General features: G+C 72.2%; 108 protein-coding genes, 1 pseudogene and 1 riboswitch. Of the genes and pseudogenes, 47 read left to right on the forward strand and 62 right to left on the reverse strand.

The annotated features are described in order from the left end of the window. Positions 1-105: 105 nt before the first annotated feature. The 5 genes from ABH937_RS03340 to ABH937_RS03360 form a co-directional block, all read right to left on the reverse strand. Entirely contained in the window at positions 106-1,251 is a 1,146-nt protein-coding gene (locus ABH937_RS03340; protein ID WP_370217139.1) for a hypothetical protein, read from the reverse strand. Positions 1,252-1,529: 278 nt separating this feature from the next. Further along, positions 1,530-2,171 (reverse strand): hypothetical protein, encoded by a 642-nt coding sequence (locus ABH937_RS03345; protein WP_280691167.1) that lies wholly within the window; start codon positions 2,169-2,171, stop codon positions 1,530-1,532. Next, entirely contained in the window at positions 2,168-3,367 is a 1,200-nt protein-coding gene (locus ABH937_RS03350; RefSeq protein ID WP_370217141.1) for an MAB_1171c family putative transporter, read from the reverse strand. The genes ABH937_RS03345 and ABH937_RS03350 overlap by 4 nt, the downstream gene beginning before the upstream one ends. Next, entirely contained in the window at positions 3,364-3,945 is a 582-nt protein-coding gene (locus ABH937_RS03355; protein WP_370217143.1) for a hypothetical protein, read from the reverse strand. The genes ABH937_RS03350 and ABH937_RS03355 overlap by 4 nt, the downstream gene beginning before the upstream one ends. A 451-nt stretch (positions 3,946-4,396) precedes the next feature. Further along, positions 4,397-4,957 carry a helix-turn-helix transcriptional regulator gene (locus tag ABH937_RS03360; RefSeq protein WP_280691170.1) on the reverse strand — a complete coding sequence of 187 codons (561 nt, stop codon included), beginning with the start codon at positions 4,955-4,957 and terminating at the stop codon, positions 4,397-4,399. A 327-nt stretch (positions 4,958-5,284) separates the two neighbouring features. Between ABH937_RS03360 and ABH937_RS03365 the strand changes: the two genes are divergently transcribed. After that, the gene (locus ABH937_RS03365; RefSeq protein ID WP_280691171.1) at positions 5,285-6,136 is read left to right on the forward strand and encodes an HAD family hydrolase; all 852 of its coding nucleotides are present in this window, start codon (positions 5,285-5,287) and stop codon (positions 6,134-6,136) included. 25 nt (positions 6,137-6,161) lie between these two features. Here the strand turns inward: ABH937_RS03365 and ABH937_RS03370 are convergent, their stop codons facing one another. The 11 genes from ABH937_RS03370 to ABH937_RS03420 form a co-directional block, all read right to left on the reverse strand. After that, complete coding sequence (locus tag ABH937_RS03370; protein WP_370217145.1) at positions 6,162-6,983, reverse strand: phosphate ABC transporter ATP-binding protein; 822 nt, start codon at positions 6,981-6,983, stop codon at positions 6,162-6,164. 54 nt (positions 6,984-7,037) lie between these two features. Continuing rightward, a complete protein-coding gene (locus tag ABH937_RS03375; RefSeq protein WP_370217147.1) occupies positions 7,038-7,964 on the reverse strand; it encodes a sortase in 927 nt (308 codons plus the stop codon). Next, complete coding sequence (locus ABH937_RS03380; RefSeq protein WP_370217148.1) at positions 7,961-9,802, reverse strand: substrate-binding domain-containing protein; 1,842 nt, start codon at positions 9,800-9,802, stop codon at positions 7,961-7,963. The genes ABH937_RS03375 and ABH937_RS03380 overlap by 4 nt, the downstream gene beginning before the upstream one ends. Before the next feature lie 89 nt (positions 9,803-9,891). Further along, complete coding sequence (gene pstA / locus ABH937_RS03385) at positions 9,892-11,043, reverse strand: phosphate ABC transporter permease PstA (protein WP_370217150.1); 1,152 nt, start codon at positions 11,041-11,043, stop codon at positions 9,892-9,894. A gap of 91 nt (positions 11,044-11,134) precedes the next feature. Further along, positions 11,135-12,148 carry a phosphate ABC transporter permease subunit PstC gene (gene pstC, locus ABH937_RS03390; protein ID WP_370217151.1) on the reverse strand — a complete coding sequence of 338 codons (1,014 nt, stop codon included), beginning with the start codon at positions 12,146-12,148 and terminating at the stop codon, positions 11,135-11,137. A gap of 123 nt (positions 12,149-12,271) precedes the next feature. Continuing rightward, positions 12,272-14,830, reverse strand: coding sequence for a hypothetical protein (locus tag ABH937_RS03395; protein ID WP_370217152.1), 2,559 nt, complete (start codon positions 14,828-14,830; stop codon positions 12,272-12,274). Positions 14,831-15,181: 351 nt separating this feature from the next. Next, positions 15,182-15,778, reverse strand: coding sequence for a hypothetical protein (locus tag ABH937_RS03400; RefSeq protein WP_280691178.1), 597 nt, complete (start codon positions 15,776-15,778; stop codon positions 15,182-15,184). A gap of 134 nt (positions 15,779-15,912) precedes the next feature. Then, positions 15,913-16,974: a PstS family phosphate ABC transporter substrate-binding protein gene (locus tag ABH937_RS03405; protein ID WP_280691179.1), complete on the reverse strand. Its 1,062-nt coding sequence runs from the start codon at positions 16,972-16,974 to the stop codon at positions 15,913-15,915. A gap of 306 nt (positions 16,975-17,280) precedes the next feature. After that, positions 17,281-17,691 (reverse strand): hypothetical protein, encoded by a 411-nt coding sequence (locus ABH937_RS03410; protein WP_370217154.1) that lies wholly within the window; start codon positions 17,689-17,691, stop codon positions 17,281-17,283. Then, on the reverse strand, positions 17,684-18,331 hold the full coding sequence (locus ABH937_RS03415; RefSeq protein ID WP_370217155.1) for a YegP family protein: 648 nt from the start codon (positions 18,329-18,331) through the stop codon (positions 17,684-17,686). Before ABH937_RS03415 ends, ABH937_RS03410 begins: the two co-directional genes overlap by 8 nt. 148 nt (positions 18,332-18,479) lie before the next feature. After that, on the reverse strand, positions 18,480-18,947 hold the full coding sequence (locus ABH937_RS03420) for a DUF3224 domain-containing protein (protein WP_370217157.1): 468 nt from the start codon (positions 18,945-18,947) through the stop codon (positions 18,480-18,482). A 91-nt stretch (positions 18,948-19,038) separates the two neighbouring features. Between ABH937_RS03420 and ABH937_RS03425 the strand changes: the two genes are divergently transcribed. After that, positions 19,039-20,028, forward strand: coding sequence for a helix-turn-helix transcriptional regulator (locus ABH937_RS03425; protein WP_370217159.1), 990 nt, complete (start codon positions 19,039-19,041; stop codon positions 20,026-20,028). On the opposite strand, the gene ABH937_RS03430 is transcribed toward ABH937_RS03425, so the two are convergent. From ABH937_RS03430 to ABH937_RS03440, 3 genes are all read right to left on the reverse strand, one after another. Next, the gene (locus ABH937_RS03430; protein ID WP_280691184.1) at positions 20,013-20,456 is read right to left on the reverse strand and encodes a DUF6542 domain-containing protein; all 444 of its coding nucleotides are present in this window, start codon (positions 20,454-20,456) and stop codon (positions 20,013-20,015) included. The two genes, ABH937_RS03425 and ABH937_RS03430, sit on opposite strands and share 16 nt — an antisense overlap. Then, a complete protein-coding gene (locus ABH937_RS03435; RefSeq protein ID WP_370217160.1) occupies positions 20,446-21,747 on the reverse strand; it encodes an LCP family protein in 1,302 nt (433 codons plus the stop codon). The genes ABH937_RS03430 and ABH937_RS03435 overlap by 11 nt, the downstream gene beginning before the upstream one ends. A 62-nt stretch (positions 21,748-21,809) precedes the next feature. Next, positions 21,810-22,355, reverse strand: coding sequence for a SigE family RNA polymerase sigma factor (locus ABH937_RS03440; protein WP_370217162.1), 546 nt, complete (start codon positions 22,353-22,355; stop codon positions 21,810-21,812). A 116-nt stretch (positions 22,356-22,471) separates the two neighbouring features. Between ABH937_RS03440 and ABH937_RS03445 the strand changes: the two genes are divergently transcribed. Further along, on the forward strand, positions 22,472-23,806 hold the full coding sequence (locus ABH937_RS03445; RefSeq protein WP_370217164.1) for a cytochrome P450: 1,335 nt from the start codon (positions 22,472-22,474) through the stop codon (positions 23,804-23,806). Here the strand turns inward: ABH937_RS03445 and ABH937_RS03450 are convergent. Then, positions 23,778-24,659, reverse strand: coding sequence for an MBL fold metallo-hydrolase (locus tag ABH937_RS03450; RefSeq protein ID WP_370217166.1), 882 nt, complete (start codon positions 24,657-24,659; stop codon positions 23,778-23,780). The two genes, ABH937_RS03445 and ABH937_RS03450, sit on opposite strands and share 29 nt — an antisense overlap. 125 nt (positions 24,660-24,784) lie before the next feature. Here ABH937_RS03450 and ABH937_RS03455 point away from each other — a divergent pair, with 125 nt between their 5' ends. The 3 genes from ABH937_RS03455 (at position 24,785) to ABH937_RS03465 (ending at position 27,304) form a co-directional block, all read left to right on the forward strand. After that, positions 24,785-25,705: an AraC family transcriptional regulator gene (locus tag ABH937_RS03455; protein WP_370217167.1), complete on the forward strand. Its 921-nt coding sequence runs from the start codon at positions 24,785-24,787 to the stop codon at positions 25,703-25,705. A 67-nt stretch (positions 25,706-25,772) separates the two neighbouring features. After that, positions 25,773-26,195, forward strand: a complete 423-nt coding sequence (locus ABH937_RS03460; protein WP_280691190.1) for a GntR family transcriptional regulator — start codon at positions 25,773-25,775, stop codon at positions 26,193-26,195. Then, positions 26,192-27,304 (forward strand): DUF1648 domain-containing protein, encoded by a 1,113-nt coding sequence (locus ABH937_RS03465; RefSeq protein WP_370217168.1) that lies wholly within the window; start codon positions 26,192-26,194, stop codon positions 27,302-27,304. The genes ABH937_RS03460 and ABH937_RS03465 overlap by 4 nt, the downstream gene beginning before the upstream one ends. 35 nt (positions 27,305-27,339) lie before the next feature. Here the strand turns inward: ABH937_RS03465 and ABH937_RS03470 are convergent, their stop codons facing one another. Next, the gene (locus ABH937_RS03470; protein WP_370217170.1) at positions 27,340-27,822 is read right to left on the reverse strand and encodes a MarR family winged helix-turn-helix transcriptional regulator; all 483 of its coding nucleotides are present in this window, start codon (positions 27,820-27,822) and stop codon (positions 27,340-27,342) included. Positions 27,823-27,925: 103 nt separating this feature from the next. On the opposite strand from ABH937_RS03470, the gene ABH937_RS03475 reads away from it, so the two are divergent. Then, positions 27,926-28,489, forward strand: a complete 564-nt coding sequence (locus ABH937_RS03475; protein ID WP_280691193.1) for a carboxymuconolactone decarboxylase family protein — start codon at positions 27,926-27,928, stop codon at positions 28,487-28,489. Positions 28,490-28,504: 15 nt separating this feature from the next. Here the strand turns inward: ABH937_RS03475 and ABH937_RS03480 are convergent, their stop codons facing one another. After that, entirely contained in the window at positions 28,505-30,280 is a 1,776-nt protein-coding gene (locus ABH937_RS03480; RefSeq protein WP_370217172.1) for a GAF domain-containing sensor histidine kinase, read from the reverse strand. 159 nt (positions 30,281-30,439) lie between these two features. On the opposite strand from ABH937_RS03480, the gene ABH937_RS03485 reads away from it, so the two are divergent. After that, positions 30,440-31,324: an SPFH domain-containing protein gene (locus ABH937_RS03485; RefSeq protein WP_370217174.1), complete on the forward strand. Its 885-nt coding sequence runs from the start codon at positions 30,440-30,442 to the stop codon at positions 31,322-31,324. A 32-nt stretch (positions 31,325-31,356) separates the two neighbouring features. Then, the gene (locus tag ABH937_RS03490) at positions 31,357-31,590 is read left to right on the forward strand and encodes a hypothetical protein (RefSeq protein ID WP_280691196.1); all 234 of its coding nucleotides are present in this window, start codon (positions 31,357-31,359) and stop codon (positions 31,588-31,590) included. Between the two features lie 102 nt (positions 31,591-31,692). Here ABH937_RS03490 and ABH937_RS03495 read toward each other — a convergent pair whose 3' ends face one another. The 12 genes from ABH937_RS03495 to ABH937_RS03550 all read right to left on the reverse strand — a co-directional run bounded on the left by ABH937_RS03495 (position 31,693) and on the right by ABH937_RS03550 (position 47,684). Beyond that, on the reverse strand, positions 31,693-32,256 hold the full coding sequence (locus ABH937_RS03495) for a dihydrofolate reductase family protein (RefSeq protein WP_370217176.1): 564 nt from the start codon (positions 32,254-32,256) through the stop codon (positions 31,693-31,695). A 168-nt stretch (positions 32,257-32,424) separates the two neighbouring features. Continuing rightward, on the reverse strand, positions 32,425-35,991 hold the full coding sequence (cydD, locus tag ABH937_RS03500; protein ID WP_370217178.1) for a thiol reductant ABC exporter subunit CydD: 3,567 nt from the start codon (positions 35,989-35,991) through the stop codon (positions 32,425-32,427). A 9-nt stretch (positions 35,992-36,000) separates the two neighbouring features. Continuing rightward, positions 36,001-37,053, reverse strand: a complete 1,053-nt coding sequence (gene cydB / locus ABH937_RS03505) for a cytochrome d ubiquinol oxidase subunit II (RefSeq protein WP_370217180.1) — start codon at positions 37,051-37,053, stop codon at positions 36,001-36,003. A 17-nt stretch (positions 37,054-37,070) separates the two neighbouring features. Beyond that, complete coding sequence (locus ABH937_RS03510; RefSeq protein ID WP_370217181.1) at positions 37,071-38,615, reverse strand: cytochrome ubiquinol oxidase subunit I; 1,545 nt, start codon at positions 38,613-38,615, stop codon at positions 37,071-37,073. A gap of 240 nt (positions 38,616-38,855) precedes the next feature. Continuing rightward, a complete protein-coding gene (locus ABH937_RS03515; protein ID WP_370217183.1) occupies positions 38,856-39,485 on the reverse strand; it encodes a Uma2 family endonuclease in 630 nt (209 codons plus the stop codon). Positions 39,486-39,586: 101 nt separating this feature from the next. Then, complete coding sequence (locus ABH937_RS03520; protein WP_280691202.1) at positions 39,587-41,164, reverse strand: HAMP domain-containing sensor histidine kinase; 1,578 nt, start codon at positions 41,162-41,164, stop codon at positions 39,587-39,589. Between the two features lie 48 nt (positions 41,165-41,212). Further along, on the reverse strand, positions 41,213-42,079 hold the full coding sequence (locus ABH937_RS03525) for a response regulator transcription factor (RefSeq protein ID WP_280691203.1): 867 nt from the start codon (positions 42,077-42,079) through the stop codon (positions 41,213-41,215). Positions 42,080-42,350: 271 nt separating this feature from the next. Further along, positions 42,351-43,139, reverse strand: coding sequence for a hypothetical protein (locus ABH937_RS03530; RefSeq protein WP_370217185.1), 789 nt, complete (start codon positions 43,137-43,139; stop codon positions 42,351-42,353). Positions 43,140-43,215: 76 nt separating this feature from the next. Beyond that, entirely contained in the window at positions 43,216-44,409 is a 1,194-nt protein-coding gene (locus ABH937_RS03535) for an ABC transporter permease (RefSeq protein WP_370217186.1), read from the reverse strand. 11 nt (positions 44,410-44,420) lie between these two features. Then, positions 44,421-45,314 (reverse strand): ABC transporter ATP-binding protein, encoded by an 894-nt coding sequence (locus tag ABH937_RS03540; RefSeq protein WP_370217188.1) that lies wholly within the window; start codon positions 45,312-45,314, stop codon positions 44,421-44,423. Beyond that, positions 45,314-46,894, reverse strand: coding sequence for an efflux RND transporter periplasmic adaptor subunit (locus ABH937_RS03545; RefSeq protein WP_370217189.1), 1,581 nt, complete (start codon positions 46,892-46,894; stop codon positions 45,314-45,316). Before ABH937_RS03545 ends, ABH937_RS03540 begins: the two co-directional genes overlap by 1 nt. Before the next feature lie 190 nt (positions 46,895-47,084). Then, the gene (locus ABH937_RS03550) at positions 47,085-47,684 is read right to left on the reverse strand and encodes a PadR family transcriptional regulator (RefSeq protein ID WP_370217190.1); all 600 of its coding nucleotides are present in this window, start codon (positions 47,682-47,684) and stop codon (positions 47,085-47,087) included. A 132-nt stretch (positions 47,685-47,816) separates the two neighbouring features. Between ABH937_RS03550 and ABH937_RS03555 the strand changes: the two genes are divergently transcribed. Continuing rightward, a complete protein-coding gene (locus ABH937_RS03555; RefSeq protein WP_370217191.1) occupies positions 47,817-49,058 on the forward strand; it encodes an FAD-dependent oxidoreductase in 1,242 nt (413 codons plus the stop codon). A gap of 212 nt (positions 49,059-49,270) precedes the next feature. Continuing rightward, entirely contained in the window at positions 49,271-49,627 is a 357-nt protein-coding gene (locus ABH937_RS03560) for a hypothetical protein (RefSeq protein ID WP_370217192.1), read from the forward strand. Between the two features lie 297 nt (positions 49,628-49,924). Here ABH937_RS03560 and ABH937_RS03565 read toward each other — a convergent pair whose 3' ends face one another. Genes ABH937_RS03565 through ABH937_RS03575 form a run of 3 tightly spaced genes read right to left on the reverse strand, consistent with a single transcriptional unit; the run spans position 49,925 to position 53,414 of the window. Continuing rightward, on the reverse strand, positions 49,925-52,198 hold the full coding sequence (locus ABH937_RS03565) for an FtsX-like permease family protein (RefSeq protein WP_370217194.1): 2,274 nt from the start codon (positions 52,196-52,198) through the stop codon (positions 49,925-49,927). Then, a complete protein-coding gene (locus tag ABH937_RS03570) occupies positions 52,195-52,893 on the reverse strand; it encodes an ABC transporter ATP-binding protein (protein ID WP_280691212.1) in 699 nt (232 codons plus the stop codon). The genes ABH937_RS03565 and ABH937_RS03570 overlap by 4 nt, the downstream gene beginning before the upstream one ends. Beyond that, positions 52,890-53,414, reverse strand: a complete 525-nt coding sequence (locus ABH937_RS03575) for a PadR family transcriptional regulator (protein WP_280691213.1) — start codon at positions 53,412-53,414, stop codon at positions 52,890-52,892. Before ABH937_RS03575 ends, ABH937_RS03570 begins: the two co-directional genes overlap by 4 nt. A 26-nt stretch (positions 53,415-53,440) precedes the next feature. Here ABH937_RS03575 and ABH937_RS03580 point away from each other — a divergent pair, with 26 nt between their 5' ends. Continuing rightward, complete coding sequence (locus ABH937_RS03580; protein ID WP_370217195.1) at positions 53,441-53,950, forward strand: VOC family protein; 510 nt, start codon at positions 53,441-53,443, stop codon at positions 53,948-53,950. Between the two features lie 81 nt (positions 53,951-54,031). On the opposite strand, the gene hisC is transcribed toward ABH937_RS03580, so the two are convergent. After that, positions 54,032-55,111, reverse strand: a complete 1,080-nt coding sequence (gene hisC, locus ABH937_RS03585; protein WP_280691215.1) for a histidinol-phosphate transaminase — start codon at positions 55,109-55,111, stop codon at positions 54,032-54,034. 363 nt (positions 55,112-55,474) lie between these two features. Here hisC and ABH937_RS03590 point away from each other — a divergent pair, with 363 nt between their 5' ends. Together ABH937_RS03590 and ABH937_RS03595 are read left to right on the forward strand one after the other, a co-directional pair. Then, positions 55,475-56,650, forward strand: a complete 1,176-nt coding sequence (locus tag ABH937_RS03590) for a LacI family DNA-binding transcriptional regulator (protein ID WP_280691216.1) — start codon at positions 55,475-55,477, stop codon at positions 56,648-56,650. A gap of 90 nt (positions 56,651-56,740) precedes the next feature. After that, positions 56,741-57,928: a metallophosphoesterase gene (locus tag ABH937_RS03595; RefSeq protein ID WP_280691217.1), complete on the forward strand. Its 1,188-nt coding sequence runs from the start codon at positions 56,741-56,743 to the stop codon at positions 57,926-57,928. A gap of 12 nt (positions 57,929-57,940) precedes the next feature. Here the strand turns inward: ABH937_RS03595 and ABH937_RS03600 are convergent, their stop codons facing one another. Next, positions 57,941-58,291 (reverse strand): YrdB family protein, encoded by a 351-nt coding sequence (locus ABH937_RS03600; protein WP_370217197.1) that lies wholly within the window; start codon positions 58,289-58,291, stop codon positions 57,941-57,943. A gap of 81 nt (positions 58,292-58,372) precedes the next feature. Here ABH937_RS03600 and ABH937_RS03605 point away from each other — a divergent pair, with 81 nt between their 5' ends. After that, the gene (locus ABH937_RS03605; RefSeq protein WP_370217198.1) at positions 58,373-59,098 is read left to right on the forward strand and encodes a GNAT family N-acetyltransferase; all 726 of its coding nucleotides are present in this window, start codon (positions 58,373-58,375) and stop codon (positions 59,096-59,098) included. Positions 59,099-59,122: 24 nt separating this feature from the next. Here ABH937_RS03605 and ABH937_RS03610 read toward each other — a convergent pair whose 3' ends face one another. After that, entirely contained in the window at positions 59,123-59,554 is a 432-nt protein-coding gene (locus ABH937_RS03610) for a GNAT family N-acetyltransferase (protein WP_280691220.1), read from the reverse strand. Between the two features lie 47 nt (positions 59,555-59,601). Beyond that, positions 59,602-61,284 (reverse strand): phenylacetic acid degradation protein PaaN, encoded by a 1,683-nt coding sequence (gene paaN / locus ABH937_RS03615; RefSeq protein WP_280691221.1) that lies wholly within the window; start codon positions 61,282-61,284, stop codon positions 59,602-59,604. A gap of 123 nt (positions 61,285-61,407) precedes the next feature. On the opposite strand from paaN, the gene ABH937_RS03620 reads away from it, so the two are divergent. Then, positions 61,408-61,998, forward strand: a complete 591-nt coding sequence (locus tag ABH937_RS03620; RefSeq protein ID WP_280691222.1) for a TetR/AcrR family transcriptional regulator — start codon at positions 61,408-61,410, stop codon at positions 61,996-61,998. 27 nt (positions 61,999-62,025) lie between these two features. Here ABH937_RS03620 and ABH937_RS03625 read toward each other — a convergent pair whose 3' ends face one another. Further along, positions 62,026-62,550, reverse strand: a complete 525-nt coding sequence (locus tag ABH937_RS03625) for an Lrp/AsnC family transcriptional regulator (RefSeq protein ID WP_280691223.1) — start codon at positions 62,548-62,550, stop codon at positions 62,026-62,028. A gap of 193 nt (positions 62,551-62,743) precedes the next feature. On the opposite strand from ABH937_RS03625, the gene pdhA reads away from it, so the two are divergent. The 8 genes from pdhA (at position 62,744) to ABH937_RS03665 (ending at position 69,051) form a co-directional block, all read left to right on the forward strand. Continuing rightward, positions 62,744-63,877 carry a pyruvate dehydrogenase (acetyl-transferring) E1 component subunit alpha gene (gene pdhA / locus ABH937_RS03630; RefSeq protein WP_280691224.1) on the forward strand — a complete coding sequence of 378 codons (1,134 nt, stop codon included), beginning with the start codon at positions 62,744-62,746 and terminating at the stop codon, positions 63,875-63,877. A gap of 38 nt (positions 63,878-63,915) precedes the next feature. After that, positions 63,916-64,878, forward strand: a complete 963-nt coding sequence (locus ABH937_RS03635) for an alpha-ketoacid dehydrogenase subunit beta (RefSeq protein WP_280691333.1) — start codon at positions 63,916-63,918, stop codon at positions 64,876-64,878. A gap of 5 nt (positions 64,879-64,883) precedes the next feature. Further along, on the forward strand, positions 64,884-66,155 hold the full coding sequence (locus ABH937_RS03640) for a dihydrolipoamide acetyltransferase family protein (protein WP_280691225.1): 1,272 nt from the start codon (positions 64,884-64,886) through the stop codon (positions 66,153-66,155). A gap of 201 nt (positions 66,156-66,356) precedes the next feature. Further along, on the forward strand, positions 66,357-66,584 hold the full coding sequence (locus ABH937_RS03645; protein ID WP_280691226.1) for a hypothetical protein: 228 nt from the start codon (positions 66,357-66,359) through the stop codon (positions 66,582-66,584). A gap of 43 nt (positions 66,585-66,627) precedes the next feature. Continuing rightward, positions 66,628-67,074, forward strand: a complete 447-nt coding sequence (locus ABH937_RS03650; protein WP_280691227.1) for a DUF6879 family protein — start codon at positions 66,628-66,630, stop codon at positions 67,072-67,074. A 6-nt stretch (positions 67,075-67,080) separates the two neighbouring features. Continuing rightward, entirely contained in the window at positions 67,081-67,941 is an 861-nt protein-coding gene (locus ABH937_RS03655; RefSeq protein ID WP_280691228.1) for a helix-turn-helix transcriptional regulator, read from the forward strand. 106 nt (positions 67,942-68,047) lie between these two features. After that, positions 68,048-68,230 (forward strand): hypothetical protein, encoded by a 183-nt coding sequence (locus ABH937_RS03660; RefSeq protein ID WP_280691229.1) that lies wholly within the window; start codon positions 68,048-68,050, stop codon positions 68,228-68,230. Positions 68,231-68,484: 254 nt separating this feature from the next. After that, positions 68,485-69,051, forward strand: a complete 567-nt coding sequence (locus ABH937_RS03665) for a hypothetical protein (RefSeq protein WP_280691230.1) — start codon at positions 68,485-68,487, stop codon at positions 69,049-69,051. Here ABH937_RS03665 and ABH937_RS03670 read toward each other — a convergent pair. Genes ABH937_RS03670 through ABH937_RS03685 form a run of 4 tightly spaced genes read right to left on the reverse strand, consistent with a single transcriptional unit; the run spans position 69,048 to position 69,959 of the window. Continuing rightward, on the reverse strand, positions 69,048-69,209 hold the full coding sequence (locus ABH937_RS03670) for a hypothetical protein (RefSeq protein ID WP_280691231.1): 162 nt from the start codon (positions 69,207-69,209) through the stop codon (positions 69,048-69,050). The two genes, ABH937_RS03665 and ABH937_RS03670, sit on opposite strands and share 4 nt — an antisense overlap. Then, the gene (locus tag ABH937_RS03675; RefSeq protein WP_280691232.1) at positions 69,206-69,445 is read right to left on the reverse strand and encodes a hypothetical protein; all 240 of its coding nucleotides are present in this window, start codon (positions 69,443-69,445) and stop codon (positions 69,206-69,208) included. The genes ABH937_RS03670 and ABH937_RS03675 overlap by 4 nt, the downstream gene beginning before the upstream one ends. Further along, positions 69,433-69,561, reverse strand: coding sequence for a hypothetical protein (locus tag ABH937_RS03680; RefSeq protein WP_280691233.1), 129 nt, complete (start codon positions 69,559-69,561; stop codon positions 69,433-69,435). Before ABH937_RS03680 ends, ABH937_RS03675 begins: the two co-directional genes overlap by 13 nt. Then, the gene (locus ABH937_RS03685; RefSeq protein WP_370217201.1) at positions 69,558-69,959 is read right to left on the reverse strand and encodes an ATP-binding protein; all 402 of its coding nucleotides are present in this window, start codon (positions 69,957-69,959) and stop codon (positions 69,558-69,560) included. Before ABH937_RS03685 ends, ABH937_RS03680 begins: the two co-directional genes overlap by 4 nt. Positions 69,960-70,251: 292 nt before the next feature. Between ABH937_RS03685 and ABH937_RS03690 the strand changes: the two genes are divergently transcribed. From ABH937_RS03690 to ABH937_RS03700, 3 genes are all read left to right on the forward strand, one after another. Then, positions 70,252-71,118 (forward strand): helix-turn-helix transcriptional regulator, encoded by an 867-nt coding sequence (locus ABH937_RS03690; protein ID WP_280691235.1) that lies wholly within the window; start codon positions 70,252-70,254, stop codon positions 71,116-71,118. Then, positions 71,111-71,314, forward strand: coding sequence for a DUF397 domain-containing protein (locus tag ABH937_RS03695; protein WP_280691236.1), 204 nt, complete (start codon positions 71,111-71,113; stop codon positions 71,312-71,314). Before ABH937_RS03690 ends, ABH937_RS03695 begins: the two co-directional genes overlap by 8 nt. 261 nt (positions 71,315-71,575) lie before the next feature. Next, the gene (locus tag ABH937_RS03700) at positions 71,576-73,105 is read left to right on the forward strand and encodes a globin domain-containing protein (protein WP_370217202.1); all 1,530 of its coding nucleotides are present in this window, start codon (positions 71,576-71,578) and stop codon (positions 73,103-73,105) included. Between the two features lie 28 nt (positions 73,106-73,133). On the opposite strand, the gene ABH937_RS03705 is transcribed toward ABH937_RS03700, so the two are convergent. Both ABH937_RS03705 and ABH937_RS03710 read right to left on the reverse strand, forming a co-directional pair. Then, positions 73,134-73,670 (reverse strand): NUDIX domain-containing protein, encoded by a 537-nt coding sequence (locus ABH937_RS03705; RefSeq protein WP_370217203.1) that lies wholly within the window; start codon positions 73,668-73,670, stop codon positions 73,134-73,136. A 120-nt stretch (positions 73,671-73,790) separates the two neighbouring features. Then, on the reverse strand, positions 73,791-74,168 hold the full coding sequence (locus ABH937_RS03710) for a phage holin family protein (protein ID WP_370217205.1): 378 nt from the start codon (positions 74,166-74,168) through the stop codon (positions 73,791-73,793). A 58-nt stretch (positions 74,169-74,226) separates the two neighbouring features. Between ABH937_RS03710 and ABH937_RS03715 the strand changes: the two genes are divergently transcribed. The 5 genes from ABH937_RS03715 (at position 74,227) to ABH937_RS03735 (ending at position 77,577) form a co-directional block, all read left to right on the forward strand. Then, on the forward strand, positions 74,227-74,544 hold the full coding sequence (locus ABH937_RS03715) for a cupin domain-containing protein (protein WP_280691240.1): 318 nt from the start codon (positions 74,227-74,229) through the stop codon (positions 74,542-74,544). Positions 74,545-74,581: 37 nt separating this feature from the next. Further along, complete coding sequence (gene tenA, locus ABH937_RS03720) at positions 74,582-75,253, forward strand: thiaminase II (RefSeq protein WP_370217206.1); 672 nt, start codon at positions 74,582-74,584, stop codon at positions 75,251-75,253. 187 nt (positions 75,254-75,440) lie between these two features. Beyond that, positions 75,441-75,641, forward strand: a complete 201-nt coding sequence (locus ABH937_RS03725; RefSeq protein WP_280691242.1) for a DUF5326 family protein — start codon at positions 75,441-75,443, stop codon at positions 75,639-75,641. 194 nt (positions 75,642-75,835) lie between these two features. Beyond that, positions 75,836-76,534 (forward strand): VC0807 family protein, encoded by a 699-nt coding sequence (locus ABH937_RS03730; RefSeq protein WP_280691243.1) that lies wholly within the window; start codon positions 75,836-75,838, stop codon positions 76,532-76,534. 32 nt (positions 76,535-76,566) lie between these two features. Further along, positions 76,567-77,577: a hypothetical protein gene (locus ABH937_RS03735; RefSeq protein ID WP_280691244.1), complete on the forward strand. Its 1,011-nt coding sequence runs from the start codon at positions 76,567-76,569 to the stop codon at positions 77,575-77,577. A 69-nt stretch (positions 77,578-77,646) separates the two neighbouring features. Here the strand turns inward: ABH937_RS03735 and ABH937_RS03740 are convergent, their stop codons facing one another. Further along, entirely contained in the window at positions 77,647-79,134 is a 1,488-nt protein-coding gene (locus ABH937_RS03740; protein ID WP_280691245.1) for a flotillin family protein, read from the reverse strand. 221 nt (positions 79,135-79,355) lie between these two features. Then, on the reverse strand, positions 79,356-79,562 hold the full coding sequence (locus ABH937_RS03745) for a hypothetical protein (protein ID WP_280691246.1): 207 nt from the start codon (positions 79,560-79,562) through the stop codon (positions 79,356-79,358). Between the two features lie 161 nt (positions 79,563-79,723). Next, positions 79,724-79,869: riboswitch (TPP riboswitch) on the forward strand. Here ABH937_RS03745 and thiC point away from each other — a divergent pair. The 3 genes from thiC (at position 79,864) to ABH937_RS03760 (ending at position 84,534) form a co-directional block, all read left to right on the forward strand. Beyond that, on the forward strand, positions 79,864-81,687 hold the full coding sequence (gene thiC / locus ABH937_RS03750; RefSeq protein WP_370217209.1) for a phosphomethylpyrimidine synthase ThiC: 1,824 nt from the start codon (positions 79,864-79,866) through the stop codon (positions 81,685-81,687). It overlaps the preceding riboswitch by 6 nt. Before the next feature lie 197 nt (positions 81,688-81,884). Beyond that, positions 81,885-82,286: a hypothetical protein gene (locus tag ABH937_RS03755; protein WP_370217210.1), complete on the forward strand. Its 402-nt coding sequence runs from the start codon at positions 81,885-81,887 to the stop codon at positions 82,284-82,286. A gap of 340 nt (positions 82,287-82,626) precedes the next feature. Next, positions 82,627-84,534, forward strand: a complete 1,908-nt coding sequence (locus ABH937_RS03760) for an ice-binding family protein (RefSeq protein ID WP_370217211.1) — start codon at positions 82,627-82,629, stop codon at positions 84,532-84,534. A gap of 76 nt (positions 84,535-84,610) precedes the next feature. Here ABH937_RS03760 and ABH937_RS03765 read toward each other — a convergent pair. Next, positions 84,611-84,873, reverse strand: a pseudogene (locus ABH937_RS03765) (DNA mismatch repair protein MutT); the annotation flags it as partial. Between the two features lie 66 nt (positions 84,874-84,939). Here ABH937_RS03765 and ABH937_RS03770 point away from each other — a divergent pair. From ABH937_RS03770 to ABH937_RS03780, 3 genes are all read left to right on the forward strand, one after another. Then, complete coding sequence (locus tag ABH937_RS03770) at positions 84,940-85,167, forward strand: AbrB/MazE/SpoVT family DNA-binding domain-containing protein (RefSeq protein WP_280691250.1); 228 nt, start codon at positions 84,940-84,942, stop codon at positions 85,165-85,167. A 37-nt stretch (positions 85,168-85,204) separates the two neighbouring features. Continuing rightward, positions 85,205-85,603 carry a type II toxin-antitoxin system VapC family toxin gene (locus ABH937_RS03775; protein WP_280691251.1) on the forward strand — a complete coding sequence of 133 codons (399 nt, stop codon included), beginning with the start codon at positions 85,205-85,207 and terminating at the stop codon, positions 85,601-85,603. A 255-nt stretch (positions 85,604-85,858) separates the two neighbouring features. Then, on the forward strand, positions 85,859-87,244 hold the full coding sequence (locus tag ABH937_RS03780; protein ID WP_370217213.1) for a glycoside hydrolase family 10 protein: 1,386 nt from the start codon (positions 85,859-85,861) through the stop codon (positions 87,242-87,244). A gap of 30 nt (positions 87,245-87,274) precedes the next feature. On the opposite strand, the gene ABH937_RS03785 is transcribed toward ABH937_RS03780, so the two are convergent. Both ABH937_RS03785 and ABH937_RS03790 read right to left on the reverse strand, forming a co-directional pair. Continuing rightward, positions 87,275-88,885 (reverse strand): glycoside hydrolase family 10 protein, encoded by a 1,611-nt coding sequence (locus ABH937_RS03785; protein ID WP_370217214.1) that lies wholly within the window; start codon positions 88,883-88,885, stop codon positions 87,275-87,277. 257 nt (positions 88,886-89,142) lie between these two features. Continuing rightward, on the reverse strand, positions 89,143-89,451 hold the full coding sequence (locus ABH937_RS03790; RefSeq protein WP_280691253.1) for an antibiotic biosynthesis monooxygenase: 309 nt from the start codon (positions 89,449-89,451) through the stop codon (positions 89,143-89,145). 98 nt (positions 89,452-89,549) lie between these two features. On the opposite strand from ABH937_RS03790, the gene ABH937_RS03795 reads away from it, so the two are divergent. After that, on the forward strand, positions 89,550-90,521 hold the full coding sequence (locus ABH937_RS03795) for a GlxA family transcriptional regulator (protein WP_370217215.1): 972 nt from the start codon (positions 89,550-89,552) through the stop codon (positions 90,519-90,521). A 51-nt stretch (positions 90,522-90,572) separates the two neighbouring features. Then, the gene (locus tag ABH937_RS03800; protein ID WP_370217216.1) at positions 90,573-92,291 is read left to right on the forward strand and encodes a DUF885 domain-containing protein; all 1,719 of its coding nucleotides are present in this window, start codon (positions 90,573-90,575) and stop codon (positions 92,289-92,291) included. Positions 92,292-92,365: 74 nt separating this feature from the next. Here the strand turns inward: ABH937_RS03800 and ABH937_RS03805 are convergent, their stop codons facing one another. Next, positions 92,366-92,950, reverse strand: coding sequence for a MarR family winged helix-turn-helix transcriptional regulator (locus ABH937_RS03805; RefSeq protein ID WP_370217217.1), 585 nt, complete (start codon positions 92,948-92,950; stop codon positions 92,366-92,368). An 85-nt stretch (positions 92,951-93,035) separates the two neighbouring features. Continuing rightward, positions 93,036-93,512, reverse strand: coding sequence for an NUDIX domain-containing protein (locus tag ABH937_RS03810; RefSeq protein ID WP_370217218.1), 477 nt, complete (start codon positions 93,510-93,512; stop codon positions 93,036-93,038). A 211-nt stretch (positions 93,513-93,723) separates the two neighbouring features. On the opposite strand from ABH937_RS03810, the gene ABH937_RS03815 reads away from it, so the two are divergent. Continuing rightward, the gene (locus tag ABH937_RS03815; RefSeq protein ID WP_280691258.1) at positions 93,724-94,383 is read left to right on the forward strand and encodes a helix-turn-helix transcriptional regulator; all 660 of its coding nucleotides are present in this window, start codon (positions 93,724-93,726) and stop codon (positions 94,381-94,383) included. Between the two features lie 36 nt (positions 94,384-94,419). Here the strand turns inward: ABH937_RS03815 and ABH937_RS03820 are convergent, their stop codons facing one another. After that, a complete protein-coding gene (locus ABH937_RS03820; protein WP_370217220.1) occupies positions 94,420-94,797 on the reverse strand; it encodes a GtrA family protein in 378 nt (125 codons plus the stop codon). 202 nt (positions 94,798-94,999) lie between these two features. On the opposite strand from ABH937_RS03820, the gene ABH937_RS03825 reads away from it, so the two are divergent. The 3 genes from ABH937_RS03825 to ABH937_RS03835 all read left to right on the forward strand — a co-directional run bounded on the left by ABH937_RS03825 (position 95,000) and on the right by ABH937_RS03835 (position 100,653). Further along, the gene (locus ABH937_RS03825; RefSeq protein ID WP_370217221.1) at positions 95,000-96,574 is read left to right on the forward strand and encodes an FAD-dependent monooxygenase; all 1,575 of its coding nucleotides are present in this window, start codon (positions 95,000-95,002) and stop codon (positions 96,572-96,574) included. Positions 96,575-96,880: 306 nt separating this feature from the next. Further along, positions 96,881-99,301, forward strand: coding sequence for a protease pro-enzyme activation domain-containing protein (locus ABH937_RS03830; RefSeq protein ID WP_370217222.1), 2,421 nt, complete (start codon positions 96,881-96,883; stop codon positions 99,299-99,301). A 344-nt stretch (positions 99,302-99,645) separates the two neighbouring features. Continuing rightward, entirely contained in the window at positions 99,646-100,653 is a 1,008-nt protein-coding gene (locus ABH937_RS03835; RefSeq protein WP_280691262.1) for a hypothetical protein, read from the forward strand. Positions 100,654-100,904: 251 nt separating this feature from the next. Here the strand turns inward: ABH937_RS03835 and ABH937_RS03840 are convergent, their stop codons facing one another. After that, positions 100,905-101,033, reverse strand: coding sequence for a DUF397 domain-containing protein (locus tag ABH937_RS03840; protein WP_370217224.1), 129 nt, complete (start codon positions 101,031-101,033; stop codon positions 100,905-100,907). A 96-nt stretch (positions 101,034-101,129) separates the two neighbouring features. Between ABH937_RS03840 and ABH937_RS03845 the strand changes: the two genes are divergently transcribed. Both ABH937_RS03845 and ABH937_RS03850 read left to right on the forward strand, forming a co-directional pair. Further along, complete coding sequence (locus tag ABH937_RS03845; protein ID WP_370217225.1) at positions 101,130-101,792, forward strand: DUF5919 domain-containing protein; 663 nt, start codon at positions 101,130-101,132, stop codon at positions 101,790-101,792. Between the two features lie 30 nt (positions 101,793-101,822). Then, on the forward strand, positions 101,823-102,593 hold the full coding sequence (locus ABH937_RS03850; protein WP_370217226.1) for a TrmH family RNA methyltransferase: 771 nt from the start codon (positions 101,823-101,825) through the stop codon (positions 102,591-102,593). On the opposite strand, the gene ABH937_RS03855 is transcribed toward ABH937_RS03850, so the two are convergent. The 4 genes from ABH937_RS03855 to ABH937_RS03870 are packed head-to-tail and all read right to left on the reverse strand — an operon-like array spanning position 102,492 to position 107,944. Further along, entirely contained in the window at positions 102,492-104,681 is a 2,190-nt protein-coding gene (locus tag ABH937_RS03855) for an FUSC family protein (RefSeq protein WP_370217227.1), read from the reverse strand. The two genes, ABH937_RS03850 and ABH937_RS03855, sit on opposite strands and share 102 nt — an antisense overlap. Before the next feature lie 10 nt (positions 104,682-104,691). Further along, the gene (locus tag ABH937_RS03860; RefSeq protein ID WP_370217228.1) at positions 104,692-105,996 is read right to left on the reverse strand and encodes an HTTM domain-containing protein; all 1,305 of its coding nucleotides are present in this window, start codon (positions 105,994-105,996) and stop codon (positions 104,692-104,694) included. Next, complete coding sequence (locus tag ABH937_RS03865) at positions 105,993-106,640, reverse strand: DUF5819 family protein (RefSeq protein WP_280691269.1); 648 nt, start codon at positions 106,638-106,640, stop codon at positions 105,993-105,995. Before ABH937_RS03865 ends, ABH937_RS03860 begins: the two co-directional genes overlap by 4 nt. A 50-nt stretch (positions 106,641-106,690) precedes the next feature. Then, the gene (locus ABH937_RS03870; protein WP_370217229.1) at positions 106,691-107,944 is read right to left on the reverse strand and encodes a rhodanese-like domain-containing protein; all 1,254 of its coding nucleotides are present in this window, start codon (positions 107,942-107,944) and stop codon (positions 106,691-106,693) included. 294 nt (positions 107,945-108,238) lie between these two features. On the opposite strand from ABH937_RS03870, the gene ABH937_RS03875 reads away from it, so the two are divergent. Next, positions 108,239-111,025, forward strand: a complete 2,787-nt coding sequence (locus tag ABH937_RS03875; protein ID WP_370217230.1) for a SpoIIE family protein phosphatase — start codon at positions 108,239-108,241, stop codon at positions 111,023-111,025. 19 nt (positions 111,026-111,044) lie between these two features. On the opposite strand, the gene ABH937_RS03880 is transcribed toward ABH937_RS03875, so the two are convergent. Continuing rightward, the gene (locus ABH937_RS03880; RefSeq protein WP_280691272.1) at positions 111,045-111,803 is read right to left on the reverse strand and encodes a hypothetical protein; all 759 of its coding nucleotides are present in this window, start codon (positions 111,801-111,803) and stop codon (positions 111,045-111,047) included. Positions 111,804-111,854 lie beyond the last annotated feature (51 nt).

Here is a 111,854-nt window from a genome sequence, read left to right on the forward strand (position 1 = left end):
GCAGATCTGTCATACCGCCTGGCGGGCGCTGGTTCCAGGCACCCGGACCGGCCCGTGGCGGCGCACGATCGGGCGCCGCCACGGGCCCCGGCGTGCGGGTGGCCGTCAGTGCAGCTGGGCGAGCATGTTGGTGGCGTCGTCCACGAAGTAGACGCTGTCCTTGTCGCGGTCGACGGCCAGGCCGAAGAGCGCTCCCGCGCCGGGCGGGTTGCCGCTGGAGTCGAGCTGCTTGGTGGCGACCTGATCGCCGCACCAGGTGGTCTCGACGAGCAGGCCGTCGCCGCTGTTGACCGTCAGGATGTCGCCGTTGGGGGCGATGGCCAGGCCCAGCGGGCCGTTCAGGTGGTCGCCGATGGAGACCTGACGGCCGGTGAGGGCGTCGCTGTCGCGGTGCTCGGCGTCGGGGATCTCGGTGATCCGGTTGTGCAGGGTGTCGGCCACGTAGAGCTTGCCCTCCCGGCCCAGGCCCACCCCGGTCGGGCCGATCACCAGGGCGTTCGGGTCGGTCCGCTGACCGAACCCGGAGCCGATCACGGTGGTCGCCTCCCGGACCGGCGGCTGGTCGTCCCGGCCGGTGCGCAGCGTGATCCGCAGCACCGTGCCCTGGTCCACCTCGTTGCCGCCGCCCGCCACGGTGCCGTTGAGCACGTTGGTGACGAAGAGCTCGCTGCGGTCGCTGTGGCTGACCGAGGTCATGTCCCACGGGCCGTTGATGCCGTCGCCGGCGAGCGTCTCGCGGACCGTGCCGTGCTTGTCGAGCACCAGCAGGCAGCCCGCCTGGGCGGTGGCGGCGGTGCCGTCGGTGGTCGGCAGGCTGCCGACCACCACCCAACCGTCGGGCAGCACCGTGAGTGCGGTGGTCAGACCGACCCCGCCGGGGCAGGAGCCGGGCAGGTTGTTCGGGTCGATCCGGGCGAACTGGCGCACCTGGCCGTCGGGGCTGATCTGGACCAGCGTGGTGCCGGTGCCCTGCTGGTTCTGACTGTTGTTGAAGTTGCTGACCAGCACGTTGCCGGCACGCAGCTCGCCGGCGTTCTCGTGGATCACGACGGTGCCGTACGGGTTCATGTCGCCGTTGGCGGGGACCGTCGAGGCGACGTTCGACACGGTGTCGAGCGGGGCGATGAACGGCACGGAGCCGCCGGGCCGGGCGGCCACGGCGTGCGCGGTGCCGGCACCGGTCGCCATGGTGACGGTCAGCGCGGCCAGCGCCGCGAACCGGCGGGTACGGATACGGATACGGACAGTCACGTACTGCCTCCTGGGCAGGCACGGGGCAGCGCCCGGCGAATCCGGGAGCCGCTGAAGGAGTGGGGGCGAGAGCGAGGTCCGAAGTGGCGCCGAGGGACCGGCCGCCGGCCTCGCTCCTGCCGCCACGTTAGGCAGCGGCCCAGGGCCGCGCGCGGGATGCTGCGCCAAATGACTCAGCGAAGACTGAGAACTTCTGTCACTAGGCGGGGACTTGACCCCTCGACACCCCTGACCGACGTCGGCCCGGCCCAGCGCGGCTCAACGCAGCGACGCGCCGCTCAGCGCAGCGCGAGGAAGACCGGCGTGGCGACCGCCGCGCCGAGCACCGTCCCCACCAGGACCTGCGCCAGGGTGTGGTCGCGCAGCACCACCCGGGACCAACCGACCAGCGCGACCAGGGGGTAGAGCGCGAGCAGCCAGGGGCCGTACGAGCAGGCGAGCATCATGATCGCGCCGGACGAGACGGCGGTGTGCACGCTGACCTTCCACACCGTGGTGACCGCGAGGATCACCACGAGGCTGGCCAGCATCGCGGCGACCAGGGCGACCAGCGCCGCCGGGGCGCCGCCGACCAGCAGCAGGGTCATCCCGACCGTCACCGAGGCCATGATCAGCGGTATCACCACCAGCCGGTCCTGCCGCCGCCGCACGTGCCGGTCGCCCCAGTGCCCGCGCCGCTCGCCCGCCTTGATCAGCAGGATCGGGATCACCCCGGAGAAGAGCGCCGCCGTCAGCCCCCAGCCGACCCCGCTCCACCGGCCGGCCTGCCAGCCGATCAGCAGGGTGACCGCGATGATCCAGTTCTTCGGCTCGAGGCCGTCGGTGACCCGCCGGGCGAAGCGCGGCTCGGTGGCGGCGGGCGACGGCGTGGCGGCGGGCGGGGCGGCGGGGTCGACAGGGGAGACGGGGAGCGGGGTCACGGAACGTCCTGGAGTTCGGGATCGATGACGGGGATGGCGGAAGCCGACCGGTGCGCGGCGGCGAGGCTGAGCAGGCGGCGGGTCTCGGCCTCGAAGTCGAGCTCGGCGAAGCTCTCGGTGGGCTGCGGCGCGGCCTGGTGGCCGGGGAACCGGCCGGCCAGCTTCTGGGCGCCGCAGGCCCGCAGCAGCAGCGCCTCGGCCAGCTCCGGGCGGTCGGTGCCGGCCTGCCGGGCGACGCGCTCGCGCAGCTCCTCGTCGGCGTAGCCGGCCAGCACCAGCGAAGCGTCGCGGATCTCGATCACCCTGCGGTGCAGCAGCACCCGGGGGCTGCGGCCGAGCGGGGCGGTCAGCACCACCTCGGGCACCGCCGTCGTGAGCGCCGCCCACAGCGGTCGCAGCCGGCGGGCGGTGCGCCAGGCCCGCAGCGCGGTCCAGGCGCTGCCGACCGCCGGGATCGAGCTGCCCAGCAGGATCAGCGCGATCGCCGTCCACTCGATGTCGTACAGCAGCGAGGCCCGCAGGAACATCGGCCGGTCGTCGAGCTGGAGCACCACCTGGCAGACCCGCAGCGCCGCGTAGCAGAAGCCGGCCGTGGTGCCCGCGCCCAGCACCCGCAGGCCGGTGCGCAGCCAGCCGGCCGCGGCCCGGCGGGCGGAGGTGCCGAACAGCCAGGAGGCGAAGCCCATCGCGGACCCCAGGTAGCCCGCGAAGGTCAGCTCGTACACCGCCACGGGGACCGAGCCCGGGTAGTCCTGGAAGAAGTCGGCGACCTCGACCGTGTGCCGCAGCAGGCAGAAGCTGACCACCAGCCCGGCCTGCGCGGCGAACAGGACGGCCAGCTGCAGACGGCGCAGCCGGGGCGCCGACTCGGGGCGGGTGGTGGCGGTCACGAAGGCGAGCACCCCGTCGCAGGCGACCAGGCCGATCAGGTGCTTGATCACCATCACCACGTTGTGGACGCCGCTGGCCGTGTCCACCCAGTCGGTGATCGCCGGCAGGCCCAGGGTGATCGAGACCGCCAGAGCGGCGAAGGCGGTCCAGAGGGTGCGCTGGCGCGGGTTGCGGACGGCGGCGGGCAGCCGCCAGGCGGTCACCAGCCAGAGCATCGCCAGCACCAGGAGGTGGCCGAGCGACACCGGGTCGGCGGGCTGCGGAGCCGCCGCCAGCCCGGCGGCGAGCTGGCACGCGGCCGTCATGCGCGCCGCGCCGGGTGGCCGAGGGCGTCGTTGAGCCGGCTCAGCACCGCGTCGGAGCTTCGGGCGCCGACCTCCGCACCGGCCCTGGTGGCGCGCTCCAGGATCAGCGTGGCGAGCGACTCCGCGTCGGCCTCCTGGCGGCTGCTGTAGCCGTTGCGGGCGAGCAGCGCGAGCAGCCGGTCGGTGGCCAGCCCGAGCTCGGCGTCCTGCGTCGCGTGGTCCACGGCGGCGGCCTCTGCGACCCGCGCCGCCGGTTCGGCCTCGGCCCGCTCGGCGAGTCGAACCTGTTCGACGCGTTCGGCGAACTCGGCGAACTCGGCGAACTCAGCGAGCGAGGTCCCCTCGGGGGAGACGTGGCCGAGCAGCATGTGTGACACCTCGTGCAGCACGATCTGGGCCTTCAGGATCGGTGCCGCCCCCGCCTCGTAGAAGATCAGGTCGGCGGTGTCCAGGCCGACCCAGAGGCCGCACGGCAGGTCGGCACCGGCGGCGTTCTCCAGCGGCAGCAGGCGCAGCGGGCGGCCCCGCTCACGGCCGATCGCCGCGCAGAACTCCTCCAGCTGGAACGGCTGCGTCATGACCAGCCGGTCCGCCAGCTCGGCCAACCGGGACCGCGGCTGCCTGCGCCACCTCATGGCCCGCCTGCCCTCTCCGCCATCGCTCCGCCGCCGTTCTGCCACCGTTCGATCACCGGGGCGACCCGGGCCGATCCGCCGACCGTGCTCGGACGATCGAGCCAGTAGCTTAAACGCCCGGTCCCGCAGCGGTCACGTGCGGTGGCGTGCAGGTGCGGTGTCCTTGGCGTACGGCGCCGTTCACCGCGCGGACCGCCAGCACGGGGTGGGCGCAGCGGGCCGGACAGGGCCTAGGGCCTGTACGGCGGATCTTTTCGGATGAGCCCACGGCGTTGGGCGCCCGGCTGGGCGTGCGCCCGAGTCGTCCTCGTACTGGACGTACTTGGGCGATTCGGGCGTGCGTCCAGCCGGGATGCCCGGCGTCGCGGGCCCGGAAAGATCCGCCGTACAGGACCTAGGCGATCCGGTCGCGCCCGCGCCTGGCGCGGCCGACCTCGGGCAGTCCCTCGACCTCCCGGACCTGGTCGACGATCGCCCGCAGCCCCTTGAGCGCGCGCGGCGACAGGCCGGCCAGCCGGAAGGCGACCGCGCGGATGTTGCTGTCGGCCAGCACGTCGGCCAGCTCGTCGGCGGGGGTGGCCGCCTTGGCCGCGGACTTCGCGGAGCCGGCGGCGGACGGCGGCGCCACGCCCGCCTTCAGCTCGCGCACCCGGGCGTCCACCCGGTCCGCGACCGTGTCGTCCAGGAAGTACGCGGTGGGCACCCCGAAGAAGGTCGCGATGGCCTCCAGGGTCTTCACCGTCGGGTTGGTCTTGGCGCCGGTGCGGATCTGCTGCAGGGTGCCGTGCGAGACGGTCGGCCCGTCCGGTCCGGCCTGTTCGCGGATCGCCTGGGCGACCTCGTGGTAGCTGAACGGGCCGCGCCCCGCCGGGTGGATCTCCTGGAAGAGGTGGTCGAGTCTCTGCGCGAGGGTGCGTCGGCGGTCCTGGGCCTGCTCGGGCATCGACATCGCCATCGCCACTCCCTGCTCCCCCGGTCCGCGGGCGCGGCGACTGCGTCATGGCGCGCGCGGATGCTGTTTCCGTGCTGTAGGCCCCAGTATCCACTGAAATGGACGCTCGGTACGAGCGGAACGGAAAGTTCCTTCCCTTTTGGTCACTTGCCGACCCACATGTCATTACGGTTGACAGCCCAGGGAGGGTTCAGCGTATCTTTCGAGCGCGAGCCGTCCAACAAAATAGACGGCTCCCCTGGCGGCGCGCGGTCACACGGGGGTTGACCGCGCGCCGTCAATTTTTTGGACGCCCAACTCGCGGCTTGGAGCAGCTGCGAGGATGGACGGGTGACCGAGCCCGCCGCACGCCCCCGCCTGATCGCCACCGACCTCGACGGCACCCTGCTCTGCCACGGCGGCACCGTCTCCGAGCGGACCGCCGCGGCGCTGGCCGCCGCCGAGGACGCGGGCCTCCAGGTGGTCTTCGTCACCGGACGACCGCCGCGCTGGATGCGGCTGCTGAGCGGACACATCGGCGGCCACGGCGTGGCGATCTGCTCCAACGGCGGCGCGGTCTACGACGTGCGGCGCGAGCGGCTGCTGGAGAGCTTCCCGCTGAGCGGACAGGACGCCCGCGCGGTGGTGGCCAGGCTGCGCGAGCGGCTGCCCGAGATCGCCTTCGCCTTCGAGTACGAGCAGGGCTTCGCCCGCGAGCCGCACTACGAGACCCCGATGTGGGGCGACGACGAGGCGCACGCCATCGCCCCCGCCGAGCTGCTGCTGGCCGACGGCGGCACCGGCGAGTACGCGGGCGCGGCGCTCGGCAGCTACAAGATCCTCGCCAAGCACCCCGACCGCGACCCCGACGCCTTCCTCGCCGAGGCCCGGGAGGCCGTCGGCCCGCTCGCCGAGATCACCCGCTCCAGCCCGATCCCACTGCTGGAGATCAGCGCGCGCGGCGTCACCAAGGCGAGCACGCTGGCCCGCTGGTGCGCCGAACTGGACATCGACCGCAGCGAGGTGGTCGCCTTCGGGGACATGCCGAACGACCTGGAGATGCTGGCCTGGGCCGGCACCTCCTACGCGGTCGCCAACGCCCACCCCGAGGTGCTCGCCGCCGTCGCCCAGCACACGCTGAGCAACCAGGACGACGGCGTGGCCCGGGTGATCGAGGAACTGATCACCCGAGCCCTGGTCTGACTGGTCTGATGCACCGTCAGCCTGGCTATCCGAAGCGCCCGTTGACGTAGTCGGCGGTGCGCTGGTCGGCCGGCCTGCCGAAGATCTGCTCGGTCGGCCCGGCCTCCACGATCCGACCCGGGGTGTCGTGGCTGGCCAGGAAGAACGCGCAGGACTGCGAAACCCGCTGCGCCTGCTGCATGTTGTGGGTGACGATGACGATGGTCAGCCGCCCGCGCAGCTCGGCGATGGTCTCCTCGACCCGCCGGGTGGAGGTCGGATCCAGCGCCGAGCAGGGCTCGTCCATCAGCAGGATCTCCGGCTCCACCGCCAACGAGCGGGCGATGCACAGGCGTTGCTGCTGGCCACCGGAGAGCGCGCCGCCCGGGGTGCCGAGCCGGCTGCTGACCTCGTTCCACAGTCCGGCCCGGCGCAGGCTCTCCTCGATCAGGTGCGCGCGGTGCTCCCTGCTGACCTTGATCCCGGCCAGCTTGAGCCCACTGGCCACGTTGTCGGCGATCGACATCGCCGGGAACGGGTTGGGCCGCTGGAACACCATGCCGATCCGGCGCCGCACCTCGGCCGGACGGCGCCCGTGCGCGTAGACGTCCTCGCCCTCCAGCAGCACCTCGCCGGCCAGTTGGGCGCCGCGGACCATCTCGTGCATCCGGTTGAGGATCCGCAGGTAGGTGGACTTGCCGCAGCCGGAGGGCCCGATCAGCGCGGTGACCTCGCCGGCCGCCATGCTCAGCGAGACCCGCTCCAGCACCTTGTGGGAGCCGAACCAGGCCGAGATGTCCCGGGTCTCCAGGCCGGAGAGCCGGTCCGACTGGGCCGCCGGCGACTGCCCAGGGACGGTGGTGGTCATCGGACGGGGTCCTTTCGCGGGGCTGACCTCACGTCAGCTCTGGTGCACATCAGGTCAGTAGAGGTTGGGCAGCAGCGCGGCGGCGTTCTCGTAGCAGGCCCAGAGCAGCGCGGCCAGCACCGGTGCGAAGGTCAGGTAGGCGGCCCTGCGGTGCCAGTAGCGCACCGCCAGGGTGGCGGCCAGCACGGCGACCAGCAGCGCCGCCGACCAGAGCTGGAAGGCGGCCAGCGCCCCGGTGTCCTGCGCCAGCGCGTGGTCGGCCGCCACCTGTCCGGGGCGCCCGTGCGGATCGGGCTGCGGGTCGCCGTCCAGGCGGGCCCCGACCAGGACGGTGTTGGTCGGGATCCAGCCGGAGTCGCTGGTGGTCAGCACCAGCCGGTCGGGGTCGGGGTCGCGCACCGGGTGGTTGCCGTCGCCGTAGACGTTGACGGTGTAGCTGAACTGCCCCTGCCCGGTGGAGACGAAGATCTGGTCGCCGACCCGCAGTTCGGACAGCCGCCCGAACGGCGCGTTGAACGAGGCGCCGCGCCCGAACAGCACCGAGACTCCGGCCTGGCCCGGCAGCGCGGTGTCCCGCCGGTGGCCGGGGCCGCGCATCAGGTCGCGCCCGGTGGTCCCCTCGACCACCACCGCGTGGTGCAGGCCGATCTTCGGGATGTCCACGATCGCCACCGGCTGGCCGTCCGCCGCCGAGCCGACCGGCGCGGTCGCCTGGGAGAGCTGGTAGCGGAAGGTCTGGTAGGCGGCGGCCTGGTAGTGCATCTCCTGCAGCGGCGAGAGCGCGGTCAGGTAGACCGCGAAGCCGAGCAGCAGCACCGAGAGCAGCGTCGCCGCCCAGCCCACCTGCAGCACCCGACGGCGCCCGACCGGGACCTGGGCCGCCGCCGCGTCGGATCCGGGCTCCGGCAAGGTCGGCAGCACCACGGTGTCATCGGTGGCCGAGGCGTCGGTGCCCACCGGGGCCTCGGTCGCGGCGGTCATCGCGGGCCTCCCGAGGAGCCGGCCGCCCGGCGGCGGCGCAGCCAGCCGCCGAGGAACGGCGGGACGGCCACCACGGCGAGCAGTTCCAGCGCGGTGATCGTGGTCAGCGTCCAGTTCTGCGGCCGGTCGCCGACGTTGACCACACTGGCGGCCACGTCGCTCGCACCGCCGCCCCCGCCGGCCGGGACCACCTCGCCGGTCTGCGGATCGACGGTGGTGCCACCGGAATCCGCGCCGGCGGACGCCGAGCCGTCGCCGCCCGCACCGGTCCCGGTCGCGGCGCCGCCCGAGCCACCGCCGGAGCCGGAGCCGCCGGCGGTCCCACCGGTGCCCCCGCCGGAGCCGGAGCCCTTGGTCGAACCACCCTTGCCGGTACCGCCCTTGCCGCCCGCCCCGGCGCCGGCCGAACCGCTGCCGCCACCGGAGCCCGAGCCGCCCGCCGAGGGGCCGCCCGTGGTGCAGGTGAGCGGCTGGCTCTGCTGGTCACAGGGGTTCGGCTGCGGGGCGTTCTTCAGGATGATCAGGTTGCCGCTGCTGTCGAAGGTCGGGTTGGGGCAGTTGTTCAGCGAGTTGGGGTCGACGTTCCCGGCATAACCGGGGATCTGCGCGACCTGGAGCAGGCCGCCCTTGACCAGGCCCCGGGGGATCGGCGAGTACCCGATCGAGTCGATCCCGCTGGTGCCGGTCGCCTGTCCCCCGCAGAGCACGTAGTCGAGGTACTGGCTGAGCGCCGCGCCCTTGGGGTCGGTGAACTTCGGCGGCGGGTTCAGCGTGGCGCCCTTGCGCGGCACGATCACGTAGCTGTAGCTGGAGATGGGGTACGAGCGCGGGTCGGCGTTGGTGTAGACGCCGTCGAGGTTCTGCTGCAGGTAGTTCGGGTCGGTCGGCGGGGTGTTGTCGTCCACCCCGCGGATCTTCGCCGCGGTGAGCGCCACCGCCACGTTGGAGGCGGTGGGCAGGCTGTAGTACCCGGCCGGGTTCAGCACCTTGACCACCGGCCAGCCGCTGGTCAGCGCGAACGCGTACTCGTCGTAGCCGATCGCGCCGAGGCCGGAGGGCTGCTCGATGTAGTGGGCCACCTGGTCGGACCCGTTCTGCGCGAGCATCCGGCCCGACGGCGGGAAGAACTCCGTGTAGTCACCGCAGGTGACGCCGTTGACGCCGGAGCAGTACTGGTCCCACTGCCCCTGGTGCGTGTGCTCCATCCAGCGGGTGAACTGCGCCGTCGCACCGGAGCCGTCGGAGCGGACCACGGGCGTGATCGGGATGTGCGGCAGCGCCTTGCCGTACGCCGCGGTGATCTTCGGGTCGTCCCACCAGGTCAGCTTCCCGGTGAAGATGTCGACCAGGTCGTCCGGCGTCAGGCGCAGGTTGGTGATCTGCTTCCCGCCGATCGCCAGGTTGTACATGAACGCGGTGCCACCCGCGGTGATCGGCACGTAGGAGAAGCCGTAGGTCGGGTTCTCCGCGCTCGCGATACCCGAGCCCTGCTCCTGCTGGTTGGCCCCGGTGTCGATCGCGGTGCGGAACGGGACGTCGGAGGCGGTGAAGTCGTCCTGCCCGTTCTCCCACTGCTGGCGGCCGGCCGCGGAGCCGTTCGGGTTGAAGTTGATGTTGATGCCCTGCGAGGCGACGTCGGTGCGCCACTTCTCGATGGCCGGGCCCGCCCAGCTCGACCCGTCGGAGTTCAGGGTCGTGGCGGCGAAGGCCGGGCCGGCCGGCCCGAGCAGCACGGCGAACGTGGTGAGCAGGAAGGAGAGCAGCAGGGCCAGCACCCGGCCGACCCCTCGGCTGGCGCCCGGCGAGCGGGCGGGGCGGTGAGCGGTGGCCCACGGCATGGCACGTCCTCCTATGGAACTGTCTGCGAGGTGGCGGTCTTCGAGATGCCGGTCTCCGCTGCGGGAGCCCGGCCTGACGGGGAACCGGTTCATCGGGCGGCCGCCTGACGGGCGAGCCTGCGGCGCTGACGGGCACTCAGGTCGCCCGGTCGCCGGCCGCCGATCAGCCGGGCGACCACGAAGAGCACCAGCACCATGGCCATCAGGGTCAGCCCGGCGGCGAAGCCTCGCGCGATCATGCTGGGGTACGGCTGGCGGACGTAGGTCCAGATGTAGAGCGGCAGGCTCATCTGGTGGCCGGCGAAGGGGTTGGAGTTCATCCCCGACGTGACACCGGCGGTGAGCAGCACGGGCGAGGTCTCGCCGATGCCGCGCGCCATGCCGAGGATCACGGCGGTGGCCAGACCGGGGCGGGCGGTCGGCAGCACCACGTTCAGCACCGTCCGCCACTGGCTGCCGCCGAGCGCGTAGGAGGCCTCCCGCAGGGTGCCGGGGACCAGCCGGATCACCACCTCGGCGGCCCGGGTGACGATCGGCATCATCATCACGGTGAGCGCGATCGAGGCCGCGAAGCCGCTCGCCTCGAACCCGAAACCGAGGATCACCACGCCCAGCACGAACAGGCCCGCGACGATCGACGGCAGCGCGGTCATCGCCTCGACCAGGGTGCGCACCGGACGGGCCGTGCGGCCGCCGACCTCCGACATGAAGACCGCCGCGGCGATGCCCAGCGGCACCGCGAAGAGCGTGGCCAGGCCGATCTGTTCGAGCGAACCGATCACCGCGTGCAGCGCGCCGCCCGAGGTGATCGGCGAGACGGCGGAGGTCCGGGCCATGGTCTGGGTGAAGAAGTTGCCGTGCTCGGCGGCGTGCAGGCCGCGCATGGTGAGGAAGACGAGTTGCTCGACGATCAGGCAGGCCAGCAGCAGCCCGGAGCTCCAGGCGATCAGCGTGACGATCCGCTCCCGGACCATCAGCCGGGGCCACTGCACGATCCCGAGCGCGTAGCTGAAGCCGAGGAAGAGCAGGTACCAGAGGCCCAGGAAGCCCTGGGCACCGCTGAACGGCAGCAGCCGCTCGTAGAGCAGCCAGTCGAGGGCGAGCGATCCCGCCAGGGCGGCGAGGAGCGTGCCGGCCTCGGCTCGGGTGACCCCGCCGAGCCGGCGGCGGCGCTCGACGGCCTGCGGCACGGGGGCCGGAGCGGCCGGCGCCGAACTCCCGGTCAGCTGGACGGTGGTCACGGTGGTGTCCCCTTCGGGTCCGATGGACTGGGTCGTCAAGTGGGCTGGTCAGCAGATGAGTTGGGACATCGAGTGGAGTGGGTCGGCGCGGTCAGTCCGCCGTCGCGGCACCGGACCGGGAGCGGTTGACCACGATGCCCGCCAGCACGTTGACCACCAGGGTGACCGCGAAGAGCACCAGGCCGGCCGCCATCAGCGCGGAGAGCGCGAGGCCGTCGGACTCGCTGAACTGCAGCGCGATCAGGGCGGAGATCGAGTTGGCGCCGGCCTCCAGGATGTGACCGGTGAACTTGAACGACGGCGAGATGATCAGCGCGACCGCGATGGTCTCGCCCATCGCCCGGCCGAAGCCCAGCATCACCGCGCCGATCACCCCGCCGCGGCCGAACGGCAGCACCACCGTGCGGACCATGCCCCAGCGGGTGCTGCCGAGCGCGTAGGCGCCCTCGCGCTCGCCCTGCGGTGCCTGCGAGAAGACCTCGCGGCTGAGCGAGGTGATGATCGGCGTGATCATCAGCGCCACCACCAGGCCCGCGATGAAGGTCGAGGAGGTGTAGGAGGTGCCGATGTCACCGGTGCGCACCTTGAGGAACGGCAGGATGCCGCCCAGGTGCAGCGCCGTCCAGCGGACCACGCCGAGGATCCGCTGCTGGAGGAAGAAGAAGCCCCACAGGCCGTAGATGATGCTGGGCACCGCCGCCATCAGGTCGACCATGGTGACCAGCGCGCGGCGCAGCCGCACCGGCGCGTACTCCGAGATGAACAGCGCGGCCGCCAGCGAGACCGGGACGGCGAAGACGAGCGCGACCAGCGCGATCAGGATGCCGTCGGGCAGCACCGCCGCGATGCCGAAGACGTGGGCGGAGGGGTGCCAGGCCTGGGTGGTCAGGAAGGACCAGCCGGTCGCCCGGAAGGCGTCGGTGCCGCGCACCAGCAGGAAGAAGGCGATCATTCCCATGATCGCGAAGACCGAGTAGCCGGCCAGCCGCAGCACGCCGCGGAAGACCAGGTCACCCCGGGTCGCGGGGGCCGTGATCGTCCGTGGACGGTCCAGCTCCGGCGGGGGCGCGGACGGCGGGGGCGCGAACGGTGGTGCAGAGGTCATGGCGGATCAGCTCTCCGGCTCCGAAAGGATGGGGCACCCCCGGCCGCACGGGCAGGGGGCGGGTCGGTCCTCGGGACGGCCGGCCGGGCCCCGGGGGGCGCCGGCCGGCCGATCGACGCGGGCTCAGCCCGTGCGGCCGCCTGCGCCTGCGCCCCGACGCAGACGGGTGAGCAGCCGTGCACCGGCCGCCGTACCGCTGACCAGCAGCGCGGCCGGGCCACCGACCAGCAGCACCGCGCCGACGATCAGCACCACCGGGAGCAGCAGCCGGGCCACCCCGGCCCGGTCGGGCGACGGGGTGCCGGCGGCCACCGGAGCAAGTCCCGAGCCGGGCGCGGCGGCGGAGGCCGAGGCGGACGGAGCCGGCGAGCCTGCGGACGCGGCACCGGGCGCGGGCGGGTTGCCGGCGCCGGAGTTGTCCCCCGCGCCCGTGATCCCGCTGCCGGAGTTCCCGCTCACTCCCGAGTTGCTGTCGGTACCGCTGTTGTCCTGCGCCACCGGCTGGGCGGCGGTCTGCGCCGCGGGCTGGGTGGCCGGCGGCGTACCGGGCGTGGTGGTCGGCGGCGGCGTGGCCGGCGCGACCTGGTTACCGGGCAGCGTGCCGTCCTGGGCGGCGACGTGTGCGATCGCGTCCTGCGCGAACCCTGCCTGGGCCGGCGTCAGATCCGCGTAGCCGGGGCCGAGCTTGCCGGGCTCCCGCCCGTACAGCTGGCCGCCGCCGAAGTCCGTCACCTGCTGGAGGAACTGGGAGACGGCGGTCGTCTTCGCATCGCCCAGGTTGGCGGTCGGCGCCATGGCGTACTGCACCATGGTCAGCGGGTAGGCGTTGGGGTCGTTCGCGTAGGACGTGCCCGAGGCGCCGTACGGCAGTTGCTGGGTGTAGGTCTTCGGATCCACCGGCATGTCGGAGACGGCGGCCTGCATCGAAGCCAGCGTGGGCGCGACGAAGGAGCCCTGCTGGTTGAGCAGTTGGGCCTCGGGCAGGCTCATCGCCTGGGCGTCGGCGCTGTCCACGATGCCGATCAGCTGGCGCTGGCCCACGTTCTGCGCCGGGCACCGGGGGTAGAGACCGGTGTGGTCCACCAGCTCGCAGGTGGGTGTGGCGGCCAGGACGTGCCGCACCGTGTCGGTGAGCCCGCTGATCACCGGCGCCCACTCGTACTGCTTCTCGTGGTAGTCCGTGCCGTCGATGGCGACGAAGCCGCTGGAGTCCTGCGGAACCAGGATGTCGGTCGGGTAGCCGGAGAACGAGGGCCGCAGGTAGTCGGGGTCGACGTGCATGCCCCAGTTGTCGGGCGCGCCCTGGAGGAACGCGGCGGCCTGCGGGTCGGCGATGATCCAGGAGGTGAGCCGGCGCACCATGTCGCTGGAGTTCCCGACCACGATGGGCAGGCTCTGCGGAACGGTGTCGCAGGCGGGCCACTGCGCCGGGGCGATCAGGCTGGCCGGATTGAGCGCCAGGAACTCCGGGTCCTGGAACAGGCATTCCGGGTTGCCCTTGACCGTGGCCGCCGCGAACGCGTCCGGACCCTGCGAGTACGACTGCGTCAGTTCCTTGGCCAGCAGTCGCGCGTTCAGCCGCAGCTGCCGGATCTGCCGGCCGGTGACCGGATCGTCGACCTCGAAGACCACCGAGATGGCGGAGTTCACCAGCGGCACGTAGACGTAGGGCCGGGGAGCCGCTCCCGTGTCGGGGACGGAGGTCAGGGCCACTTCCGCGCCGCTGCCGCCCAGGAAGGACTGGCGGGCCTGCGGCTCGCCCTGGGAGGTGTAGGCGGCGTAGAGCGGGCTGGTGGCCAGGCAGGCGCCCGCACGCCACTGCTGGAGCGCCCGCTCGGCCATCGGCAGACCGGCCATGCTGAAGGCGGAGTTCCCGGCCGCGCAGCTGGCGGCGGTCGGCGCGAAGGTCAGCGGCACCACGGTCTTGTTCGCCCAGGCGCAGGCCTCGCCCGAGGCGTACGACGGCGACCCGAAGCTCTGCTGGACCGTGACCTGGTCCTCCGCCGTGAAGCGGACCCCTCGGTCGTAGGTGTGCACCTCGCAGTGCGTCGTACCGGGCGGCTGGTGCTTCAGGAAGGCGGTCAGCCCCAGGCTGTCGCCACCGTAGTTCGGTTCCACGACGATCGAGCACGCGTGGGTGGCGTCACAGCCCAGCGACGGGCTCTGATCCGCCGTCCAGGTCTCGATGTCCGCCGAGCCCGAACCGTCCGGCCCGGTCACCGCGAGCGCCGCGTTGGACGGGAGGTCGGGCGTGGTGGTCCCGGGCGCCGGCTCCTTCTGCAGGAAGCCCTTGGAGCCGTCGGCACCGTAGAGGCTGGAGCCGTAGCAGTCGGTGATCCGCGGATCCGTCCCCCGGCACTCGTAGACGCGAACCGCGTAGTCGACCTTGGTGTTCTTCGGCACCGCGTACGTCGCCGGCCCGCCCCCGCTCTGGTTCACGCTCGGCGTGAAGCCCGTCCAGGACACGTGCACGACCTGGTCGGTCAGACCGGTGGTGGGCGTGACCGTGACGCTGCCGTTCGGCCCGGTGGTCCCGGCCCCGGTGGTCCCGCTCGGAATCCAGACCGGCGGCCCCTGCACGGTCTTCGACCCCGAGTCCGCGTGCGCCTGCTGGACGGTGCCGGCACCGAGCGGCAGCACCGCGAGCAGGGCGACGACCGCCCAGGCCACGGTGGCGGACAACCATGCTCGAGCCCACCATCCGAGCCCTCTCGGGCTCCGGTCACGGACTTTCATCAGGGATACCTCCGGCAGTGCACGGTGCGGGCGTGCGATGGCTACGGGCATGCGAATGGACCCACGGATTCCCGTAAGTCCATTCGCCCATGGCCACATGACACTTGATGGCTGGTCAGATGTACGAGACCCCAACCGGGCCCCGATGGCAGGGGGGAGCGGGCCCGCCCCGTGGCCCGCGCCATTGCCCGCGCCCGTTGCCCGCTCTGTTGCCCGCTCTGTTGCCCGCCGCAAGCGCCGACGGGCCCACGCGCGGTGCGTGAGCCCGTCGGACCAGCCATGCCGGAGCAGGAGAGGTCAGCTGCCGGCGGTGAACGTCAGCGTGCCGGTACCGGCGTGCTGGCGGCCCGCGAAGAAGGTGGTGCCCAGCGCGTTGTCCACGAACGCCGCACCCGACGCGTCGATCTCCAGGTCGCTGGAGTTGAGGGTCTGGGTGGTGCCGCTGGTGCTGATCACCGGGCGGGCCGGGTCGAGCAGCTTGACCGCGGTGGTCTGCCCCATCGGAACGCCGGTGAGCGCCCACTTGGAGGCGTCGAAGGCCAGGTTGTTGAAGATCACGGTCTTGCCGTTGGTCACGTTGACCAGCAGCAGCCCGCCGCCGAGCTGCGCGGCACCGTAGAAGCCGGACAGGTGCACCGCACCGCCGGTCACCGGGAAGGTGGCGGAGAGACCGGTGGTGGTGTTGAAGCCCGGGGTCGCGTTCGGCAGCGCGATCGCGATGATGCCGCTCTGCAGCGAGTTCTGCAGGAAGGTGCTGTCCTCCTGGACCACCAGGCTGCCGGACGGGGCAGTGGTGGTCGCGGTGTCGGCCAGCGCGCTGTCGCTCAGGCCGGTGACCGCGAGGGCGGCGGCGATGGCGACGGTGGCGGCGATTCTGGGGCTGATCCGGCGCATGATGATCTCCTTCGTGCACGGCATTGGGCTGGGAGCGGCCCGACGGCCAGGGAGAGTCCCTGGCCGTCGGGTGTGGTGCTGGTCCTGCTGGGTGCTACCGGTTGCTGCCGGGTGGTGCGGTCAGGCGAGTTGGCTCAGGAGTGGACGACGGCGCCGCAGGCGAAGGCCGGCAGGGCGGCGAAGCCGTAGCTGGCGATGTCGGCGGCGGCGGTCGAGTCGTTGCAGATCCAGCCGCTGGCGCCGAAGATGTTCTGCAGCGCGGTGGCCTGGGTGCCGGTGCCGTTGAACTCCGAGTCACGGACCACGTTGTAGACCGTGCGGCCGTAGTTGCTGCCGGTGAAGGTCGGGTTCAGGGCGTTGCTGGCGATCGGGTTGACGCCGTCCACGCTGCGCAGGGTCAGCGAGCCGGGGGCGTCGCTCGTGGTGGTGTGGCCGCCCACGGTCTGGCCGATGTAGTGCGCGGCGGAGTACGGGAAGATCACGTTGGCGTCGGTGAAGACCGAGTCCGTGCCCTCGTTCTCCTCCGGGGTGTAGCTCTGCACGCAGGAGCCGGGGGTGAGCGCGGTGGTGCCACCGTTGATCGCCGTCAGGAAGAAGGCCCGGGTGCCGGAGTTCAGCTGCGGGATGTAGGCCTTGATGGTGGCGTTCGGGCCGGTGTAGCCGGAGACGTCGGTGATCTGGTTCCAGTTGGTGATGGTGCAGCTGTAGATGCCCTTGAGGTCGGCCGTGGTCAGGTTGGCCGGCGCGTTGCCCGTGCTGTTGCCCGCCCAGGCGACACCGTCCTGCGCGAAGGCCACGAAGTCGTCGGTGGACGGGTCGGTGCTCTGCGGGCCACGCGAGGAGCGGGCGAAGTCCACCGTGGTGTGGGTGTTGTTGTTCAGCGCGGAGATGCCGCCGCCGGAGCCGTTCGGGCGGGCGATGGTGCTCGCACCGGTCTTCGGCGTGATGTTGCCGGCCGGGGTGGCGTCCCAGCTGTAGAGGCGCGGCGAGGTGGTGTCGTGCGCCGCGGTCAGCGAGGCGTTGTAGTCGGTCGAGAACTGGTTCAGCACGGCCTGGATGGTGTCCGAGCCGGTGCCCACGATGTCCTGGGCGGCCGGGGTGACGGTCGGGTCGGCGGTGGCCTGGCCGGCGGCGACGGTGGCCAGGGAGGCGGCGATCGCGACGGTCGCGAACAGCTTGGCGGCGGTGTGACGCATGGTGCTTTCCTCCGGTGGGAGAGGCAGGCATGACGTTTCCGGGTCCGGGTCGAACCCGGTTGCCTGGGGCCGGTGTTGCTCCGGCCCGTCCGGCGGGACCGATCCTGTCCAGTCGGCGGCGGCGCCGGAAGCTCCCTTCTCATCTGCGGGAGTGCCGGTGAACTTTCGGGATTTGTCGACATGGAGGTTTACTCGCAGGCCTGGAGCATCGGTTCGTGGACTGTCGCATCGCCCTCCGGGGCCCTGCCACTGCCTGACGTTCTTCTCGCGGTGGCGATTCGGGTCGCAACCGGCAACCTCCAGGCCTCACCACGGCCACCGGCCCTCGCCGCCGGTGCTGCGCAACTCCCGTTCCAGCGCGTTGAGTCCACTGCGAAAGCCCTCGACACCCTGCCGGCACTGGTCGCGCCGCAGATAACCGCGCGCGCTGCGGGCGACGGGCTCCTCGCCGGCCGGATCCGGGCGGGTGCTGCGCGGCGGCAGATAGGCCGACCAGCACCAGGCGCGCAGCTGGTCCTGCGTGAAGGCGTAGCGCAGCGAGGCCCGTTCGATGAGCAACTCGCGCAGCGCGGCGACGAGTTCCGGCTCGGATCGGTAGAGCCTTGCGGATACCGCGAGTTGGCGCCCGTTGCCGGCCGCCAGCGACCAGCCGACCGACCGGCCCGCACCCTGCACGGCGAGCAGGCGCGGGCCGCGCACAGCGGGGCGTTCAGGCATCGCCGCCGGATCTCAGCGGCGGCGTGGGCGCTTCAGGTGCTGCGGGTGCTGCGGGTACCGGGGGTGCTGCCGGTACTGCCGCTTCTTCTGTCACCACGGGTTCGGGGGAGCGCTCCCGCGACTCGCCCGCCTGCCGTTCCAGCAGCGCCACGAAGCGCCGGAACGAGTTCTGACAGGTGGCGTACCGCTCGTACGCCCGGTTCGAGCGCGCATCCGGCACCCCCCGCGAGCCGGGCACCACCCAGATCCAGCCGATCCCGTCCCTCACATGAGTGATGCGCGCCGTTAACTCGGCCGCGTCCGCGCGCAGGGCCGCGAACACCCGGTCCGCCTCCTGCGGCGAGTCGTACACCGGGGACGAGACCGCGACGATCCGTCCGTTCGGTGCCTTCAGCTGCCACTGGTAACGCCCGTTCGCCGTACGCTCGACCTGAAATCCGCCCCGGACCGGGTCCGTGCCGACCCGACCCCCGCCTTCTCGGCCCACCAGGCCCCACCCGCCCCTGTCCCCGGCGCCACGCGACCCCGAGGGTTGCCGGGACACGTGGGCGTCGCGTAGAGATCCCGTGCTCGGCACCCAACCGGCCCAACCGTATGTGTGCAGAGCTGGACCCAGATAGGGCCGATCACCGTTCGGCACGTCTATTGGCCGGGAAGTTCTCTCTCGTTAATGTTCAACTAAATGCACAACTGACCTTCCAGGCAAGACGAATGAGTGGACTACACCAGAACGGCACGAAGCCGCCCGACCGGCGGCCGGGCGGCCCACTGCTGACGGTCCGTCAGGTTCAGGCCGGTCCGCCGCGGCCGATCTCCTGCCCGAGGTCGTAGCTGAAGACGTACGGGACGACCGACTCACCAGGACGCGCGCGGAAGCTGCCACTGCCGCGCAGCTCTGCCAGCGCTCCGGTGCCCGAGCCGGGGACCACCTCGAACTCGCAGTGAATCGTGCCGTCCTCGGTGAAGCTGCCGCGATGGTCCAGCACGAAGCTGCCGGGGCGGCCGTCGAGGGTGCCGGTGAGCAGTTCCAGGCCGTTGAAGCCGCCGGTCTTCTCGGTGGCGTAGACCAGGGTGTACTCGCAGCTGCCGGCGGCGGTGATGCCGCCGGCGAAGTCGTTGGTGACGGCCGCGCGGGCCAGGCGCGGGACGGTCGTCGGCTCGGCGGGAGCGATCACGGTCTCCACCCAGTTGGCGGAGGTGAACTGGCCGGTGGTGCCAGTGGTGGTGGCAGTGCTGGTGGTGCTGGCGTTGGTCATGCGTGCGGTCCTCTCCAGGAATTGGGGTGCGGGACCAGCTTCTTCGGCATACCTGACACCTTCTGTCAGGTATCCGAGCAGAATGTCGGCCATGCGCGCCGATCGGCTCCTCTCCCTGTTGTTGCTGCTGCAGAACCGCGGCCCGCTGACCGCGCCGGTGCTCGCCGCCGAGCTGGAGGTCTCGGTCCGCACCGTCTACCGGGACATCGAGGCCATCGGCGCGGCCGGCGTCCCGGTGCTGGCCGAGCGGGGCCCGGCCGGCGGCTACCGGCTGGTGGAGGGCTACCGCACCCGACTCACCGGGCTCACCGAGGCCGAGGCCGGCTCGCTCTTCCTGGCCGGTGCGCCCGGCCCGGCCCGCGATCTCGGGCTGGGCGCCGCCCTGGCCACCGCCCAGCTCAAGCTGCAGGCCGCGCTGCCGAGCGGCTCGATGGAACGGGCCCAGCGGGTGCGGGACCGCTTCCACCTGGACGCGCCCGCCTGGTTCCGGGAGGCCGACCCGGTGCCGTGGCTCGGCGACCTCGCGCAGGCGGTGTGGGAGCAGCGGGTGCTGCGCTGCGAGTACCGGCGCTGGAACGGCCCGGTACGACGCGAGCTGCGGGCGCTGGGGCTCGTCCTCAAGGGCGGCATCTGGTACCTGGTGGCAGCCGCACCGGACCTCCCCAGGACCTACCGGGTCTCCCGCTTCCTGTCCGTGGCACTGACCGAGCAGACCTTCGAGCGCCCGGCGGACTTCGATCTCGCCGCGCACTGGGCCGAATCCAGCGAGCGGCTGAACGGGATGCTCTACCAGCAGGACGCCGACCTGCGGCTCTCGCCGCGCGCCCTACGGCTGCTGCCCGCCCAGTTCGGCGCGGCGGGCGCCCGGGCCCTGGAGAGCGCCGGACCGCCGGACGAGGACGGGTGGGTCCGGGTGACGCTGCCGGTGGAAGCGCTGCCGGTGGCGGTGGGCGACCTGCTCCGGCTGGGCCCGGAGGCCGAGGTCCTGGGCCCGCCGGACCTGCGGGCGGCGGTCGCCAGGGCGGTGACCGCCCTGGCGGCGCGCTACGCGGTGGGGGTGGTCGACTACTCCCCCGGCTGAAGCCGCCTGCGGCGCTCGGCCGCCGAGCGGATCGCGATCACCAGCAGCGCGGCCCCGATCGACCAGGCGGTCACCGGGAACGCGTGGACGGCCCAGCGCACCGCGCCGGTGGTCAGCGCCTTGCCCCGGTACTTGTCGCCGTGGCAGAGCAGTTCGGCGCCCGCCGTGAGCCCGAGCACCAGGACCGGCGGCGCGGTGACCACCCACCAGCGGCCCGCCGGGCCGCAGACCCAGGCCGCCAGCAGCGTGCCGAGCACGGCACCGACGGCGAACGCCCGGCCGATCCCGCCGCTGGTCGCCTCGTCCAGCACGGCGCCCAGCAACGGCAGCCCGACGGCGAACGGCGCGGCGGCGGCTGCCGCGCGGGGCCGCTGCTGCGGTCTGGGCCGGTGGCGGGCAACTGTCCGCGGTGTGGAGTCAGTTGACACAAGGGATCCCTTCGCCGTGGACCGCTGACCCCTGCGCGGGCAGTGCGGCGTTCGGGTCAGGCGCCGCGGTGCCCGGCGCCACGGTGCCCGAGGTGGCCGGGTTGTCCCCGAACCGCTGCTGCACAATTCGCCGGATCAGCGCCGGGTCGACCGTGTCGACGTCCTCGCTGCGTCCTTCGCCGGTGACGGTCGCGAACCCGCTGACAGGCAGGGTGTTGTACTCGACGTTGCCGCCGACCAGGTCCGGCACCTGCTGCATGAAGTCCAGCAGGTTCCACTGGTCGTCGATCACCAGATCCTTGCGCACCAGGTTCAGCAACTGCTGCGTCTTGCCGAGGACGCCGAGGACGCCGTCCGTCTTGAGCTTCTGCACCACCGAGGCCACGAAGGCCTGCTGGCGGTGCGTTCGGTCCAGGTCGCCGTTGGGCAGACCGTGCCGCTGCCGGACGAAGGCCAGCGCCTGGGCCGGGTCCAGGGTGTTGAGGCCGGCCCGCAGGTCGGCTCCGGAGTCCCGGTCCGAGGTTGCGTGGTTCACGCAGACCTGGACGGGGCCGACCGCCTGGGCGATGTCGTAGAAGCCGAGCAGGTTGAACTCGGCGAAGTGGTCGATCGGCACGCCGAGGAACTGCTGGACGGTCTCGATGGTGGCGGTGCGGCCGGCCTCGCGGGTCTGCTGCTCCAGTTGGGCGGGCGACAGGCCGGTGCCCTGGAGCTTCGCCTCGGCGGTGGCCTTGGCGATGCCGTAGACCTCCTCGATCTTGTGCATCTTCCCGTCGGCACCGGCCGACTGCACGTAGTCGTCGCGGGGGATGGAGACCGCCTGGACCTTGCCGTCACCGCCCGCCGGGACGTGCAGCACCAGCAGGGTGTCGGTGTTGTAGCCGCCGATGTCGCTGCTGGAACCGGCGTGCAACTGGTCCTGGACGAACGGGCCCGGCAGGTCGCTGCCGTCCATCGCCTTTCGGCTGTCCAGCCCGATCAGCAGGATGTTGACGCCCGTGTCCAGCCGCGGCGGCGCGCTCGTGGCCGCCGCGGTCAACGCGTGCGAGGTGGGCACCGGGTGGCCGACGCCCAGCGCGGCGGTGAACAGGCCGCCGGCGCCGATCACCGCCAGCGCCGTGACGCTGCCGGCGATCGCGGCGATCCGGCGGCGCCGACGGCGGACCCGGCCACGGGCCAGGCCACCGGTCACCAGGGGCTCGGCCACGCTCCGGACGTCCTCGGCCGCTCGGTCGAAGGCGCGGACGAGCCCGTCCTCGAAGTCCGGGTCGGGCTGCGGATCGGCTGGCATAGGGGGTCACCGTCTCTCGGTCTGAGGCTGCAGCTGAAGCTGCTGGAGGCTGGATGGGTCGGTCAGCGGACGGCGAGTTCGGCCAGCGAGTCGCCGAGCAGCACCCGCAGCCTGGCCAGCGCCCGCACGCTGCGGGTGCGCACGGCTCCGGCGTTGGCGCGCAGCACCGTCGCGGTCTCCTCGACGCTGCGGTCCTCCCAGTACCGCAGCACCAGCACCGCGCGGTCCTTGGCCGGCAACTGGGCCAGCGCCTCGGTCAGCGTGATCCGCAGGCTGGCGTCCACCTCGTGCCCCGTGCGGTCCGGCAGCACGGCCGCGGGCCGCTCCCGGTTGCTGCGCCGCCGCTGGTGCGAGAGGAACTGGCGGACCAGCACGGTCTGCGCGTAGGCCGCCGGGTCCGCTATCTGCCCCGACCGCTCGGGCCTGGTGGTCCGGTGCCAGTGCGTGTACATCCGCCCGAGCGTCTCCTGCACCAGGTCCTCGGCCAGATGCCCGTCGCCCCCGGTCAGGAAGTACGCGGAGCGGTACAGCTGTCCCGAGCGTCCGGCCGCGAAGGCGAGGAACTCGTCCTCCATCGCTTCGCGCGCGCTACTGCTGCTCTTGGTCATCACCACTCCCGATCTGGACCATCCGCCCTATGACGGTGTGGGGAGCAGTTGGCGTTACATCAGGTGGGCAGAATTTTTTTCGAGTCACGCCACAGGTTCGATTCGATCGGAGTCCGATGAGCGGCAACCTCACCAGCGCCACCGTCCCCGGCGCCCTCCCCCTGCTCGGGCACCTGCCCCGGCTGGCCAGGGATCCGGCCGGCTTCCTCGCCGGCCTCCCCGCCTTCGGCGACCTGGTGGAATTCCGGCTCGGCACCCATCGCGTCCAGGTGCCCTGCCACCCCGAGCTGCTCCGGCAGGTCTACGCGGACGACCGGACCTTCGACAAGGGCGGGCCGTTCTACCAGCGCTTCCGCGACATCCTGGGCAACGGCCTGGCCACCTGCCCGCACCGTGATCATCGGCGCCAACGGCGCTTGCTGCAGCCCGAGTTCCGGGCCGATCGGCTGCCCGGATACGCCGAGGTGATGACCCGTGAGGCCGAGCAGCTGACCCGGGGGTGGACCGACGGCGCGACGATCGACGCCTTCCCCGCCTTCTACCGCTACACCCTGCGGGTGGTCGCCCGCAGCCTGCTCGCCACCGAGGTCCCCGACGCCCTGGTCGACCGGCTGCAGGAGTCGTTCGAGCACGCGTTCGCCGGCGCGCTGCGGCGGGTGTTGCTGCCGCCGCTGCCCGCAGGCCGCCGCTACCACGCCGCGGTCGCCGCGCTCGGGGCCACGGTCTGCGAGCTGGTGCGCGACTACCGCGAGCGCGGCGTGGACCGCGGCGACCTGCTCTCCGGGCTGCTCGCCGCCCGGGACGAGGACGGGTCGGCGCTGACCGACGCCGAGGTCCACGACCAGGTGCTGACGCTGCTGCTGGCCGGCACCGAGACGAGCGCCGCCCAGCTGGCCTGGACCTGCCGGCTGCTGCTGGAGCATCCCGAGGTGGCCGCGCGGCTCCAGGCGGAGATCGACGGCGTCCTCGGCGGGCGGGCCGCCACCTACCAGGACGTCGAGCACCTCCCCTACACCGCCAACGTGCTGACCGAGTCGCTGCGCCGCTACCCGCCCGGCTGGATCCTGCTGCGCACCACGACCCGCACCACCGAGCTGGCCGACCGCACCCTGCCGCCCGGCAGCTACGTCGTGCTCAGCCCGTACGTCGCCCACCACAACCCGCGGATCTTCGCCGACCCCACCCGCTTCGACCCCGACCGCTGGCAGCCCGAGCGGGCGGCCGCGCTGCCCCGGTGGGCCTTCGGCGGGTTCTCGAACGGCCCCCGCCAGTGCATCGGCGAAGGCTACGCGCGGGCCGAGACGGTGATCGCACTGGCCACCGTGCTGGCCCGCTGGGAGCTGGCCCCGGCCCCCGGCACCCGCCCGGCGCCGGTGCGGCTGACCACCATCCTGCGGCCGCGCCGCCTCCCGCTGCGCACCGTCAGGCGGCCGCTCCCGCCCACCCGGTGATCGCGAACGTGTCGCCCGCCCGGCGCACTTCGGCGATCCCGGTGCCCCCGAAGTGCGCCGGTACGACCAACTCACCCTGGTCCGCCGCCCGTTCGAGCACCCGGCGGCGGCTCGCGGCGGCCTGGGCCGGATCCTCGCAGAAGCAGCTGTTGCGGGCCGGCTCCAGGATCTGCAGCGGGCTGTGCAGCAGGTCGCCGACGAAGACCGCGCGGTCGCCCCCGGAGGCCAGCCGCAGCACCGCGGACCCGGGTGTGTGCCCCGGCGCCGCCTCGAGGGCCAGGTTGCCGTCGATCCGGTAGCCGTCCGACCAGAGTTCCACCTGTCCGGCCCGGTGCACCGGGGCGATGCTGTCGGCGTAGAGGTGCCCCTTGCCCGAGTCGGGGTCGGCGTTCCCGGCGGCGGCGAAGTCGGACGCCGGCACCAGGTAGCGGGCGTTGGGGAAGGTGGGCTGCCAACTCCCGTCTCGCCATTCGGTGTTCCAGCCCACGTGGTCGGCGTGCAGGTGGGTGTTGACCACCACGTCGACGTCCGCCGGCTGCACCCCGGCGGCCGCCAGCTGGTCCAGGAATTCGGTGTCCCAGTCGGCGAACTGCGGGGTGTGCGGGCGGTGCCGACCGTTCCCGACCCCGGTGTCGACCAGGATCGTCCGCCCCTCGCTGCGCAGGACCCAGGTCTGCACGGCGCCCTGCACCAGGCCGCTCTCCGGCTCCCAGAAGTTCGGGGCCAGCCACTCCCGGTTGTCCCGCCAGGCCTCCGGCCGGAGTTGCGGAAACATCGTCGCCGCCGGGAGGAACGCCCCCTGACGTTCCACCACCTTGCCGACCTCGACCTCGCCCAACATGAGGTGTTCCATCGCTCCCCGCTCCTTCTCTCGTCCCGTCCGTTGTTCACGAGCCTAGGGAGCCATCGATGAGCGTCTCAATGCGTAATCAGCTCAACCGGATACGCGAGCGACTCACCGTGGCTACGCTGAGCCGCATGGATGTACTCAGCGACGCGATCTCGGCCGTCCGGGTCGGCCGGCCCTCCTCCACCCGGCTGCGGGTGGCCGGGACCTGGTGCGCCCGGTTGGCGGCCTACGAGGGCGCCGGCTTCCACGTCGTACTGCGGGGCGGCTGCTGGCTCCTGCCGGACGGCGGCGGCGCGCCGGTCACGCTGAACACCGGTGACGTGGTGCTGCTGCCGCACGGCACCGGGCACGTGCTGGCCAGCGGCCCGATGGAGCGTCAGGCCATCGCTCGGGCAACCGTCTTCGAGGAGTGGGCGGCCCGCGGCGCCACCCCGCCCCCACCCGAGACCCCCGGGGCGGCCGAGCTGCTCTGCGGGAAGTACCGGCTGGACCGCAGCCACCCGCACCCGCTGATGGCCGAGCTGCCGGCCGTGGTCCACCTGCCGAACCGGGTCGGCGGTCACCCCGAACTGCGGTCCGCGATCGACCTGCTGGGCCGCGAGGTGACACAAGGCGCGCCGGGGGCGGGGGTGGTGCTGCCCGGGCTGCTCGACCTCCTCCTGGTCTACCTGGTGCGGGCCTGGATGGCGGAGTCGGACGGCACCGGCTGGTCGGCGGCGCTGGCCGACCCGGTGGTGGCCGACGCGCTGCGCGCGCTGCACGAGGCGCCCGAACACGCCTGGAGCAACGAGCTGCTGGCCGCCCGGGTCGGGGTCTCCCGGGCCACCCTGGCCCGGCGGTTCACCGCGCTGGTGGGACGGGCGCCGATGGCCTACCTGGCCTGGTGGCGGATGACCACCGCGGCCACCATGCTGCGCGACACCCAGGCGCCGATCGACACCATCGCCCGCCGGGTCGGCTACGGCTCGCCGTACGCGCTCTCGCACGCCTTCAACCGGGCGTTCGGCACCACCCCCGGGCGCTACCGGGACGCGCGGAAGGCCAGTTGACGCCTTGCCATCATCCGGGCAGCTGTTCTATAAGTAATAGAGCAGACCGACAGGACAGGGAGCCACCGTGATCCTCACCCTCGACCTGGGCAGCGAGGTCCCGATCTACCAGCAGATCCGGGACAGCGTCGTGGCGGCCATCGCCCTCGGCGAGGTCGCCGAGGGCAGCCCGCTGCCCTCGACCCGGCAGCTCGCGGCCGACCTGGGGATCAACTTCCACACCGTGAACAAGGCCTACGACCTGCTGCGGCAGGAGGGCCTGCTGATCCTCAACCGCAAGAGCGGTGCGGTGGTCCAGCGCGATCCGACCTCCGGGCCGCCGCCGGCCGCCTTCGCCGAGCAGTGGCAGGCGCGGCTGCGCACGCTGCTCGCGGAGGCGGTGGCGCAGGGCCTGGACGGCCCCGCCGTGCTGACCGCCTGCGCCGCCACGCTCACCGGCTTCGGCCTGCCGACCGTCATCACCGCACCGGAGTTGGGAGAACTGACGTGAGCACCACCGCCGTACTGGTCCAGGCCCTCGTGCCGCTGCTGCTCCTGCTCGCGCTCTGGCTGACGCCTTCGCTCACCATGGCCACCGTGCCGTTCGGCGTGCGGGTGCCGACCGGGCGGACCCAGGCGCCGGTGATCGCCGAGCAGCGCCGGGCCTACCGCTACTGGGTCACGCTCGTCGGGGGCACGGCGTTCGTGGCGGGGACGGTCTGGGCGCTGAGCATGCGCACCATGGTTCCCTGGGCACTGACGCTGGTCGCGATCCTGGCGGTCGGCATCGTCGGCTACCTGCGCGCGCACCAGGCGATCGCCGCGGTCAAGCAGCGCGAGCAGTGGTTCCACGGCCTGCGCCAGGGGGTCGCCGTGGACACCTCGCTGCGCACCGACCCCGCACGCTTCCCGTGGCTCTGGGTGCTGCCCTCGGCGCTGCTGACCGCCGGGACGCTGGTGGCGGGCATCGTGCGCTACCCGTCGATGCCCGACCGGCTGCCGACGCACTACAACGGCCCCGGCCACGCGGACCACTTGGCGGCCAAGTCGGTGGGCAGCGCCTTCGCACCGGTCTTCGCCGAGGTCGGCATCACCCTGCTGCTGGTGCTGGTCACCTGGCTGACCTTCCGCGCCCGGCCCGATCTGGACCCGGCCCGCGCCAAAGTGACGGCCGGTCAGCACCGCCGGTTCCTGGGCCGGATGGCGCGCTGCCTGATGCTGCTGACGGCCTGCGCCGACCTGTCGATCACCCTGGCGGCCTGGCAGATCTGGAACGGCGCCCGCACCCTGTCGGTGTTGCCGGTGCTGCTCCCGCCGGCGATCGGACTGGCCGTGCTGCTCGTGGTGGCGATCCGCAGCGGCCAGAACGGCAGCCGGATCCCGGCCGAGCAGGACGACCCCGCGGCATCAGCAGCACCGGCCGCGCCGGTGGAGCACCAGGACGACGACCGGTACTGGCGCCTGGGCGGCCTGGTCTACGTCAACCCGGCGGACTCCTCGTTCTTCGTGCCCAAGCGGTTCGGCATCGGCTGGACGTTCAACCTGGCCAGCCCGTACGCGGCGGTCTTCTTCGCCCTGCTGCTCGGCCTCGCGGTCGGCCTGCCGCTGCTGACCCGCTGACCCGCGCCGCTTGCCCACTGCCTACTGCCTACTGCCTACTGCCCGAACCACCCCGCCACGTCCAGCCGGAAGAACCCCGCCGGCACCATGGTCCGCAGGTCCCGCTCCAGCTCGCGCACCCGCTGCTCGCCCAACCGGGCCACCCAGTCGGCCCGCAGCCGCTCGAAGACGGCTGCGGAGCGGGCCAGCAGGTCCACGCCGCGCGGGGTGAGCCGGACCAGCTTGCGCCGGGCGTCGAGCGGATCGTCGACCCGCAGCACGTAACCGAGCGCCTCCAGCCGGTCGATCGTCTTGCCGGCCGCCTGCTTGGAGACGCCCAGCCGCCGCCCCACCTCGCTCGCGCTCGCGCCCTGCGGGCCCACAGCCTGCAGGGCGAAGCCGTGGGCGGGGCGGGCATCCGGGTGGCCCTGCTCGGCCAGTTCGGCGTGCAACTGGTCGATGATCGAGCGGAAGCCCGCGAAGAGCAGCAGTGGCAGCTCGAACCCGTGACTCTCCCGCTCCGGCACGGCCTCGCTCATCGCGGACACCCCTTGCTCTCTCTTGCCTATATCGACAACCTGGTTTACGTTTTTAGTCAACCACGTTGTCCATTGCACGGCTTAACGAGGAGACCGATCCGTCATGTCCCGACAGTACTTCCCGACCCACACCGTCGAATCCGCCCCGGCCGCGGCCCGCGCCGCCATGGAGTCCACCCACCGCCACCTCGGCTACCTGCCCGGCGCGGTCGGCCTGATGGCCGAGTCCCCCGAACTGCTCACCGGCTTCCTCGACCTGAGCGCCCGCTTCGAGCGCAGTTCGCTGGACCCGCTCGCCCGCGAGGTGGTCGTGATGACCATCGCCACCCGCAACATCTGCCACCTCTGCGTGGCCATGCACACCGCCAAGCTCAGCAAGCTCGGCGCCGACCCCGCCGTGATCGAGGCACTGCGCGCCGGCACCCCGCTGCCCGACCCGCGGCTGGCCGCCGTCCGCGCGTTCACCCTGCACCTGCTCACCACCTCGGGCGCCGCCACCCCCGAAGCCCTGGACGGCTTCCTGGCCCACGGCTTCACCCCGCGCAACGCCCTGGACGTGGTGCTCGGCATCGGCACCTACACCCTCTCCACCTTCGCCAACCGCCTCACCGACGCCCAACCGGACGCCAACCTGGCCGAGTTCGCCTGGGAGCCTGCGACGGCGTAGTCCCCTGGCGCGAGTTCACAACCGCGCCGACCAGCGCACCCGGGCCCCCCGGCGGTCCGGCCCCGGCTCGTGCCAGGCGTCGCCCCCCAGCGCCTCGGCGCGGCGACGCAGGTTGGCCAGGCCGCTGCGGCGGCCGCCCTCGGGGATGCCGACGCCGTCGTCGGTGACCGTGAGCAGCACGCCGGGGCGGCCCGGGCGGTCCAGGGCCTCGGGGTCGCCGGAGACCGGGCGGCCGCCGTCGTCCAGGTGGACGATGGCGTCGACCTCGACCACGACCCGCGAGGCGCGGGCGTGGCGGGCCGTGTTGGAGAGCATCTCGCGTAGCGCAGCCAGGAGTTGACGGGCCGTCGCATCACCGACCAGGTGCTCCACCGGCCCGGCGAAGGTCATCGAGGGCTTGAAGCCGAGCGCGGCGGCGGCCTGGCTGCCCTCGCGCAGCACTCGGGTGCGCAGGGTGTCCGGCTGCTCGCCGTGGTCGTCGTGCTGGAGGGCGTAGATGGTGGTGCGGACCTCCTGGATGGTGGCGTCGAGTTCGTCCACCGCGTGGCCGATCCGCTCGCTCACCTCGGGGACGGCGGCCCGGCGGGCGGCGCTCTCCAGCATCATCCCGGTGGCGAAGAGCCGCTGGATGACCAGGTCGTGCAGGTCCCGGGCGATCCGGTCGCGGTCCTGGAAGACGGCCAGCCGCTGCTGGTCGCGCTGCCCCTCGGCCAGCCGCAGGGCGAGCGCGGCCTGCGAGGCGAAGGTGGCCGCCAGCTCCTTGGTGACGTCGCTGAACGGCCGGGCACCCAACGCCCGCCAGACCACCAGCCCGCCGAGCACCTGCCCGCCGGCCACCATCGGCAGCGCCATCGACGGCCCGTAGCGCCGGGCCAGGCGCATCACCAGCGCCGGGTCCTTCGACATGTCGTCGATGAAGACGCTCTCGCCGTCCCGCAGCCTGGCCGCGTACCCGGCCCCCGGGACCAGCTCGCCGATGACGTACTCGGCGTCCCGGCCCGAGGCGTGCGAGACCCGCAGACCGCCGTCACCGGTGGGCAGCATGATCATCCCAAGTTCGGCGTCGGCCAGTTCGCGCACCCGCTCGGCCGCCACCGCCAGCGCGTCGTGCGCCTTGTCGGTGGAGAGCAGCGCGGTGGTGACCGCGGCGGCGCCGGCGATCCACCGCTCGCGGCGCCGGCCCTCCTCGTACAGCCGGGCGTTCTCGATCGCCACCCCGGCGGCGGCCGCGAGCGCGTGCACCACCTGGGCGTCCTCGGGCGTGAACCCGCCGCCGCCGCGCTTCTCGGTCAGGTAGAGGTTGCCGAACACCTCCTCGCGCACCCGGATCGGCTCCCCGAGGAAGGAGCGCATCGGCGGGTGGTGGGCCGGGAACCCGGACGCGCGCGGGTCCCGGGACAGCTCGTCCAGCACCAGCGGCTCGGGATGGTCGATCAGCACCCCCAGGATCCCCCGCCCCGAGGGCAGGTCACCGATCTCGGCGGCGGTCGCGTCGTCGATCCCGACATGGATGAAGTCGCTGAGCCCGTGCCCGTTCGGCGAGATCACCCCGAGCGCCGCGTACCGGGCGTCCACCAGCTCGGCCGCCCCGGAGGCGATCCGTTCGAGCGTCGCGTGCAGGTCGAGCCCCGCCCCGACCGAGACCACCGCCTCCAGCAGCCGCTGCATCCGGTCGGTGACGGCCGCCGCGGACTGCAGGCGCTCGGACACCTCGGTCACCAGCGTGTCGAGGCCCAGCGAGGAGATCTCGGGCACCCGGTGGGGGGCGGGCTCGTCGGGGGTGGTCGCCATGCCTCGACCCTACTGACCTGAGTCGGAGTTTCGTCGGCAGTAGGCGCTGAGCCGCCGGTTCACCCGGAGGCGATGGGATGGCGATAGCCTCCGTAAAGTGATATCACTAAGCTAGAGCTTTAAAGATAGGTCACAGACCTCGACGAGGGCGGCGCTCCCATGACGACAGACCCGGCTCCGGCCACACCCCCGCTCACCCCGATCAGCGAACGTTCCGCGCGCGACATCCCGGGGTGGGCGCCCCTCGCGATCGGACTGGCCGCGATCGCTTCGGGCGTGGCATCGCACGGTGCGGACAGCTGGCTGCGCGTGGTCCTGTGGGTGGTCGGCGCACTCGCGCTGCTCGGCCTCACCCCGGTCTCGCCCGGCGAGGCCCGCGTGACCTCCCTCTTCGGCCGCTACACCGGGACGGTGCACACCACCGGCCTGCGCTGGGTGAACCCGTTCACGCTGCGGCGCAAGATCTCCACCCGGGTGCGCAACCACGAGACGGCCACGCTCAAGGTCAACGACGCCGACGGCAACCCGGTCGAGATCGCTGCCGTGGTGGTCTGGCAGGTCGAGGACACCGCGAAGGCCGTCTACGCGGTCGACAACGTCGTGCAGTTCGTCGGCATCCAGGCCGAGACCGCGGTCCGGCACATCGCCACCAGCTACCCCTACGACGCGCGCACCGAAGACGTGCTCTCACTGCGCGTCCATGCCGACGAGATCACCACGCGCCTGTCGGCGGAGATCGGCGACCGCGTCGCGCTGGCCGGGATCGGCGTCGTCGAGTCCCGGATCACCCGCCTCTCCTACGCACCCGAGATCGCCCAGGCCATGCTGCGCCGCCAGCAGGCCGACGCGGTGGTCGCCGCCCGCGAGCGACTGGTCCAGGGCGCGGTCGGCATGGTGCGCCAGGCCCTCGACTCGCTGAGCCAGGAGGGCATCGTCGAACTCGACGAGGAGCGCAAGGCCGTGATGGTCAGCAACCTGCTGGTGGTGCTCTGCAGCGAACAGGCGACCCAACCGGTCGTCAACACCGGTACGCTCTACCAGTAGATCAAGACAAACAGGACGAGCCCGAGCTGCCCATGAGCGACCGCAAGCAGATCCTGCTCCGCCTCGACCCCGCCGTCCACGACGCCCTGGTCCGCTGGGCCGGCGACGAACTGCGCAGCACCACCGCCCAGATCGAGTACCTGCTGCGCCAGTCCCTCTCCCAGGCCGGCCGGCTGCCCACCAACGTCGGCGGGCTGCCCCGCCGGGGCCGGCCGCCGAAGAGCACGGCGGGCCCGGAGGGCGAGTCCTCGGCGGACCCGGGCTGACCAACTACCGGTTGGGGCGAGGTGGTTGTGGATGCGCAAGATTGCAACAGAGAAAACGTCAGTGGCCGGCCCGTTCTTCCTGGGGCTCGGCGGACGAACCGCCTAGCGCGCCACGCGGTAGCGGAGGTAGACGACTCCCGAGCTGAAGGTGCGGGTCTCGACGAGTTCGAGATCCACCCGGCGCTCGCGCTGGGGAAAGAACGGAATGCCGCCGCCGACGAGTACCGGGTAGACCCTGACCCGGTACTCGTCGATCAGACCCGACGCGGCCGCCTCGGCGGCGAGAATCGCGCCGCCGATCGCGATCTCGCCCTCCCCCGGCTCGGCTCGCAGCCGCTCGATCTCCTCCGCCAGGCCGCCGGAGGCCAGGCGGGCATTGCCCTGCACCGCCGACAGCGTGGTGGAGAACACCACCTTCGGGAGCGAGTTCCAGAGCGCGGCCCACTCGAGCATCGAGTCGTCGAGCGATGGGTCCTGGTCGGCGGTCTCCCAGTACAGCATCGTCTCGTACAGCCGTCGCCCCAACAGGTGGACGCCGACCTTGCGTTCCTCGTCGGTGACGAAGCGGAAGACCTCCTCGTCGGGCTCCGTCCAGCTGAACTCGCCGTCCGGCCCGACGATGTAGCCGTCGAGTGAGACGCCCATCGAATAGGTCACGCTGCGCATCGGAGGTCCTCCTCGGTGACGGGTTCTACCGTACGACCGCCGGACTCGCCGGACCCATCGCGGCTCGCGGGATTCCCTGGGCGGAGTCACCTCGCGAGATCATTTCGCTGAGAAACCCGAGGCTGGGGATCAACCACCTTGGCAACCACCGCGATTCCCTCTCGCGCTCTACACCCCCACCCCCACCAGCCGGTCCGCCGCCGTCTCCCGCTCCCACAGCGCCCGCAGCCGCCCGTCCTGACGTTCCGTCAACTCGGCCCAGCTGCCGCGCTCCACCACCCGCCCCCCGTCCAGCACCACGACCTCGTCCACGCCCGCCGTCGCCAACCCCGCCAGGCGGTGGGTGATCAGCAGCGTCGCCCGGCCCTCGGTGGCCGCGAGCAGGTCGGCGGTGAGGGCATCAGCCGTGGGCAGGTCCAGGTGCTCCGCAGGCTCGTCCAGGATCAGCAGTGGGAAGTCGGCCAGCAACGCCCGGGCCAGCGCGAGCCGTTGGCGCTGGCCGCCCGAGAGGCGCGCGCCGTGTTCGCCGACCATGGTGTCCAGGCCGTCGGGCAAGGTGTCCACCCAGTCGAGCAGGCGGGCCGCGACAAGGACGGTGCGCAGCTCGGCGTCCGAGGCGGCAGGGCGCGCCAGGCGCAGGTTCTCGCGCAGCGAGCTGTCGAAGACGTGCGCGTCCTGGGCGCAGAGGCCGATCAGACCGCGCACCGCGTCGCCGTCCAGTGCGCGGCTGTCCACAGCCTGTGGACGGTCGGCGGCCAGCGTCACCTCGCCGGAACGCTGGTCGAGCAGCCGGAGCAGCACATGCGCCAGCGTGGTCTTGCCGGAGCCCGACGGCCCGACCACCGCGACACGCCGGCCGGCGGCGAGGTCCAGGTCGACGCCGTCCAGGGCGAGCGCCTGCTGCCCCGGCCACGAGGCGCGCAGCCCGCGCACGGCCAGCGGGAACGGGTCGGCGGGCGCCTGAGCCGGGGCAGCCGGCTCGGCCACCGGGTCCGGGGTGTCCACCATCTCGGTCAGCCGCGCCGCCGCCGCCCGGCTGCGCTCGCGGATCTGCACCGCGCCGGGCAGCCCGGTCACCGCCTCGAACGCGGCCAGCGGAGTGAGGATCACCAGCGCCAGGCTGAGGCCGTTCAGCGAGCCGGACCGCACGCCGGCCACGCCCAGCACGGCGCAGGCGACCACCGTCCACCCGGTGAGCAGGGCCATCAGGCCCGCGCCGAGCGCCGTGGTGGTGGCCGAGCGGGCGGCGAGGGAGGTCAGGCGGGCGTCGGCGGCCCGGACGACGCCGAGGCGGGCAGGCAGCGCGCCCGCCACGGTCAGCTCGGCGGTGCCGGTGCAGGTGTCGACCACGGCGGTGGCGAGCGCACCACGCGCGGGAGCCTGCTGACGCTCCGTCCGGCGGGAGAGGCGGGCGGCCAGCACGGGGACCACGGCCCCCGCGAGCAGCAGGCCGACCGCCAGCGCGATCCCGGCGCCCGGCAGCAGCAGGGCCAGGCCAGCCGAGGCGGCCAGCGAGACGACCAGGCCGACGGCGGCCGGCAGCCGCCAGCGCAGGTACCAGTCCTGGACCACGTCGACGTCCGCGACCAGCCGCGACAGCAGGTCACCGCGCCGGAAGGCGGGCAGCGCGGTGGGCGCCAGCCGCTCCAGGCGGCGGTAGACGGTCACCCGCAGGCTGCCCAGGGTGCGCAGCACGGCGTCGTGCGAGACCAGGCGCTCGCAGTAGCGGAAGAAGCTGCGGCCGACCCCGAAGGCGCGCACCGAGGTGACCGCCATCATCAGGTAGAGCACGGGCGGCTGTTGGGAGGCCTTGGAGATCAGCCACCCCGAGGTGGCCAGCAGCGCCACCGCGCACCCGAGCGCCAGACTGCCGAGCAGCACGGCGAGCGCGAACCGGCGCCGGGCCCGGCCGGCTTCGGCGGCGGCGAAGAGCGCGGCGACGCGGCGCAGCGGGGCGCCGGAGGCGGCCAAGGTAAGGGCCGGGACCGGGATCGGGGCCGGAGAGGCGGCGCTCTGCTGCGGCTCAGCGGCCACCTGCGGCACCAGCAACGTTTCACGTGAAACATCCGCCACCTGAGGCACCGTCAGCTCCACCCGCCGCTCCGCCACCGCCAGCAGCGCCGGCCGGTGCGCCACCAGCAGCACGGTGCGCGCCGGGTCGGCCGCGAGGGCGCGCACCGCCTCGACGATCGCCGCCTCGCTCTGCGCGTCCAGGTTGGCGGTCGGCTCGTCGAGCAGCACCAGCGGACGGTCCGTCAGCAGCGCCCGGGCCAGCGCGAGCCGCTGGCGCTGGCCTGCCGACAGCCCGGCCCCGTCCTCGCCGAGCACGGTCTCCAGCCCCAGCGGCAGCCGCCGCACGAAGTCCAGCGCGTGGGCGGCGGCGAGCGCGGCGCTCACCTCGGCGTCGGAGGCCTCGGGGCGGGCCAGCCGGACGTTCGAGGCCACCGTGCCCGCGAACAGCTGCGGGTGCTGCGGCACCCAGGCGAGCTGCGAGTGCCAGGACTCGGGTGCCAGCTCCGCCAGGTCGTACGAGCGCCCGTCGGCGGCGGTGACCGTGACGCTCCCGGCCTCCGGGCGGACGAAGCCAAGCAGGACGGCGAGCAGCGTGCTCTTGCCCGCGCCGCTGGGTCCGGTGACCGCAGTCGTACTGCCCGGCGGCAGCACCAGGGCCGCACCGCGGAGCGCGGGTGCGGTGCGCCCGGGGTGGGTGACCGTCAGCGGGCCGACCGTCACGCTGGCGCCCGCGAGCACCGGGGCGGGGACGGTGCCGATGGCCGGCAGCGGGGTCTCCAGGACGGCGAAGACCTCCTCGGCCGCCGCCAGCCCCTCGGCGCTGGCGTGGTAGAGCGCGCCGACCTGGCGCAGCGGGAAGTAGACCTCGGGTGCCAGGATCAGCACCAGCAGCCCGGTCTCAAGACCGAGGCTGCCGTCGACCAGCCGGAATCCGATCGAGACGGCGACCAGGGCGACCGAGATGGTGCTCAGCAGCTCCAGGGCGAACGAGGAGACGAAGGCGATCCGCAACGTGCGCAGGGTGGCCCTGCGGTACTCGTCGGTGATCCGCTTGACCGCCTCGGCCTGGGCCTTGGCCCGGTTGAAGACCTTGAGCGTGGGCAGCCCGGCGACCACGTCCAGGAAGTGGTGCGAGAGCCGGGCCAGCGAGCGCCACTGGCGGTCCATCCGGTCCTTGGTGGCCCAGCCGATCAGCACCATGAAGAGCGGGATCAGCGGCAGCGTCCCCGCGATGATCGCCGCACTCTCCCAGTCGGCCCCGATGATCCGGGCCAGCAGCACCGCGGGCACCACCACCGCGAGCGCGAGCTGCGGCAGGTAGCGGGCGAAGTAGTCGTCCAGCGCGTCGACACCCCGGGTGGCCAGCGTGGTCAGCTCGCCGGTGCGCCGGCCCGCCAGGTAACCGGGGCCCAGCGCGGTGGCGTGCTCCAGCAGCCGGCGGCGCAACTGCGACTTGACCCGGGCCACCGACCGATGGGCCGTCAGCTCGGTGAGCCAGGCGACCAGCGCCCGGCCCACCGCGGTGGCCGCGAGCAGCACCAGCGGGGTGCCGAGCGCTGCCAGGCCCTGGCCGCGCTGGAAGCAGCGGACCACGATCTCGGCGATCAGCGTGGCCTGGGCGAGCACCAGCACCGCGCCGAGAGCGCCGAGCAGCACCGAGCCGGCCAGGAAGGCCCGGGTGGTGCGGGCCTGGGCGAGCAGCCTGGGGTCGACGGGCCTCATGACGGCGGCTCAGCTCTCGGCGGCAGGAGCGGCGGGAGCTGCGGGACCGGCCGGACCGGCCGGCTGGCCCGACGGGATGTGCTGGACGCCGATCCGCTTGCGGAACACCCAGTACGTCCAGCCCTGGTAGAGCAGCACGAGCGGGGTGAAGACGGCCGCCACCACGGTCATCACCTTCAGCGTGTAGGGCGCCGAGGAGGCGTTGGAGACCGTCAGGCTCCACGCCGGGTTGAGCGTGGAGGGCATCACGTCCGGGAAGAGCGACAGGAAGAGCATCGCGACGGCGGCCACGATGGTCAGCCCGGAGAGGATGAACGCCCATCCCTCGCGGGCCAGTTGGTTGGCCGCCAGCGCGCCGAGCAGGGCGAGCACGGCCACCACCAGCGCCGCCAGGCTCCAGCCGTCACCCCGGTGGACCTGGGTCCAGGTCAGGAAGGCCAGCGCCAGCACCGCCGTCACCAGGCCGAGCCGAAGTGCCATCGCGCGGGCCCGGGTCCGGATGTCGCCGACCGTCTTGAGCGCGGCGAAGACCGCGCCGTGGAAGGTGAAGAGGAGCAGCGTGGTCAGGCCGCCGAGCAGCGCGTACGGGTTGAGCAGATCACCGAAGCCGCCGATGTAGTTCTTCTGCTGGTCGATCGCCACGCCGTGCACGATGTTGCCGAAGGCCACCCCCCAGAGGAAGGCGGGCAGCAGCGAGGTCCAGAAGATCGCCTGCTCCCAGCCGTTCTGCCAGCGCTCCTCGGTGCGCTTGTGCCGGTACTCGAAGGCCACGCCACGGATGATCAGGCAGACCAGGATGATCAGCAGCGGCAGGTAGAACCCGCTGAACAGGGTGGCGTACCAGTCCGGGAAGGCGGCGAAGGTGGCGCCGCCGGCGGTCAGCAGCCAGACCTCGTTGCCGTCCCAGACCGGGCCGATGGTGTTGATCAGCACCCGGCGCTCCGCCCGGTCCCTGGCGAGCAGCCTGGTGAGCACACCGATGCCGAAGTCGAAGCCCTCCAGGAAGAAGTAGCCGGTCCAGAGGACCGCGATCAGGACGAACCAGACGTCATGCAGCTGCATCTCTACTCTCCCCGGGCTCAGTAGGCGAAGGCCAGCGGGCGGTCGGCGTCCTCGTCGGAGCCGGGGCCACGCAGCCTGGGGTCCTTGGCGGGCGGGCGTTCGTCGACGTCCGGGCCGGCCTTGGCGTACTTCGCGAGCAGCCGGACCTCGATCACCGCGAGCACCGCGTAGAGCGCCGTGAACGTGCTGAAGGCGATGACCTGGGTGCCCACACCGACGTTCGGGGAGACCGAGTCGGCGGTGGTCAGCAGGCCGAAGACGGACCAGGGCTGACGGCCCATCTCGGTGAAGATCCAGCCGAAGCTGTTGGCGACCAGCGGAAAGCCCATGGTCAGGATGCCGATCCGCCAGCTCCACTTGGTCAGCGTCGGGCCCAGTTCGCGGGTGCGGGTGAGCATCAGGCGCGGCGGCTCGTCCTCACCGGTGCGGAACTCCGGTGCCAGGAACCACTTCTTGCGGGTGGTCCAGAGCCCGATCGCACCGGCCACGAAGGAGGTCATCCCGAAGCCGATCATCAGCCGGAAGCCCCAGTAGGTCACGAAGATGTCGGGGATGTAGTCGCTCGGCTTGCCGCCGTACTTGGCGGCCTCGGCGGCGGCGGTGTCGTTGATGCCGGGCACCGGCGAGTGGAAGTCGCTCTTGGCGAGGAAGGAGAGTATCCCGGGGATCTCCAACTCCACCGAGTTGTGGCCCTTCTGCACGTTGCCGACCGCGAAGATCGAGAACGGCGCGGGTGCCTGGGTGTCCCAGAGGGCTTCGGCGGAGGCCATCTTCATCGGCTGCTGCTCGAACATCACCTTGGCCAGCGTGTCCCCGCTGAGCGCGGTGCCCAGGCCCGCGACCACGGCCAGCACCAGGCCGAGCCGCAGCGAGGTACGCATCGAGGCGGTGCGGCGCTCATCCGCACTCGCGGGCTTCCGCTTGGCCTTCCACAGGTGCCAGGAGGCGATGCCCACCACAAAAGCGGCGCCGGTCAGGAAGGCGGCGGTCAGCGTGTGGAAGACCACCACCAGCGTGGTGTCCTGGAACAGCACCTTTCCGATGTCGGTGAGCTGCGCCCGCTTGGTCACCGGGTCGATGGTGTAGCCGGTCGGGTGCTGCATCCAGGAGTTGGCGGCCAGGATGAAGTACGCGGAGAGCATCGTGCCGATCGCCACCAGCCAGATGCAGGCGCAGTGGATCTTCTTCGGCAGCTTGTCCCAGCCGAAGATCCACAACCCGATGAAGGTGGACTCGAAGAAGAAGGCGATCAGCGCCTCCATCGCCAGCGGCGCCCCGAAGACGTCCCCGACGAAGCGCGAGTAGTCCGACCAGTTCATCCCGAACTGGAACTCCTGCACGATCCCGGTCACCACGCCCATGGCGATGTTGATCAGGAAGAGCTTTCCCCAGAACTTGGTGGCGTGGAAGTACTTCTCCTTGCCCGTCCGCACCCAGGCCGTCTCCAGCCCGGCGACCAGCGCCGCCAGACTGATCGTCAGCGGCACGAAGAGGAAGTGATAGACGGTGGTGACCCCGAACTGCCATCGCGCGATGGTGTCGTGAGCGATCGCTAGCTGCACTTCGCCCTCTTCCCTTCGATCCGACGCCCGATCTGGTCTGGTTTGATCCAGATCCTGCCTCACCAACCGGACAAAAGCGCCGTTTGTCGCAAGCGGCACCAATACCGGTCAAGCTTGCGAGCTTGTGAACGTGAACACTTTCACAAGCTCGCCGTTGGAGACAGTATGCCGCACACCTGTGCGGCCGCCGGAGGCGGGGTGGGGTGAAGGGAAAGCGGAACGCTCGTGAATATGTGAAGGTCAGGCCTGCGGCTGGTCGGCCGGGGTCGGGGTGCCGGTGATGTCCGGGCCGATCACGAAGCCCTTGGCCGGGCCCTCGGGGATGACGGCTTCCTCGCCGTAGGGGGTGCGGACGGACCGGGCGTAGGCGCCGCGCTCGGGGTCGGGGCCACTGAGGACGGTGACGGCGCCGGCGCCGTCATGGTCGTCGATGATCACGTAGACCGGGATGTCGGCCTGGGCGTACGCGCGGTGCTTGCGGACACGATCGCGCTGGCGGGCTTCCGCGCCGGGGGAGACGGTCTCCACGACGAGTCCGACACCGGAGGCCAGGGCCCCCAGTCCCTCGGGGTGCTCGATCTCCTCGACGTCCTCCGGTGCGACGAAGACGTCGGGAATGAGGACCTTGAGGTTGTGGATGACGTTGATGTCCTGAGCCGGTGCATACCCGCTCCCCCGCAGGAAATCGTGCAACGCCAAGGCGAGCCGCTGATTGACCTTGCCGTGGCGAAGCCGTCCGGTCGGTGACACCTCGATGGCTCCCTCGATGATCTCCGCGCGGAAGCCCTCGGGAACATCCATGGACTTCCACAGCTGCCACAGGGCCTGGTCCAGGTCCATGGTGATCACCTCGGTCGCGAGCGCCGTCATGAGGACACCTCTCCTCCCGTCCAGTGTCAGCGGCGAGGCCACCGTGACACAAGCCGCAGCCGTACGATCACACACCGATGGCCGCGCGCAAGAGGCTTCGCCTACTCACCACTCGAACGAGGCAGCGTCAGCCGGAAGGTCGCCCCCGCGCCGAGGGCGGTGTCCAGGGTCAGCATGCCGCCGTGAGCCCGCGCGAAGGCGGTGGCGATGGCGAGGCCGAGGCCGGCGCCGCCGCCCTCGTGGCGGCTGCGGGAGGCGTCGACGCGGTAGAAGCGCTCGAACACCCGCTCGGCTTGACTGACCGTCAGACCCGGTCCCGAGTCGGCGACTTCGAGGACGCAGCCGTCGGTGCCGGCGCCCACGCCGATCCGGACGGCGGTGCCGCGCGGGGTGTGTTTGACGGCGTTGCCGACCAGGTTGGTGACCACCTGGCGCAGCCGGGCCTCGTCGCCGAGCACGGCGGCGGCGCCCGGCGAGCCGCTGCCGCCGGGGCCGGTGAGGGAGACCGGACGGGTGGGGTCGAGCGCGGTGAGGTCGTGCAGCGCGTCGGCGGCCAGCGTGCGCAGGTCCATCGGGGCCAGGTCGAGCGGGCGTTCCTCGTCCAGCCGGGCCAGCGTCAGCAGGTCCTCCACCAGGCCGCCCATCCGGACCGCCTCGCTCTCTATCCGGTCCATGGTCCGCTTGACGTCGGCGTCCGAGGCCAGCGCGCCCATCCGGTAGAGCTCGGCGAAGCCGCGGATGCCCGCGAGCGGAGTGCGCAGCTCGTGCGAGGCGTCCGCGACGAAACGCCGCATCCGCGCCTCCGAGGCGGCCTGGGCGGCGAACGCGGACTCGATCTGGTCGAGCATCCCGTTCAGCGCCAGGGAGAGCCGGCCGACCTCGGTACCCGGCGGCAACTCCGGCATCCGGTAGGAGAGTTCACCGGCCGCGATCAGCTCGGTGCCGCTCTCGATCCGGCGCAGCGGCTTCAGCCCGGCCCGCACCGCGAAGGTGCCGAGCCCGGTGATCAGCAGCAGTACCACGCCGCCGATCGCGAGGAAGGCATGGCCCAGCCGCTCGACGGTGGTGTGCACGTCGTCCAGCGAGACCGTGACCAGCACGTAGGACGAGAAGGTGGAGCCGGGCGACGGCGGGGTGGTGCGCGTGATCGGCAGGATCAGCGCCCGCCAGGTGGTGTCCCGGTCGCCGGGCAGGTCGAAACCCTTGCCGAGGTGGGCGGCCACGGTGGCAGCCGTGATCGAGGAGAGGTCCGGCTCGGGGTCGTTGACCTCCATCGGCTGGCGGTACGAGCGGATCACGCTGCCGTCGGCGGCGAGCATCCGGACCTCGTACTGGCTGGGCAGGCCGCCCGGGCTCTGCAACCGCCGGGCGCCGTCGTCGGTGGGCGGGCTGGTCGGCGGTCCCTGCTTCACGGTGCCGCCGGCGCCCGCCGTGTGCTGGCCGCCCCGGTGCGCGAGGGTGGTGCCGAACTGCTTCAGCTGCTGGTCGATCCGGCCGGTCAGCTGCTCGCGCACGGTGCCGAGCACGATCACGTCGCTGACCACCAGACCGGTGGTGACCAGCACCAGGGTCAGCGCCAGCAGCCGGGCCCGCAGCGAGAACCGCCCGGTGCGGCGCAGCACGGCGCTCGGGCGCAGGCCCAGCAGACGACGCGGCACGAAGGAACGCAGGGCCCTCACAATTCGTCCACTCCAACGACGCAGTTGACGCAGGCCCCACACAGCCGATCAGTCCTGCGGCTGCTGCGGCGGGCGGCGCAGCGCGTAGCCGATGCCGCGCACGGTGTGGATCAGCTTCGGGCCGTGGTCGGGGCCGGAGTCCAGCTTGCGGCGCAGGTACGAGATGTAGGACTCGACGATGCTCAGGTCGCCGCCGAAGTCGTAGGCCCAGACGTGGTCCAGGATCTGCGCCTTGGAGACCACCCGGCCGACGTTGGCCATCAGGTAGTGCAGCAGCTTGAACTCGGTCGGCGAGAGCGAGATCGGCCGGCCGTCCCGGGTGACCTCGTGGGCCAGCGGGTCGAGCGTCAGGTCGGCCACGGTGAGCCGGCCGTCCTCGGCCGGACCGCCGGCCCGGCGCAGGATCGCCCGGATCCGGGCGATCAGCTCCTCCAGGCTGAACGGCTTGGTCACGTAGTCGTCGGCGCCGGAGGCCAGGCCGTGCACCTTGTCCTCGGTGCCGTCCTTCGCGGTGAGGAAGAGCACCGGCAGGTGGTCGGCCGGGCGCGGGCGGCCCGGGCGGGCGGCCAGGCCGGCCGGATTGGCGATCTGCTGGCGGCGGGTCTGCTCGCGCAGCCGCTCGACCACGGTGAAACCGTCCAGGTCGGGCAGCATCACGTCGAGCACCACCAGGTCGGGGCGCTCCGTCGCGATCGCGGCCAGCGCCTCCTCGCCGGTGGCCGCCGACTCCACCCGGAACCCGGAGAAGCGCAGCGAGGCGGAGAGCAGCTCGCGGATGTTCGGCTCGTCGTCCACCACCAGCAGGAAGGCCTCGCCCGAGGCGCGCGCGGGCGAGGCCGGGCCGCCGGCGGCGAGTTGCGCGGGGCCGGTCGAACCGGCCTGGGCCGCGCTGCCGGACACCGTCGCTGTCGTCATAGTCCCTGTCGTCACGGGGTCCGCCTCCCGGGCGCTCTGGGCTTGTCAGCCGAGCGGATGTGATGGAGTCGGGAGGTTACGCGCACTAGATGAGAGGCGGATGAAACTCATCGAATCCTTCGAGTACGGAGGATCCAACGCGTTCAATACTCGTCAGTACGCTCATGCCCGCCGGACCGCCGGCGGCGCGGCACGTGAGGGCACGCGCAGGCGGCCCCGGGAGCAGTCTCCCGAGGCCGCCTGACTTTTCCGTCCGTGACCCGGCGCCTGCTCAGCCGCCGGCCGTGCTGGCGCCGCCACCGGCGCCAGCACCACCGGCGCCACCGCCACCGAATCCGCCGCCACCGCCGAACCCGCCGGCGCCGGTCGCACCACCCTCGGTCAGCTGCGAGGCCGAGTAGCCGCCGGAGCCGTCCGGGGTGCCGACCACGGTCACGCTCTGGCCCGGCTGCAGGTCGCCGACCTGGCCGTCCTTGGCCACCGAGACCTTGGTGGAGCTGCCGGTGGTGACCTTGACGATGTTGCCGCTGGCGTCGGTGAGGTAGACGGTGCTGCCGTCCACCAGCTTGACCGTGCCGCGGGTGAAGCCCGCACCACCCGCGCCGGCCGCACCACCACCGCCACCCGCGCCGCCGCCACCGCCGGCGGCGGCACCCCGGCCGCCGCGGGTGCCGCCGCTCTGGCCCGCCTTCTGCAGCGCCGCCGTGATCGCCCGGCTCGCGGTGGTGGTGTTGTCACCGTGGTTCTTCTGGTACCAGGCACCGCCCGCGAAAGCCGAGGCCGCGATCACCCCGCCGGCCAGCAGCAGGGTGACCCAGGGCAGCTTGCGGCGCGGCGGGGCCGCCAGCTCCGCGGTGATGTCCCGCGCGTCCGGCGCGGTGGCCAGCAGTTCGGCGTGCGCCGCCGACTCCGCCGACAGCGCCATCCCGGCGCTGGGGGCGGCCGCGGCGGACGGCGCACCGGGCGAGTGGCCGACGGACGGGTGGCCGACGGACGGGGGCACGGCCGGCAACCGCATGGTGTCGTCGGCCCGGACCAGGTCGCTGTTGTTGGTGGGCATGGGCTCTGACTGCTCCCGCTCTGCTCGCTCGGTGATCATGACTGATCCGTGGTCGTACCGGTGGCCATCGCGCGCCTCACTCGTGCCGCAGGGCGTCGATGGGACGCAGCGAGGCGGCCCGGTTGGCCGGGTAGCTGCCGAAGAAGAGGCCGATCGCCACCGCGATCCCGAAGGCGCCGAACACCGAGGAGGGGATCACCACCGGCTTGATCCCGACCACGCTGAAGTGCGAGCCGATGATGCCCGCCGCGACGCCGAGGCCGGCGCCGAACACCGAGAGCAGGGTCGACTCGGTCAGGAACTGCCCCAGGATCACGGCCTTCGGCGCGCCCAGGGCCTTGCGGATCCCGATCTCCCGGGTCCGCTCGGTCACCGTGACCAGCATGATGTTGGTGATCCCGATCCCGCCGACCAGCAGCGAGATCGCGGCCACCGCGCCGAGCAGCACGGTGAAGGTCTGGCTGGTGCTCTCCCGGGTGCTGAGCAGCGAGGTCTGGTTGCTCACCCGGAAGTCGAGCTTGGTGGGGTCGGTCAGCGAGTGCGTCCCCATCAGGATCTGGGTGATCTCGCTCTGCGCCTGGGTGGTGGTGTCGGCCGAAGTGGCCTGCACCAGGATCTGGTTGACCGAACCGAACCCGGTGAAGGCGTTCTGCACGGTCGGCAGCGGCGCGATCACCACGTCGTCCGGGTCGGTGAACCCGGTGGCGCCCTTGGTCTGCAGCACGCCGACCACGGTCAGCGGGGTGCCGCCGAGGCTGATCGTCTTGCCCACCGGGTTCTCGGTGTCGAAGAGCTGCTGCGCGGTGGTCGAGCCGATCACCGCGACCTTGGCCGAGTTGAGCACGTCGTCGGCGCTGAAGTAGTCGCCGGAGGCGATCTTCTGATTGGCGGTCTCGAAGTACGCCGGGTAGGTGCCGATCACCGAGCCCGGGGTGTACGAGGTGTTGCCGTAGTCCGCGGTGGCGGTGGTGGTGACCACCGGGGCGACCGACTTGATGTCGGGCGCGGCGGCCGGGTTGGCCAGTGCGCGGGCGTCGTCCACGGTCAGCTTCTTGACGGTGCTGCTGGTGCGCGCGCCGCCGCCGCTGCCCGAGGTGACGGTCAGCGAGTTGGTGCCCAGCGCGGTGATCGAGTTCTTCACCGCCGTGGACGAGCCGTTGCCGACGGCCAGCAGCAGGATCACCGAGGCGACACCGATCAGCACGCCGAGCATGGTGAGCGCGGAGCGCACCTTGTTGGCGGCCAGGCCCGCGAAGGCGAAGCGGATCATCTGCCAGAGGATCACGATCGACCCCCGATCAACGCGCCGGTCTGCTGGGCCTGCTGGGCCTGCGCAGCCGCGAGCTGGCGGGCCAGCACCGGCGGCGGACCGCCGGCCGGGCCCTGCCGGACGTCGGAGGTGACCTGACCGTCCACCAGGCGGATGACCCGCTTGGCGTGGGCGGCCACCTCGTCCTCGTGGGTGATCAGCACGACCGTTCGTCCGGTCGCGTTCAGTCCGTCGATGATCGCCAGTACCTCTTCGGTGGAGCGGCTGTCCAGGTTGCCGGTCGGCTCGTCGGCCAGCAGCATCGCCGGCGCGGTGACCAGCGCACGGGCCACCGCCACCCGCTGCTGCTGCCCGCCGGACAGCTCGTTGGGCTTGTGGTCGGCGCGCTCGGACAGGCCCACCAGGGCCAGCGCCGCGAGCGCGCGCTTTCGGCGTTCGGCGGCCCGGACTCCCGCGTAGGCGAGCGGGAGTTCGACCTGGGCCAGCGCGGAGGTGCGCGGGACCAGGTTGAACGACTGGAAGATGAACCCGATCTTGCGGTTGCGGACCAGCGAGAGCTGGCTCTCGTCCAGATGCCCCACGTCGATCCCGTCCAGCAGGTAGCGCCCCGCGGTCGGGACGTCCAGGCAGCCCAGGATGTTCATCAGGGTGGACTTGCCGGAGCCCGAACTCCCCATCACGGCAACGAAGTCGCCCGGCTCGATGTCCAGGCTGACGCCCAGCGGCTCATCGGTCTGCGGGTCCCAGGGACCACACAGGGCGTGCACCGTCGCGTCGCCGTGCCCGTACGACTTGGTGAGCCGGCGGACCTGGATGACGGGCGGTGGCACCTGCTGGACGGCGGGCTCGGCGGCTTCGGCCGCCGCCGAGCCGGCGGAGCGCTTCGCGCGGGCGCGGCGGGCCATCAGGCACCGCCCTTGGCGCCGCCACCGCCGCCGCCACCGAACCCGCCACCGCCGCCGCCCAAGCCGCCGCCACCGCCACGGGTGCCACCGCCGCCGCCGAAGCCGCCGGGGAAGGAACCGCTCGGGAAGCCGTTGCTGCCACCACTGGTGGCCGAGGCCAGCTGGACCTTGTCGCCCTCGTTCAGGCCCGAGACCACCTGCACGGTGGAGTCACCCACCACGCCGACCGTGACCGAGACCCGGGAGGTGGTGCCGTCCGCCTTCACCAGCGTCGCGGTGCGGGTGGTGCCGGTGCCGGAGAGCGCCGCCGACGGCACCGAGAGGGCGTTGTCGGCCTCGCCGGTGACCACCGAGACGGTCGCGCTCAGGCCGGTGCGCAGCTGGCTGGTGTCGCCGTTGATCTGCAGCGTCGCCGCGTACTGCACCGCGCTGCCCGCCGCGCTGCCGCTGCCACCGCTCGACACCGGCAGCGAACTGACGGACAGCACCGAGGCGTTGAGCGTGGTCGAGGACTGCGCGTTGAGCGTGACGGTGGCGCCCTCGCCCTTCTTCAGCTTGAGCGAGTCGAGCTCGGAGAAGTCGGCAGTGACCTCCATCCCGGTCGGGTTGGTGATGACGATGAAGCCCGAGGGGCTGGTGGAGGTCGAGGAGCTGCCGGCCTTGCTGCTGGAGCTCGAGTTGGAGCCGGCGCCGCTGCCGGAGCCGCCCGAGCTCGGGTCGCTGCCGGTGCCGGAGACGGTGTCGCCGACCTTGTTGGAGATCGAGGCGACGGTGCCGCCGATCGAGGCGGTCAGCGTGGTGCCGACCAGCGCCGTCTGCGCGTTGGTGACGTTGGTCTGCGCGGTGGTGACCTGCTGCTGGGCCTGGGTGAGCTGCTGCTGCGCCTGGTTCACCTGCTGCTGCGCCTGGGCGACGGCGGCCGGGTCGACCTTGGTGGTGGTGATGGTGGTCATCTGCGGGGCGGGGGCACTGTTGCCGCCACCACCGGCGCCGCCACCACCGGCGCCGCCCGCCGACGGGCTGGCCGTCGACGAGGCGCCCGTCGGAACAGCGGTGCCGGTCGGGGCGCCGCTCGGGTTCGGGTGGGTGAAGGAGGACTGGACGACGCCTCCGCTGCCGCCGACCGGGACGCTGCTGGTCGTGGTCGTCCCCGCCTGAGCCTTCGTCAAGTTGGCCTGCGCCGTGGTGACTCCGGCCTGCGCCGTGGTCACTGCGGCCTGCGCCAGGGTCAGCGCGCCGTTCGCGGCGTCCAGCGCCTGCTGAGCGGCGGTGGTGTCGACGGTGGCCAGCACCTCGCCCTGGGTCACCGTGTCACCGACCGAGACCTTGACCGCCGTCAGCTTGCCACCGGTGAGGAAGTTGTCCCCGGCATCGGTGGGCGAGCTGAGCGAGCCGGATCCGGACACCGTGGCCAGGACCGTTCCCTTGGTCACGGTCGCGGTGCGGGCCTGCGTCTTGCTGGCGGCGGAGCTGCTGGTGCTGTTCACAGTGGTGTATGCCAGCGCGCCCCCCGCGAGGAGGGCCACGCCGAGCACTGAGTTGAGGATGACGACGCCACGCCGTCGCGGGAGGACCTTCATAGCGCACAAGAGTCGCCCGGTGCTCTTGCGAAGTTCTGGGCGCAATCTGGACGAACGCTGAGGTTCGCGCTCCGGACTATCGCCCCAAATACGGACAAACAGCCAGCGGATCAGCGCCCTTCAAAACGCCGATCACGCAAATCACAGGAAGTTCCCAGGCATCTCGGGCGCCGTCTTCACGGCCGGTCGGCTAATCCGCCGCTCCGAGCGCCATCAGCTGCTCGACCGACCAGGTGAGCCGCCCCGAGCGCAGGTCGTCGATCACCGCGCGCAGCCACTCGACCTCCGCCCGGGTCACGGCGTGCAGGTATTCGGTCTCCAGCAGGACCACCCGGGGCAGCCCGTCCTGTCCGCCGCCGGCCAGCGTCGCCGCCAGGCCGGCCAGCTGCTCCTCGGTCGCGCGCAGCCGCCGCTCCAGCACCTCGGGAATCTCCTGCGGGTCCAGCATCACCAGGTTCGAGAGCGCGGCCGGGAACTGCGGGAACTCCTGCTTCGGCACGGCGAGCATCTCGATCAGCCACTCCCGGGCGACCACCCGCCCGGCGTCGGTGACCTCGTAGACGGTCCGCTCCGGATACGCCTGGTCCCGCTCGGTCTCCCGGACCGCGACCAGGCCGGCCTCCTGCAGCCGGTCGATCGTGCGGTAGAGGCTCGCGCGCTGGCCCACGTTGACCACCTGGTCCTTGCCCCAGGCCTTGACCAACCGCTGCAGACCGTAGGGATGCAGCGGCTTGTAGTGGAGCAGGGCCAGCACGGTCAGCGCGAGGGGGGAGCTGCGGTGGGTGGTCATGCCTCGATCCTAGCTTCGAAAGAACTAGTTGACCTGAAACTAGTTTCAGTGCAACTATCGATTCATCGGGACCCGGCGCGGCGTCGGACCCCAGCCACGGACACAGACGCAGACACGGACACGGAGAAGCCAATGAGTACCCAGACCCGCACCGCCCTGGTGATCGGCGGCGGCATCGCCGGCCCCGTCACCGCGATGGCCCTGCGGCAGGCCGGCATCGAGGCCACCGTCTACGAGGCCTACCCGCACACCGCCGACAACGCCGGCGCCGGCCTGAGCCTGGCCCCCAACGGCCTCGACGCGCTGGACGCGATCGGCCTGGGCGAGCTGGTGCGGCCGCTCGGCCGGCCGATGACCGGCATCGTCCTCCAGGACTGGGCAGGCCGCCGGCTCGGCGAGTTCGGCAATCCGCCCGGGGTGCCCCCCATGCAGTTCTTCTGGCGCGCCGACCTCTACCGGGCGCTGTACCAGGAGGCCGAGCGCCGGGGCATCCGGATCGAGCACGGCAAGCGGCTGGTCGGCGCCGAGGAGAGCGAGCTGGGCGTGACGGCGCACTTCGCCGATGGGACGCGGGCCACCGCCGACGTGCTGATCGGGGCGGACGGCATCCGCTCCACCGTCCGCACGCTGATCGACCGGGCCGCACCCGGTCCCGAGTACGCCGGGCTGATCAGCTTCGGCGCCCGGGTGGACCGCGCCGAACTGCCGGACACCGGCGGCAAGATGAACATGAGCTTCGGCAAGCGGGCCTTCTTCGGCTACCAGGTCTTCGACGACGCCTCGGCCGTCTGGTTCGTCAACCTGCCGAACCGCGAGCCGATGACGGCGGCCGAGGTCCAGCGGACCCCGGCCGAGCAGTGGCTGCCGCGGCTGTGCCAGGCCTTCGCCGAGGACCGCACCCCGGCCGCCCGGATGATCGAGGCGACCACCCCGGACCAGCTGCTGATCGTCGGCCCGGTGGAGAACATGCCGCAGGTACCCACCTGGAGCCGCGGCCGGCTGGTCCTGGTCGGGGACTCGGCGCACGCGCCCTCCTCCAGCTCCGGGCAGGGCGCCTCGCTCGCCATCGAGAGCGCGATCCAGCTGGCCCGCTGCCTGCGCGACCTGCCCCGCGAGGAGGCGTTCGCCGCCTACGAGGCGGAGCGCCGGCCGCGCGTGGAGAAGATCATCAAGGAGACCACCAGGAAGAACAGCGCCAAGGCGGCCGGGCCGGTCGGCCGGGTGCTCAACGCCTGGGCGCTGCGGGTCTTCAGCAGGCTGGTGAAGCCGGAGAAGATGACCTGGATGTTCGACTACCGGATCGACTGGGAGGCGCGGGTCGCCGGCGCTCCCAGCCGGTCCGGCACCGGCTCCCTCAACCTCGCCCTTTCATGAAGCGGGCCCTCCGACGGGTGGTCAGAAGAGTGGAAAGGCCACGGCGGCTCACCTCCCATCGGTCGGGCCGCCCGCTATAACCCACTTGGCCGTATAGGAATATCGTTCCTATACGTCTGTACGGGTGGTTCGGCTCATGCTCAAGGGGCTTTCTGGGTCTGTGCGCGTCACGCTAGAAGGGTTTCATCCCGCAAGTATCAAGGAGTTCCCTCGTGCGTCTTCGGCACTCTCTCGGCGCTGCTCTCGGCGCTCTCGCCCTCACGGCCGCTCTTCCTATGCCGGCCCACGCGGATAACGGCTACCTCGCCTACAAGTACGGCGACCCGCTCTTTCCGAAGCAGGCGAAGAACGGAACGTACCCGGACAACCTCACGATGCCGGAGGCGGTGTGCATCGAAATCCCCGAGGTCGAGAACAAGCCTCTGCAGTTCGCCTGGGCACCCAGCAACCACACCGCGAGCTACCTCTACGTCTTCACCGAGGAAGAGTGCTTGGGCGTGAAGACGAAGGTGGAGGCCGGCCAGAGGCTCGGGAGCAACATCAAGTTCAAGTCGATCTACCAGCCGTAATGGGGCGGTGCGTCGCGGGGTGGTCTCGCAGTCCGGCGCCGTGCTGCTGGTAGAGACCTCCCGCCAGACAGGGCTGGACGCGTCGATATCGGCGGCTCTGGCGCCGTGGCGCAAGGCGCGTGCGGTCCATGACCCCGGCACCTGCTCGCCTGGATGCCCATGCTCGCCCTGACCGGCGACGCCCGCCGGTGGGAGCCCAAGCGCACGCGGCTGCGGTTGTTCTCCGCACAAAGCCCAGCCCGGACAGGCAGAAACGGCCCGCCAGCCGAGCTGACGAGCCGTCATGCAAGATCGAGGTCAATCGTTCCGTGCCGTCTGCGGCCCGGTGATCCGCCGCAGCAGCGGCAGGGTGGAGCCGATCACCCCGAGCGAGGCGGCCAGCCCCAGCAACACCAGCAGGTAGTAGGACGGGTCCGGCGCATGCAGCGAGTAGCCCAACTGGGCCTTCAGGAAGAGCTGCGCGGCCAGGAACCCCATCCCGATCGCCACCACCGCGACCACCAGCAGCGGAAGCGCGCTCTCCAGCAGCACCACCCGGCGCAGCACCCCGAGTTGCACGCCGGTCAGCCGCAGCAGGCTGAACGGGCGCTTGCGGTCGGTCAGCCCGCCGACGATGCTCACCGCGAGGCTGCAGCCTGCGATCGGCAGGCTGACCAGGATCACCACGTCGGCCAGTTGCTGAAAGCCCGACAACTGCTTGGTCATCTCGGCGCGGTCCTCAGCGATGGTGTAGGGAACGGCTTCGCTGGGGTAGGTGAGCGCGAGCAGCGTCCTGGCCTGCTCGACCGCCGCCCGCGATCCGTCCGTCGTCACCACGACGCTCAGCACCGGCAGGCCGTCGATCTGGTCGGCAGGGAACGCGGCGGCCGGCCAGCGGGCCGGCCAGCTCTTGATGAAGTCCAGCCCCAACTCGCTGAAGAACGGTGTCACCGAGGCCGCTTCGGCGCCGGCCGGGCAGGTGCTGAAGGCCGGCGTGCTGGCCAACTGCGCGCACGAGGCCAGCGCGGAGGGCGGCATCGGCCCCGGGGCCCGGGGCCCGTCGATGAGCGGATCGCCCACACCGAGCGGGTTCGTGTGCAGCACCGTCACGCCCTGGACGCCCGGTATCGCGCGCAGCTGCGCCAGCACCGCGGCCGGCAGCGGGGTTTCCGGATCGGTGAAGTGCCCGGACTCGCCCTGCCCGTGGAAGAAGTCGTCGATCACCGTGGCCCGGACGGTCGGGCTGCCCTTCGGGATGCCGCGCTCAGCGGTCATCGCGGTCATGATGCCGACCGCTCCGGTGGTGACGCAGAGCGCCAGCACCAGTCCGCTGACCGCGCGGAAGGCGGCCCTCGGGTCGTCGGCGAGTCGCCGCGCGGCGACCAGGACCGCGGGCCGCTGGGCCCGCCGGGCCATCAGTCGGGCGCCGGCCATGGTCAGCCATGGTCCGGCGACCACCAGCCCGCCCAGGATCAGCAGGATGCCCGGCACGAAGGCCTGGATCTGTCCGTTGGTGGTCGGCGGTCGCCGGCCGACGAAGTAGCCGAGCTCGGCGACACCCGCGGCCAGCGGGATCACCCGGTACACCCGCGGTGGGCGCGGGGTGACCCGCCGGGTGACGCCGAGCGGGGAGATCTGCACCCGGCGCAGCGCGAGCCTGGCCGCAACCGCCGCCGCCACCGGTACGCCGAGCACCACCAGCAGCACGTTCACCGCGGTCAGCGAGAGGTCGCTGGTGAAGAACGGCGTCTTGGTGAAGTTCATCCCCGCGACGACGGGCCGGATGAGGAAGAAGAGCAGGAAGCCGGCGGCGGTGCCGAGCACCGCGGCGACCGTGGACTCGACCGTGGCGATCGCCGAGATCTGCCGTGGCGTGGCACCGACCAGGCGCATCGCGGCGAAGCGCTGCTCCCGGCGGGCCGCCGCCAGCCGGGTCGCGGTGCCGATGAAGATCAGCACCGGGAAGATCAGCGCGACCGCCGACACCGAGAGGATCAGCTTCATGCTGTCGGGGTTCGCGCCGACCAGGCAGGCACCGCAGTCGCTCGGCGACAGGGACGAGATCGCGGTGATCCGGTGAGCCTCGGGATTGTCGGCGAGCTGGTCCGGGGTGTGGCCGATGATGATGATCAGCGAATCCGGGCCCGGCAGCGCCGCGTTGCCGATGGTGCCGACCTGGTGGCCGGGGTAGCGGGCGCCGAGTTCGTCGGCCGGGGTGCCGGCCAGCAGCTTGCCGAGCGCGGGCGAGACGTCGTACTCCCCGGGCCCCGGCAGGTGCGACATGCCTGGCGGGACGGGCGAGTCCGGCCCGGTCACCGCGACGTCGACCCGCCCGATCTGCTTGCCCTGGAAGTACTCGCCCTTGATCATCCACCAGGCCGGGTCCGCCGCCTGCTTCGCCGTGGCGGGCGGCGCGCCCAGTCCGGTGTTCAGCCAGGCGTTGCGGTCGTTCTGGGTGGTGGTCGCGTTGATCGTCGCCAGCACGCTCAGCAGCAGGGCGACACCCACCCCGACCGCGCCCGCGATGACGGCCAACCTGCCGACCGCCTCCCGACCGGCCGCCAGGGTGAGCCGCAGTCCGAGCCGGATCACGAGGCCAGCCTCTCCGTCGTCAGCGAGGTCACCTTGCCGTCACGCACCACGACCTCACGGTCCGCGCAGGCGGCCACCCGGGGCTCGTGGGTGACGATCACCACGGTGGTGCCCTGCTCGCGCGCCGAGGCGACCAGCAGGTCCATCACCTGCTCACCGGTCAGCGAGTCGAGCGAGCCGGTCGGCTCGTCGGCGAAGAGCACGCCGGGCTCGGCGACCAGCGCCCTTGCCAGCGCGACCCGTTGGGCCTGACCGCCCGACAACTCTCCCGACCTGCGGCCCTGAAGGCCGTCCAGGCCGAGCCGCCCGAACCACTGCCCGGCCCGGACCAGCGCCTCGGCCCGCCGGGCGCCGCCGAGCAGCAGCGGCAGCGCGACGTTCTCCGCGGCGGTCAACTCCGGCACCAGCTGGCCGAACTGGAAGACGAACCCGAAGCGGTCCCGGCGCAGCGTGCTGCGTTCGGTCTCGCGCATGGTGTCGACCCGGCGCCCGTCGAACCGGACCTCCCCGGAGTCGGGGGTGAGGATCCCGGCCAGGCAGTGCAGCAGGGTCGACTTGCCCGAGCCGCTCGGGCCCATGATGGCGACGATCTCGCCGGCCGCCACCGCCAGGTTCGCGCCGCGCAGCGCGGGCGTCTCGCCGAAGGAGAGCGCCACGTCGCGGGCCTCGATGATGAAGTCGTCGCGCTCGCTCATGAGTTCACCTCATCGGCGAGCGCGCCGAGCCGGGCGGCGGTCTGCTCGATCCAGCGCAGGTCGGCTTCCAGGTGGAACAGCCCGTGGTCGGCGAGCAGCCGGTCCACCAGCGAACCGCCGCGCCGGATCTCGGTCAGCTCGCGCATCCGCTGCAGGTGCGCCGCGCGCTGGATGTCGAGGTAGCCCGCGGCGTCGCGGCCCAGCATCAGCGCCAGCACGACCTTGGTGAAGAGCACCGTCTGCAGGTGCGGTTCGGCATCGGCCGGTGCGCCGAGCCAGGTCTCCAGCTCGGTGGCGCCGAGGTCGGTGATCACGTACCGCTTGCGGTCCGGCCCGGTCCCGGCCTCGACCTCGCCGACCACCACCTTTCCGTCCCGGGCCAGCCGGCTGAGGGTCGAGTAGACCTGCCCGGGCGGCAGCGGCTTGCCCCGTCCGAAGTAGGTGTCGTAGTCGCGTTTGAGGTCGTAGCCGTGGCTCGGCTCGCGTTCGAGTAACCCGAGGAGGGCGAGAGGAACTGTCATACCTGAGTATCTACACTCAGTATCTAGTGGGAGTCAACACTCGGTATCTACTGACCGTCAGTCACCGCTCTCTTCCGACTTCCAGCCCCCAGTGCGATGATGACGTCGCGTCAGACACTCTCCGCACCCCAGGAGCCCCCGCGACCTCCCGCGTCCACAGCGTCACGTTCGATTGCAAGGACACCTACGTCCTCGCGAAGTTCTGGTCCCAGGTGACCGGCTGGCCGATGGGGGAGGACGACCACCCCGGCGATCCCGAGGCCGTGGTCCTGCCGCCTGCCGACAGCGGGGCGAGCCGCCTGCTGTTCATCGCGGTGCCGGAGGGCAAGACCGTCAAGAACCGGGGGCACCTGGACCTCCAGCCCCAGGACCGGAGCCGGGACGAGGAGGTCGAGCGGTTGATCGGGCTCGGCGCCACGCTGCACGAGGACCACCGGCGCCCCGACGGCACGGGTTGGGTCACCCTGCTGGACCCCGAGGGCAACGAGTTCTGCGTGGAACGCAGCGCGGCGGAGCGGGCGGCGACCGGGGGCTGAGCAGGCGGCCGCGCACATGCGAAAGCGGACCCGCCGAGGCCATGGCAGGTCCGCTTCACCGACTCAGTACCTCGGCGCTGCTCAGAGTTCCTTGCGGAACGCCTCCGCCGCCGCGAGGAACAGGTCGTTGCCGGCCACCTCGCCGATCGTCACCCGGGCGCCCTCACCGGCGAACGGGCGCACGATCACGCCGGCGGCCGCACAGGCCGCCGCGAAGTCCATGGTCCGCTCGCCCAGCCGCAGCCAGACGAAGTTGGCCTGCGAGTCGACCACGGTCCAGCCCTGGGCGGCCAGCGCCGCAGCGACCCGGGTGCGCTCGGCGACCAGCGCCTCGACCCGGACCAGCAGCGCGTCCTCGGCGCGCAGCGAGGCGACCGCCGCGTCCTGGGCCAGCTGGCTGACGCCGAACGGGATCGCGGTCTTGCGCAGCGCGGTGGCCACCGGCTCGTGCGCGATGGCGAAGCCGACCCGCAGGCCGGCCAGGCCGTACGCCTTGGAGAAGGTGCGCAACACGCAGACGTTGGGCCGGTCCCGGTACAGCTCGACGCCGTCCGGCACCCGCTCGTCGCGGATGAACTCGCGGTAGGCCTCGTCGACCACGACCAGGATGTCGCCGGGCACCGCGTCCAGGAAGCGCTCCAGCTCGGGGCCGTGGATCGCGACGCCGGTCGGGTTGTTCGGGTTGCAGACGAAGATCAGCCGGGTGCGCGGGGTGATCGCGGCGAGCATCGCGTCGAGGTCGTGCTCCTCGGCGGCGGTCAGCGGCACCGGCACCGGGGTGGCCCCGGCGATCTGGGTGATGATCGGGTAGGCCTCGAACGAGCGCCAGGCGAAGATCACCTCGTCGCCCGGGCCGGCCGTGGAGAGCACCAGCGACTGGGCCACGCCCACCGAGCCGGGGCCGGTGGCGATGTGCTCGGCGGGGACGCCGAAGTGCTGGGCCAGCTCGGCGGTGAGCTCGGTGACCGCCATGTCGGGGTAGCGGTTGAACGAGCCGGCGGTGGCCACCACGGCGTCCAGCACGCCGGGCAGCGGCTCGTAGGGGTTCTCGTTGGAGGAGAGCTTGAAGGCGTCGGCGCCGGCGGGCTTGCCGGGCTTGTAGGTGGGGATGCCGTCCAGGCTCGGCCGAAGCCGCGGGCCCTGCGCTGCCGTACCGCTCACGGTGCTGTTCTCCTTCGTCACTGTCCGGGCCTGGCCCGGTAGGGCGGCCCGATGCCGGCGTGCGCCCCCGGCGCTCGGTTGCGCGCCGGTCGCATGCGCGGCCGCCTGTCTCCGGTCGGGTGCCCAGAACGATACCCAGCGCGCTCACCCGTGCGGGTGAGATGTCCGGCCAGGACACCAATGCGGATCAGCCATTGTGCCTCGTTCCGATGGCACATGTCAGAGGTAATCGGCCGAAATCAGACCCCGGATCCAAGGACTGAGACGAGTGGTGGACATGGAGAAACGTATCTGCGACGGATCGCCCGGGGCCTCGCACACGTGGTTCAGCGATGCGCTGACGCACCATACGATCGGTCCGCCATGACAGCAGCAGCCAATCAGAGCGGTCGGCGACCCCCCACCTCACGACGTCTGGAACGGGCCGGCATCCGGGATGTGGCAGCAGCCGCCGGAGTGTCGATCACCACCGTCTCGGACGCCCTGAACGGGAAGGGCCGCCTGCCCGACGAAACCCGCAGCCGGGTGCGCGAGGTCGCCGAGCGCCTCGGCTACCGGCCGTCCGCGGCCGCCCGGACGCTGCGCACCGGCCGGTCCGGGCTGATCGGACTGACCGTCACCACCTACGGCGAGGAACCCTTCACCTTCACCGAGTTCGCCTACTTCGCCGAGATGGCCAGGGCCGCGACCAGCGCGGCGCTCGGCCGCGGCTACGCCCTGGTGGTGCTGCCCGCCTCCTCGCGGCACGACGTGTGGAGCAACGTGGCACTGGACGGCACCGTGGTGATCGACCCGGCCGACCAGGACCCGCTGGTCAGCGAGCTGTACCGGTCCGGCGTGCCGGTGGTCAGCGACGGCAAGCCGGGCAACTGCCCGGTCACCGCCTGGGTGGACAACGACCACGAGGCCGCCGTGCTGGGCATCCTGGACCACCTGAGCGAGGCCGGCGCTCGCCGGATCGGCCTGCTCACCGGCACCAGCACCGACACCTACACCCGGCTCTCCACCGACGCCTACCTCGGCTGGTGCGAGCGGGTCGGCCAGGAGCCGGTCTACGAGGCCTACCCCGCGCACGACCCTGCCGCCGGGGCGGTCGCCGCCGACCGGCTGCTGGCCCGCCCGGACCGCCCGGACGCGGTCTACGGGCTCTTCGACCCGAACGGGACCGACCTGCTGGCCGCCGCCCGCCGCTACGGCCTGCGGGTGCCGGACGACCTGCTGCTGGTCTGCTGCAGCGAGAGCGACGTGTACGCGGGCACCGAGCCGCCGATCACCACCCTCTCGCTCAAGCCGCGCCGGATCGGGACCACCGTCGTCAACCTGCTGATCGACGCGATCGAGGGGGTCGACTCCGGCACCGGGCTGACGGCCGACGCCCCCACCGCCGGCGCCCGGCTCTTCCCGCCCCGCTACCGCACCGCCGGCACCGGTCCGCCGCCGGGCACGCTGATGCCCACCGAGCTGATCGTGCGGGCCTCCTCGCTGCGCCGCAGCCCCCGAACCACCGTCAGTGCGCCGCGCACCCCGGGCGAGGTCTGAACCGCTCGGCGACCCGGGATCGGTGCACCGCGCGGATTGGATACCCACCGGGTGAGGACGACGGGAGAGGGCTCTTCCTATGATGGGCGGATGACACCCGAGGACCGCTTCCCCGGGCCTGAGCTGCCCCAGTCAGGCCCCCGCCCGCAGCAGGACCTCGACGTGCTGCCGTACGGCTCGTACTTCGAGCCCAATCCCCCTACCGAGTACCAGGATTCACCCGGCGAGCAGGCCGGCGGGCAGGAGCCCACGTTCAGCGCCTACGGCGGGGCACGCTACCTGGAGCAGCACTGGCCGGTGGCCGGCCACCCCACTCCGCAGGCGGCGGCCTACCCCACCTTCCTCGCCACCGAACGCACCCCGCAGGCACCCGCGCAGGACGACCCGCCGACCATCGAGCTGGGCCCGCCGATCACCGAGGACAACCCGTACGCGACGCCGTACCCGCAGCCGGGCGGCGACCCGGGCCCGGTGGGCCCGCTCTACGTGGTCGGCGACGTGCACGGCTACCTCGACGAGTTGCTCGCCGCGCTGCACGAGCAGGGCCTGGTCGACGGCGAGGGGCACTGGTCGGCCGGGCGCTCGCGGATCTGGTTCCTGGGCGACTTCACCGACCGCGGGCCGGACGGGATCGGCGTGATCGACCTGGTGATGCAGCTGGCCGCCGAGGCGGCGGCGGCCGGCGGCTACTGCCGGGCTCTGATGGGCAATCACGAGCTGCTCTTCCTCGGCGCCCACCGGTACGGCGACGAGCCGGTGCAGTCCACCGCCGGGACCGCCTCCTTCCGCGCCGCCTGGCTGCTCAACGGCGGCCAGCAGCACGACCTGGAGCGGCTGCAGGGCCACCACATCAGCTGGCTCAAGCGGCTGCCCGCGATCGCGCTGGAGGACGGCCACCTGCTGCTGCACTCCGACACCACGGCCTACCTGGAGTTCGGCGACTCCATCGACGAGGTCAACGACGCGGTCCACAACCTGCTGGCCGACGAGGGCGCCGACGACTGGTGGGACGCCTTCCGCCGGTTCACCAAGCGCTTCGCCTTCCGCGGCGAGGGCGGCCCGATGGCGGCCGGCGAGCTGCTGGCCACCTACGGCGGGCACCGGGTGGTGCACGGGCACAGCCCGATCCCGTACCTCACCGGTGAGGCGAACAACGAGAGCGGCGAGCGCCCGTACGTACCGGGCCCGTACATCTACGCGGACGAGCTGGCGGTGGCGATGGACGGCGGCGTGACGATGGAGGGCCGGCTGCTGGTGGCCCGGCTGCCGGTGGACTAGCGGGGCGGCGGATCAGTCCCGGGCTCGGGCGACCGTGATGTAGGCCGTGTTCAGCGCCACGACCACCGCGAAGACCAGGGCCCAGGCCGGACCCTTGACGCCGCCGAGCGCCAGCGCGGCGGTGCCGAAGACCACCGCCTTGACCAGGAGCACGCCCGACACCGGCAGCTTCACCGACGCCTTGGGGGCGGCGTACCGACCCCACAGGACGGCGGCCAGCAGCGGCAGGCCGATCGCGAACAGCAGGTGGACGGCGGTGTTCGGGCCGGTCCGGTACCCCCACCAGGCGAGGAAGCCGAGCGCGGCCAACTCCAGGAAGAAGGCCAGGACATCGTTCAAGGCCCGCAGGCCATTGGTCGACATGGCCCGCACCCTACGGGAAATCCGCTTGCCCGGACGAGAGTTCCGCTGGAGTCTGACTCGATGCCGGATCTCCTCTCCCGAGTGACCACGTTCCGTGCCGACTTCGCCCGCCGGCAGGCCGCCGAGACGGTGGAGTACCCCGGCGCCGTCGCCGTCCGCGACCCGGATTTCCCCGCCTCGCACGAGCACAACCAGCTGCTGGTGCTGGGTGCCGAGGCCGACGTTCAGGCGCTCACCAGGCTCGGCCAGCAGCGGATCAGCGTGCTGGACGGGCGGCTCGGAGCCGCGCTGGCACCCGCGCTGGTGACGGCCGGCTACCAGGCGGGGCGGGAGCTGGTGATGGCCCGCTCGACCGCCGCTCAAGCACTGCCCGAGGCACCGGCACGGGAAGTCGGACCGGCCGACCTCCGGGACGCGCTGCTCCGGCAGCTACGGCGCTGGATGCCCGATCCCGGCCAGGCCGAGCTGGTGCGCCAGCTGGCCGACCGGCGACCGGTACGGCTGCGCGGGGCGGACGACGTACGGTTCCTCGCCGTGCCGGCGGCGGACGGGGAGGTGGCCGCCTGGGCCGACCTCTACCTCGACGAGCCCGCCGGGCTGGCCCAGTTGGAGGACCTGGTCACGGCCGACGACCACACCGGGCGCGGCCACGGGAACACGCTGCTGAGCACCGCGCTGGCCCGGGCCGGCGAGGCAGGCTGCGGAACGCTCTTCCTGGTCGCGGACGCCGAGGACTGGCCGCGCGAGTGGTACGCCCGGCGCGGCTTCGAGGTGATTGGGCAGAGCTGGGGCTTCGTGAAGCGGTAGTGCGGCGGTTCAGAGCTCGCGGGTTCAGAGCTCGCGGGCGAAGTGCAGGGCCACGATCGCCATCCGGCGGGCGTGGTAGAACCGGTGCGCGCCGTGGTTGGCGACCCCGGAGTCCAGCTCGACCCGCACGCAGCCGGCCCGCCGGGCCCGCTCCTCCAGCTCGGCGAGCAGCCGGGTGCCGACCCCGCCGGAACGCGCGTCGGGGTCGGTGACCAGGTCGTCCACCAGGAGCAGCCGGCCCCGGCTGGTGGCCAGCATCCGGTGCGCCGCCACCGCCCGGCAGCGCCCGCGCGGGTCGTAGGCGGCCGTGAAGACCAGGCCCTGGGCGTGCGCCTCGGCGGCGAAGGTGGCGAACTCGGCCCGCCCGAGACCCGGCCGCAGCAGCCGGATCAGCGGGGCGACGTCGCGTTCCAACTCCACCTGGTCAGGCGTCACATCACAGACGATCAGCTCCATGGCGCACCACCTTACGGCCGGCCGGCCCGCGGCCGACCGGCCGGTGCTCAGGCCTGGCGGCGGATCTCCACCGTGCGGAAGCGGTTGGCGACGAAGGCCGCGTCCGTGTAGGCGGCGTTGGCGGCCGGGTTGGCGCCGGTGCCGTGCAGGTCGGAGAAGGCGGCGGTCTGGTTCGGGTAGACGCCGCCGGTGAGGTTGAGCGAGAGGCAGACGCCGGTGTCCAGGCAGGCCCGGACCAGCTGCTGCTCGACCTCGGGGGCGGTGGTGTAGCCGGTGGCGGTCATCGCGCCCTGCTCGGTGACGGTCTGGCGCAGCAGTTCCACGGCGTCGGCGGTGGAGTCGACGGCGACGGCGAAGAAGACCGGGCCGAAGCACTCGTCGAGGAAGACCGCACGGTCGTCCGGCTTGTGCGCCTCCACCTTGACCAGCGCGGGGGTGCGGATGGTGGCGCCCGGGAACTCGGCCGACTCCACCACCCGGGGAGCCAGCGCCAGGTCGCCGTACTCGCCGCTCGCGGCGGCGGCACTGCGCTGCAGCACGGCGGGGTTGACCACGGCACCCAGGATCGCGGCGGCCCGGGCGTCGTCGCCGAGCAGGCCCTCGATCGAGCGGGCCAGGTCGGCCACCACCTCGTCGTAGGACTTCGGGCCCTGGTCGGTCCCGATGCCGGTGCGGGGGATCAGCAGGTTCTGCGGGGTGGTGCACATCTGGCCGGTGTAGAGCGAGAGGGCGAAGGCGAGGTTGCCCAGCATCCCCTTGTAATCGTCCGTGGAGTCGATCACCACGGTGTTGACGCCGGCCTTCTCGGTGTAGACCAGGGCCTGCTTGGCGTTCTGCTCCAGCCAGTCGCCGAACTCGGTCGACCCGGTGTAGTCGATGATCCGGACGTCCGGGTGCAGCGCCAGCGTCTTGGCGATGCCCTCGCGGTCGCGCTCGGCGGCCAGGGTGACCAGGTTGGCGTCGAACCCGGCCTCGACGAGCACCTCGCGGGCGATCCGCACGGTGAGCGCGAGCGGCAGCACGGCGCGCGGGTGCGGCTTGACCACCACCGGGTTGCCGGTGGCCAGGGAGGCGAAGAGTCCCGGGTAGCCGTTCCAGGTCGGGAAGGTGTTGCAGCCGATCACCAGCGCGGTGCCGCGCGGGACGGTGATGAACTCCTTGCGCAGCACCAGCGGGTCGCGCTTGCCCTGCGGCTTGGTCCAGCCGGCCTCGGCGGGCAGCTTGGCCTGCTCGGCGTAGGCGTAGGCGACGGCCTCCAGGCCCCGGTCCTGGGCGTGCGGGCCGCCGGCCTGGAAGGCCATCGCGTAGGCCTGCCCGGTGGTGTGCATGACGGCCTGGGCCATCTCGTGCGAGCGGGCGTTGATCCGGGCCAGGATCTCCAGGCAGACGGCGGCGCGAGCCGCCGGGGAGGCGGCGGCCCAGCCGGTGCCGGCCTCCTTGGCGGCGGCGAGCAGCGCATCCAACTCGGCGCGCGGGTAGACGATGTCCAGCTCGATGCCGTAGGGCGAGACCTCGGTGCCGACCAGGTCGCCGGCCGCCGGGTGGCCCGGTAGCGCGAAGGTGGCGCCGAGCAGTGCCTCGAAGGCGGCCTTGCCCTCGGCCGGGGCGCTCTCGCCGTAGGCCTTGGCGATCTCGGGGTACGGGGACCAGTAGTCCCGCTCGGTGAGCGCGGTGAGCGCCCGGTTCAGGGTCTCCTGGTGACGCTCGATCAGTTCGTCGACGGCGGCCATACGGCGCTCCTCGCGGGGAGAGGACTGGGCTGACGCTCCTCAGCGTAACCGAACGATCGGTCGGGGGAACAGAGCCGGCCGCCCCGGGCTCGGCCGGATCGGCTCGACCGGGATACTCGGAGCATGGCCGAGAACCCGCTGCGCACCACCTACACCGTCGACTCCCTGCTCGCCGTCACCGTCGAGGTCTTCAACACCCGCGGCTACGACGGCACCTCGATGGAGGACCTGTCGCGGGCGGCCGGGATCTCCAAGTCCTCGATCTACCACCACGTGCGCGGCAAGGAGGAACTGCTGCGGCTGGCGGTCGGGCGGGCGCTGGACGGGCTGTTCGGGATCCTGGACGAGCCGGCCGCGCTGGCGGGGCGCCCGGTGGACCGCCTGGAGCACGTGGTGCGACGCACCACCGAGGTGCTGCTGGCCGAGCTGCCCTACGTGACGCTGCTGCTGCGGGTGCGCGGCAACACCGGGACCGAGCTGTGGGCGCTGGAGCGGCGGCGGGACTTCGACCACCGGGTGGCGGAACTGGTCCGGGAGGCGGTGACGGCCGGCGAGCTGCGGGCCGACGTGGAGCCGCGGCTGGCCACCCGGCTGCTCTTCGGCATGATCAACTCAATCGTGGAGTGGTACCGCCCGACCGGCGCCGGCGGCCCGAACGCCGACGGCGTGCCGGACGCCGTGGTCCACCTGGCCTTCGACGGCCTGCGCGCCTGATCCGGCTGCGGGGCGAGCGCCGGGAGCTCAGGCCGGCGGCACCCGGTCGGTCTCCTCGAAGACCAGCAGCGTCTGCGTCGACAGCACGTCGGGGATGCTCTGGATGCTGCCCAGCACCAGCTCCCGCAGCGCCCGGTTGTCGGCCGTGTGCACCAGCAGCAGCACGTCGAACTCGCCGCCCACCAGCGCGATGTGCGCCACTCCCGGCAGGTCGAGCAGCTGCTCGCGCACGGTCCGCCAGGAGTTCTGCACGATCTTCAGCGTGACGTACGCGCAGGCGCCCTGCCCGGCCCGTTCGTGGTCGACCCGGGCGGTGAAACCGCGGATCACACCGTCCTCCATCATCCGGGCGATCCGGGCGTAGGCGTTGGCGCGCGAGACGTGCACCCGCTCGGCGACCGAGCGGATCGAGGCCCGGCCGTCCTGCTGGAGCAGCCGCAGGATCGAGCGGTCCACCCGGTCCAGCCCCCGGTCGGGACCGCCGTTCACCACACCGGCCGGAGTGGGCTGAGGTCTGCTCCCGCCCGACCCGGCCATTTGTTCAGCGCCCATGGCCCCGAGCCCTCCCAAGATGGACGTGCTGCTTTCAGCAGACTGCCGTAGCGGCCGATTGTCCAGCACCTTCGCTCGGCTGTGGCCACAATGAGTAGACAACCGAACAATCGGTTGGGAGGCAACACCCCACCTGCCGCTGCCCTGCCCCCGACAGCGCGGCCCCGCCCTCCCCACCCCTTGGAGGTGCCTGATGACCGTCCTCGACCACCGGCCCACCGCGCCCGTGCCCCCGTGGCTGCCCGGCGCGACCGACCCCCGGACCGACCCCGCGCCCCTCCTGCCGGACCACACCCCGGTCCGCGTGCTCGGCACCCCCGAGCTGGCCAAGCACGACCCCGAGCTGCTCCGCGACCTCTACCGCCGGCTGGTGATCGGCCGCCGCTACAACCAGCAGGCGACCACGCTCACCAAGCAGGGCCGGCTCGCCGTCTACCCCTCCTCCACCGGCCAGGAGGCCTGCGAGGTGGCCGCCGCCACCGTGTTGCGGCCCCAGGACTGGCTCTTCCCCAGCTACCGGGACACGCTGGCCGTGGTCGGCCGCGGCGTCGACCCGCTGGCCGCGCTCACCCTGCTGCGCGGCAGCGCGCACACCGGGTACGACCCGGTCGCCACCCGCACCGCCCCGCTCTGCACCCCGCTCGCCACCCAGGCCCCGCACGCGGTGGGCCTGGCGCACGCCGCCCGGCTGCGCGGCGAGGACGTGATCGCGCTGGCGATGCTCGGCGACGGCGGCACCAGCGAGGGCGACTTCCACGAGGCGCTGAACTTCGCGGCCGTGCTGAACGCCCCGGTGGTCTTCCTGGTGCAGAACAACGGGTACGCCATCTCGGTCCCGCTGACCAAGCAGTCCGCGGCGCCGAGCCTGGCGCACAAGGCGGTCGGCTACGGCCTGCCGGGGCGGCTGGTGGACGGCAACGACGTGGTGGCGGTGCACGAGGTGCTCTCCGAGGCGTTCGACCGGGCCAGGAACGGCGGCGGTCCGACGCTGGTGGAGGCGCTGACCTACCGGCTCGACGCGCACACCAACGCCGACGACGCGACCCGCTACCGGGTCTCGGCGGAGGTGGAGGCCTGGCGCGAGCACGACCCGGTGACCCTGATGGAGCGTCACCTGCGCGAGGCCGGGGTGCTGGACGACGCGCTGGTCGCGCGGGCGGCCGAGCAGGCCGAGGCGCTGGCGGCCACCATGCGCGCCGAGTTCCACGCCGAGCCGCAGCTCGACCCGCACAGTCTGTTCCAGCACGTCTACGCCGAGCCTACGCCGCAACTGCGCGAGCAGGCCGACCAGTTGGCCGCCGAGCTGGCTGCGGAGGCGGGAGCGTGAGCACAGTGACCACCGAGCCGTCGGTGCGCACCAGCACCATGGCGCAGGCGCTCAACGCCGCGCTGCGCGACGAGATGCGGGCCGATCCGACGGTCCATCTGCTGGGCGAGGACGTCGGCACGCTGGGCGGCGTCTTCCGGATCACCGACGGCCTGGCGGCCGAGTTCGGCGCGGACCGCTGCCTGGACACCCCGCTCGCCGAGGCGGGCATCCTGGGCACCGCGGTCGGCATGGCGATGTACGGGCTGCGGCCGGTGGTGGAGATGCAGTTCGACGCCTTCGCCTACCCGGCGATGGAGCAACTCGTCTCGCACGTCGCCAAGATGCGCAACCGCACGGCCGGCAAGCTGGCGCTGCCGATCACCGTCCGGATCCCCTACGGCGGCGGGATCGGCGGGGTCGAGCACCACAGCGACTCCTCCGAGTCGTACTACGCGAGCACCCCGGGCCTGCACGTGGTCACCCCGGCCACCGTGGACGACGCCTACGGGCTGCTGCGCGCCTCGATCGCCTCCGACGACCCGGTGATCTTCCTGGAGCCCAAGCGGCTCTACTGGTCCAAGGCCGAGCTGAACACCGCCGCCGCCACCGAGCCGATCGGGCGGGCGGTGCTGCGCCGCCAGGGCGGCTCGGCAGTGCTGATCACCTACGGTCCCTCGCTACCCGTCTGCCTGGAGGCCGCCGAGGCCGCGAAGGCCGAGGGCTGGGACCTCGCGGTGCTCGACCTGCGCAGCCTGGTGCCGTTCGACGACGCCACGGTCGCCCAGGTGGTCCGCTCGGTGGGCCGCGCGGTGGTGGTGCACGAGTCGACCGGCTTCGGCGGGGTCGGCGCCGAGATCGCCGCCCGGGTCACCGAGCGCTGCTTCCACCACCTGGCCGCGCCCGTGCTGCGGGTGACCGGCTTCGACATCCCGTTCCCGCCGCCGATGCTGGAGCACCACCACCTGCCCGGGGTGGACCGGATCCTGGACGCGGTCGCCAAGCTGCAGTGGGAGGACTGAGCGTGATGCCCATCGTGCGCGAGTTCACCCTGCCCGACCTCGGCGAGGGACTGACCGGGGCCGAGGTGGTGCGCTGGCTGGTGGAGGTCGGCGACGTGATCGCCGTCGACCAGCCGGTGGTCGAGGTGGAGACCGCCAAGGCGATGGTGGAGGTGCCCTGCCCGTACGGCGGGGTGGTCACCGCGCGGTACGGCGAGGTCGGCGAGGAGCGGGCGGTGGGGCAGCCGCTGGTCACCGTGGCCGTCGCGCCGGAGCCGGGGACGGACGTCCCCGACCCGGGCACCGCCGAGAACGAGCGGCCGCTGGTCGGCTTCGGCGTGGCGGAGGGCGGCAAGGGCTCGCGGCGCCGCCGGGTGGGCGTGACCGGCGTCCGCACCGTCGAGGCGCCGCCCGCACCGCCCGTCCGCAGCGCAGTCGCGGTCATCTCCCCGCTGGTGCGCAAGCTGGCCCGCGAGCACGGGGTCGACCTGGCCACCCTGACCGGCAGCGGCCCGGACGGCCTGATCATGCGCGCCGACGTGGAGCGTGCGCTCCGGCCGGTCGCCGCCCCGGCACCGGCCGCGGTGTCGGCGGACGCGGAGGTCGTCCCGCTGCGCGGCCTGCGCCGCACGGTCGCCGAGAAGCTCACCCGCAGCCACCACGAGATCCCGGCGGTCACCGTCTGGGTGGACGCGGACGCGACCGAACTGCTCGCCGTGCGCGCCCAGATGAACCAGGCACCGGGCGCCCCGAAGGTCAGCCTGCTCGCACTGTTCGCCCGGATCTGCGTGGCCGCACTGGCCCGCCACCCCGAGCTCAACGCCAGCGTCGACCTGGACGCGAACGGCGCGCCCGCCGCGCTGCGCCGGCACACCGCCGTCCACCTGGGCTTCGCCGCGCAGAGCGAGCGCGGCCTGGTGGTCCCGGTGGTGCGCGCCGCCCAGCAGCTGACCACCGAGCAACTCGGAGCCGAGCTGGGCCGGTTGACAGCTTCCGCGCGCGCCGGCTCGCTCACCCCGGCCGAGCTGACCGGCGGCACCTTCACGCTCAACAACTACGGCGTCTTCGGCGTCGACGGCTCCACCCCGATCCTCAACCACCCGGAGGCGGCGATGCTCGGGGTGGGCCGGATCACGGCCAAACCATGGGTCCACGAAGGTGAGTTGGCGGTCCGCCAAGTGACCCAGCTGTCGTTCACCTTCGACCACCGGGTCTGCGACGGCGGCACGGCGGGCGGGTTCCTGCGCTTCGTCGCGGACTGCGTGGAACGGCCGGGGATGCTGCTGCGGCAGGTCTGAGCAGCGGGCGACGCTGAGCAAGGCTGCGGCGGTGCTTCACGATGACCGCCGTGGCCAGGCCGAGGAGGGATCTCCCGACCTGGGGGATCTCGACCTCCGCTGGTCCCGTGCTGGCAAGTTCGGGCAAGTTCGGAGTTCTGAGCCCACAACCACGGCAAGCTGTGTCACAGCGCTCGACTCCGCAGCCGAAGGAGACGCACGATGGCACTGCACAGGCTCGGGCAGGACCCCGAGAGTCGCGACGGCAACTCGCCTACCGTCTACTACGACGACGTCACCGGCAACTACCTGCTGCAAGGGTGGAAGGTGCTTGACGAGGAGCGGCTGTCGCAGCTGGACATCCCGGACCATGAGGATGTCATCGAGTTCCCGCGCCGCATGATGAAGTTCTTCCCGGAGGTCAACCACGGTGCCGACGCCGACAGTTGAACAGTTGCTCAGGGCTGCGACCAGGAGCGCCAAGCACCTTGAGATGCGCGACGGATACATGCTCGACGATCCGAGCTTCATCACCTGGCAGCGAGAGAAGCGGGTAGAGCTGGACGCTGGGAGCCAGGCGTGGCGCGCGGCAGTCTCGGATGCCACGCACCGAGGAGTCCGGGTGCAGCGCGCCCGCGTCTTCTCGACGCCCGCCAGCGACTACCTGCGCTTCGAGTACGAGTACACGACGTCGCTCAACCAGCCTGCCGGCGAGGACGTCCGATGGCTTCCGCGACGGCAGGGCACCGCCATCGCTCTGCCGGGGAACGACTTCTGGCTGTTCGATGATGAGACCCTCCTCGTTCTTCACTTCGCGGGCAACGGGGACTGGGAAGGCACCGAGATCGACACGCGACCGGCAGCCGTCAACCTGTGCCGGAACGCATTCGAGGAAGTCTGGCGACAAGCCGTGCCGCACGAGGACTACAGCATCATCTGACGAACCGTGACCGCCCAAACGCCAGCAGTCCAGCAGCGCCGACTCGACCTCGGAAAACGGCTGGGAGAGATCAGGAGAGACGCACGCCTCACAGCGCGGGAGCTTGCCTCTCGCGCTGGTTGGCATGAGTCCAAGTGCTCCAATATCCAGAGCGGACGCAGGCTCCCCAGCAGCGACGACATCCGCGCGTGGGCAGCCATTTGCGGTGTTCCCGACCAAGCCGACGACCTGATCGCCGCCGCCCACGGCATCGAAGGCATGTACGTCGAATGGCGCCGCGCCGCACGGACCGGTGCCCGCCACATTCAGTACACGGCGGTACCGCTCTTCAAGGGCACCCGGCACTTCCGCATCTATGAGCCCGGCGTCATTCCTGGGCTCCTCCAGACAAGGGCTTACGCTGCGGCCATCCTCAGCACGTCCGTACGCCGCTTGGCTTCGGGTGCCGACATCGAAGCGGAGATCGAGGCGGCGGTCGACGGCAGGCTGCAGAAGCAGGAAGTGCTGTACGACGGCAGTGAGCGGCGCTTCGCCTTCCTGATCGAGGAGTCCGCTCTGCGCTCCCGCGTGGCGGATGACGAGACCATGGCTGCCCAGTACGGCCATCTCCTCCAGGTGGCCGCGCTACCGCATGTCAGCCTCGGCGTCATCCCGTCCAACGTTCGGCGCGCGTTGTGGCCGGTCGAAGGCTTCTGGATCTTCGACCAGGCGCGTGTCGTCGTCGAGATCGTCACGGCCGAGGTCACCATCACCCAGCCCAGCGAGGTGCGGCAGTACGCCCGCACCTTCGCCCAGCTCGGGCAGTTCGCTGTCTACGGAGCTGCTCTCCGGTCCGTTATGACCACCGCGATCGACTCGCTGGGCTGAACCTCCGGGCAAACCAGGGCAAGTTCCTGGAGACGCTGTTGCCCTGGCTCCTACCTTCCTACTGGGGACAGTCCCAACTGCCAGCAGGGAGTGGATTGCTGTGACCGTGAGCACCCGAACCATGAAGACGGTCAGCGCCGAGGAGATGGCCGCGATCCGAGCCGAGTACCTCGCCGCACAGGCAGCTCGCCTCGCGCGCGGTACGCACGAGCTGGTCAACACCGCGTGGTGCGACTGTCCGAAGCACCAGTTGTACGAAGGAGGACACGATCGTGACATCTCCCACTGAGAGGCCGCCGGGCCCCATGCCGCCGGACGGCGACACCACCGACCCCGACCGCGACGAGTAGGAGCAAGAGGAACGACTCATGAGCACCGCCACGATGAAGCACAAGGGCGACGCGAAGCCGCCGCCGAAGCACGCGGGCAAGCCCGCGCCGGAGAACCCCAACCCGCCGCAGAAGTAGCGGCTCAGCTGACAGGGCGGCAGGCCTCTCGCGCGCGTCGCGAGGGGCCTGCCCCCACTTTCATGGGAGAGCGGCGATGGATGACCGACTTGTGATCGCGTACAGCACGCGGCACTTCTCCGAGACGGACTGGACGCTGAGGGCGGACCGCTGGACGGCGTCCTTCTACGAGAATGAGCCGGCCAAGGTGTTCGGGACCGCCGTGATCACCCGTGTTGTTCCCGGTGCGGTCCCGAACATCCGGGAGGTGCTGGACGCCGACCCGGGCGTTCTCGACCGCATCCCGCAGGTGATCTTCACTGAGGACGGCAGGATGCCCCCTGCCGTGGCTGAGCTGCAGCCCTCGCTGCTGCTCCTGCTGGAGTCGGTCGAGGTCTCCGACGAATGGCGCGGGAAGGGCGTGGGGATGCGCCTGGCCGTCGAAGCCCTGCGCCGCTTCTCTGTGCCTGGGACGCTGGCAGTGTGCTACCCGGCCCCCGTCCATCCGCAGCACGGCCCCGGAGAGGTCTGCTCGTACGAGTCCGATGACCCTGAGGTTCGGCGGCCGGACGAGGAGGCCGTTGCGAAGCTCCGGCGCGCCTGGGAGGGGCATGGCTTCTCCCTGCTCGACGACGGCGTGTACGTCCGCCGGATGGAACCCTAGCTAGTCGCAGGGGGTGGGCCCGGCGGGGTGGTGGTGTCCTCGCCGGGCCTGGTCAGCCGGAGTGAGGTGACGACTCCGAGGGCGACGCCGGCGATCGCGAGCGCGAAGCAGATCGCCAGGGCCGCGATGATCAGGGCGTCCTCGGTGCTGGGCCTCACCGGCGGATGCCGATGAGGCGCTGGCCGAGCCGGGCGGCCAGGTCCTGGAGCAGGTGGTCGGCCTGCTGGTGGGTGAGGGCGAGGGCGAGTTGTTCGCCGGGGCCGACGTGGATGTCGAGGTCGACGGCGGCCCGGAGCTGGATGGCGGCGTCGGGCGCGGACTCGACGTCGAGGTGGGCGACGGTGGTCCGCTCGACGTGGGGCGGGGCGCTGCCGAGGACGATCAAGACTCCCACGAGCTGCCCTCCGCTTCCGCCTCGTTGATCAGGGTGCTGACGGTGAGCTGGGCGTCGGTGCAGTCGCGCGTGGTGGGGTTGGCCGGCGCGATCGGCGCGCGGCGGACGGCGGTCATGCGGCCGAGTCCAGCTCGAACCAGACGCGCTTGCCTCCGCGCTTGTGCGGGGCGGCGCCGAACCGGTGGGTGAGCGAGCGGACCAGGTGCAGCCCCCTGCCGGACAGCTCGTACGGGTCGGCGGTGCGGGTGCGCTGCTCGGGCAGGGCTGGGCTGTCGTCGGCGACGGAGACCCGGAGCGTGCGGAAGGCCTGATCGGCGAGGAGCACGACCACAACGACGGGCGCGAGGCTGCCCCCGTGCTTCCAGGCGTTGACGAAGAGCTCGTGCAAGGCGAGTTCGGCGTCGTGGATCAGGTCGGAGGACCACTCGGCGGTGGTCAGCAGGTCGCGCAGCTCCTCCCGGGCAGCGGACCAGTCGGGCGGCTGGGGGAAGGTGGGCAGGGTGCAGGAACGCATGGGGAACCTCCGCGAGGCGGTGGGGTGGTGAGGTGATCGGCGGATGCGTCGCCGTGAGCCAGGCCAGGACGGGACTGGTTGAGGTCGCGTGTGGCTGCTCTGCGGTGCGGGGCAGCATGCGCCTACTGCCCTGGTGACAGGCGTTACTGACGATCCGTCGGATCGGTATGGCAACGACCATAGCGCACAGGGTCCCAAATTTGTGCCGCGCATCACGAGGTTCATCCGATCGTGGATGGCGCGGTGCTGGGCGTGCGGCAGACTGCTCTCAACCAGCTGTTGAGAGGAGACCATGGCCCTTCGAACCAACCCGACGCTCCGTCAGCGCCGACTTGGCACCGAGCTGCGGCGGATGCGGGAGCAGGCTGGCCTCGGAGGCAGCCAGCTCGCACGCCAACTCGGCATCAACCCTGCCCACGTCACGCAGATGGAGAGCGGCAAGACGGGGCTCAGCGTGGAGCGCTTGTACACCATTGCCGGAATGTGCATGTGCGACAACCAGCCCTTGCTCGAAGCGTTGGCCGATGTCATCGCTGATCGGGGCAAAGGTGGCTGGTGGGAGGAGTATCGAGGTGTCCTTCCGGTCGACTACCTGGAGGTGGCAGAACTGGAAGGCCACGCGAAGAGGATCGCAAGCTTCGCCATGGTCTACATCCCGGGGCTGCTGCAGACGCGTTCCTATGCCAGTGCGCTGTTCGCAAGAGGACCCCTGCCGTTGCTACCGCAAGAGGTCGACCTCAGGACCACGTTCCGCCTGCGTAGGCAGCAGGTGGTTCGATCCGGTGGCACACCGTACCTGGCGCTCGTGCACGAGGCCGCTCTACGCGGCCAGTACGGTGGGCGTGATGTGCTCATCGGTCAGCTTGCCTCGCTTGTCGAAGACTACGAGCACCCAGGAATCTCCATCCGGATCGTGCCGTTCGAGGTGGCCGACTTCCCGATCCCAAGTGAGGATCTCACCCATCTGACCGGGCCTGTCCCAGAACTGGACACAGTTCAGGCCGATGCGTCCTACGGGTCCCACGTCTTTGATCTGCCCGCTCACCTGAGTCGCTACCGTGCGACCCTTGAGCACATCAGATCTGTTGCCCTGTCAGAAGATGAATCGCGATCCTTCATTCGCTCGATCATGGAAGAGATGCAGAACAGGCATGACTAGTTCAGCGTGGCAGAAGTCCAGCTACAGCGCTGCCAACAACCAGTGCGTAGAAGTCCGCACTGCAGACGACCTGGTCGAACTCCGCGAGTCCGACGAGGGTGACGTCATCGTCCGCACCACCCCCACCAAGTTCGCCAAGTTCCTCCAGGGCGTCAAGGACGGCGAGTTCGACCACTTCGCCAGCCCCTCCAACTGACCCACTGACGATCCCGCTCTTGTGGGACCCCTGCCTTCCGAAGGCCGCAGATCTGCGCGAAAGTGCAGGTCGGCGGCCTTCTTCCCGCTGCGCGCAGACCACAACGGAGTGGGCCCACCGGCCTCCCGGTATGCAAAGGGCGCGAGCTTAGCGCGCGGACGGGGCGTCCGTCCGGCGTTTGCGCGATTTGTCGGATCAGCTTTTCGGCCGTGCCACGCTGCATGCGGCGTTGCTGGGACGACCGGAGGCGAAACGATTCTCTTGAGTACGCGTCAAGTCAAAGTGAAGTCGCTCTCCGCGCTGCTGGTCCGCTCGGGGCATGGTTCGCCGGCGGCCACGGCGGTGCCGGGGATGTCCGCCGGCGAGGCACCCCCCGACCCGCCGGCGGGTCGGCCTGTGCTGCCGGTGGTGGTGCCGCCGATGCCCAGCGAACCCCCGGCGATCCCGGCACCCGTCGCCGAGACCCGGCCACCCGTCGAGCCGAGCCCGCTCCCCGACCCCCGCTCCGCCATCGAGCCCCGCCCCGCCATCGAGCCGCTGTTCCGCTGGGCCCCCGGCCTCAACTGGGCGGGCCCGGGCGACCACTGGAGCCAGGCCTGGGCCGTCGAGACGCTCGGCACCGCCGCCCCGCCACCGGCGCTCGCCCCCGCCGTCGCCCCCGCAGCCCAACCCCCCACCCCGCGCGACCTGGAGCTGATCCGCGCCACCCTGGCCGTCGTCGAGCCGGTCGCCGACCGGGCCACCGCGCACTTCTACGCGCTGATCTTCCTCCACCACCCCGAGATCCGCTCGCTCTTCCCGGCCGGCATGGACGTGCAGCGCGACCGCCTCTTCCGGGCCCTGCTCCAGGCCGCCCGCAGCGCCGACGACCCCGCCTCGCTGACCGCCTACCTCACCCGGCTCGGCCAGGGACACCGCAAGTACGGCACGCTGACCGGCCACTACGCGCCGGTGGGCGAGTGCCTGGTGGCCTCGCTGGCGAGGTACTGCGGCAGCCACTGGGACGCCGAGACCGAGCTGGCCTGGCGCCGGGTCTACGGGGTGGTCGCCCAGCTGATGATCGACGCGGCCGAGCAGGCCGCCAAGACCTCGCCGCCCTGGTGGCAGGCGGAGGTGGTCTCCCACCAGAGCCTGGGCCGGGACATCGCCCAGCTCACCGTCCGCCCCGACCAGGCGTACCCGTACCGGGCCGGCCAGTACACCACCCTGGAGACGCCCTGGTGGCCGCGGGTCTGGCGGCACTTCTCGTTCGCCACCGCGCCGCGCCCGGACGGGCTGCTGACCTTCCACGTCAAGGCGCTGCAGGCGGGTTGGGTGAGCAGCGCGCTGGTCCGCCGGGCGGCGCCCGGGGACGTGCTGCGGCTCGGCCCGCCGGCCGGGACCATGGTGCTCGACCACGCCGATCCGGGGCGGCTGCTCTGCCTGGGCGGTGGCACCGGGATCGCGCCGATCGCGGCACTGGTCGAGGAGGTGGCCGAGCACGGGGCCGCGGGCCGCCGGCTCGAGGTCTTCTACGGCGCCCGGCAGACCGCGGAGCTCTACCAGCTGCCCGCCCTGCGGGAGTTGGAGCGGCGCCACCCGTGGCTCGCGGTGCACCCGGTGCTCTCCGAGGAGCGCACCGACGGCGCGCTGTGCGGGCTGCTCTCCGACGTGGTGGTGCAGCGCGGTCCGTGGGACGGCCACCGCGCGTTCCTCAGCGGCCCGCCCGCGATGGTCCGCCGGGCGGCCGCCGCGCTGACCCGCTCGGGCGTGCGGCCCGAGTGGGTGCACCACGACCTGGGCGCAGAGTAAGCCGAGCAGGCCGAGCAGCCCGAGCAGCTCAGCCCAGGTCGGCGGCGAGCATCGCCCGCACGCCCTCGATGTTGGCAGCCAGGTAGGCCCGGAGCGAGGGCGGCACCAGGTTGACCGAGGTGACGCCCTCGCGGGTGAAGGGCAGCCGGACGATCTCGTACTCGCCGCGCGGCTCGTCCACCTCGGGGCCGTGCCGCAGCGCCGGGTCCAGCGCGGCCAGCCGGCAGACGAAGAAGTGCTGCACCTTGACCCCGTGCGGGTGGGCCGGGGAGCCGTCCTCGTGGTGCGCGTGCGCGACGGTGTCCACGAAGGCCGGGACCACGTCGACCACCTTGCCGCCCAACTCCTCGTCCACCTCGCGGTGCAGGGCGTCGGTCACGCTGCGGTCGGCCGGCTCGACCCCGCCGCCCGGCGTGATCCAGTACGGGTGGCAGCCGGGCCTGGTGCGCTTGATCACGATCAGTTCGGCCGGACCGTGCCAGGGGTCGTCGGCCGACAGGTCGAGCAGGATCGCCCGCGCGGTGCGCTTGACCACGGGACGGGGGTGGGGAGTCACCTCGGCCACTCAGGTCACCTCCGGATGCCTGTTGTGCCTCAGCATCCCTCGGCCCGGCGGGGACGAAACTCGCACGGACGGACGAACTGACCGCGCGCGGACGGCCGGCCGGGTGCGGTCACCCCGCGCTCAGTCCTCGTCACCGACCGCCAGGTGCAGGCCCCAGGCGACCAGGCTGATGATCAGCGAACCGAGCAGCGCCGGCAGGAAGCCCTGGACGTGGAAATCGAGCTTCAGCCGGTCGGAGGCGAACGAGGTGAGCCAGAGCATCAGCGCGTTGATCACGAAGGTGATCAGGCCCAGCGACAGGATGAAGAGCGGGAACGAGAAGAACTTCACCAGCGGCTTGATCAGCCAGTTCACCACGCCGAAGATCAGGGCGACGGCGATCACGGTCAGCGTCTTCTGCTGCCAGTCACCACCGGACAGGGTGATCCCGTTGACGATCCAGGCGGCCACCCAGATGGCGGCCGCGTTGATGAGGGTCTTGACCACGAAGTGCTTCATGCCCCGCATGGTCGCAGGCCAGGGCGGCCGCTGAAAAGCACCCGAGGAGGAGCAGCTGATGAAGGTCTTCCGGCTCGACGAGTTGGACCGGCACCGGGCCGAGGAGCAGGGCGCCTATCTGCGCTTCCTGAAGGAGCGCACCATGTCGGCCGGCCTGTACGCGCTGGCACCCGGCGAGCTCGACACCCAGTCCGCCCACCAGCAGGACGAGCTGTACCAGGTGGTCAGCGGCCGGGCCTACCTGACCGTGGGCGAGGAGACCTGCACGGTGGCGCGCGGCACCGTGGTCTTCGTGCCGGCCGGGGTGCCGCACCGCTTCCACCACATCACCGAGGAGCTGCGGGTGTTGGTGGTCTTCTCACCGCCCGAGACGTGAACCCTGGCAGTCGTGGGCCGGACATAGGGTCGTGGGCATGACCCAGACCCTGACCGAGGAGCTGTGGGCCGAGACCGTCGCGCCCGTCTACGCCCAGATCCTCTCCCACCCGTTCCTGGCCGGCCTGACCGACGGCACGCTGCCCCGCGCCGCGTTCCGCCACTTCGTCGTCCAGGACTCGCACTACCTGCGCGACTACGCCCGGGCGCTGGCCGGCTGCGCGGCCAAGGCGACGGGCGAGGCCGAGGTGCGGGCCTTCGCGGACGACGCGATCGGCGCGCTCGCCGCCGAGCAGGGGATGCACGCGGAGTTCCTGGAGGCCTTCGGACAGAGCGCCGAAGCGGCTGCCGCCGAACCGGTGCTGCCCACCACCCGGGCCTACACCAGCTACCTGCTGGCCACCGTGCACGGCGGTTCCTTCGCCGAGGCGGTGGCCGCCGTGCTGCCCTGCTACTGGGTCTACGCCCGGGTCGGCGAGCAGTTGCTGGCCGCCTCCTCCCCGGACCCGCTCTACGCCCGGTGGATCGCGGTCTACGGCGACGAGGCCTTCCAGTCGGTGGTGCGCCGGGTGCTGGAGCTGACCGACCGGCTCGGCGAGCAGGTCTCGCCCACCGAGCGGCGCCGGATCCACGAGCACGTGCGCACCACCACCCGGTACGAGTGGATGTTCTGGGACGCTGCCTGGCGCGGCGAGCAGTGGCCCGTGTGAGCCCGGCAGCGTGGTTGTAGGAGGCCGATAAGGGCGACCCTGAGGTCCCTCCCTCAGGGCCGTATCCGGGTTCTCTCAGGGGCTTGAACCCTCGTTTCCGCTTCGGGGCCCTCGTACGATCGAAGTACCGAAAGCGGACGGGACGCGGCACCAAGGGCCGACCCGAAGGGGAAGAAGAGGTACGGACATGGCTGAGATCTGGAAGTCGCTGCCCTCCTGGGTTCGCAACATCGTCGTCCCGATCCTGGTGCTGATCATCGCGTTCAACGTGCTCGGAATCGTCTTCAGCGTGATCAGCTCGCTGGTCTGGTTCGCGGTCAAGGCCCTGGTGGTGGTCGGCATCGCAGCCGGAGTGGTGATCCTGGTCAAGCGGGCGGCCAAGGGCTGACCCGCAACGCCGCCTCCGCTCCGGCGCCCGTCCCTGCTCGGCAGGGAGCGGGCGCCGCGGCGTTTCGTGACAACCGACGGCCGCCGCCGTGACAGCTGTCATGCGGCACCGGCGACACAAGGCACTGACGGCGGATCAGCTCGGATCGGCAGAATCTCCCTTGTCACCAGGCAGGACAACGGGAGGAACGGGCCATGAGCGAGACCACCATCACCGAGGCGGCACCGGTCGGCAAGCAGCGCAGCCCACTGGCGAGCGCACTGCTGCCGCTGGTGGTGGACGTCGCGGTGCCGCTGGCGACCTACTACCTGGCGCACTCGGTCTTCGGTCTGAGCCTGGTCTCCGCGCTGATCGTCAGCAGCGTCGTGCCGGCCGTGCGCACCGTCTACGGGCTGGTCCAGGGACGGGCGGCTGGGGGCACCTCCCGGCCGAAGGCCGGGGGAGGGCTGGCCGGCCTGATGCTGCTGGTCAACGTGGCCGGCATCGTCACCACCTTCCTCACCGGCGACCCGCGGCTGATGATCGCCAAGGACGGCCTGGTGAGCAGCGCGATCGGCGTCGGGATCCTCTTCTCCGCGCTGCGTGGCAAGCCGCTGATGGCGGTGGGCCTGCGCCCCTTCCTGACCGGTGGGAAGCCCGCCCGGGAAGCCGCCTGGGACCGGCTGTGGGTCGAGTCGGCGGAGTTCCGGCGCTACGCGCTGCGGCACTCGGTGATCTGGGGCGGCGCGCTGATGCTGGAGTGCGTGGCCCGGGTGGTCGGCGCCTACACCCTGCCGCTGACCACCATGGTCTGGCTGCCCACCGTCTTCCTGATCGGCGCGATCGGGCTGGCCTCGGTGGTCTCCGGCCCGTGCACCGAGCGGATGAAGAAGCTCATCACCGAGCAGGCCTGACCAACCACCACACCGGAGCGAGGAGAGAGAGCATGCGCGGCAAGGGCATCAACTACGACACCGGCTTCGCTCCGGGCGGCGGGCTCTCCCGGGAGGAGTTCGACCCGGCCGTGGTGCGCGAGGAACTGCGGGTGATCGCCGAGGAGTTGCACTGCACCGCAGTGCGGATCAGCGGCGCCCATCCCGAACGGATGGAACTGGCGGCCGAGTTCGCCGCCGGGTACGGCCTGGAGGTGTGGTTCGCGCCGTTCCCCTGCGACCTGGCGGCCGAGGAGCTGCTGCCGTACTTCGCGGACAGCGCCCGCCGGGCCGAGCACATCCGGTCGCTGGGCGCCGAGGTGGTGCTGGTGCTGGGCTGCGAACTCTCGCTGTTCGCCGCCGGGTTCCTGCCCGGCGGCGAGTTCGGCGCCCGGCTGGCCGCGCTCGGCAGCACCGATCCGGCGGTGCGCGCGAGCCTCGGGAACGTGGGGTCCGAGCTCAACGCCTTCCTGGCCCGGGCCGCCGGGGTGGCCCGCGAGCACTTCCACGGACGGCTGAGCTACGCCTCGGGCGTCTGGGAGCGGATCGACTGGACCCCCTTCGACCTGGTCGGCGTGGACGCCTACCGGGACGCGGACAACGCCGGACGGTACCGGGAGCAGCTGCGGCACGAGTTCCGGCACGGAAAGCCGGTGGTGGTCACCGAGTTCGGCTGCTGCGCCTACCAGGGCGCCGGCGACCGGGGCGCCATGGGCTGGGCGATCACCGAGGACGACGCCGAGCAGCCCTACGTCACCGAGGAGTTGGTCCGGGACGAGGAGGAGCAGGTGCGCTACCTCCGGGAGCTGCTGGCGGTCTTCGAGGAGGAGGGCGTGGACAGCGCCTTCTGGTTCACCTTCGCCCACTACCGGGCGCCGCACCGCGAGGAGCCCCGCCACGACCTGGACCTCGGGTCCTACGGCGTGGTCGCGCTGCTGCCGCCCGAGGCGCCGCAGGCCCGGCCGGGGCTGGGCTGGCGGCCGAAGCGGGTCTTCGCGGCGCTGGCCGAGGCGTACCGGGTCTGAGCCGTCCGGCTCGGACCCGGCAGTGGCCCGCTCCGCCGGGGGCGGAGCGGGCCACTGCTCGGTTCCTGGTTACGCGCCCGGGTCGGCCTGGACCGGGATCGGGTGCGTGGTGGTGCCGGCGGCCGGCCTGGCCGGCCGGTCGGCCTCCTGCCCCGCCTCGGTGGCCGGGTTCATCGAGCCGAGCAGCTGGCGCGCCAGCCCGAGGCCGGTGCCGCCCATGGTGAGCGCCTTGGCGAACATCTCGCCCATTCCCTCGGCGCCGTTGAGCAGCACCATGTGCTCGACGTTGCCGAAGGCCTCGGCGCCCGCCCGGACGATTTCCGGCCAGTTCTCCGCCAACTGCTGAGCGACCACGGCCTCCTGGTTCTCGGCCAGCGCGGCCGCCCGGGCCTTGATCGCCTCGGCCTCGGCCAGACCCAGCGCGCGGGCCGCCTCGGCCGTCGCCAGACCCTTGGCCTCGGCCGCCGCCGCCTCGGCCTGACCGGTTGCCTTGGTGGCCTCGGCGGAGGCGAGCCCCCGGGCCTTGGTCGCCTCGGCCTCGGCCTGCGCGGCGATCTTCACCCGGTTCGCCTCGGCCGCGGCCTTCAGCTCGGTCTCCCGGGCCTGCGCCTCGGCCGCCGAGATCCGCGCGTCGCGGTCGGCCTCGGCCTTGGTGCGGGTCTCGTAGGCGCGGGCGTCGGCCGGCTTGCGCACCTCGGCCTGCAACTGCTGCTCCTTGCGGTGACCCTCCAACTCGGCGACCTTGGTCTCCTGGACCACGACCTCCTGCCGGGAGGCGGCCTGGGCCAGCGGCCCGGCCTGCAGCGCCCGGGCCGCCGCGGTATCCATCTCCGCCTGGTAACCAGCCTGCTGGATCCCCGAGTTGCGGGTCGCCTCGGCCTTGCGGGCGAAAGCCTCCTGCTCCGCCTCGGTGGCCTCGCGGTCGGCCGCCGCGGCGGCGATGCGGGCATCGCGCTGGACGGCGGCGGCGTGCGGGGCGGCCAGGTTCTTGATGTAGCCGGTGGGGTCCAGGATCTCCTGGATCTGCAACGAGTCGATGATCAGACCGAGCTTCTCCATCTCGGTGCCCGAGGCGGCCCGGGTCTCACCGGTCAGCCGCTCGCGGTCCCGGATCATCTCCTCGACGGTCAGCCCGCCGACGATGGAGCGCAGGTGTCCGGCGAAGACGTTGTGGACCCGCTGGCCCATCATCTTCTGCTGGTCCAGGAAGCGTCGTGCGGCGTTGGCGATCGACACCGTGTCGTCGCCGACCTTGAAGATCACCACACCCTTGACCTGGACCGGAATCCCCTGGCTGGTCACGCACTCGACGTCCAGGTCGGCCTCGTTGAGGTCGAGCGAGAGCTTGCGGACCACCTGGATGCCGGGCGTGACGAGCGTCCCCCGCCCGGTCACCACCCGGAATCCGAGCCCGTCGGCGAGCCCCTCGGTGCGGTGCCTGGAACCGGAGATGATCAGTGCCTCATTCGGCTCGGCGACCCGCCAGCACAGCTTGAAGAGCACGATCAGGACCACGATGGCCGCGGCGACGATCCCCGCGATGGTGCCGATCAACATCGGCCGTATCCCCCTTCAGAGCACACCGCTCCGTGGCTGCGCTCGGTTGTGCAGGATTGCGCGGAACGCGGTGGCGAGTCGAGATTGTGCGCCTGTTTCGATCACATGGGAAGTCTGACGCGGCGTGTCCGACACACCTGTCACAGGTCGTCACCCGGCGTGGCCGGCGGCGGCCGGAAAGCGACGCAGTGTGGCGCCCGACCTCCCGTGGTCGCCGCGGTTCAGGACAGGGCGGGGGCCACGTAGACCGTGCGCGGTGGCTGGTACTCGACCACCACGACCTGGGTGCCGACCGGCAACGGCTCACCCGGCAGCGCGAGGTAGGCGAGGAAGGCTTCGCTGCCCTGACGCTCCGGCACCAGCAGCATCACCTCACCGACCAGCCCCGTTCCCACCTTGCCGGTCACCCGTCCCGTGTAGCCGATCATCCGACCGCTCCCCCCGTTGCGTTCCCGTGGTCCTGCCGATCTCCCAGTCTGGCGCACCGTCCGATCGGCGCCCCTGCCGGGCCGCTCCGCGTTGTACGACCCCCTACTGGACCACCGCCCGAGGCTCCGGCTACCGTTGGCACATCTTTGGGCAGGCAAGTCCGCCTGCCAACGGGAGCTCGGAGCACCGGGCTGAGAGGGCGCTGAAGGGCCCGTGGCCGTCACCTGGCCATGGACCGACCGCTGCGTCGACCGCAGGAACCTGGACCGGGTAATGCCGGCGTAGGGAGTAGAAGGTCTGATGACCGTTTTTGATGACGCACGTCCGGATGCGGAAACCGCCGGCACCACGGTGACCAGCGCGTCCACCGGCTACCCGACACCGGCCTGGCACAAGGCCTACCGCGAGGGCAGCCGCCCCGACCTGCGGGTCCCCTACCGCGAGGTCCAGCTCACCAACGGCCGCACCGTCCCGCTGTACGACACCTCGGGGCCGTACACCGACGCCGCCTACGAGGCCGACGTGCGCCGCGGCCTGCCCCCGCTGCGCGACCCGTGGATCCGCCAGCGCGGCGACGTCGAGGAGTACGACGGCCGCGAGGCCCGCCCCGAGGACGACGGGATCAAGCACACCGCGCCGCGCGGCGGGAACCTGCGCAACCTGGACGCCGTCTTCCCCGGGCGCCCGCGCCGACCGCTGCGCGCCCGCGACGGCGTGGCCGTCACCCAACTCGCCTACGCCAAGCGGGGGATCATCACCCCCGAGATGGAGTTCATCGCGCTGCGCGAGGGGCTGGAGGCCGAGTTCGTGCGCGCCGAGGTGGCGCGTGGCCGGGCCGTCATCCCGCTGAACGTGAACCACCCCGAGGTCGAGCCGGCCATCATCGGCACCAACTTCCTGGTGAAGATCAACGCCAACATCGGCAACAGCGCGGTCACTTCCTCCATCGAGGAGGAGGTGGAGAAGATGACCTGGGCCACCCGCTGGGGCGCCGACACCGTGATGGACCTCTCCACCGGCCGCAACATCCACACCACCCGCGAGTGGATCCTGCGCAACTCCCCCGTGCCGATCGGCACCGTGCCGCTCTACCAGGCACTGGAGAAGGTCGACGGCAAGGCCGAGGAGCTGAGCTGGGAGGTCTACCGCGACACCATCATCGAGCAGTGCGAGCAGGGCGTCGACTACATGACGGTGCACGCCGGCGTGCTGCTGCGGTACGTCCCGCTGACGGCCCGTCGCAAGACCGGCATCGTCTCGCGCGGCGGCTCGATCATGGCCGCCTGGTGCCTGGCGCACCATCAGGAGAACTTCCTCTACACCAACTTCGAGGAACTCTGCGACATCCTGCGCGCCTACGACGTCACCTTCTCGCTCGGTGACGGCCTGCGCCCCGGCTCGATCGCGGACGCCAACGACGAGGCGCAGTTCGCCGAACTGCGGACCCTGGGCGAGCTCGGCCGGATCGCGCGCGAGCGCGACGTGCAGGTGATGATCGAGGGCCCGGGCCACGTCCCGATGCACAAGATCAAGGAGAACATGGACCTCCAGCAGGAGATCTGCGACGAGGCCCCGTTCTACACGCTCGGCCCGCTCACCACCGACGTGGCGCCCGGCTACGACCACATCACCTCGGGCATCGGCGCCGCGATGATCGCCTGGTGGGGCACCGCGATGCTCTGCTACGTCACGCCCAAGGAGCACCTGGGCCTGCCCAACCGCGACGACGTGAAGACCGGCGTGATCACCTACAAGATCGCCGCCCACGCCGCCGACCTCGCCAAGGGCCACCCCGGCGCCCAGCAGTGGGACGACGCCCTTTCGGACGCCCGCTTCGAGTTCCGCTGGGAGGACCAGTTCAACCTGGCCCTGGACCCCGAGACGGCCCGTGCCTTCCACGACGAGACGCTGCCGGCCGAGCCCGCGAAGACGGCGCACTTCTGCTCGATGTGCGGGCCGAAGTTCTGCAGCATGAAGATCAGCCAGAAGATCCGAGCCGAGCACGGCGAAGGTTCGACCGCCGTGAACACCGAGTTCGACGCCGAGGCGCTGGCCGGCATGGCCGAGAAGTCGGCCGAGTTCGCGGCCCAGGGCAACCGGGTGTACCTCCCGCTGGCGGACTGATCCGGGAGCCACAGCAGGCGCTGTACTGGGAGGTCGGAGGGGAGCTCCCAGTACAGCGCCGTGTCATATGCCGGGCCGGTGGGCGGTGGCGATTGCCCCGATCCGGTCGGATGCGCCCAGACGGGGAACAGGCGCATCGTTTCTGCGGCCTCTTCGTTTCCCGGAATATGAGCGCTCTAAGGAACCCGCTCGGCGAAATGCCGCACCTGGGCGGAGACAGCGGCCCCGCCACCGTGGCCGAACGCTGCCATGCCGCGAGCGGCCTGATCAGGACCACACTCGGAGAGCTGCGCGAGGAGCTCGGTTACGGACGGCTCGGCAGGTGCGTTCTGGAGGAGACGGCCGAGAGCCTGACCCTGGAGGGGCTCGGCTGGTTCCCGGCCTGGCGCCTGTCGGCGAAGAACGACAGGCCGCACAAGGACCAGGAGCTGTGGGTGTTCGCGCGGGACGGCGGCCTTCGGTGTCAGATCATCTGCGCCATCCAGGAGCCTGACGGCTGCGATGTCCCCGCGGTCCTGGACGGGCTGCTCAACGGTCGGCCCCAGGATCTCTGCCCGGAGGACAAACTCGGCCTGATCCGCGAGATCCTCGACCTCTGACCCGCCCTGATACTCCCCTCGACCTCGCGATTGTTTCCTGAACTGACGTTGGTTACAAGGAACTTGATTACTCAACAGGGGAAATTCAGCGAGCACATCACCCGTTTGGATTTTTAACGGACCATCAGACCTACGAGGCCATTAGTGTGCAGACGAGTGAGTGATGGCACGTCACTGCCACGGCAGGCAACAGCTCAGCGATCTCCCATCCGGTGAGATCTGTGAGCAGGATCGACATGCCGACCGGAATCCTGCGGCTTGACCAGAACTCACCACGTCAGCTCGGAGCCTCCGCAGCGGGGAGTCCGAGTTCAACGGCGGCAAGAAAGGTCTTGCTCTTATGGCAGTGGATGTCATCGTGTCCGCTCCCCCCGGCCGACGGCGCGGACGCACTCGGATCAGGGAAGCTCTCGTCCTGCTCCCCGGATTGGCGTTGCTGGCAACGGGAGTTCTGCATCCCGGCCTCGCGCACGCCGCGGAGGCACCCGTGACGCTGGGAACCGACACCAGTTACGCGGTTCTGGGCGGTTCAACGGTCACCAACACGGGGCCCAGTGTGATCAACGGCGACCTGGGGCTCAGCCCGGGTTCCTCCGTGACGGGCTTTCCGCCGGGCATCGTCAACGGCGCGCAGCACGTCGGTGACGCGCCCGCCCTGCAGGCGCAGTCGGACCTGGTCATCGCGTACGACGACGCGGCCGGCCGAGCGCCCACGGCCAGCGTCGCGGGTGACCTGGTCGGACAGACACTGACATCCGGCGTCTACAAGTCCACCGGGCCACTGGGACTGACCGGGACCGTGACACTGGACGCCCAGGGCGATCCCAGCGCGGTCTTCATCTTCCAGATCGCCTCGACCCTGATCACCGGCTCGGCGAGCAACGTCAGCCTCATCAACGGGGCACAGGCCTGCAACGTGTTCTGGCAGGTGGGGAGTTCCGCCACCATCGGGACCAATTCCTTCTTCAAGGGCAACATCCTGGCCCTGACCTCCATCGCGGCACAGACCGGCACCGTGATCGAGGGCCGGGCCCTGGCGCGCAATGGCGCGGTCACGCTGGACACCAACACCATTACCAGGGCGGCCTGCACCGTCGGTCCGCCCGGGCCGCCCGGCCCGAGCGGCCCGGCCGGACCCAGTGGACCCGCCGGCCCGACGGGCTCGCCCGGCCCGACGGGTGCACCCGGCGCGCCCGGCGCCAACGGTTCGCCCGGTGCTCCGGGTGCTCCCGGGCCCAACGGCGCACCCGGCGTCGCCGGCTCACCCGGTGCTCCCGGTGCGGCCGGTCCGAACGGCGCGCCGGGTGCGCCCGGCTCCCCCGGCCCCAACGGTGCGCCTGGCACCAACGGCTCCCCCGGTGCACCTGGCGCCAACGGTGCTCCCGGTGCTCCGGGCGCTCCGGGCGCTGCCGGGCCCAACGGCGCTCCAGGGGCCAACGGCCTGCCTGGCGCCAACGGCGCACCCGGTGCTCCCGGCCCCAACGGCGCACCCGGAACCAACGGGTCACCCGGCGCCAACGGCGCTCCAGGGGCCAACGGCCTGCCCGGCGCCAACGGCTCACCTGGTGCTCCCGGCCCCAGCGGCGCACCCGGCCCGAACGGCCTGCCCGGAGCCAACGGCTCCCCCGGTGCTCCCGGCGCCAACGGTGCACCCGGCCCGAACGGCCTGCCCGGAGCCAACGGCTCGCCCGGAGCCAACGGCGCACCCGGCCCGAACGGCCTGCCCGGAGCCAATGGCTCCCCCGGCGCCAACGGCCTGCCCGGTGCCAACGGAGCACCTGGTGCTCCCGGTGCTCCCGGCCCCAACGGGCTGCCAGGCGCCAACGGCGCACCCGGGGCTCCCGGCGCTCCCGGGGCTCCCGGCGCTCCCGGGGCTCCCGGGGCCAGCGGTGCTCCCGGAGCTCCCGGCCCGGCCGGACCGGCTGGGCCTGCCGGACCCCCTGGACCCGCCGGCCCTCCCCAGATTCCGGGGGAGCACGGCGGACATGGCCAGGGAGGCCCTGGACAGGGTGATCACGGGAAGGGCCAAGGCGGTTACGACCAGGGTGACCACGCGACGGGCCCGGGTGGTCACGACCAGGGTGACCACGGGCAGCATCCGAGCAAGTCGAAGCAAGAACTCGCTGCGACAGGCGCAGGTGAATCGATCGGCCTTGCAGTCGGCTCGCTGGTCATGCTGACGCTGGGAGGCTTGGCCATCTTCCTCATGAGGAGGAGCCGAGGAGGCGCAGCCGGTCGACGGCACTAGCCCATCAGGAGTCTGACCGCAGGCTGCCGCCCGTGGCTCGGGAGTGTCATGCTCCCGAGCCACGGGCTTTGCGGGGTCACCGTGCCACTGTCGGAGCCCCGCCCGGCCACGAGTCCAGGGAGACACTGGGCCCGTTGTTGAGGTAGCTGACCAAGGCCGTGTCCGTGGTGGACACGGCCTTGATCTGGGATGGGCGTCGGTCCTCACCCACGCAACCTCCGAGTGCTTCTCGGATTCCCCGTTCGTGAGGTCACCCGACCACCGATGAGCGGCGAACACGACGGTCAAAAAGCCGTTGGGTGCCTCGACCCCTTGGGCTCCGTGGATCACGTGGGCCAAGAAGTCGGCAGCCATAACGGGCGTAGTATTACGTAGTAGAGGTATTACGGGATACCGGAGGCTGCGATGCGACTCAACAGCAAGGGGCAGGTCACCATCCCTGCGGACCTCCGCGAGAAGTGCGGTCTGCGCCCCGGCGATGAGGTGGACGTGATCGAGGAGGGCGGCGTCCTGCGGATAGTGCGCCGGGTCGGGGACGCCACCCATGGGCAGCGGCTGGCACGGCGGATGAGGGGCAGCGCCGCCACCGGTATGTCCACCGACGAGATCATGGGACTGCTACGTGGCGAGTAGCCGGCTGACGTTGGTGGAGCGGGGCCGGGACCGACCGGTGACGCTGGTTGATTCGTGTGTGCTGCTGGATCTGATGACGGACGATCCCTCCTGGGCCGACTGGTCCGAGGCTGAGCTGGCCAAGGCTCAGGACGCGGGGCAGGTCGTGATCAATCCGATCGTGTACGCGGAGGTTTCGGTGGCCTACGCGGCGATCGAGGACCTGGACGCGGTGCTGCCTGCTGCGGAGTTCACCCGCGAACCGCTGCCTTACGAGGCGGGGTTCCTGGCTGGGAAGGCATTTCTGCAGTACCGGAAGCGGGGCGGTCAGAAGACCGCGCCGCTGCCCGACTTCTACATCGGTGCGCATGCTGCTGTCCGGGGCTATCGGCTGCTCACCCGCGATGCCGCGCGCTACCGCACCTACTTTCCGACCATCGAGCTGCTCTGTCCCTGACCGGGTTTGCTGCCGGTCACGGTGTGTCGCACCGCAACCCGTCCTGCGCCCAGCATCCTGAGCGGCATGCTCCCTAGCCGCAGAACACCCGGCCCCCGACCAGCGCCGAACATCGGCAGGCGCCGAGCGCTCCGCGCCCTCCTGCTCGGTGCGGCCTCGGTGACCAGTGCCGGTCGGTCGTCAGCCTGGGCGCGTAGCAGGGACGCCCGGGCCGCGCCGCCGGATCGTGAGCTGCGCGGGGTGTGGATCGCGTCGGTGGCGAACATCGACTGGCCGGCGGCGCCGGGGCTGTCCGCCGACCGGCTGCGCGCGGACTTCGTCGGCCAGTTGGACCACTGCCGGGCGATCGGGCTGAACGCGGTCTTCGTGCAGATCCGGCCGACGGCCGACGCCTTCTGGCCCTCGCCGTTCGAACCGTGGTCCCAGTGGCTGACGGGAACTCAGGGACAGGACCCGGGCTGGGATCCGCTGGCCTTCATGGTCGACGCCGCCCACGAGCGCGGCTTGGCGTTCCACGCCTGGTTCAACCCGTACCGGGTGGCGATCCAACCCGACCGTGCCAAGCTGCTGCCCAGCCACCCCGCCCGGCGCCACCCGGACTGGACCGTGCGCTACGGCGGCGGGCTCTACTACAACCCCGGTGTTCCGGCGGCCCGCCGTTTCGTGGAGCGGGCCATGATGGACGCCGTCACGCGCTACGAGATCGACGGCGTCCACTTCGACGACTACTTCTACCCGTATCCCGTGGCGGGACAGGACTTCCCGGACGACGACGCGTTCGCCAGCTACGGGGCGGAGTTCACGGACCGGGCCGCCTGGCGGCGGCACAACGTGGACCTGCTGGTCCGCGAGATGCGTGACCTGGTGCGGGCGGCACGCCCCGAAGCGGCTTTCGGCGTCAGCCCGTTCGGCGTCTGGCGCAACGTCCGCAGCGACCCGGCGGGCTCGGACACCTCGGCCCGGGCGGAGTCCTACGACGCCCTCTACGCGGACACCCGAAGTTGGATCCGCAACGGCTGGCTCGACTACGTCGCCCCGCAGTTGTACTGGTACATCGGCTACGCCCCGGCCGACTACCGGGTGTTGGCCACGTGGTGGGCCGAGCAGACCGCCGGGACCGACACCCAACTCTGGATCGGCCAGGCCGTCTACCACGTGGGCGCGCCCGAGCAGCCGGCGCCCTGGCAGGACCCGGCCGAGCTCTCCCGGCACCTCGCGCTCGACGACGCGCTGCCGCAGATCGGCGGCACCATCCTGTTCAGCGCCACCGATGTCCGGGCGGACCGGCTCGGCGCGATCAGGAAGCTGGCGGCGGAGCACTGGCAACGGCCGGTGCTGGGCCCCCTGCTGCCCCGCCTCGCCACCGGACCGGTGCCGAGCCGACCGACCGTCGGCCTGGTGTCCGACGATCAGGGCCGGGCACGGTTGATGTTCCAGCACGCAGCCGGCGAGTCGCCGTTCCAGTACGCCGTCCACCGCTCCGACACCGCCACCGGCACGGCCGTCCTGATCGCCGTCGTCCCGGGTGGGACCGACTCCCTCGCCCTCCCCGGTGCCGGTCCCGCCTGGTACACGGTCGCCGCTGTCGATCGCGCCGGCCGGCTGGGCCCGACCAGCCCACCAGTCGCTCTGCAAAGCTGAGTTGACGTAGCGTCAGGCCACGGAAGCTCCTCATCCGGGTAGCCACAGCGGTGTGCTGGTGGGACCTTCGCGGCCGGCCCGGTCGACGCTGGTGGCGGCGTACCAGGCACGTGGTGCGCCGGCCGGCGGGCGGTACTGGTCGACGGTGAGGGCCGGCAGCAGGGCGGTCAGCCGGGTGGGATCGGCCGGTGGGGTGGGTCCGGGGTCGCTGTCATAGCGGTAGACGGCGTACTGGAACGGCCGGGTGTTCCGCTCGGCCCGGGGGCACGGCGTGATCCGCAGGGCGTGCAGGTCGGCGGTGGGGGACAGGATGGGTGGGCCGGGTGGGGCGGCGTGTGCGAGGCGGGGCAGCAGGGGGCCCAGCACCGGGCGCTGCCAGTGGTCGGCGGCGAGTCTCCTGATCGCGCCGATGCGGTCGACCTGGACGCTGCGGGCGCTGAAGAAGATGTCGCCGCCGATGGCGGGCAGGGTGGCGTTGACGGCGAGGTGGCGGGAGAGTTCGGCGGGGTCCTGCCAGGGGCCGGGGCGTTCGGGCGCGCCGGGGCGGGAGGCGGACTGGCCGATCCACAGCTGGGTGTCGGTGCCGGCCATCTGCTCGGCCCACCAGGGCGCGAGGACCGCGTAGTCGGCGAGGTCGTAGCCGATGAACCAGTAGAGCTGGGGGGCGAGGTAGTCCACCCAGCCCTTGCGGGCCCAGCCGAGGGTGTCGGAGTACTGGCTGTCGTAGCTCTGCACGAGGGCGGTGGTGTCCGAGCCCGCCGGGTCGTCGCGGGCGTTGCGCCAGACGCCGAACGGGCTGACGCCGTAGACCGCTTCGGGGCGGGCCGCACGGACGAGGTCGCGCGTCTGGCGGACCATCAGGTCGATGTTGTTCCGCCGCCAGGCGGCGCGGTCGGTGAAGCCCTGACCGTGGGCGGCGAACGCCGCCGCGTCGGGGAAGGCAAGCCGGCCCGCCGGATACGGGTAGAAGTAGTCGTCGAAGTGGACACCGTCGATGTCGTAGCGACTGACGGCGTCCATGATCGCGCGCTGGACGAACTCGCGGACGGCGGGGATCCCGGGGTCGTAGTAGATCTCGCCGTTGTAGACGACCGCCCACTCGGGGCTGCGGCGGGCCGGGTGGCTGGGCAGCAGCTTGGCGCGGTCCGGTTGGATCGCCACCCGGAACGGGTTGAACCAGGCGTGGAACGCCAAGCCGCGCTCGTGGGCGGCGTCGACCATGAAGGCCAGCGGATCCCAGCCCGGGTCCTGTCCCTGAGTTCCCGTCAGCCACTGGGACCACGGTTCGAGCGGCGAGGGCCAGAAGGCGTCGGCCGTCGGCCGGACCTCCACGAACACCGCGTTGAACCCGATCATCCGGGCCTGGTCGAGCAGTTCGACGAAGTCGGCCCGCAGTTGCTCCGCGCTCAGGCCCCGGTGCCGCGGCCAGTCGATGTTGGCCAGGGACGCGATCCACAGCCCCCGCAACTGGCGCTTGCCGGCGCCGCCGGCGGCAGCCTCCTGCCCGAGCACTCCGCCGAGGCGGATCGCGGCGGCAGCGGGGTGCCCGGCGACGGCCTCAGTGACGGCCGCGGTGATCGCCGCCCCCAGCCCGGCCAGCACCGCCCGGCGACCGGAGTGGCGGACGTAGGGCAGATCCACCCGGCTGCTCCTCCCTGGAACGGGCCGCGCCAAGACTGGCCTGCCGGCGCTCACCAGGGCTATCCCCGCGCCTGCTCCGCCGCTCAACACCACGGGGGCCGAGGGGCACGGACGTTCACCGGAACGGGAGGAAAACACCGCCGAACGACCTAACACCTCCAGGCGCGGACCGGGCGGTGAACCACGCCGTCCGGCCGGGCCCGCCGAGGTGCTGCTCACCTGGCGGACCCGGCCGAGGGGGACGGCGACTACGGCTACTACGGCAGCTTGACCGCCAGCACGTCGACCGGCACGATCTCCGGCTCCTGGGCGAGCAGCCGCGGGGCGGCGGCGAAGAGGGCCTTGGCGATCTCGCCCTGCACGTGGGCCTGGCGGCCCTCGTCGCTGCCGAAGGCGTCGAAGATGCCGAAGGTGGTGGGGCCCAGGCGCAACGCGAACCAGACGGTGGTGCCGGCCTCCGCCTGGGCCAGCGGAAGGGCGCCGGTCAGGAACTCGTTGAGTTCTTCGACGTGCTCGGGCTTGGCTTCCAGGCGGACGAGCAGACCGACGCGCGGGGTGGTGGTCATGGGGTTTCCCTTCGGGTACTGGCTGGTGTGATCAACCTATGAGCGCAGCCACCAGGCCCCCCAGTGGCGGATGCGACACATCCCTTACCGTTTCCGACATGAAGATATCGGTGCTGGTGGTCGATGGCGTCTTCGACTCGGGCCTTTCCTCGGTACTCGACGTCCTGCAGACCGCCAACGAGCTGCGCGGCGAGTTGCCCCAGCCACCGCCGGCCTGGGAGGTGACGCTGATCCGTCCGGACGCCACACCCGTGCGCACCGCCGCCGGACACGCGGTCACCGCGGTCACGCCCGCCGAGGCCGCCCCGCCCGAGCTGCTGATCGTGCCCGGGGTCGGCCACAAGCAGCCCGAACCGCTCGTCGCCTGGCTCGACGCGCCCGAGCGGCTGCCGGCCCGCGAACTGCTCGCAGCCGCCCACGCGGACGGCGTGCGGCTGGCCGCGGCCTGCACCGGCAGCTTCCTGCTGGCGGACAGCGGCGTGCTCAACGGTCGGCCGGCGACCACCAGTTGGTGGCTCGCGCCGGTCTTCCGGCGCCGCTATCCGCTGGTCGAGCTGGACGAGAGCCAGATGGTCACCCGGGCCGGTGACATCACCACCGCCGGCGCCGCGATGGCCCACCTGGACCTCGCGCTGGCCCTGGTCCGCGACCGCAGCCCACTGCTGGCCGACCTCGCCGCCCGCTACCTGGTGGTCGACTCCCGTCCCACCCAGGCCAGTTACGCGATACCGGGGCACCTGGCCCGGACCGACCCGACCGTCGCCGCATACGAGCGCTGGGTCCGCGAGCACCTCGACCAGCCGTTGCGGATCGCGGACGCGGCCCGCGCGCTCGGCACCAGCGAACGCACCCTGCAGCGGGCCCTGGACCGGGTGCTCGGCGTCTCCCCGCTGCGCTTCGCCCAGCGGGTGCGCCTCGAACAGGCGGCCCACCTGCTGCGCACCACCGACCTGCCGACCGACACGGTGGCCCGCCGGGTCGGCTACGAGAACGCCAGCACCCTCACCACCCTGCTGCGCGAGCGGCTGGACACCACCCCGGGCCGGCTCCGCCGCTCGGCCGGCGGCTGACCCGGCCGAATCGGCCTGACAGAGCCCCGGCGGCTGCGCCAGGATGATCCCATGGCAGACGAGACCCTCACCCCGCGCCGGATCGCCGACGACTACGTGGCCCGGATGGTGGCCCACGACCCATCCACCGCAGCCTGGTTGGGCGAACGAGTGGGGGAGGACCGGCAACCGGGGCTGTCGCCGGAGTGGTTCGAGGCGGGCGCCGAACTGGCCCGCGGCGCGCTGGCGGCGCTGGACGGGGTGCCGGTGCTGGACGGGGTGCCGGCACCGGACCAGCGGACGGTCCTCGGCGCAAAGGACCCGGTGGAGGCCGACTGCGCGCGCCTGCTCCGCGAGCGCCTGACGGCCGAGCTCGCCTGCCACGAGGCGGGCGACCACCTGCGGTCGGTGCGCGCGATCAACGCGCCGTTCCAGACGCTGCGGAACATCTTCACGCTCTCGCCCACCGAGACGGACGCCGACTGGGCGAACGCGGCCGGCCGGCTGCGGGCGCTGCCGGGTGCGCTGGACGGCTACCGGCAGACGCTGCGCGCGGGAGTCGGGCACGGGCTGCTCTCCGCCCCGCGCCAGGTCGACGCGGCGATCCGCCAACTGACCGCCTGGACCGGCGAGGACAGCGGCGGGCCCAGCTGGTTCACCGGCTTCGTCGCGGACGGGCCCGAGCGCCGGCGCGCCGAGCTGGACCGCGACGCACTCACGGCCACCGCCGCGATCGCGGAGTTCCGCGACTGGCTGCGCACCGACTACGCCCCGCTGACCGTCGAGGTGCCGGACGCGGTCGGGCGGGAGACGTACCTGCGCTCCGCCCGCCGGGCCACCGGCGCCGACCTGGACGTGGCCGAGGCGTACGAGTGGGCGTGGAGCGAGTTCCACCGCACGCTCGCCGAGATGCGGGTGGCGGCCGAGCAGGTGCTGCCGGGTGCCGGCGTGCTGGCGGCGATGAACCACCTGAACGAGCACGGCCACGTGATCGAGGGCGAGGAGGGCATCCGGGCCTGGCTGCAGGAGCTGATGGAACGGGCGATCGAGGACCTGGACGGCACCCACTTCGACATCGCGGGGCCGCTGCGCCGGGTGGAGACCCACATCGCGCCGCCCGGCAGCTCGGTGGCCCCGCACTACTCGGGCCCCAGCCTCGACTTCAGCCGCCCGGGACGCACCTACCTGCCGGCCCTGGGCCGCACGGTCTTCCCGACCTGGCAGCTGGTCAGCACCTGGTACCACGAGGGCGTGCCAGGCCACCACCTGCAGCTGGCCCAGGCGGTGACGCTGCAGCACCGGCTGAGCCGCTACCAGGTGACCCTCGGCAAGATCAGCGCCAACGTCGAGGGCTGGGCGCTGTACGCCGAGCGGCTGATGGACGAGCTGGGCTTCCTCACCGACCCGGCGCACCGGCTCGGCTACCTGGACAAGCAGATGCTGCGGATCATCCGGGTGATCATCGACATCGGCATGCACCTGCGGCTGGAGATCCCGGCCGACTCGCCGTTCCACCCGGGCGAGCGCTGGACCCCGGAGCTGGGCACCGCGTTCATGGCCGCCTACCACGGCAGCCCGGCCGCCCGTCGCCACGGCGAGATCGAGCGCTATCTCGGCTGGCCGGGCCAGGCGATCGGCTACAAGCTCGGCGAGCGGGCCTGGCTGCGCGGCCGCGAGCAGGCCCGGCGGTGGCAGGGCGCGGACTTCGACCTGAAGGCCTGGCACATGGCGGCGCTCTCCCAGGGCTCGCTCGGCCTGGACGACCTGGCGGCGAGCCTCGCCGTCCTCTGAGCGGCGCGTCAGGAGCAGCTGACCCGGGCGCCAGGAGCGGCTGAGCTTCCGTCAGCGCGAGCCGCCCGGCTCGCTCAGCGCAGCACGTCCTCGGTCTGCTCCAGGTAGTGCTCGAGCCGCTGCTGGTTCTCCACCACCCGCAGGCACAGGTGCCGCAGCGCGGTGAGGTCGGCGGGGGTGAACCCCTGGAACACCCCCGCCATCGCCCGCTGGGTCGGCAGCCGGAAGGTGTCGAGCCAGCCGCGGCCGGCCGGGGTGATCCGGGTGAGCACCGAACGACGGTCGTGCGGGTCGGGGATCCGCTCGGCCAGGCCCTCCCGCTCCAACGTGTCGACCAGGCCGGTGACGTTGCGCGAGCTGACGTCGGCGGCCCGGGCGAGGTCGCCGATGCTCAGCGCCTCGCCGGTGGTGGCGCCCAGCCGGATCAGGATGTCCAGCGCCCCGGCGCTCAGGCCGCGCCCCTGGGCGCCCCGGGCGCGCAGCCGCTCCACGGCGTGCGTGGCGGCCCGGATCGCCGAGGCCGCCTCCAGCGCCAGGGTGTCGGTGCCGAGCGTGAACTCGGCCAGCACGGTGCGGACTCGGGGATCGAAGAGGCAGTCGTCGGCGTCCTGTGCCAGGCCGCGCGCGGGTGGCTTGGCTGCGTTGTGTACCTGCTTCATAATGAAGCGTTACTTTATTAGCCTCATATGACGGTCCGTCAAGCCTTGCAGGTGAGAGCGTCGCCGACACTCTCGGTCACGGGCCTCACCCGGAGAAACCGAAGGCCGTCTCCCCCTTGCAGGTCAGTGCCAGGGTGAGCCGCTCCTGGTTGGACGCGTCCAGTTCGGGCAGCGCGTCCTGGGCGAACCAGGCCACCTCCAGCGACTCGTCGTCGTTCACCCGGGCCGTGCCACCCACCACCCGGCAGCGGAAGGTGAGTTCGAGGTAGCGGGTCTGGTCGCCGTTCGGGTAGGTGACGGGCGGCGAGACGGTGACCGAGGTGAGCAGCTCGGGCACCACCTCGACGCCGGTCTCCTCCAGGCACTCCCGCGCCGCCGCGTCGGCCGGCTGCTCGCCGGGGTCGATGATGCCGCCGGGCAGTGCCCAGGCCCTGGTGTCCGTGCGCCGGCCGAGCAGCACCCGGTCCTGGTCGTCCAGCACCACCACGCAGGCGGCGGAGAGCCACAGCGGCCGGGTGCCCACCAGGCCACGCAGTTCGGCGAGAAAGGGAGGAATAGCCATGCGCCGAGCGTAGCCGGGCCCGATCTGCCACAGTCCGCCTGCGACCTGCGACAGTCCGCGCGACGGAACCGCGGATCCCCGCCGGCCAGGTGGGCGGACTGGTCTGCGGCGGGTCCGCGCGCCATAGTCTGGCGCCAGGTGTTCCGGTCAACTCCGCCGCACCGCAAGGGTGACGTGGACGCAGTCGCGGGCTCGGGGGAAGGGCGGCCAGATGAACGTCGACGACTCGGAGTCGATGCCGCCCCGGCCGGCGGAGCTGCCCTTGCTCGCGGGAGACGGCCGGGCGGAGGATGCGGCGCAGCGGCTGCTCGGCCAGGAGCCCGAGGTGCTGGCCCGCTACCTGGCGGAACTGCGGGCCATCAACAGCCCGCTGGCCGCCGACCCCGAGGCCTGGCAGCAGTGCGTGGCGCAGGCCCGGCGGATCCTGCTGGACTGCGCGGTGAGCCTGGCCGAGGGCCGGGCGACGGTGACCGGCACCGAGATCGCCGACGTGGTGAACCAGAGCGGCGAGCGGGTCCGCCCCGGCCTGCACCTGACGCACTCGATCCGGGCCGGGATGCTGCTGCTGGACATCATCCTCTCGGCGCTCGCCACCGCGGTCGCCGAGACCGATCCGGCCGGTGCAGCCGAGGCCCTGGCCCCGACCAACCGGGGCCGCCTGTCCGGCCGCGAGGTGGAGGTGCTCGGCTGCGCCGCCCGGGCACTGAGCAACCGTCAGATCGCGGGCCGGCTCGGCATCACCGAGGGCACCGTCAAGCGCCATCTGCGCAACATCTTCGGCAAGCTGGACGCGGTGTCGCGGATCGACGCGGTGAACAAGGCGGTCGAGCGCGAGCTGATCGCCCCACCAGGTCGGCGCGGCGGCGCCTGAAGCCCGGCCGGCGCGGCAGTGCCCGAGGCCGGCCGCTCAGCCGCCCACCACCCCGCGCAGCACCACGAACCGCACCACCGTCCCCACCGCGTTCGCGCCCACCAGCGCCGCCAGTTCCTCGCCCCGGGTGGCCTGCGGGTCGACCGCGGCCAGCGCCGCCAGCACGCCGCTGCTCAGCACCAGCCCGACCAGCAGCGCGAACCCGCCGCCGAGTTGGTGGCGCAGCACGCCCTGCCGACCGGTCACCCCGAAGGTGAAGCGCCGGTTGGCGGCCGTGTTCGCGACGCCGGAGACCACCTGCGCCGCCGCGTTGGCGAGCAACGCGGGGCAGAGCTGCCGCAACCCCAGGTAGAGCAGCAGGTAGGTCGCCGTCCCCAGCGTGCCGACCACCGTGAAGCTGGCCAGTTGGCGCACCAACCTGGCTCTTCCCGCCTCCACTCGGCCCTTCCCCCTCGGCTCGTCGAACAGGGCGTCGAGCGCGGACCGTGCCCTGCCCCTTCACTGTGACTCTTCAGCGTTGTCCCGTCGATGAGATTCACAGCACCGGATGGGCCCGCGATGATGGGAAACTGAGAGCGGACTGAGATTGAGCGAGCGAGCACGGGGAGTTGAGCCCATGACGGATCAGCGAGACCAGCGTCCCGAGCAGCCGGCCGAGCGGCACGCGGCACCGGACTCCACCGCCGAGGTGATCGTGGTCGGCGCCGGACCCACCGGCCTGCTGCTGGCCGGTGACCTGGCCACGGCCGGCGTGGCGGTCACCGTGCTGGAGCGACGCGGCAAGGAGTCCAACCTCACCCGCGCCTTTGCCGTGCACGCCCGCACCCTGGAGCAGTTGGACGCCCGCGGGCTGGCCGACGAGCTGCTCGGCACCGGCACCCAGCTCGCCCAGCTGCGCTTCTTCGGCCGGCTGCGGCTGGACCTGAGCAGGCTGCCCACCCGCTTCCCGTTCATGCTGATCACCCCGCAGTCGCAGACCGAACGCCTGCTGCTGGAGCGGGCGGTGAAGGCGGGCGCGGTGCTGCTGCGCGAGCACCAGGTGACCGGGCTGCGGCAGGACGGCGACGGGGTGACGGTCACCTCGACCACCCCGCAGGGCCAGGTCAAGCACCGGGCCCGCTACCTGGTCGGCGCCGACGGCGTGCACAGCTCGGTGCGCGAGCTGGCCGGAATCCCGTTCCCGGGCGAGTCGGTGGTCAGCTCGGTGCTGCTCGCCGACGTCCGGCTGGAGCACGCGCCGCAGGACGCGCTGACGATGCGCGCCACCGAGGACGGGTTCGGCTTCGTGGCGCCGTTCGGTGACGGCTGGTACCGGGTGGTCGCCTGGGACCGGACCCGCCAACTGTCGGACGACGCACCGGTGGAGCTGGCCGAGGTCGCCGACATCGCCCGCCGCACCCTGGGCGTCGACTACGGCCTGCACGACGCCCGCTGGATGTCCCGCTTCCACAGCGACGAGCGCCAGGTGCCGCACTACCGCGACGGCCGGGTGCTGCTCGCCGGGGACGCGGCGCACTGCCACTCGCCGGCCGGCGGCCAGGGCATGAACACCGGGCTGCAGGACGCGGCGAACCTCAGTTGGAAGCTGGCGGCGGTGCTGCGCGGCCGGGCTCCCGAGTCGCTGCTGGACACCTATCAGACGGAGCGCCACCCGGTCGGCAAGGCGGTGCTGCGCAGCTCGGGCGCGCTGATGCGGCTGGGCCTGGCCCGCAGCGCGGCCAGCCGGGCGGCGCGCACGGTCGCCACCTCGCTGGCCACCTCCTTCGACCCGCTGATCACCCGGGCCGCCCGGACCGTCTCCGGGATCGGGATCAGCTACCCGGCCGCACCCGGCTCGCACCCGCTGGCCGGGCGCCGGATGCCCGATCTGCGGCTGGCCCAGGACGCCCCGGGCCAGCCGGGCCGGCTCTACGAGGCGCTGCGCGCGGGCACGTTCGTGCTGATCACCACCGACGAGCGGGCCCCGGGCGGCGCTCCGTTCGGCGGCCTGGAGCCGGCCGTCAGTGCGCCGTGGGCCGACCGCCTGGTGCACGCGGCGCCGGCCGACCCGCACGGCAAGCTGCGCTCCACCGTGCTGCTGGTCCGCCCCGACGGCTACGCGGCCTGGGCGGCGGCCGACCCGAGCCGGGCCGAGCTGCGCGCGGCGCTCACCCACTGGCTGGGCGAGCCCGGCGCCGCCGCGGGCGCCTGATATCGCCGGAACCGCCGGGCGGCCACGGATAGTCGACCGCCGGCGATCCGACCGCAGCCGAACTACTCGCCGGCGCAATGGACCAGACCAATCGCGCCGCCCGGGGAGCCGGCCACCGCATTCACCGTATAGAAACAGTCCTATTCAGTTCACATTCTTCGGATCAACACTTGACTGTTATTGGGGAGTTCATTACCTGATCAATACTCAACTCCCAGGGAACTTCTGGGATCTTCTTAGCAGCGTTCGATCCCCCAGAACGCCTGACCCCTGCCGGCCATGCACGCCGGCCAGAGGAGGATCCCAGTGCGACCCCGTCCCCTCGCGCTCGCCGCCGCGATAGCCCTGCTGCCGCTCTGCGCCGCCTCGCTGTCGGTCACCGCCGCCCAGGCCGCCACCCCCAACGCGACCCCCCGCGTGGCGCTGCCCGACACCGTGACCCCCGCGGTGTCCCACTCGCAGAAGCAGGGCGACGTCCCCGCCGCCCAGCAGATCTCGGTGGCGGTCGGCCTCAAGCTGCGCAACACGGCCGACCTGGACAAGTTCCTGGCCGACGTCGCCAACCCGGCCTCGCCGAACTACGGCCACTACCTGACCCCGGCCCAGTTCGCCGCCCGCTACGCGCCGACGCAGGCGGACGTCGACCACGTCGTCGGCTACCTGAAGTCGCAGGGTCTGACCGTCTCGGTCAGCGCCAACCGCCAGGTGATCGACGCCAAGGGCGGCAACGCCCAGATCGCGCAGGCCTTCGGCACGCACGAGAGCGCGTACTACGACGCCGCGGACGCCAAGCAGTTCTTCGCCAACGACAACGCCGCCTCGCTGCCGGCCGACGTCGCTTCGATAGTCGACGGGGTCTCCGGTCTGAACAACAAGACCGTGCGCACCCCGCAGTTGGCCAAGCCGAACGCCTCGGCTCCGATGGCATCGCCGAGCGGCTACGGCCCGAGCCAGTACGACGGCGCCTACAACCTGAACAAGATGGGCGCGGACGGCACCGGCGTGAAGGTGGCGCTCTGGGAGTTCGACGGCTACCAGGCCACCAACCTCACCACCTACGACAAGCAGTTCGGCCTGAGCGGCCCGGCGGTCAGCACCGTCCCGGTCGACGGCCAGAGCTACGACAGCAAGCCCGGCCAGGGCCAGGGCGAGGTCGAGCTGGACAGCGAGATCGTCCGCGGCGTGGCCCCCAAGGCCACCCAGCTGGTCTACGAGGCCCCCAACAGCGACCAGGGCGAGATCGACATGGCCGCCAAGATCGTGGCCGACGACCAGGTCTCGGTCATCTCGATCTCCTGGGGCGGCTGCGAGCCCGACACCACCCAGTCCTCGATGACCGCGGTGGACACCTCCTTCAAGCAGGCCGCCGCCGAAGGCATCTCGGTCTTCTCCGCCTCCGGCGACGACGGCTCGCGCGACTGCACCCGCTCCACCAGCGGCGCCTCGGTCAAGTCGGTCGACTTCCCGGCCTCGGACACCTACGTGACCGGCGTCGGCGGCACCAACCTCCAGCTCTCCGGCACCTCCTACTCCTCGGAGAGCGCCTGGACCACCGCCGGCGGCGGCGTCTCCACCGTCTTCGGCAAGCCGAGCTGGCAGACCGGCACCGGCGTCAGCGGCACCATGCGCACCGTCCCCGACGTGTCGTCGAACGCCGACCCGAACAGCGGCTTCGCCATCTACACCCAGGGCACCAGCAGCCCCGGCTGGCAGGTCTACGGCGGCACCAGCGCCGCGGCCCCGCTCTGGTCCGGCTACACCGCGCTGTTCAACCAGAAGGCCAAGGCGGCCGGCAAGGCCAACCTCGGCCAGGCCAACCCGGCGCTCTATTCGGTCGCCAACAGCAGCGCCTACGGCACCACGTTCCACGACGTGACCACCAGCGGCAACCAGGACTTCAACGCCGGCACCGGCTACGACCAGGTCACCGGCTGGGGCTCCCCGGTCGCCGACGCGCTGACCACCGCACTGCTCGGCGGCAGCAGCTCCGCCGGCGGCGGCAACACCGTCACGGTGACCGGCCCCGGCGCGCAGAGCGGCACCGTCGGCACCGCCGTCTCGCTGCAGGTCAAGGCGACTGACAGCGCCTCGGGCCAGAGCCTGACCTACTCGGCCACCGGCCTGCCGGCCGGCCTGTCGATCAGCACCTCGGGCCTGATCACCGGCACCCCGACCGCCGCCGGCACCTCCTCGGCGACCGTCACCGCCAAGGACACCACCGGCGCCACCGGCACCGCGACCTTCACCTTCACGGTCGCGGCCGCCTCCAGCTGCACCGCGGCCCAGTTGCTCGGCAACCCCGGCTTCGAGTCCGGCAGCGCCTCGCCCTGGCAGGCCAGCTCGGGCGTGGTCAACAGCGACCTGGGCAGCCAGCCCGCGCACTCCGGCAACTACGACGCCTGGCTGGACGGTTACGGCAGCGTCCACACCGACACCGTGTCGCAGACCGTCAAGATCCCGGCCGGCTGCCAGGCCGCCTTCAGCTTCTGGCTGCACGTGGACACCGCCAACACGGACTCGACGGCCGACGACACCCTGACCGTCCAGGCCAACGGCACCACCGTGGCGTCGTTCTCCAACCTGGACGCGGCCAGCGGCTACCTCCAGCACACGGTGGACCTCACCGCCTTCGCCGGACAGACCGTCACCCTGACGTTCACCGGCAGCGAGAGCGGCAACGGCCAGACCAGCTTCGTCCTCGACGACACCGCCTTGAACGTCGGCTGAGTCGCCCGTGCCGACCCTGAACGTCGGCTGATACTCCGCGTTGTTACCTGGTAGCTCGCTGACACCGAATTCTGAATAATCCCAGGTAGTGAGATCCCGCCGCTATCGGACCAGCGTCCGATAGCGGCGGGATTGTTGCATTCGCGTTTCGTCCGTTTGGAGATCCGAGCAAACCCGCGTGAAAGTAATTTGTCGTGACCACTGTCATAGCACGCGGTGGATGACGTAGCCTCTGATCCCTGCGTAAGGTTCCTGCAGCTCGGTGCCGTCCCCACAACGGCACCGAGCCGGTCCCGCCGCGTAGTCCTCGGACAGCTTGGCGGCTGGTGGGGAAGGTCATTCGCATGAGCACGTATTACCCGCAGAACACCGCTCATCTCCGCTTGGTGGAGCAGCAGCTGCCGCACGCGGTCGCGCTGCGCGAACTGCCCCCGTCGGCCGGCGCCGAGCGGCGGCCCGCTACCAGCGAGTTCGCAGCCACCCTGCACAGCGCGATCGAGGCCAGCGGGCTGAGCCTGGACCGGATCCGCACCGAGCTCGACCGACAGGGCGTCAGAGTCAGTGTGACCACCCTGAGTTACTGGCGACGCGGTCGCAGCCAGCCCGAACGGGCCTCCTCGGTCCGGGCCGTAGCGCTGCTGGAACAGCTGCTCGGACTGCCCAGGACCGCGCTGTCCGGCCTGCTGGGCCCGCCCCGCCCGCGCGGGCGCTGGGTCACCGGCGGCCCCCAGGACTGCCTGCCGGTGGCCACCATCTGGCCGGAGGAGCAGCGGATCGCCGAAGTCTTCGCGGAACTCGACGCGCCGCCGACCGGCGAACTGGAACGACTCAGCGTGCACGACGCCTGCTACCTGGACGCCAACCGCTTCGGCAGCCTGCTGAGGACCCGTCAGGTGGTGCGGGCCACCACCGCCGGCGTCTCCCGCTGCCTGGTGGTGCACCAGGCGGACGAGGACGCCGTCGGCTGCCCCGAACTCACCTCGGTCCGGCACGCCCGGCTCGGCCGGGTCCGCCGCTGCCCCGAGATCGGCCTGCTGGTCGCCGAGTTGCTGCTGGACCGCCCGCTCGGCCTCGGCGACTGCGCCGTCTTCGAGTACGAGGTGGAGCTGCCACCGGGCGGCCCGACCACCGTCTACGGCCGCCGCTTCGCGACGCCGGTGCGCGAGTACGTGCTCCAGGTGCACTTCGACCCCACCGCCGTGCCGGCCCACTGCGAACGCTACGAACGCGACCCGGGCGCACTGCAGGACCGGGTGCGCGAACGGCTCTGGATCGGCGCCTCGGCCAGCGCCCACGTGCTGGCCACCGACCAGCAGCCGGGGCAGCGCGGCATCCGCTGGGAGTGGGAGTAGGCCGCTGTCCAGCGCTTTGCGCAGAAAGCAGAACGCCTCACGCGGACGTGGACTGTCCGCCGCACCCACCGGGCGGGCCGTCCGGCCGGTGCCTTCGAGGCCGGTAAGGACGGCCCTGTGGCGTGTACCGGTACGGCTCCGGCACGTCCGGGTAGGCGGTGACCCACTCGTTGCAGCTGAAGCAGAAGCCCTGAGCTGCTTCCGGATCGACCATGATGGGCCGCTCACACAGCGGACAGTCCACGACTCTCCTACACGCTCAGGTCGTACTCTCCGGCCTTCACGGCGGCGACGAAGTCCGTCCACGCCGCCGGGGTCATGGTGACGATCTCACGTGGCCGGTCGCTGTCGCGGAGCGCGACCACGCCGGGGACGTTCACAGCCACCTCCGGGCACGACTTGCGCGCCGTGTTCTGGCAGGCCGCCGTCTTGACGAACTCGAACTCAACCGGGTTGACGGTGTCACTCCCAAGACTGTGGAACGCTGGCTGGCTGACGCCACATTGGTCCCACACCAGCGCAGCCGCACCGACGTCTGCACCGCACTAGGGGTTGATGAACGGATGATCTGGCCGAACTCAGTTCGGGCGAACCTCAAGACGGGTCACGACCGGGAAGTGTTCGCCGTCTACCCGTACCGCTCGGCCTGTCCCACGTCCGTCTGGTCCCAGCTGATCGATGACGCCACGTCAGAGATCTTCCTCGCCGGCTACACCAACTACTTCGTGTGGCTGGAACAACCGGCCCTGCACCAGAGACTGCGCCGCAAGGCGGAGGCCGGTTGCCGAGTGCGCTTCCTCCTCGGAGATCCGCAGTCGGCGACGACCCGCCAGCGCGAGGAGATCGAGAACGTGGCGCTCACCGTCTCCACCCGTATCCGGATCACCCTGGAGAACCTGGCCAAGCTCGCCGGAACGAGCGGTATCGAGGCCCGCTTCAGCGCGCCGGAGGACGGCCCCAACCACGTCAGCCTGTCGGTCTTCCGCTTCGATCACACCGCACTGGTGACCCCCCACCTGGCTCGCCTCGTCGGCCACGACTCCCCCATGATGCAGCTGCGCCGCTGTCAGGACGGAGGCATGTTCGACCGGTTCGCCGAGCATGCCGAAGAACTCTGGGAGCGGGGCACCCCGGCCTGAAGCGCCGGTTGGTCATGCGACAGTGCTCGTATGACCAACCACGATGACCCGGACCTCGCGCTGCGCCAGTGGCGGGCGGCGGCCGCGGATCCGTCCACCGTGCTGATCGACGGGTTCCACGCGCTCAAGCACACCCTGCGGTTCGGCGGCGAGCTGCGGCAGATCGTCACCACCGACCGGTCGGCGCTCGGCGAGCTGAGCCGCGCCCTCGCGCCCGACGTGGCGAAGGCGGTGCTCGCCGCGGCCGTCGAGGTCCCGCCGGCGGTGCTGCGCGAGGTGGTCGCCCGCCCGCACCCGACCGGGGTGGCCGCGCTGGCGGTGCGGCCCGATCCCGAGCTGGCGCTGGCCCGGCTGAGCGCGCTGCCGCGGCGGGCGCCCGTGGTGGTGCTGGACAACCCGCGCAACCTCGGCAACGTGGGCGCGGTGGTGCGGCTGGCGGCCGGCTTCGGGGTCACCGGCGTGGTCACCACCGGCGATCTGGACCCCTGGCACCCCACCGTGGTGCGGGCCGGCGCCGGGCTGCACTTCGCCACCGACGTGGCCCGGCTGCCGGCCGACCGGCTGCCGCCGGGCCCGCTCTACGTGCTGGACCCCGAGGGCGAGTCCATCCACAGCACCCGGCTGCCCGACCAGGCACTGCTGGTCTTCGGCTCCGAACGGCACGGGGTGAGCGAGGAGTTGCGCTCGCGCGCCGATGCCCTACTGGCGATCCCGATGCGCCCGCTGGTCTCCAGCTTCAACCTGGCCACCTCGGTCGGCATGGGCCTCTTCCACTGGCAGGCCCACACCGCCACCCGCTGACGGCGCGGGGCGGATCGCCCGCTCCAGCTCGTCGAGCGCCTGGAGCAGCAACCGGGAGCCGGCGCGCAGCACGTCCAGCTGCCCCGGCTGCCGGTCCAGTTCCCGTGCCCAGGCCCGCCGAGCCGCCCGCAGCGGCCCGAAGTCGGCCGCCGTCCCGGTCAGCACCGCCGCCCCGGCCGCCGCGGTCGCGCGCGCCAGTTCCTGCCCGAACTCGGCGGCCCCCGGCACCGGTTCGGCCTGCCGGCCGGGCAGGTGGGCCTCCATCAGCAGCACCACCCGGGAGAGGAGGCCGAGCGCCTCACGGGCTCGCCCCAGCTGCCCGAGACTCAGCTGCGGCGAGTGCACCCGGTGCCGCACCGGCTCGGCCGCCGCCCGCTCCCGCGCCAGCAGGAAGGCCGCCCGCGCCTCCCTGGCGTCCAGCAGCGCCCGCCGCACCGCCCGCGGGTCGCGCCCGGCCGGGTCGCCGTAGCCGGCCAGCACGGCGGCGGCGTACCGGCCCACGGCGGTGATCCACTCGGCGGTCCGCTCGGGCAGCCGCGCGGTCTCCCAGGTCGGGAAGAGCGCGTAGCCGAGCAGCGCCACCCCACCGCCCAGCAGGGTCATCAGGATCCGCTCCCGGGCGGTCTCCAGCGGCGCTCCGGGCTCCATCCCGAGCAGGAAGACCACGTAGGCGGAGACGCAGGTGGTCATCAGCGCGTAGCCGGTGCGCAGGGTCAGGTAGGCGCCCGCGATGCAGACCACGGCGAGCGCGCAGGCCGCCCAGTTCCCCGGATGCAGCAGCTCCACCACCCCGGTGGCCAGCAGCACGCCGACCAGGGTGCCCACCACCCGGGCCACACCCCGGCTGTAGGTCTGCCCGAAGTCGGGACGGATCACCATCGCGGCGGTCATCGCCGCCCAGTAGCTGTGGTGCAGGCCGGTCAGCCGGGCCAGTAGGTAGGCCGCGGTGACCACCCCGGACAGCCGCAGCGCGTGGCGCAACACCGGCGAGCCGGCCCGCAGTTGGTGGCGGACGGTCCGCACGGCCACCGGCACTATCTTGGCCAGGCCGGGCCGCAGCAGCGCGCCGCCGGAGCCGGCGATCGGCGTCTGCAGGGTGGACTCGGTGTTCTGGTCGAGGGTGCCGAAGGCCCGGTCGAGCAGCGTGGTGAGCCGGCGGGCGGCGCGCAGCGCGGGGCCGCTCAGCACCGGGTGGAGCGGGGCGGCCAGCGCGGTGGTGACGGCGCCCGGATAGCTGGGCGGGTCGCCGGTGCGGATCGCCCGGGCCAGCACGTCCAGCAGTTGGGCGGCGCCGCCCAGCAACTCCCTGACCCGGTCCCGCTCGGGGCCCTCGGCGGCCGCGCCGAGCTGCGGGTCGGAGATCGCGGCCAGGGTGGGGCGGATCCGCTCGGCCAGCCCGCGCAGCCCGCGCAGTTCCGGCGGGCGGCGGCGCTGCTGCCAGGGCGTCAGGGCCGCGGCGTGCCGGGCGGTCATCAGCGGGCCGGGGTCGATGGCGGCGTGCGGGTCCTGCCGCAGCCGGCGGGCGTAGTCGGCCAGCGAGGCGTACGCGTCGGCCAGCGCGTCCCGCTGGGCGCCCCAGTTCTTGATCGGCCAGAGCGTGATCAGCAACGCCTGGACCCCGCCGCCGAGCGCGCAGAGCAGCGCGTGCGCCACGGCGGTCGGCACGCTGACGGGCAGTTGGACCACCACCAGCATCACGGTCAGCGTGTTGGTGGCCACCACCCCGGCGGTCGGGCCGAGCGCCCAGGCCAGGCCCGCCGCGAACGCCCAGGCGGCGAGCAGCACCAGGAAGAGCCCGGTCACCGAGACCGCCAGGTAACCGAGGAACGTGCTGACGCCCAGGCCGAGACCCGCGGCCAGCGCCAGCGAGGGGCGTGGCCGGAAGCTGCGCTGGAAGGTCGCGGTGCCGGCGATGAAGGCGCCCATCGCGGCCGAGGTGGCCGGGCGCGGCCCGCCGATCGCGAGCACCGGGAAGACCACCAGCGCCACTGCCAGCGCCCCGCGCACCGCCCGGACCGGATCGCTCAACGCCCGTTCCAGGCGCAGGCCCGCGCGCCCGGTGTGGCGAAGGGCGGTGAGCCAGGGCATACCGGACAGTCTAGGTGGCCACCGGCCGCCGCCCGGCGGCGCCGAGGACCGAACGGACCCGCCCGCCCAGCCACACCAGCGCGCCGGTCGGCAGGAAGACGGCGTCGGCCGCGACCATCGCCAGCGAGAAGATCGGCAGGCCGAGCAGCACCGCGATTGCCAGGTGCTCGGTGATCATCACCGCCAGCAGCACGTTCTTCACCCGCCGGTTGACCAGCGTGAAGGGGAAGGCGACCTGCACCAGCACGGTGCCGTAGGAGCAGACGAAGACCAGCACCGCGCTGCCACCGAGCAGCGCGGACAGGCCCGGCCACGGCGTGAAGTAGTCCAGGTGCAGCGGGTAGTAGAGGGCGCTGCCGTCCTGCCAGCGCGAGCCCTGCACCTTGTACCAGCCGGCCGTCGAGTAGACCAGCACCACCTGCGCGGCGATCACCACCATCGCGCAGTGGTGCAGCATGGTGGCCAGTGCGTCCAGCACGGCCCGCGGCTCCCCGCCGGGCCACCGGCGCCCGACCAGCCACCAGAGCGCCGCGAACGCCCAGAGCGTCCAGAACAGCACCGACCAGCCGAGGTAGGGCCAGCCGTCGCCGCGCCAGGTCAGGTGTCCGGTCAGCTGAGCCGCCGTCAGCAGCGCACCGCCGAGCACCCAGAGCAGCACCCCGACCGCGTCACCGCCGCCGCCCCTGGCGCGCCGCCGGGCGTCCAGCGACCAGACCTCGGCACAGCGGGTGAAGACCAGGTAGATCGCCATCAGGTGGACGATGTTGTCGCCGCCGTCGCCGACCAGGATGTTCCGGTTCTGCACCGAGACCACGGCCACCAGGAAGAAGACCGAGCTGAACCTGGTCCGCCAGCCGAGCAGCAACAGCACCCCGGCCAGGATCGCCAGCAGGTAGCAACCCTCGAACCACCAGCCCTCGTCGCGCCAGACCAGCACGGTGAAGGCGTGGGTGTCGCCCAGCAGGTCGCGGGCCAGCCCAGGGCTCCACGGCGAGCGGTCGCCGTACAGCACCCGGCGATGGGGCCACTCGCGCAGCAGGTGCAGGGTGAAGACCAGGGCGAAGCCGATCCGCACCACGGCCGCCTGATGCCGGGCCAGCGGGCGGGCCGAGAAGGTGGTGCAGCCGGCCGACACGGCGTCCCGCAACTGCGCGCCCAGCCGCGGGCGAGGCGGCGGGGGAGACGGGGGAGCGGCGGCGGGCGCCGGGGCCACCGCAGTCGGGTCCGCCGCCGGGTCCGCCGGGGCCGGCTGGCCGCCCTGGCGCGGGATCCCGGCCAGCAGCCCCTCGGTCCCGGTCTCCGGCTGCCCGGTCATGACAGACCGCCGTAGTCCGCCGTGCTCACCGGCCACCAGGGGAGTTGCCGGTACTGCGGCGCGGTGGACCACTGCTGGGTGCTCCACGGTGGCGGCGCCACCGCCGTGGTGGCCGAGCGCAGTTCGATCCCGGTGACCGGGGCGCCGTCCAGACTCCGGCCGAGTCGCTGCAGCGCGATCCGCTTGAGGTACTCCTGGGCCAGCCCGCCGCGCTGCCCGACCGGATTCTCGTCCGAGGTGTGGCTGCCGTCGTAGAAGTCCCAGGCCCGGCGCAGCAGGTTCTGGTCGACGTGGCTGGGGATCGGGTTGCCGCGGATCGCCGCGATGTCCTGGGCCGTCAGGTCGACCCAGGCACCGTCCCCGGCGGCGCTGCGCAGCCGGGCCTCGACGCTGATGTTCTGCTGCAGCGGGTCGGGCGCGAAGAGCTTCCAGTTCTGCTCGAACTCGGGGTAGACCAGCCCGTCGACCTGGCTCTGGTACCGCTGCGAGAGCGAGTTGGGCGGCGCCACGCTCAGGAAGACCAAGCCGAGGAAGACGGCCGTGCCGAGCACCAGCGCCGCACCGCCGCCCACCAGCACCGCCAGCGCGGGCCGCGACCAGGCGCGTTCGGCGGCCGGCTCGCCCGGCTCGTCAGCGTCGGTCATCCGGCCCCTTCCTTCCCTGCCAGGGCCCTCCCCTGCCCAGGGCCAGCACCCTAGAGCACGTAGGCGTCTTTCCCCGAGCTGCTCACCATCGGGCGGCCGGCCTGGGCCCAGGCGAACATGCCACCGTCCACGTTGAAGGCCTCCCGCTCCTGCTGGCCGACGAGGTACTGCACCACCTGGGCGGAGCGGCCGCCGACCCGGCAGACCACGTACAGCGGGACGTCGGCCGGCAACTCGCCGGTGCGGGCGACGAACTCGCCGATCGGGATGTGCAGCGCGCCCTCGGCGTGCCCCGCGTCCCACTCGTCCTGCTCGCGCACGTCCACCAGGACCGCGTCGGCGGGCAGGCTCTGGACCTGGACGGTGGGGATCTGCTGGAACATGCGCGGGCTCTCCTGCACGGGTGTCGGCGGTACGGACGTCGGTGTCGGTGCCCCATTGTCCACCGGATCGGCCGGCAACCGGCCCAGTTCGGCCTGCAGGGCGGCGGCCTTGGCCAGCAGTTGCTCGGCCAACTCGGCCAGCAGCTGGTCCGGGTCGCCCGGGGCCAGCGCCAGCAGCGAGCCCATCGCGGTGGACTCCAGGCGGACCTGCTCGGTGGCCAGCTCGGCGATCCGCGCGGAGAGCCAGTCCAGCCGCTGCAGCAGCCAGGCGCCGCGGTCGGGGGCGGCGAAGTCGGGGGCGGACTCCGGGGCGGTGGACCACTCCTGGGTCAGCGACTCCAGCGCCGCCGCGTCACCGCGCGCGTAGGCCTCGTTGGCCCGGGCGATGAAGGCGGAGCGCCGCTGCTGCTCGGCCGGGTCGGTGGACAGGTCGGGGTGAGCCCGCCGGGCCAGCTCGCGGTAGAGCCGCTGGGCCTCCTTGCCGGGACGCACCCGCCGCGGCTGCTCGAGCTGCTCGTCGGCGGCAGTCCCGTCCGTCCCGTCCGTCCCGCCCGCCGCGGCCTCGGCGGCCCGCTGCTCGGCCTGCCGCACGCTGTCGAAGAGCGTGTCCAGGTCCGGCAGTTCGTCCACCAGCCGGCGCGCGTCCACCGCCCGGCGCAGGTCCTCGGGGCTGCCGGTGCGCGCGGCCACGGCCTCGGCGACCAGCGCCTCCAGCTCGTCGATCCGGGCGTAGAGCGGGCCCAGGCGCTCGTGGTGGATCAGCGCGAAGTTGTCGATCTCGACCCGCAGGGTCTCGACGTCGACCTCCAGCGTCAGCCAGGCCAACTCGGTGGCCGCGACCCGCTCCTCCAGCCGCTGCCGCTCCGGGTCCGCCCAGCGGACGGGACTCACCGCGGTCACCTGCTCGCCTCGCTCTGCCATCGTGTCCCGTCGTTCCCGTCGTCGTGCCACGCCGCCCTACCGCACCGCCGTACCGGCGGACGGGCCGCGTCGAGCCTACCCGGGCCGGGGAGCGGGACCGGGAGGGCCGCAGGGGCGGCGAGATCCGGCCAACGAAGTCATGGACAGGGCGTGCGGCAGGGCGCACGCTGGGTGACACGCAACTGATACCGAGGAATCTGGCGGTTTCGGTACCGGCTCGGGGCCGGTCCGTGCTTCGCTGGAGGCGGCAACAGGCCCAGCAGCGGCCGGACAGGCGGGAGCGACACGAATCCCATGGCGGACGACCCGAACTCCACAGCGGACACCCCGGCGAACCAGCCCCGCGCCCTGGGCTCGGTCGCCGCGCCGCCGCCGCTCGCCGAACCGGAGCCCGCCGACCAACCGGCGGGCGTGGTGGCGATGGTGCGGCTGGCAGCCGTGCTGGTCGATCCGGACGGCCGGATCGCGCTGTGGAACCGCGGCGCCGAGGAGCTCTTCGGCCACCGCACCGAGACGGTCCAGGGCCGCACCGCCGGCGGCCTGCTGCCCGCCGTGGAGCCGCGCTCGCTGACCCGGGCACCGCTGGCGGCCGGGCGCCGCTGCGATGCCTTCGACACCCTGGACGACCTGACCCGGGCCGGCGCCTGGGCCGGCCTGATGCCGGTCACCGATCGCGAGGAGCGCTCCCGCTCGGTGCTCTGGTGGGTCTACCCGCTGCTCGAAGCGGACGGCCGGAGCCTGCTGGCGCTGGCCGCCGACGCCCGCCCGCTGCGGGCTCGCGGCCCGCGGATCGCGATCGGCCGCCGGCTGCTGCCCTACGCGGCGGCCGAGACCAACTGCTGGGGCGCCGCCCGCCCGGACGCCCAGGGGAGCTTCCACCGGATCTCGGCCGCGCTGGGTGGCACCGTCCCCGGCTCGGCCAGCCCGCTCGCACCGCTGCTGCCCAGGATCGGCCCGGTCCGGCTGCGCGCGATGCTGCGCCAGGTCGCCACCGCCGGCGCGCCCGCGCTCTGGGTGGACGACGGCACCAGGCTGCCGGTCGTCCCCTACGAGCCGCTCTCCGCAGGCGTGGCCCAACTCGCGGCCGGGCTCGGTCGCCGCTACCCCACCGCCCAGCAGCGCTCCGCCGCGGCCGCCGGGCAGCTGGGCCTGCGGGTGGTCCCGGAACCGCGCCCCGAACCCCGGGCCGCCGCCGAGCCCCGCCTCGACCCGGCCGCCCCGGCCCTACCGGCGCAGCATCGCCCGCAACCGGGCGCCGGCGCCCCGAGCCCCGCACCGACCCCGGGAGCCCCCCTGACGACCGATCAGCAACCCGCCGCCACCGCCCAGCCGCCCGCCACCATGCTGCCCCTGCCGGCGACCGGCGAGCGGACCAGGCCCCCGGCCGACCAGCTGGCCCCGCTGCTGACCGACGGTCAGGCCGGCGAGCAGCTGACCCTGCTGAACGAGGTCGGCGGCAAGGTCGGCACCACGCTCGACCTGGACACCACCGCCCGCGAGCTGTGCCAGGTGCTGGTCCCCCGGGTGGCCGACTTCGCCTGCGTCGACCTGCTGGACCGGCTGATCTCGGACGCCGAGCTGCCCGAGGAGGCGCCGGACGACGACACCATGCTGCGCCGGGTGGCCCGCAGCTACCACGAGTCGGCCGGCACCTGGTCGCACGTGCTGGAGGAGGGCGCGCTGCTGGCGATGCCCCGCAGCACCCCGCCCGGCATGGCGCTGCAGCGCAACCAGGCGGTGCTGGTCCCGGTGGTCGGCGAGGACCTGGCGGTGGACTACGCGGCGGCGCTCGGCGGCGGGCCGAGCCTGGTGCCGGTGGTCTCCGGGCGCTCGATGCTGGTGCTGCCGCTCTCCGCGCGCGGCACCGTGCTCGGCATCCTCAAACTGCTGCGGCTGCCCGACCGCGCCCCCTTCGACGAGGCCGACGCCGCCACCCTGCGCGAGCTGGCCGCCCGGGCCGCGCTGTCGCTGGACAACGCCCGGCTGCACCGGGCCGAGTCCAAGATGGCCACCACCCTGCAGCGCTCGATGATCCCGACCCGCCCGCCGCAGATCCCCGGCGTCCAGATCGCGCACCGCTACCTGCCGGGCGACCGGCGCGCCGAGGTCGGCGGCGACTGGTTCGACGCGATCCAGCTGCCCGGCAGCCGGGTGGCCCTGGTGGTCGGCGACGTGATGGGCCACGGCCTGCACTCGGCCGCCGCGATGGGCCGCTTCCGCACCGCGATGCAGACCCTGGCCGCGCTCGACCTGCCGCCGGGCCAGCTGCTGCGCCACCTGGACAACCTGGCCCAGAAGATCGGCGACGACCATCTGGCGACCTGCCTCTACGCGGTCTACGACCCGATCAACCGCACCTGCGAGCTGGCCAGCGCCGGCCACGTGCCACCGGTCCTGGTGCATCCGGACGGCACCGGCGAACTGCTGGAGATCCCGGCCGGCGCGCCGATCGGGGTGGGCGGGGTGCCGTTCGTGGCCAAGAAGATCGACGTGGTCGACGGCTCGATGCTGGTGATGTGCACCGACGGGCTGGTCGAGGTGCGCGGCGGTGACATAGGAGAGGGCCTGGCGGCGCTCTGCGGGAACCTGATCGATCCCAAGCAGACGCCCGACGAGGCCTGCGACACGGTGCTCGACCGGCTGCACTCGGACGACCGCAAGGACGACGTGGCGCTGCTGGTTGCGCGATTCGACGGCGTGGCCGAGACCGAGGTGGCCACCTGGACCCTCGCGGTGGACAGGGCCGAGGTGCGCCGGGCCCGCCGGCTGGTCCGCGACCAGCTGGCGGCCTGGCAGCTGAGCGCGCTCAGCGACACCACCGAGCTGCTGGTCAGCGAGCTGGTCACGAACGCGGTCCGGGTGGCCAGGGACTACGTCCAGCTGCAGCTGATCCGGGTGGACAAGCTGCTGGTGGAGGTCAGCGACGACAACCACAACCTGCCGTCGCTGGAGCCCGCCGAGTCGATGGACGAGAACGGTCGCGGCCTCAACCTGGTCAGCAAGCTCGCCGAGCGCTGGGGGACCGCCCGCAAGGCGGTCGGCAAGGTGGTCTGGTTCGAGCAGCCGCTGCCGCGCGGCTGAACCGGACCACCCAGCCGGGTCACGCCGTGCGCTGGCGGTCCGCGCTGAACAGGGTGGCCGCACCGACCCCGGTGAGCACCCGCGGCCAGTAGCTGCCGAAGACCTCGCCGGAGGCCGCGATCAGCACGGCGGTGATGATCGCCACGATGTGCTCCTGGCCGGCCAGGTTCGGCACCAGCACGGCCTCGCCGAGCATGGCCGCCATGACCGCGGCGCCGGTGAACCAGGCCCTGGACTTCCAGGCGATGCAGATCGCCAGCGCCACCACGGCCGCCGAGGGACCGGTGTCCCGCATGTGCGCGACCGCGCCGGGAAGGCCGAACAGGTGCTCGGGGCCGAGCCGCACGCCGATCCGCGCGTAGATCGTGCCGGTCAGCGTGCAGGCGTAGGCGATGAAGAGCGTCGCCTTGCGGCCCAGCACGATCTCGGCGATCCCGAAGACCAGCAGGACCTGCACGAGCGCCCCCCAGACCGGCAGGTCCAGGGCCGGCACGTAGAGCGACAACGGGGTGCGCAGCAGCGATACGTCGAGCGGCAGCCCGGCTTTGATCACGCCGATCCGGGTGACGAACGACTCTCCCCCCGGCAGGTGCTGAACAATGCTGAACAGGAGGATCAGGAACGTCGCGACGACCGCCAACGGAATGGACGCGAAGCGCTTGCGCGCCACGTGCTCCCGGACGGTGCCGAACAATGTTCCCCACTCGGCGACGACGGCCCGGCGCAACAGCGCCCCCCGCCCTTGTCGCGCGCCCCCCGTGTGGGTCCTCTGGTCCACGACTGCCTCTCTCGTCGATTTCCCCGCTATGTCAAGCCTAGATAAGTGGAA

The sequence above is a fragment of the Kitasatospora sp. GAS1066B genome (genome assembly GCF_041262605.1).
In the GTDB taxonomy this organism is placed as follows: domain Bacteria; phylum Actinomycetota; class Actinomycetes; order Streptomycetales; family Streptomycetaceae; genus Kitasatospora.

Coding starts and splice junctions, on each gene's coding strand:
- ABH937_RS03350 (WP_370217141.1), bottom strand. CDS start 3,367: ATGACGGCCGCGTGCCAGCTCGCCGCCGGGCTGGCGGCGGCTCCGCAG.
- ABH937_RS03355 (WP_370217143.1), bottom strand. CDS start 3,945: ATGACGCAGCCGTTCCAGCTGGAGGAGTTCTGCGCGGCGATCGGCCGT.
- ABH937_RS03360 (WP_280691170.1), bottom strand. CDS start 4,957: ATGGCGATGTCGATGCCCGAGCAGGCCCAGGACCGCCGACGCACCCTC.
- ABH937_RS03370 (WP_370217145.1), bottom strand. CDS start 6,983: ATGACCACCACCGTCCCTGGGCAGTCGCCGGCGGCCCAGTCGGACCGG.
- ABH937_RS03375 (WP_370217147.1), bottom strand. CDS start 7,964: ATGACCGCCGCGACCGAGGCCCCGGTGGGCACCGACGCCTCGGCCACC.
- ABH937_RS03380 (WP_370217148.1), bottom strand. CDS start 9,802: ATGCCGTGGGCCACCGCTCACCGCCCCGCCCGCTCGCCGGGCGCCAGC.
- pstC (WP_370217151.1), bottom strand. CDS start 12,148: ATGACCTCTGCACCACCGTTCGCGCCCCCGCCGTCCGCGCCCCCGCCG.
- ABH937_RS03400 (WP_280691178.1), bottom strand. CDS start 15,778: ATGCGCCGGATCAGCCCCAGAATCGCCGCCACCGTCGCCATCGCCGCC.
- ABH937_RS03405 (WP_280691179.1), bottom strand. CDS start 16,974: ATGCGTCACACCGCCGCCAAGCTGTTCGCGACCGTCGCGATCGCCGCC.
- ABH937_RS03410 (WP_370217154.1), bottom strand. CDS start 17,691: ATGCCTGAACGCCCCGCTGTGCGCGGCCCGCGCCTGCTCGCCGTGCAG.
- ABH937_RS03420 (WP_370217157.1), bottom strand. CDS start 18,947: ATGACCAACGCCAGCACCACCAGCACTGCCACCACCACTGGCACCACC.
- ABH937_RS03425 (WP_370217159.1), top strand. CDS start 19,039: ATGCGCGCCGATCGGCTCCTCTCCCTGTTGTTGCTGCTGCAGAACCGC.
- ABH937_RS03435 (WP_370217160.1), bottom strand. CDS start 21,747: ATGCCAGCCGATCCGCAGCCCGACCCGGACTTCGAGGACGGGCTCGTC.
- ABH937_RS03440 (WP_370217162.1), bottom strand. CDS start 22,355: ATGACCAAGAGCAGCAGTAGCGCGCGCGAAGCGATGGAGGACGAGTTC.
- ABH937_RS03445 (WP_370217164.1), top strand. CDS start 22,472: ATGAGCGGCAACCTCACCAGCGCCACCGTCCCCGGCGCCCTCCCCCTG.
- ABH937_RS03450 (WP_370217166.1), bottom strand. CDS start 24,659: ATGGAACACCTCATGTTGGGCGAGGTCGAGGTCGGCAAGGTGGTGGAA.
- ABH937_RS03455 (WP_370217167.1), top strand. CDS start 24,785: ATGGATGTACTCAGCGACGCGATCTCGGCCGTCCGGGTCGGCCGGCCC.
- ABH937_RS03470 (WP_370217170.1), bottom strand. CDS start 27,822: ATGAGCGAGGCCGTGCCGGAGCGGGAGAGTCACGGGTTCGAGCTGCCA.
- ABH937_RS03475 (WP_280691193.1), top strand. CDS start 27,926: ATGTCCCGACAGTACTTCCCGACCCACACCGTCGAATCCGCCCCGGCC.
- ABH937_RS03480 (WP_370217172.1), bottom strand. CDS start 30,280: ATGGCGACCACCCCCGACGAGCCCGCCCCCCACCGGGTGCCCGAGATC.
- ABH937_RS03485 (WP_370217174.1), top strand. CDS start 30,440: ATGACGACAGACCCGGCTCCGGCCACACCCCCGCTCACCCCGATCAGC.
- ABH937_RS03490 (WP_280691196.1), top strand. CDS start 31,357: ATGAGCGACCGCAAGCAGATCCTGCTCCGCCTCGACCCCGCCGTCCAC.
- ABH937_RS03495 (WP_370217176.1), bottom strand. CDS start 32,256: ATGCGCAGCGTGACCTATTCGATGGGCGTCTCACTCGACGGCTACATC.
- cydD (WP_370217178.1), bottom strand. CDS start 35,991: ATGAGGCCCGTCGACCCCAGGCTGCTCGCCCAGGCCCGCACCACCCGG.
- cydB (WP_370217180.1), bottom strand. CDS start 37,053: ATGCAGCTGCATGACGTCTGGTTCGTCCTGATCGCGGTCCTCTGGACC.
- ABH937_RS03515 (WP_370217183.1), bottom strand. CDS start 39,485: ATGACGGCGCTCGCGACCGAGGTGATCACCATGGACCTGGACCAGGCC.
- ABH937_RS03525 (WP_280691203.1), bottom strand. CDS start 42,079: ATGACGACAGCGACGGTGTCCGGCAGCGCGGCCCAGGCCGGTTCGACC.
- ABH937_RS03530 (WP_370217185.1), bottom strand. CDS start 43,139: ATGCCCACCAACAACAGCGACCTGGTCCGGGCCGACGACACCATGCGG.
- ABH937_RS03535 (WP_370217186.1), bottom strand. CDS start 44,409: ATGATCCGCTTCGCCTTCGCGGGCCTGGCCGCCAACAAGGTGCGCTCC.
- ABH937_RS03540 (WP_370217188.1), bottom strand. CDS start 45,314: ATGGCCCGCCGCGCCCGCGCGAAGCGCTCCGCCGGCTCGGCGGCGGCC.
- ABH937_RS03545 (WP_370217189.1), bottom strand. CDS start 46,894: ATGAAGGTCCTCCCGCGACGGCGTGGCGTCGTCATCCTCAACTCAGTG.
- ABH937_RS03550 (WP_370217190.1), bottom strand. CDS start 47,684: ATGACCACCCACCGCAGCTCCCCCCTCGCGCTGACCGTGCTGGCCCTG.
- ABH937_RS03555 (WP_370217191.1), top strand. CDS start 47,817: ATGAGTACCCAGACCCGCACCGCCCTGGTGATCGGCGGCGGCATCGCC.
- ABH937_RS03570 (WP_280691212.1), bottom strand. CDS start 52,893: ATGAGCGAGCGCGACGACTTCATCATCGAGGCCCGCGACGTGGCGCTC.
- ABH937_RS03575 (WP_280691213.1), bottom strand. CDS start 53,414: ATGACAGTTCCTCTCGCCCTCCTCGGGTTACTCGAACGCGAGCCGAGC.
- ABH937_RS03590 (WP_280691216.1), top strand. CDS start 55,475: ATGACAGCAGCAGCCAATCAGAGCGGTCGGCGACCCCCCACCTCACGA.
- ABH937_RS03595 (WP_280691217.1), top strand. CDS start 56,741: ATGACACCCGAGGACCGCTTCCCCGGGCCTGAGCTGCCCCAGTCAGGC.
- ABH937_RS03600 (WP_370217197.1), bottom strand. CDS start 58,291: ATGTCGACCAATGGCCTGCGGGCCTTGAACGATGTCCTGGCCTTCTTC.
- ABH937_RS03610 (WP_280691220.1), bottom strand. CDS start 59,554: ATGGAGCTGATCGTCTGTGATGTGACGCCTGACCAGGTGGAGTTGGAA.
- paaN (WP_280691221.1), bottom strand. CDS start 61,284: ATGGCCGCCGTCGACGAACTGATCGAGCGTCACCAGGAGACCCTGAAC.
- ABH937_RS03620 (WP_280691222.1), top strand. CDS start 61,408: ATGGCCGAGAACCCGCTGCGCACCACCTACACCGTCGACTCCCTGCTC.
- ABH937_RS03625 (WP_280691223.1), bottom strand. CDS start 62,550: ATGGGCGCTGAACAAATGGCCGGGTCGGGCGGGAGCAGACCTCAGCCC.
- pdhA (WP_280691224.1), top strand. CDS start 62,744: ATGACCGTCCTCGACCACCGGCCCACCGCGCCCGTGCCCCCGTGGCTG.
- ABH937_RS03635 (WP_280691333.1), top strand. CDS start 63,916: ATGGCGCAGGCGCTCAACGCCGCGCTGCGCGACGAGATGCGGGCCGAT.
- ABH937_RS03640 (WP_280691225.1), top strand. CDS start 64,884: ATGCCCATCGTGCGCGAGTTCACCCTGCCCGACCTCGGCGAGGGACTG.
- ABH937_RS03645 (WP_280691226.1), top strand. CDS start 66,357: ATGGCACTGCACAGGCTCGGGCAGGACCCCGAGAGTCGCGACGGCAAC.
- ABH937_RS03650 (WP_280691227.1), top strand. CDS start 66,628: ATGCGCGACGGATACATGCTCGACGATCCGAGCTTCATCACCTGGCAG.
- ABH937_RS03665 (WP_280691230.1), top strand. CDS start 68,485: ATGGATGACCGACTTGTGATCGCGTACAGCACGCGGCACTTCTCCGAG.
- ABH937_RS03680 (WP_280691233.1), bottom strand. CDS start 69,561: ATGACCGCCGTCCGCCGCGCGCCGATCGCGCCGGCCAACCCCACCACG.
- ABH937_RS03685 (WP_370217201.1), bottom strand. CDS start 69,959: ATGCGTTCCTGCACCCTGCCCACCTTCCCCCAGCCGCCCGACTGGTCC.
- ABH937_RS03690 (WP_280691235.1), top strand. CDS start 70,252: ATGGCCCTTCGAACCAACCCGACGCTCCGTCAGCGCCGACTTGGCACC.
- ABH937_RS03695 (WP_280691236.1), top strand. CDS start 71,111: ATGACTAGTTCAGCGTGGCAGAAGTCCAGCTACAGCGCTGCCAACAAC.
- ABH937_RS03710 (WP_370217205.1), bottom strand. CDS start 74,168: ATGAAGCACTTCGTGGTCAAGACCCTCATCAACGCGGCCGCCATCTGG.
- ABH937_RS03715 (WP_280691240.1), top strand. CDS start 74,227: ATGAAGGTCTTCCGGCTCGACGAGTTGGACCGGCACCGGGCCGAGGAG.
- tenA (WP_370217206.1), top strand. CDS start 74,582: ATGACCCAGACCCTGACCGAGGAGCTGTGGGCCGAGACCGTCGCGCCC.
- ABH937_RS03725 (WP_280691242.1), top strand. CDS start 75,441: ATGGCTGAGATCTGGAAGTCGCTGCCCTCCTGGGTTCGCAACATCGTC.
- ABH937_RS03730 (WP_280691243.1), top strand. CDS start 75,836: ATGAGCGAGACCACCATCACCGAGGCGGCACCGGTCGGCAAGCAGCGC.
- ABH937_RS03735 (WP_280691244.1), top strand. CDS start 76,567: ATGCGCGGCAAGGGCATCAACTACGACACCGGCTTCGCTCCGGGCGGC.
- ABH937_RS03740 (WP_280691245.1), bottom strand. CDS start 79,134: ATGTTGATCGGCACCATCGCGGGGATCGTCGCCGCGGCCATCGTGGTC.
- ABH937_RS03745 (WP_280691246.1), bottom strand. CDS start 79,562: ATGATCGGCTACACGGGACGGGTGACCGGCAAGGTGGGAACGGGGCTG.
- thiC (WP_370217209.1), top strand. CDS start 79,864: ATGACCGTTTTTGATGACGCACGTCCGGATGCGGAAACCGCCGGCACC.
- ABH937_RS03755 (WP_370217210.1), top strand. CDS start 81,885: ATGCCGCACCTGGGCGGAGACAGCGGCCCCGCCACCGTGGCCGAACGC.
- ABH937_RS03760 (WP_370217211.1), top strand. CDS start 82,627: ATGGCAGTGGATGTCATCGTGTCCGCTCCCCCCGGCCGACGGCGCGGA.
- ABH937_RS03770 (WP_280691250.1), top strand. CDS start 84,940: ATGCGACTCAACAGCAAGGGGCAGGTCACCATCCCTGCGGACCTCCGC.
- ABH937_RS03790 (WP_280691253.1), bottom strand. CDS start 89,451: ATGACCACCACCCCGCGCGTCGGTCTGCTCGTCCGCCTGGAAGCCAAG.
- ABH937_RS03795 (WP_370217215.1), top strand. CDS start 89,550: ATGAAGATATCGGTGCTGGTGGTCGATGGCGTCTTCGACTCGGGCCTT.
- ABH937_RS03800 (WP_370217216.1), top strand. CDS start 90,573: ATGGCAGACGAGACCCTCACCCCGCGCCGGATCGCCGACGACTACGTG.
- ABH937_RS03805 (WP_370217217.1), bottom strand. CDS start 92,950: ATGAAGCAGGTACACAACGCAGCCAAGCCACCCGCGCGCGGCCTGGCA.
- ABH937_RS03810 (WP_370217218.1), bottom strand. CDS start 93,512: ATGGCTATTCCTCCCTTTCTCGCCGAACTGCGTGGCCTGGTGGGCACC.
- ABH937_RS03815 (WP_280691258.1), top strand. CDS start 93,724: ATGAACGTCGACGACTCGGAGTCGATGCCGCCCCGGCCGGCGGAGCTG.
- ABH937_RS03825 (WP_370217221.1), top strand. CDS start 95,000: ATGACGGATCAGCGAGACCAGCGTCCCGAGCAGCCGGCCGAGCGGCAC.
- ABH937_RS03835 (WP_280691262.1), top strand. CDS start 99,646: ATGAGCACGTATTACCCGCAGAACACCGCTCATCTCCGCTTGGTGGAG.
- ABH937_RS03850 (WP_370217226.1), top strand. CDS start 101,823: ATGACCAACCACGATGACCCGGACCTCGCGCTGCGCCAGTGGCGGGCG.
- ABH937_RS03855 (WP_370217227.1), bottom strand. CDS start 104,681: ATGCCCTGGCTCACCGCCCTTCGCCACACCGGGCGCGCGGGCCTGCGC.
- ABH937_RS03860 (WP_370217228.1), bottom strand. CDS start 105,996: ATGACCGGGCAGCCGGAGACCGGGACCGAGGGGCTGCTGGCCGGGATC.
- ABH937_RS03865 (WP_280691269.1), bottom strand. CDS start 106,640: ATGACCGACGCTGACGAGCCGGGCGAGCCGGCCGCCGAACGCGCCTGG.
- ABH937_RS03870 (WP_370217229.1), bottom strand. CDS start 107,944: ATGGCAGAGCGAGGCGAGCAGGTGACCGCGGTGAGTCCCGTCCGCTGG.
- ABH937_RS03875 (WP_370217230.1), top strand. CDS start 108,239: ATGGCGGACGACCCGAACTCCACAGCGGACACCCCGGCGAACCAGCCC.